We start from the raw sequence: 114,718 nt of genomic DNA, 5'->3' as shown, positions 1-114,718 counted from the left end.
TGTTAAAGGCCGGGCCTGATTACGGCATTGCAGCCGGACAGCGCCTCAAGCGCACGGATACGAAACTCAAGCAGCTTTCGTCTCGCTTTGCCAACAATCTGCGCGGCGCGATCCTCAAGGACAAGACCCGCGATTCCGGCTGCGGCCTGAAAGCGCTGCACACTGACCTGTTCCGGCAACTGCCTTTCTTTGACGGATGGCATCGCTATCTGCCTGCTTTGGCAATCCGCGAAGGTTTCGACGTCGTGCATGTCGATGTTGTCGACCGCGAACGCCGCCACGGCAAATCCAATTACGGCATTCTAGACCGTGGAGTGCGTGGCATTCTGGACCTTTATGGCGTCTGGTGGCTGCGGAAGCGCCGCAAGGTCGTTCCGCGTGTGAGAGAGATCACCCATGACTGATATTTTCAACAGCCTGTCACAGTGGCTGCACGAGGTTTTCGTGGCCCAGTGGGATGGCTGGATCGTGCTGGGCTTCGTCGCTCAGGCCTGTTTCACCATGCGCTTCGTTGTGCAGTGGTTGGCTTCCGAAAAGGCAAAACGCAGCGTCATGCCGGTTGCCTTCTGGTTCTTCTCACTCTTCGGTGGCACTTTGCTGCTGATCTATGCGATCCAGCGTAAAGACCCGGTCTTCATCGCTGGCCAAGGACTTGGCCTCATCGTCTATGTTCGCAATCTCTGGCTCATCGCCAATGAGAAGAAGCGGCTGACAGCCGGGGAGTAAACTCCCCGGTCGTTTCCAGAGCATTTCTGGACGCAAAACCGGTTTCCACTTTTGCTGGAAATGCTCTAGTGGATTGAATTTGACGTTTGATACCCGTCCGATATAAATCCCGTTTCAAACGTCAAATTCGAAAAATCCACTAGATTCATAAAGTTACTAGTGGTTTTTTTGATTCCGACATTTGCTCGGCGCTCATATCCGAGGGATGCAAATGTCGGAATCAGACCACCAGTCAGGCCCGAAGCGTCCGCCCAACCGAACGATAATCTAGCCCGGTGCCTGCAATATCTTCTGCCTTGTAGACATTGCGCAGATCAATCAGCACATTTCCGGCCATGACATTGGCCACTCGCTTAAGATCCAGCGCACGATAAGCGTTCCATTCGGTCAGCAGGGCAACGACGCCTGCGCCCTTCGCCGCTTCGTAAGCTGAATTGCACCAGACAACATCAGGAAGCACCGCCCTGGCAGCGTCCATGGCCTCAGGGTCATGCGCCTGAACCTTGATCCCGGCTTTCTGAATGGCCGCGATAATGTCGAGCGCAGGAGACTCGCGAATATCATCGGTGTTCGGCTTGAAGGCGACGCCCAGGACAGCAACCGTGTCTGCACCGTTTTCCTTGGCCGCAGTCACGATCCGTTCGGCCATCGACTGTTTGCGCGTCTCATTGACCGCAATGACCTGTTCGATCAGCGATTGCGGCGCATCATATTTCTTGCCCGTCGCAGCAAAGGCCCGCGTATCCTTCGGGAAGCACGATCCGCCGAAGCCCGGACCGGCATGCAGGAATTTCGAGCCGATGCGATTGTCCATACCGATGGCGCGCGCGACTTCCTGCACATTGCCGCCGGTCTTCTCACAAAGGTCCGCAACCTCGTTGATGAACGTCACCTTCATGGCCAGAAAAGCATTGGCCGCATATTTGATGATTTCCGCATTTTCCAGCGACGTGACGACCATCGGCGTTTCACGCAGGTAAAGCGGACGATAGAGGCGCTGCATCGCGGCCCTGCCGCGCTCGTCTTCCACCCCAACAACAACACGGTCGGGTCGCATGAAATCTTCTATTGCCGAGCCTTCCCGCAAGAATTCCGGATTGGACACCATCGAGAACGACACAGCCGGACTGGCAGCCTTGATACGGTCGCGTATGCGCGCATTGGTGCCAACCACGACCGTCGACTTGATGACGACCACGGCGCCCGGCTTCATGGCGGCGGCGATTTCATCCGCAGCTGCTTCGATATATTGCAGGTCCGCCTCGCCATCACCACGACGGGATGGCGTGCCAACAGCGATGAAGATGACGTCGGCATCGGCGATACTTGCCGGAAGATCGGTGCTGAACTCCAGCCGACCATCGCGAATATTGCGGGTCATCAACTCATCAAGCCCTGGCTCGAAGATGGTGACTTTCCCGGCCTTTAGCCGCTCGATGATCGACGGGTTTTTGTCGACGCAGGTAACGTGAAAACCAAATTCGGCAAAACACACACCTGAAACCAGACCCACATAGCCCGTTCCGATCATCGCCAGCTTCATATGTTCAGTCCTTCAGTTTGGCTTCGCGTGAGATTCCGGCCCCGGTTTGCCGGAAATGGCAGCGTTAGAGAACCGGAGCATCGTTCACTTAAAGTTACATGCAGACCGGAAACGTCAAACAACGCCATTTGCAGGCGGCTAGAACCGAAATATCGGTAGGCTCACAGCCATTTGTCGTAGTCGGATACCAGAAGATGCAGCGGCTTCTCGTTTTCATCGATATTCGAAAAACGGCCAATCGGCTCGCGGAAAATATTGTCGGTCAGGTCGTCGTTGACGGTCGAAACCTCGCCGATCAGCACATCGCCGCCTTCCCCCCAGAAAGCATGCCAATTGCCCGGCAGCAGCGTCACACTTTCGCCCGGCTGCAGCTTCAGATGAGCACCAGCCTTCTGCGTCACAAGGCGTCCGTCGGTGGCAACAGTCACGTCGGTTTGCTCATCCACACTGCCATCCGGCAGCGAGTTGAACAGTTCCAGCACCAGCGTGCCCCCACCACGATTGATGATGTCTTCGGCCTTCACCACATGCCGGTGCATCGGAGAAAGCTGGTTCTTGCGCGAGATCATGATCTTTTCGGCATAAAGCATGCCACCGCCGCGCTTGAGGTCTTCTGCGTTGCCGTTACGCGTGGTGAAGAGGAACAGGCCAAGATCGGCGAACTTGCCCTGCCCGTAGTCCGTAATATCCCAACCAAGGCGCGCATCGCGAATGGCATGCGCATCCGAAGAGGTCCGCGCCTTCAATTCCTCGGGCGACCAATATGCGAAAGGCGGCATGACATAGCCGAAAGAGCGGATGAAAGCGTCGCTTTCGCGGATGATTTCGTTGATTTCAGAACGTTTCATGGCCACCGAGCCTCCCATGGAATGAAACAGATTGGGATGTGGTTGACGTGGTAACTGGCTTTTAAACCAATTTGCAATCCCGGAAACGCTCCGAAGGCGGATGTAACACATATTTGCGACGATCTGATCACGCCGCAAAAGCGACATTTTGGCGTGTCGTCTTTACGCGAAAACCATGTCGCATCCCAATGCGCGTTTAGAATAGTTCAGTGATTGAATCGGGATAACGGAAGCTAGTTCACAGACCTCGGGAGATGTGAGCAAGCCATTGAGATAACGGGACAAGCCGTGCTTCCGGAAGACAAAGGGAACACCGGATCGAGCCATAGTCGCTGGGAGAACAGCAGAAGGCAGATCCAAGATGGAAAGCAAGGGTTCGAGGCTATGGACGTTCGCAACGAAATGCTGGGGCTGTTGACCGGGCGCGACCCCAATTTCAGCCTGGAGCAGAAATTCTACACCGATCCAGAATATCACAAGCTGGATCTGGAGAACATTTTCTACAAGGACTGGCTGTTTGTCGGCCATGATTGCGAGCTGCCGAAGACCGGTTCCTATATGACCGTGCAAATCGGCGCTTATCCTGTTGTCATCGTTCGCGATGCGCAGGGCGGCATTCGTGCTTTCCACAATTCCTGTCGCCATCGTGGCTCGCGCATTTGCGCGGCTGAAAAGGGAACCGCCGCAAAGCTCGTCTGCCCTTATCACCAGTGGACCTATGAACTGGACGGGCGTCTGCTTTTCGCGCGTCAGGTCGGCCCTGACTTCAAGCCTGCCGAATACGGCCTGAAGCCGGTTCATTGCGAAACCGTCGCCGGCTATATCTATGTCTGCGTCGCCGAGGAAGCGCCCGATTTCGGTGCATTCCGCAATCTGGTCGAGCCTTATCTCGCACCGCACAATATCAAGGATGCAAAGGTCGCCTTCGAAAGCTCGATCATCGAGAAGGGCAACTGGAAGCTCGTCTGGGAAAACAACCGCGAGTGCTATCACTGCGCCGCGAACCATCCAGAACTCTGCCGCACCTATCCGGAAGCTCCGTCGGCAACCGGCGTGCAGGGCGTGATGGAAGATCCGGAGATCAACCAGCTCTGGAAGAATTGCGCCAGCATCGGTCTGCCTGCAGAATTCAACATGTCCGAAGATGGGCGCTATCGCATCACCCGCATCCCACTTCTGCGCGACGCGGTGAGCTACACCATGTCTGGCAAGGCGGCTGTCAAGAAGCCTTTGAGCGATCAGGTAGCTGGTAACACGAATATCGGTGCAATGTTGATGTTCAACTATCCATCAACTTGGAACCACCTGATGGCAGATCATGCGATTTCCTTCCGCGTTCTGCCGATCAGCGCCGAGGAAACGCTTGTCACCACCAAATGGCTCGTCCACAAGGATGCCGTCGAAGGCGTGGACTATGATCTCGATGAACTGACCCATGTGTGGATCCAGACCAATGACCAGGACCGGCAGATCGTTGAAGAAAATGCGGTGGGCATTCGCTCGCCCGCTTATCAGCCGGGCCCTTACTCGGTTGAACATGAAGGCGGCGTGATGCAGTTCCTCGAATGGTACACCAACACCATTACGCCGCGCCTGCGTGGTGAAGCGGCAAAGCTCAGCCGCGTCGCCTGATTTTTGAAATGCAGTTGAAGAAGTGAGAAGGTCATGCAGCCTCTGAAATATCTGGACGAGATGCTGCCGTGGAACGACAGGTTGCAGATGCTGGAATGCATCTCGGCCATCGAAGAAGCGCCAGACGTCATGACCTTCTCCTTCAAGACCGCCGAGGACAACTGGTTCCGCTATACGCCGGGCCAGTTCGTTACTCTGGAACTGCCGATTGAACGGGCAGATGGCCTCGGCCCGGTGCTGCGGACCTATACGCTTTCCTCGACCCCTTCCCGCCCCTACCACGTCTCCGTCACCGTCAAGGCGCAGAAGGACAGCATCGGCACGCGCTGGATGCTCGACAATCTGCGTCCACCGATGAAGATAAAGGCTTACGGACCGAACGGCGATTTCTCACTCGCCAATCATCCGGGCGAAAAGTATCTTTTCGTCTCTGCCGGTTCCGGCATCACGCCGATGGTTTCCATGACGCGCTGGCTCTTCGACTGTGCCCCTGCGACCGACGTCGCGTTCATCAATTGCGCACGCACGCCGGACGACATCATTTTCCGCCGTGAACTGGAGCTGCTTGCCGGTCGCATGGAAGCAATGCATCTGGCCTTCATTGTCGAGCAATCATCGGCACGCCATGTCTGGCCGGGCTTGCACGGGCGAATAGACCGTGCCCGGCTTGAACTGCTGGCACCTGATTTCCTGCATCGCAAGGTTTTCTGCTGTGGACCGGAGCCGTTCATGAACGGTGTACGTGGCCTGCTGGAAGACGCCGGGTTCAACATGGCCAACTATCATCAGGAGAGCTTTAATCCGGCCAGCGAGATTTCGTCGGTTCCGGTGCCGTCCACGCTCTCCGAACCGGCGAGCACAGCGACAGCACCCATCGCCCCGGCCGTGGCAGCAGCCAGCGTCGTCTTCAGCCTTTCCGGCGTGGAAGTCGAATGTACGGAAAACGACACAATCCTGCTTGCCGCCCGTAGTGGCGGCCTCAAGATTCCGAGCGCCTGCGAGTTCGGAATCTGTGGCACCTGCAAGGTGAAGTGCCTCGGCGGAGAGACCGAGATGAACCACAATGGCGGCATTCGCGACGACGAAATTGCCGAGGGCTATATCCTCGCCTGCTGCAGCCGCCCACGCGGTCGCGTGGAGATCGATGCTTAGAGCGTATCCCGAAAAGTGCGAAGCGGTTTTTGGAATAAGATGCGCGCTCTGAAAATCAGGCTTTCTTCAGAAACTCGGTCCGCAGCACCAGTCCCTTGACCTGCTTGGTGCTGCAATCGACTTCGTCCGGGTTCCCGGTGAGGCGAATGCCCTTGACCAGTGTTCCCCGCTTCAATGTCGTGGAGGTTCCCTTGACCTTCAGGTCCTTGATCAAGGTAACGGAATCGCCGTCATTCAACTGAGTTCCATTGCTGTCGCGGACGATAACATCTGTCATGATGGTTTCCTGTCTGGTGTCTGATTTGAGCCGTCCGTAGCACTCTTGCCGATGTTATACCAGAACGCGGCTTATTGCTGGTCTCGTGAACCCTGTCTGGCTATAGTCGGTTACGGAATAAGCAAAGCGAGTATTCTATGATCGGTCATGCACTTGTGGTTGTCGACATCCAGAATGATTTCTGCCCCGGCGGTGCGCTAGCCGTCGATCGCGGTGACGAAATCATTCCCACCGTCAACCGGCTGATCGATGAAAGCGAACACGTGATCCTCACGCAGGACTGGCACCCGGCCAATCATTCAAGCTTCGCCTCGACTCATGCCCACGCCCAGCCTTTCGATACGATCGAGATGGCCTATGGCCTGCAGACGCTCTGGCCCGACCATTGCGTTCAGGGTCGTCATGGCGCAGATTTTCACGCCAACTTGCAGTGGACGCGGGCACAACTCGTCATTCGCAAAGGCTTTCGCATCGGCATAGACAGCTATTCTGCATTCTTCGAAAACGACCGCAGTACGCCGACCGGTCTTGGCGGGTATTTACGCGAACGTAACATTGGTTCGCTCACTCTGGCGGGACTGGCCACCGACTTCTGCGTCGCCTATTCGGCGCTCGACGCCATTGCAGAAGGCTTTCAGGTGCGCGTCCGTCTGGATGCGTGCCGCGGGATCAACCTTAATGGCTCAATGGACATCATGCTGCAGAAGATGAAACAGGCTGGTGTCGAGTTGATTGACGAGCCTGTTTCAGCATCACATTTACTCTAGTGGTCTGATTCCGACATTTGCGTCCCTCTGATACAGGCGCTGAGCAAATGTCGGAATCGCAAAGACCACTGGTAACTTCATGTATCTAGTGGATTTTTCGAATTTGGCGTTTGAAACAGCATCTCATGAAGTCGGGATTCAAACGTCAAATTCAATCCACCAGTTCGCCGTCCGGCAGCACGACGAAGATCAACACAGCGATGATGGTGATGAAGAACCGGAACGCGGATTCGATCCCGTTCCAGGTTTGCGACATCCACATGCCGAACCATTCGCCGCCAACCGACATGAAGCCGACCTGCCAGACCAGAAAACCGAGTGCAAGACCGGCAATGGCCCATTTCTTCGAACGGTTGAAGCTGACCGCCCGGTCAGTCAGACGACCGAGCATCGCAAACGCCCCGATCCAGCACAGGATCGCCGTCAGCGTCTCTGCCGCGATGATGAGAATATAGGCGGCATTGTGCAGCATCGGATTAGTGATGGCGCGATACTTGATCGTGGCATCGGGAAAGATGGTATCCATCATCAGGACGTGCTGCACGAAGCCGAAATTCGTGTCGTAATCGGTGATATTACCGAACGAAACCAGCGTTGCGAAAAAGGCTATAGCCGCCACAAAGGCGGTTTTGCTCAAACGTGTTACGATCATGGAAATCCCCTTCCCCGAATGAGCCGCAGCGCGCCGATCATGATCCCCTGAAAACGATCTGCAGCATGAAAGCGCGATGTCAGTCGCGTCCGGTGATGGTCCTCAACTCCGGCGATTCGGTCAAGGATCGGGTAGGAGGGCATTTTAGGCCCTCCTCCCACACCACCGTACGTACGGTTCCGTATACGGCGGTTCATGAAGCGTAGTATAGGCGTCGGTGTTCCTTCAGGAACGAGATCAGCCCGATTTTGGTGAAGTAGGCATTCGGTAGGGCTTCGTGCATGTGTGAGGTTCTGGCATTCCACCATGGTCCCCGGCCATTGCTGGCACTTATCCATGCACGCTCCTTCTTTATGCCTCGTTGCATCAGGTTTCTTGCGCGCGCGGCTGGTTTCGTCCATTGCCGCCACAGGGTAGCCCGCAGCTTGCGGTGAACCCATCCATCCATTTCCTCGAACGTCCCCTTCACGTCAGCCAGCTTAAAGTAAGCTGTCCAGCCGCGCAGGATCGGCGCTAGGTCCTTGATGGTGGCGTCAATGGCCCGGCCACGCCCAGCCCGGAACTGGGCTTTCAGTTTGCCACGAAGACGCTTCACACTTTGTACCGCCACCTTGAGGCGGGGCATACGGTGGAACGTCATCGTATAACCCAAAAAGACCCGGTTCCATGGATGGTCAACAGCACTTTTGGTGGCGTTGACCTTCAGCTTCAGTCTCCTTCCAAGGAAGGCGGTGAGCGAAGCCATCACCCGTTGACCGGCACGTATTGACCGCACATAGATATTACAGTCGTCGGCGTAGCGGCAGAAGCGATGTCCGCGCTGTTCCAGTTCCTTGTCCAGATCGTCGAGCAGGACGTTCGATAATAGCGGAGACAGGGGACCGCCCTGCGGCGTTCCCTCGCTTCGCATTGTCGTCATCCCGCCCATCATCAACCCGGCTTGCAGATAACGGCGGATCAACCGCAGCACCCGTTTGTCGTAGACCTTGCGTGCCACTCGTGCCATCAGCACATCGTGGTTTACCCGGTCGAAGAACTTCTCCAGATCAAGATCAACCACAACGCGGTAACCGTCGGCCACATAGGACCGTGCGGCAAGGATCGCATCATGGGCACTCCGCTCCGGCCTAAAGCCGAAAGAGGAATTGGAGAAGCCTGGGTCGAAGATCGGCATCAGCACCTGATGTATCGCCTGCTGGATGAGGCGGTCGAGAACCGTGGGAATGCCAAGAAGGCGTTTCCCGCCGCCGGGCTTGGGGATTTCCACCCCGCGCACCGGCGCTGGCTCATACCGACCCGCCAGCAGGTCTTCCCTGATGCGCGGCCAATGCGATACGAGATGCTGCTTCAGGTCGCCAACGCTCATCTTGTCGATGCCCGCCGCTCCCTTGTTCGACACCACGCGGTGTAAGGCCGCTATCATGTTATCGCGACTGACGATCATTTCCATCAGTTGCATCGCGTCCTTCGGTTGTGAGTTGGACGATCCTGCCGTGACGTTTGATGCGCCCAAGGCATCCTCTCGCAGCTTCCGGCCACTACCTTCCGCATGGGCATGGGGCGTTTCAGCTCCATTATCTGCATCTGCTGTCGTCATCGAAAGATCGTTCTCCATCCGACACTTCATGTTCAGCCCTTCGCCGTCCGGTACGGCTACTACGGCATCTGCTGACTTCTGCCGCCCTATTCCGTCGCTTCTCAGCGGCGGTAGCACACCGTTGCCGGTGGCGAGGCGACAGATCTCCCGAGGTAAGACGCGTGACCTTCATGCCATATACCTGTCGCATCTACAGCCGCATCATCCGGGTGATATCGGGCTTTGGGTAAATGGGCCCCCTTGCCCTGATGCGACTGCCTCTTATGCGCTTCCTGTTCGTCAGGCCGGCACTTTGCTTACAGCTTCCTTCAGACCCCGCCTTACGACAACGCCCTTGCTGTTCGGCTAACGGTTCCCATCACCAGGGCCCGTAGAGGACTTTCACCTCCAAGTCATCGAACGGATACCATCCCGGTCGAGCGATGCTTGCGCACCACGCGCCATGCTCGGCGCACCCAAAAAAAAGGGCAGCCGAAGCTGCCCTTCTAATCCAGGGATACAAGGCCAACTAGTGCCCTGTCACCTCTTCGGCTTCTTCCTGCCAGTTCGGATTGAGCCGGTTGTAGCGCAGCGAAGACATAAACGAGAGACCGATCAAAGCCGCGCCGATAAGGCCGGTAATGACTTCCGGAATATGTACCAGCGTCTGGACATACATGATGACCGCCAGAACCAGGATCGCATAGAAAGCACCATGTTCGAGGTAACGGTACTGACCCAGCGTCTTGCGCTCGACAAGCATGATAGTGAGCGAACGCACATAGAATGCACCAATACCGAGACCGATAGCGATGATGAACAGGTTCGTGGTCAGCGCGAACGCACCGATAACACCGTCGAACGAGAAGCTGGCATCCAGCACTTCAAGATAGATGAAGGCGCCGAGACCACCGCGATGGACCATATCCATCTGCTCCTGCGTCGCATCCAGAACCTCGCCCAGTCCTTCGACAGCGAGGAAGGTCAGGAGACCGAACAGGGCTGCGATCAGGAAGGTGTGCGAATGTTCGGCATCAAGCTGGTACGAGAAGAAGATGATCAGAGCGATTGCCACACCGATCTCGACCCCCTGCACCGAAGCAAACTTCGACATACGGCTTTCGATGGCCTTGATCCAGTGCACGTCCTTCTCGACATCAAAGAAGTACTTCATGCCGACCATGAGCAGGAATGTACCGCCAAAGGCAGCAATACCTGTATGGGATTCCGAGATCACGCGAGCATATTCATCCGGCTGCCAGATCGCGAGTTTCAATGCAGAGATCGGATCGGTCCACATGGCAACGGCGACAATGGCAAGCGGGAAGATGATGCGCATGCCGAAAACGGCAATGATAATGCCCCAAGTCAGGAAGCGATGTTGCCATTCCGGCGTCATGTCGCGCAGGATGCGCGCATTGACGATAGCGTTATCGAAAGAAAGCGATATTTCGAGAACGCTCAAAACTGCACAGATGATGAAGACGGAGACCATTCCCCCAAAAGTGCCGGTCATTTCGAAACCGAGCCAAACGGCACCAGCGAGACCCAGTACGGTAAAAACCATGGGCCAAATAAAGTAACGAAGAGTGGCCATTTCAAACCATTGAATTCTTATTGTTTATCAAACGGAAACAGACACTGGCCGCTACAGCACACTGCCGTGAAGCGAAATCCGCTTCCCGTCGCGCGCTCTACCTGACCACTGCTCTTCCCGCCAAGGCGTACTGGCTATGTAAGTAGCTTGCCAGATGCAAACAAGAGAAAGCGTGGCAATAATTTGGCCAATTTGCGGATTTGATGTGCTGAAATATTTCGTTACTATTCCGTGATACTAAAGTAGAACAGCCTCACAGCTCCACCTACTCGCCCTCATAGTAAAATCTGCCGGAACGTCAGATTTGTACGAATTGTCACGTGGCAAAAACTTCATCACAACATAGATTTATAATGTGGGCTGCACACCGCTGCCGGTTGCAGGCCTTTCAGGAATAAGGGAATTCAACAGATGATTGCTCCGGAAGAGCTACAGCGCCGAATAGAAAAAAGACTTGCCGAGAGCAGTTTTTCACAACCGGAACTTCTGATCCGGCGGGCGCATCGTTTGGCGCAGGAAGGCAAGAACGGATCAGCCTCGGTGGCCGACGCACTGCTGAAGGAAGCCGGTTCGCAAATAGGTCTGCAGGAGCTTTCCGAAATAATCGACCACAAGCCCTGGCTGCTCGAAACGATTATCAATGGCGCTGGGAAAAAGGTCGGCAACTCCGACCATCATTAGATGTGCGTTAGAAAAAACATTTAGAGCGCATTTCCAGTATTTTTCTTTCTATATATGACTGCAAGGGGAGACACAGATGATGATAACCGGACCTCAATGCCGTGCAGCCAGAGCGCTTGTGGAATTCTCACGCGACCGTCTGGCCCAACTGTCAGGGATCGACGCAGCGACCATCGAGCAGTTTGAGCGCAAGCTCGGTACGCCAACGGGCGAACAGATACAGGCATTGGCCAATGCGCTGGAAAAAGCCGGAGCGCAATTCATTCCCGAAAATGGTGGCGGTGTCGGGGTACGCCTGAAATTCAATCGCTCCGAGACCAAACGCATTGCCAATCTGGAGAACGAGGGCGGCCCGACTGCCTCCGACGAGGTGCCGTAGCAAGCGCAGGCTTTTCGATAGCGCGTCCTGAAAACGACCGCGTAAATAGTTGGAGCGCCGACCCGGTTCAATCAGATCGGCGCTCCAGACTCTCAATTCCTGAAAAGACTTACTTGTCAGTCAGGGCTGGCGGATCCAGACGCTCCTGCATCTTGATCGTCACCAGATCCTTGGCTTCAAGATCATAATCTTTGAAAGCAGCACCGCGAAGAACCTGATCGTCATAGGTCTTGACGTAGTAAGTCATGTTCTTCATGTCGGCGATGGTCGTCCACTGCGTGTATTCGAGCGGCGTTGCCGGGTCCACGATCCAGCCCTTGGGAATATCAAAATTGTTGGCGATATGCTCGGCCAGACGAACGCTTTGCGGCCCGCTCGGCACCTTTGCCGCCGACAGAACGAAAGCGGTTGCGCGCACAAACCTTGATGGAGGCGTCGTGTCTCCAGGCACGCCCAGCATACCCGATCCTTCACCCAATGGCGTGAAAGTAGCGCCATTGACCTTGAGCGGCTTGGTATTGTCCGGCGACAGGTGAACATAATTGCGCAGATTGGTCATGTGCCAGTCGAAGGACGGCGAATTCGTCATCACTCCGAGCGGATTGTCATAAACCTTCAGCTTGCCATCGATGGGTTCAATGACAATCGATGCACCCGTCGCATCGTGCAGTGTATAATGCACAGGTGGTGCGAAACCCATATTGGGTTGCTTGACATCAATGACGGCAATGCTGCCAAGAGCTGCCTTCACTTCCGCCACGGTGGAGAAATTGGTCAGGGCCCAGCTCAGAACATCCCAAGGAGCAAGGCTGTCTTCCGCCTTGGCCGTGGAAGGATCCTGGAACTTGGCGTAATCCGGGAAATAGAGGATGCCGCCCGCAAGTCCCTTCTCATTCATGCCATCCGTGAGAGCCGGAATGCCGAATGCATTCATGCCGATCACGGCATATTTGCTCTTCCATTGCTTGCCGGGTTTCGCATCGGCGGCGGTCGCCGTGAAAGCATAGTTTCGCGGAACGACGATCATATCAGACTTGAGTTCGAACCCGAATTCCATCGTGCGCGCATAGACCATACCACCGTCGCTCGTCGGGAGAACGAAGCTGGTGCAGGCGAAAGCTGCCTGAGGAACGACCAGAGCTGCAGCGATGAGAGCGGTTGCAGCGCCCCGCGCAAACATCCGGCGAGACGACTTCCAGATAGATTGTTTCGTTTTCATGATGACCTCGTTACTCCACGATTTGTCATATTAAGAATTGCCAAAATAACTTCCTCGCCTCACCTCAATGAGAAAAGAGGCGCCGCTCCCATTCCGAATAAATGGTTGCACCTGATGAAAGTCAACAGAACAAACCTTAATATAAGTATCAATTTTCAGTTTATTTCCCCGAATGATTAACATATATATGGAGAAAGATTTGAATCTGATGTATTATCGGAATTGCTAATACATAATCCAGGGGGTTTTTTCGGTGAAAGACGGAAGATCGCGTAACCAGAACGGGAATTTACTGTTAAAATTTTCCAGAAGTATTATATTAGCATCAACTGTTTTAATAGGTATGTCAGCGACATCGTTCGCGGCAGATGCCGTGACACCACAACCAGAAATTCAGGACCAGCAGCGCTGGCGCGTGATTTTCAGCCCATATGTCTGGGGCGCATCGTTGAACGGCACTGCAGGTCTGCTGGGCCGCAGCACGGATGTTAACGTCCCATTCCGCGAGATTTTCGATAATCTCGATATGACTTTCATGGGCAATGTCGATATCAGCAACGGCACGGTTGGTTTTTTCATCGACGGTCAGTACGTCAAGACCAGTCAGGATGAAAACCTCCGCGACAACGAACTCGCCCTCGATATCAAGACAACCACCTTGGCAGCTGGCGCTTATTATCGCGTATATGAACAGCAGCTCGAGGGAACGACGCTCTTCGGAAACCAGCGGATTTTCGCGATTGAACCAACCGTGGGTGTTCGCTGGACAAGACTGGAGGCCGGACTTGAAGTTGGCCCTTACAGCGGATCGCGCAAGGTAGAATGGACTGATCCTTTCGTAGGCGCGCGTGTCTTCTACGACATCAACGACCGGTGGAACATTTTTGCAGAAGCCGACATTGGTGGTTTCGGAGCTGGAACCAAACTCAGCGCCAATGGCCAAATCTATCTTGGATATCGAACAATGGTTTTCGATATTCCCACGACATTCCGTGTCGGCTACCGGGCGCTTTATCAGGACTACAAGGACAACGATACGGTTGAGAATTTCAAGTATGACGTGACCCAGCATGGGCCAGTCGTTGGTTTCTCCGTCTCGTTCTAGTTCACAAAAAATTAGTTTCTGTTGTTTGACCCGCCGGCAAAACCGGCGGGTTTTTTGCTATTCTCTCCCCTTGATCAGCTCTAAGTAAAATTCAACGACTTCCGGTAATAATAAGCGGGGAATAATGTGGGGGAATGAATGACCTATATCTTCGAGCTGCCGATCTATCTTTCTTTTACGGCCTTCGCCGTACTTGGAATTGTGTTCTATGCGGTTGGACGTTTCGCGCTCGACATGCTGTCCAAACATGCAGCCAGCGACGTTCTGTCCATTCCGATCGGTGCTTTCATCAGCACCATTGCGACGGCCTGGGCCTTGTCGCTCGGTTTTGTTGCCGCTGATATCTGGAGCGTCAATTCCCGGGCAGATCAGGCGATCAGTGAAGAACGCTCGGCCATTTCCCGTCTGATCGGAACGTCCAGGGCCGAGATATTGAATGCGCCTGAACTTACTGCCGCCCTCACCGGCTATCGCCTTGCCGTAATCGATGACGAATGGCGCGAAAAGATCAATGTCGAGCCAGCAGCTTCCGTTGAAACGGCGTTGCAGAGTATCCGGCGCGAGATCATCAATCTGGCACGCGCCGACGTGCCGTCACCCGTTATCTCCCAACTCATCAACGATTTCGATGAATTGCAGGACGCGCGCAATACCCGTCTGGCTGTCGGATCAACCTCAATCGACTATTACAAATGGTATCTCGTGCTTTCTCTTACATTCCTCACGGCGATAACCATTGCAGCGACCCATGCGGACCGTGTGCGAGCTGGTGTAAAGGCGCTCGTCATTTATTCGCTGACAGCCTCATTCTGCCTCTGGATTCTCGCAATCCACGCCAATCCCTATCAGGGGCTGGAACGCCTTGAACCGTCCCTGCTTTTCACCAGCCACAAGCACGGTTAAGATAGCTGAAGATTCGATTTATTTTATCCTGCTGAAATTGCAGGGAAATCTTCTCAATCGAACGCGGAGCAGCGATTTGATGAAACTGCTGGGCGCTGGCGCCCTCATAGGCTTGGCCTTCCCGGTCGGAATGGCTTCTGCACAAACCTTCAGCGTCTGCCACGGTTATGAATGCCATTACCGGACCAAAGTTACGCTGACCGCGAAGGACCAACAGCGTATCCGGAACCTTCTGCAAAATGGCAGTCGCAGCGCAGATGGCGAACGGAAAGCACTGCGAACGGCAGTTGCTATCTTCGAACAGCGCGGCACCGCAGCGATTGGCGTCCGGGACAAGCCGAGAATGCAATTCGGCAAGGCCCGCATCAAGGGCCAGATGGATTGCATCGATGAATCGACCAATACCGATAACTTCCTGCGCTACCTGCAATCACGCGGCTGGCTGAAGCACCACACTGTCGCGCGACGCACGTCCCGCGGCGCTTTCTTCGATGGACGATATCCGCACTGGACGGCAGTTGTCGAAGACAAGCAGGGCCAGAAATGGGCCGTCGATTCCTGGTATGAGGCAGGCGGCGGACCGCCAGACATCATGCCACTGCAGCAATGGAAGCAGCGCGGTTATATGGGCGAGCGTTAAAACCCGTCCGCCCGTCTTTCCACTTACAATCACTGCCTTATATCGCCCTGCGAAGGGCATTCACTCAATAGCGAACGGGCATCCTGCCCTAGAGATTACCGGGCATCACAGAGGGGACGATCCATGCCGATTTTGAAGCGGTCTTTTTCCAGCATCTGCACTACAGCGCTCGTTGCAGGCAGCATGCTTGCCGCACCGATTGCCGAAGCCTGCACACGTTTCGTGTATCACGGGGCCAACGATCAGGTGATGACCGCCCGATCCATGGATTGGAAAGTGGATGTTGCAACCAATCTCTGGGTCTTTCCACGCGGCATGAAACGTTCCGGCGAGGCCGGCAAGAACTCGCTTCAGTGGACATCCAAATATGGCAGTGTGATCGCCTCCGGTTACGACATTTCCACGACAGATGGACTGAACGAAGCAGGACTTTCCGTTGGCGCATTGTGGCTGGTTGAATCGGAATATCCGAAATATGACGGCACCACACCGGGCCTCAGCATCGCGGCTTGGGCGCAATATGTGCTTGATAACTTTGCCACAGTCGACGAGGCGGTCAAAACTCTGCGCGCAGAGCCTTTCACCATCGTGACGGACAAGGTCCCCGGTGAAGACAGACTGGCCACGTTGCATCTGGCCATATCCGATTCCAGCGGCGACAGCGCGGTCATCGAATATATCAACGGCAAGCAGGTGATCCATCACGGCAAGCAATATCAGGTGATGACCAATTCGCCGACATTCGACGAGCAGCTTGCGCTCAACTCCTATTGGACCCAGATCGGCGGCACTGTCATGCTGCCGGGCACCAATCGCGCCGCCGACCGTTTTGCGCGCGCATCGTTCTATGTAAACGCCGTCCCGAAAACCGACGACCCTGTTGAGTCGATTGCCAGTGTTTTCAGCGTCATCCGGAACACCTCGGTGCCTTTCGGCCTGACAACACCTGACCAGCCGAACATTTCCTCGACACGCTGGCGGACGGTGGCCGACCAGAAGCGCATGCTGTATTTCTTCGAATCGGCTTTGACACCCAATGTCTTCTGGGTTGATCTCAAGGAAATCGACTTTTCGCCAGAAACCGGCAAGGTCAAGAAACTCGACCTCGGCGTCAATCAGACCAACACGTTCAATGGCGTCGTCAACGACAGTTTCAAGGAAAGCGAGCCCTTCAAGTTCCTCGGTCTTTGAGCTGGTTCTACAGTTTTTTGCTGAACCAATCACGCTCCGTTGCGTTAGTTATCCATAACCAACCCAGAACGGAGGACCAACCAATGGACTGGAATCGCGTTGAAGGAAACTGGAAACAGGCCAAGGGCAAGATCAAGGAACAGTGGGGTAAACTCACCGATGACGATCTCGACCAGATCAATGGCCGGCGCGAGCAGTTGGAAGGCAAAATCCAGGAACGCTACGGCATAGAAAAAGACCGCGTGCGTTCTGAAATGGATGATTGGTACAATCGCCAGACCTGGCTTTCATAAAGCCGCATCCTTCAAGAGAAAGCCCTGCCCATTGGCAGGGCTTTTTCAATTATCACCGGCAGCCATCCACGCGCTGCAGAGAGGCGGAAAGCCCCATCAGGGAGAAGGTATAGCGGGTCTGCGTACCGCGTGCCGATGTTGCCTGCACATTGAGCGTTTTGCCCGCGCGCATTGCCCGCATCAGCTTCGCTTCATCGGCAACATTTTCCGCCCAGGCGCGATTGCCCTCGCTGAAGAACGGAAAGCGCGCGCCATCCACCATCACATTGACCGAACTGTTGGCTTTCAGCTGATATCCCATCACCAATTGAGGGCTATACTGGCCATCCGCCTTGGAAATAATCACGAAATTATCACCGTGCTGCACGCCGGTCGGCTGAAAATTGATCGGTACAGTCAAAGCATAGCATTTGTTACCCGCAAGCTCGGTGTTCTGGTAAACGCCCCAATCGCGGAATTCACCCAAATAACTCGTCTTCGCTGAAGCCGCGAGAGAGCTCGCCACCAACCCTGCCAATGCCAGCGCAACGGTGGTTGCATTTTTTCTCATCGCCCAAAACCTCCATTTTGTCGCCAGTTCACGTCACTTAAAAAATTGTTTCATTGCGTTACTATTTTCTTAACGAACTGCTAAAATTTGTTGAAAGTTTGCGATGGAAACCAAAAACACCGGTCTGTTGGAACAGACCGGATACCGCACAAGGTAACAGCTCCAATGGAAATATTGCGCATCGCGACAAAATTGATTGAAGGAGACATCGCAATCCCCAAGAAGTCGCCTTGGACCTCCCGAAATATTTGGTCTGGTACCACATTGCCGTTTTTACCTGCATTGCACAGGATAACGCGGCACCCGACAGTTGCGAATACAGTTAAGTTCAAAAAAGTCCATGAAGACATGCCGACCACGTATATATGTAGATCGGCATATCTCAATGTTACGCGTTGATTACAACTTTGGCAGCAAGACCTTATCAATTACATGAATAACGCCATTTGACTGCTTCACATCAGCAATGGTTACGTTCGCAACATTGCCATTCTCGTCGGTTAACGTAATCTTAGCGCCGCTTTCCTTTGCCTTGAGAATACAACCACCGACTGTCTTCACATCATGCGAGCCGTTGTCATCGGCAATCATCTTCTTGATGTTCTTTGACATCGCGTCCGCTGCAACGACGTGGCAAGTCAAAACCTTGGTTAGCTTTGCCTTGTTTTCAGGCTTAAGCAGATCATCAACAGTGCCTTTTGGAAGTGCGGCAAACGCTTCGTTTGTTGGTGCAAACACTGTAAATGGCCCCTTACCTTTCAGCGTTTCCACAAGGTCTGCGGCCTTTACTGCTGCAACCAATGTAGTGTGGTCTTTGGAGTTCATCGCATTTTCAACTATGTTTTTGTTCGCATACATTGGCGAGCCGCCGACATTGGGGTTTTCGGCATAAGCAGATGTGGCAGCAACCAGCATTACAGTTGCTGCTGAAAGTGCACGGAACGTAAAGGGGTTCATAGTCTGTCTCCTCCTAAAGCAAACAATTCTGGGAGATAACACCTGCCCAGAAGCTCCTGAAAAGGTAGCCAATGAGGAAGACGAGATTAGAAAGAGAAAAGTTTCAGGAGCCAAGCCAAACTTGCGGCACTTTACAATGGGCGCACAATACCACTAGCCACGATTGGGCCAGATGGTACCCCGGTTGGAGACCCGCCAAATGGTTCAAGACTGACGGCGAGTGTCGTACCCGCTGTAATATCGTCGCGTAGTTCAAGCGGAATGGTAAGTTCCCCTTGTTTGCCTGGCTTAAAGATACCCAGCGAAACGGGGTTGCCTTTTTGCAGTACCAACCAAAGTTCAAGCGATTTCTCGCCGGAGGCTCCAGCTGCAACAGGGATGACTTGAAGATATCCGCTGGCCGGATCATAGGAAGCGAGCAAATTCACACGTACGTCTGTTGCTGACAGTTCGGCAACCAGAGGACCGCTGTTCTTAGATGTTAGATTACCGCCGAAAGCGAAGATAATCGCTACACCGGCAGCGATTGTTGTTGCCAAAGAAACCCATCGCCAGAAGGTAACAGAACTCCATAACGACACAGTATGCCCTGCATCCTGTGTCGATCCAAACAATCGATTCTCTATCTCTCCGAATATATTTTCATTCACTGGCAATTCTTGATAGTCGTCATTGAAACGCGAGAAACTGATCTGCCATCGCTCAACTAGTAACGCGAATTCCTTGTCATGAAGCATCCTTTGCTCTACTTGGCGACGCTTCTCATTTGACAAAACGCCGAGCACGTATTCACCAGCCAGCACGTCATCCTGACCGCGTTTGCCATGATTTTGCTCGCTTGATGTCATCGCTGCATGCACTCTCTCAGTTTCAATAGACTGCGTCGCAACCAAGTGCGTACAGTATTCAAAGGCACTTGTAATTCCTGGGCGAGCTCAAGATAGCTGAGACCTTCCACATAAGCTTGCCGAACCGCTTTCGCATGAACTTGATCGAGCTCTCGCATGCAATCATCTATCCGGCGTCCTTCGTCTCTTGCCAACACCTCCTTCTCGGGGCTTGGATTGACGTCGTCAGCCAGATCATGAATTTCGTCAAGATCCTCCGTAACAGGTTTTCTTGCTCGAATGACGTCTATTGAATGATTGCGGGCGATGGTTGCCAACCAAGCTGAAGCCACGCTTTCACCAATCCCAAACGTACTCGAACGTTTCCAAATCTTGATATAGACGTCTTGAAGAGCTTCCTCTGCCTCCGATCTGTCTTTCAATATACGAAGGCAAATCGCGAATAGTTTCGGGCTAGTATCCTTATAAAGTGAGGCGAAAGCGTCTTTGTCACCCAAAGCCACTTTGCTAATCAGAACGGATGTTTCATCTGTCTGTTTCAACGAAATCAGTGCTTCTCATACGAATCTGCGGGATCAGCGAAAACGATTATTCGGCATCCGTATCAGTCCAGCATAATACTCTTTAAAGGAGCTTGAATATGCTCAATCATATGCAAACACTAATTGCTGTAAATATCAACTTGAATAGCCGCTTTACTTGTACCAACTGGACATGGTTCGGCTGAGCCTCGTTTAGCGTTGCAAACGAACGCACAGAACGGCGAACTCGCCAAAGATAAGCCAAATAAATTACTGAGGGAGAAAATGGTGGGCCCGGAGGGACTCGAACCCCCAACCAAGCGGTTATGAGCCGCCGGCTCTAACCAATTGAGCTACAGGCCCCACGCAACGTTGACCTACCCTAAAGAAAGCCGGGATACAAGCTGTCAAATGCATCAGTTGCCCTAATGCGCACATATTCAGTTGCGATGCATACAACCTAGAGCATTTCCTGCAAAAGTGCGAAGCGGTTTTGCCTAGGATAATGCGACGAAACAGATAGTTAGAGCGGTTCCAGCGACTCCGCTTTAACTGGAACCGCTCTAAAATCACGGTATTTCTGATTTGAACCAGCAGTTGTAATTGGCACGCAATTCGAATCTGATATCGTCGGCTTCATACATAAGAGGGAACTTAAGAAATAAGCGATTTCAAAGGCAAAGTGGCCAGCCGCTCCGGTGCAACCAGCTTTGCCAGAGCTGCCTCAACTTTCTCTACAGGAGATTTTATGAACAACCGCGCTACCACTCTTCTTGCAACCTCCTTTTCTGCAATCATGCTCGCAGGCGCGCTGACGCTGCCAGCTCTGGCACAGGAGAATCAGATGACGAAGCAGCCTGCGCGTATCGCCGTCACTGGCGAAGGCACCATGACCGCCTCGCCCGATATGGCCATCCTCAATCTCTCCGTATTGCGCGAGGCGAAGACCGCTCGCGAAGCTATGACCGCCAACAACGAAGCCATGGCGAAAGTACTCGAAGCCATGAAGAAAGCCGGTATCGAAGATCGCGATCTTCAGACCGGCGGCATCAACATCCAGCCACGCTACGTCTATCCGGACGACAAGAATGGTCTGAAAGAACCAAGCATTACCGGCTATACGGTTTCGAACAGCCTGACTGTACGCGTGCGCGATCTGGCCAAGGTCGGCAATGTGCTTGATGAATCCGTCACGCTCGGCGTCAATCAGGGTGGCGATCTGAGTTTCGTCAACGACAATCCGGCAGCCACGATCAATGAAGCGCGCAAGCGTGCCGTTGCCGACGCCATCGCCAAGGCAAAGACCCTTGCCGATGCTGCCGGTGTAGGCATTGGCCGCGTTGTCGAGATCAACGAGCAGAGCCGCCCACCCATGCCGATGCCAATCGCTCGTGCTCAGTATAAGACCATGGCCGCAGCAGCGCCGGAAGATGCCGTGCCCGTTGCAGCTGGCGAGAACAGCTATAACGTTTCGGTCAATGTCGTTTTCGAAATCAAGGAATAACGGCAATCCAATTGGCAATTGCGAAGGGGCGCTCCAGCGCCCCTTTTCTTTTACCCGCCACAAAGAAAAGCTCCGGCCTGATTTACTCAGGCCGGAGCTTTTGAAACTTAAGCCGTGCGCCTTAGCGAATGATCGGGCAACCACGAACATTTGCGAACACGACACCGGCGGGGCGACCATGACGGAAGCCACGAACCTGAACCGACTTGCCGCGATAGACGACACGCGCTTTGCGGATGCCCATGCGATTAGCCTTCATCTTGGCGCCTTCGATGGAGCAGGCACGACCACGATAAGCTGGACGGCTATGGTGGTAGCCTCGGTAATCGATATTCACGATGGCAGAGCTTGCCGACGTGCTGATGGCTGGAGCGACAACCGGCGAGGCAGCGCTGGCGGAAGCTGCCGTCGTGAAGATGGCGGCAACACCAAGAGCAGCGGTTACGACGAACGACTTGAGCGAAATAGCAGACATCTTTGAACCTCTTCGATTTGTTTTCAGGTCTTGCCTGAGGCACCCGAGAAGTAGCGCCCTATAGATGAACAGAATGAAAAACCAACGTTCATGTGCCGTTCAGCTTCATATGAAGTAGAAGGGATGCCTGCTCACTGATTTTATAAACTGAATAAATTCAATGTATTATAAGGAAACAAAATCCACACTGCGATATTTGAAGCATAGATTAAATTTACGCAATGTTTGAAAAACGCAAACGAGCCATCAGCGGTGGCTCGGCATCACCATATGATCGAGATAATCGTCGTCATCTTCCAGATCGTGATCGAAAGCCGTCACCTTGCCGCGAACGGAAATACCTGCCTCATGCACCGTGTCGGGTGAACCCGAAACCAGCGGATGCCACCAATAGAGATCCGAACCTTCTGCAACCAGACGGTAGGCGCACGTCACAGGCAGCCAGTCCACCTCGTCAACGATCTCCGGCGTCAGAAAAACGCAGTCCGGCACCGTCTTCTTGCGGTTCGGATAATCACGGCACTGGCAGCTGTCCGGGTTGAGCAGCGTGCAGGCAACGCTGGTCCAGTAAATCTCGTTTGTGTCGTCATCCTGCAATTTATGCAGGCAACATTGGCCGCAACCGTCACACAGGCTCTCCCACTCGCTGCGGGTGAGCTGGTTCAAGGTCTTGGTGCGCCAGAATGGTTTGTCGTTCATAATGCAGCGTATAATGGAATTATGTCGGGAATGGCGTGGACAAATCGCCGCCATTTCAGAACACTTGATATTCGATCCGGATCGGGCTATTAGACCCTCGTCATCATCATGACCGTAAGCGTCTTACGTTAGGCAACGCATCAATCTCGCCGGGAACGGCAATTCGCATTGATGTTTCGTTGCGCCTTCCCCGCAGAATATACAGGAATACACATGTCTCAGTTTGAATGCGCACGCCGCAGGAAGCTGCCTGCACGTTATGCATCTATTGTGATGCCGTTCATCCTATCGATCATGATGACATTCATCGTGTCGTTGATTGCAACCGCCAAGAGCCTTGGCATTGCCCATCCCAATCTCGCATCCAGCTGGATGTCGGCATGGGCCCTTTCGTGGGTGGTCGCCTTTCCAGTTCTCCTCGCCATTCTGCCCATCGTGCGCAGAATGGTCGCCATGGTGTGCGACCCGCATTAACAGTTAGAGCGCGTTTCGATTTGATAAGATCAGATCGGCACTCTAACGTCTTCTATTTCAAGCATAATCTTATCGATCCTCGTTTCACTCCGGTCGGATTATGCTCTAAAAAAGCAAAAGCCGCGCATCTTGATGCGCGGCTTTTTCAATTCTCTTGCAGGCGGCTCAGCGGAAAATAGCTTCGCCTTGTTCATCCACGATCTGCCGTCCCTTGTTCAGCGAAATGCTGGCGGCATCTTCGATGCCGGGGCAACGGTCGGCACGAACGAAGCGATATTCCTTCACTTCGCCATCGATCGTCTTGGAAATGACGCCGCAGACCTGATACTGCCCGCCCTCGCTATAGGGCGTGGCAATGATCAGAAAATCCTTGTGTTCAAGGCGACCCGCCTCTTTCGGCTCTGCCGGTGTCTCGGAGGCAGAGCCTCCACCGAAAAGACGCTTCAAAAAAGACATATCGCCTCCCCTTCCCGTATGTTTTTGTTCAGTTCAGCTATCCAGGCCCTAGCTATCGAGGAACGAACGCAGCTTGCGCGAACGGCTCGGATGCTTCAGCTTGCGCAGCGCCTTGGCTTCGATCTGACGGATACGTTCGCGGGTAACCGAGAACTGCTGGCCGACTTCTTCCAGCGTGTGGTCGGTGTTCATACCGATGCCGAAACGCATACGCAGAACACGTTCTTCACGCGGCGTCAGCGAAGCCAGAACACGGGTCGTCGTATCGCGCAGATTGGCCTGAATCGCTGCATCGATTGGCAGAAGCGCGTTCTTGTCCTCGATGAAATCGCCCAGATGTGAATCTTCCTCGTCGCCAACCGGCGTCTCGAGCGAGATCGGCTCCTTGGCGATCTTCAGCACCTTGCGCACTTTTTCGAGCGGCATGGCGAGCTTTTCAGCCAGTTCTTCCGGCGTCGGCTCACGACCGATTTCATGCAGCATCTGGCGCGACGTGCGGACGATCTTGTTGATCGTTTCGATCATGTGCACCGGAATACGGATGGTGCGCGCCTGATCGGCAATCGAACGGGTGATTGCCTGACGAATCCACCAAGTCGCATAGGTCGAGAACTTGTAACCACGACGATATTCGAACTTGTCGACCGCCTTCATCAGACCGATATTGCCTTCTTGAATGAGATCAAGGAACTGCAAGCCACGGTTCGTGTACTTCTTGGCAATCGAGATGACGAGACGAAGGTTGGCTTCCACCATTTCCTTCTTGGCGATAGTTGCTTCGCGTTCGCCCTTCTGCACCTGATTGACGATGCGGCGGAATTCACCGATGGAAATCGCGGTTTCGGTCGCCAGCATCTGGATTTCAGAACGCAGACGGTCGATGGCACGCTCTTCCTTGGCTGCAAATTCCTTCCAGCCACGGGCTGAAAGCGTGCTCACGCGCTCTACCCATTTCGGGTCCAGCTCGTGGCCCTGATACTCCTTCAGGAATTCCTCACGACGCACACCGAAGGATTCGGCCAGACGCAGCAGCTTACCTTCGTTCTGAACCAGACGCTTGTTGATGTCGTAAAGCTGTTCGACGAGCTGTTCGATACGGTTCTGGTTCAGCGACAGCGACTTCACTGCCTTGATGAGCTGATCCTTCAGTTCCTTGTAGCGACGTTCCTGGCTCGACGACAGTTCGCCCGTCGCGGCCAGACGGCCCTCGACCTGCTGATCCTGCAGCTTGCGCAGCTTCTTGTAGGTATCGGCGATGAGGTCGAGCGTTTCCATGACCTGCGGACGCAGTTCGGCTTCCATGGCCGCCAGCGACAGGTTGGCTTCGTCTTCGTCCTCTTCCTCTTCTTCCGTGGGCATGTCGCCGCCGACATTGGTAATGTCGTCGTCGTCACGGCGGCGCTGAGGCTTGTCGTCACGCGGCTTTTCCTCTTCCACGCGCTCGATCACCGGAGCCTGCTTGGCTTCCGGACCGGCATAGGTGGTTTCGAGGTCGATAATTTCGCGCAGCAGAATGTTGGAATCGTTCAGCTGGTCACGCCAGATGATGATCGCCTGGAAGGTCAGCGGGCTTTCGCAAAGCCCGGCGATCATGGTCTCGCGACCAGCCTCGATGCGCTTTGCAATCGCGATTTCGCCTTCGCGCGACAGAAGCTCGACGGACCCCATTTCGCGCAGATACATGCGCACCGGATCGTCGGTACGGTCGGTCGGCTCTTTCTTGGTCGTGGTGGTGGCAACAGCCGTACCGCCGGATTCGACCAGATCGCCGCCCTCTTCCGAGTCGTCGTCGTTGTTTTCTTCGCGGTCGTTGTCCTGCTCGTCATCTTCAACGACGTTGATGCCCATATCGGAAAGCATCGACATCGTGTCTTCGATCTGCTCGGATGTCACTTCCTCGGAAGGCAGCACGGCGTTCAGCTCGTCCATGGTGACGTAGCCGCGCTTCTTCGCGAGTTTGATCATCTTCTTGACAGCATCGTCAGAAAGGTCGAGAAGCGGACCGTCGGCAGCACCTTCGCGCTCGACTTCGGCTTCTTCGTTTTCCTTAACCTTCGTTGCCATATGTTCTTCTCCAGGCGACCCCGGTCGCTTCTAAGATATATAGAGTTCTCGGACAGTTTTGCGAGGTCGCAATCCGTCAGTTGATTCTGCGAGTAGCCGATTTCCTGTTAATGGCGGATTAACCTTGCCATCGGTATCGGGCTTCTTCATCTCCGATTTCTTGTGGGCAGATCAGGCGGTCAACCAGACAACGCCACTTTCCGGGCCACTTTTCCGGCCCAAATCCGGCTTGCTGCCTTGCAGCATCGGATATCACCGGTTTCTGTTCTTTTCCTTATTCGAACTGTCGTGATTCCGTCATTTACGCCACACGTCAAGAGCGACTCACATGATTCGGGCTTAAAAAGCGAATCATTTGTTGTCGCGACCTCTTCGTTGGCCAGATAGAGCACGTTTTCCGGATCGCAACCCCGCATTTCCGGCTGTTCTCGCAGAACTGATTCGGAAATCCGAATCAGAAACCGCCGGGTGGGCGCCCCGAAGACAGTCCAAAACCGTCGATCAGAGCTTCAGTCGCATCAGCTTTCAAAATCTGATTTTGTATATCTCTGAGACGTGCAAACAATTCGCCCGTCTCGTCTGTTTCAAGTGCGGCCTCAACGGCCCGCAGCTCCTTATGTAGTGTGCGCGCACGCTGATGCAAGTGAAGCGCCTGACGAAGGGCTTCGCGCGCGTCGTCTTCTGCGGCCAGAGCCGTCGCAGTCCAGAGTTTCGCACCCTTCACCACGAGTTCGAGCATTTCAATCTGCTCGCCATGACCGGCATTGACCAGTGCGTGCCGCATGGCGTGACCATCTTCCATATGGCCGGCAGCCAGCACATCCAGCATGGCCAGATGCAGCGACTTGAGTGCCTCATGTCCCAGATCGAGTGCCGCCAGCGTCTCGAAATCCTCTTCAATCAGCCGTGGGTGATTGAGAAGCGTCAGCACGATGGCAGTTTCGCGCAAGGGGGCATGTGATCCAGCGCCCGGCCTGCCGCCCTTTACCAGCGTGGAGCGCACCAGACTGTCGGAAATCGCAAGGCGGCCATTGCCGCCCGCCGGTCCGCCGCGTCCCCGTCCGCCATCATTCCTGCGGTTGAAAGACGAATTGCGCTGTCCGCCGACTTGATACCCCTGACGCCCCTGGCCAAAAAAGGCTTGTGCCCGGTCGCGCATATCCTGACTGTAGTGGCGCCGGATATCCTCATTCGCGATGCGGCTGGTAATTTCACGCAGCCGCGCCTCCAGTTCGGCGCGGCGTTCCGGCGTATCGAACACACCGCCCGTCGTTTCCCGCGTCCACACCATATCGACCAGCGGTCTGGCGTCACGCAGGACCACATGAAATGCGGCTGGGCCTTCCGCCTTGACCAGATCGTCCGGGTCCTGCCCTTCCGGCAATAGTGCAAAGCGCAGCGATTTGCCGGGCTGCAAGGCAGGCAATCCAAGATCGACGGCGCGATAGGCAGCGCGAAGCCCCGCACCATCGCCATCGAAGCACAGAACGGGTTCAGGGCTGATGCGCCAGAGAAGTTCGAGCTGTTCTTCCGTCAGCGCCGTACCGAGCGGAGCCACCACCTGATGGATACCCGCCTGCGCAAGCGCGATCACATCCATATAGCCTTCAACAGCGATGATGGATTTGGCCGGTTCTCCAGCTTGCGGCTGGCAGGCCTTGCGCGCCCGCAATCCGTTATAGAGAACCCGCCCCTTGTGAAAGAGTTCGGTTTCCGGCGAGTTCAGATATTTGGCCGGAGCGTCCGCAGAAAGCGCACGCCCGCCGAAAGCAATGATCCGCCCGCGCAAATCCTCGATCGGGAACATGACGCGATCGCGAAAACGGTCGTAGGAAACGGCAATCCCCTCGCCGTGCACAACAAGGCCGCACGCCTCGATCTGCTCGCGCGACACGCCTTTGCCAGCCAGAAACTCCTTCAAGGCATTGCGCGACTCTGGCGCATAGCCAATGCGGAACGACTGCTGCGTTGCGGTCGAAAGTCCGCGATCCCGCAGATAGGCGCGTGCCTTGGCTCCAACGGCGCTTTGCAGCTGGTTTTCGAAGAACTGCGCAGCCAGCTCCATGACATCATAAAGCGTCGCGCGCTGTGCCTCACGCTTTTCCATTTCCGGATCGCGCGCAGGCATCGGAACGCCTGCCATATCGGCCACACGCTCCACTGCTTCCGGGAAACTCAGGCCTTCAAGATCGGTTAGAAACTTGAAGTGATCACCGGTCACACCGCAACCGAAACAATGATAGCGACCCTTGCGATCTTCGCAGTGAAAGCTTGGTGTCTTCTCGCCATGAAACGGACAACAGGCCCAGAAATCACCCTTCGGAGGATTGCTCTTCTTGCGGTCGAACGAAGCGCGCGTTCCTATCAGCGTCGAGATCGGGACGCGGTCTCTGATCTCATCGAGAAAGGAGGGCGGAAAACGCATTACAGATTTCACTTTCAGTTCGTTCAGACAGCGGGAGTGTATTCCTTAGAGTATATAGGCGCGCCCGTTCTGACAGTCCATCGTGCAGGCATGTCCCTCCCCGCTAATCACATGTCGCTGCCAAACAAGCCCGCTGTCACAAAACTGTCATATATCCGTCATGACGCTGCGGGAATGGATTGCTTTTAATTGCGAACAAGCCCATATCTCTTGAAGAATTGATTAGCCGGAACATATTTTTTCTTCATTTGTTGCGTTAGCTCAATCACAGATGTCAACCTCCAACCCGAAGGGATTTTGCCGTGAATGGTTCTTTGGTCCTTTTGCATCTGGCCGGTGCAGTTGCGCTCCTGCTTTGGGCGACACGCATGGTCCGGACCGGGGTGGAGCGTGCCTATGGCGACCGGCTGCGCAGACGCTTGCGCAACCAGATGCAGAACCCGCTGCTTTCCGTCGCCTTCGGCCTTGCCCTTGCTGTCGCCCTGCAAAGCTCGACAGCGGTTACGCTTCTCGTCGGTTCATTTGTCGGTTCAGGTTTCGTAAGCGGCGTTGCAGGCCTCATGGCCGTGCGCGGCGGCGAGCTTGGCTCCGCCCTCGTCGTCAAGATCCTGAGCTACGACCTCACGCTTCTGGTACCGCTCTGCCTTGTCATCGGCACAGGCATCTTCATGACCACCGAGCGCCGCGACTGGCGGCAGATCGGACGCATTCTGGTCGGTATCGGCCTGCTCATCATGTCATTGGAAATGACCGGACAGGCCACCGAGCCGCTGCGGCAAAGCGAATTGCTGCCGGTGATCGTCGACTATCTGTCAGGCGACCCGATCACTGCCTATCTGCTCGCTGCCCTCATGACATGGCTGTTTCATTCCAGCGTTGCCGCCGTCATCCTGCTTACGACCTTTGCCTCGCGCGGGCTGATCCATCCAGAGCTCGCCGTGGTGATGGTTCTCGGCGTCAATCTGGGGTCTTCGATCATCGCCCCGATCCTGACCCGGCATGCGCCACCTGAAACCCGCGTCGTGCCACTCGGCAACCTTTTGATGCGCGGCGCCGGGTCACTCATCATGCTCGTGCTTTACCAGACCTTCAAACCGTCGGTTGCCTTCCTCGGCACTGATCCGGTTTCGCAGGTGGTCAATGCGCATATCCTGTTCAATGTCATCGTGATGATTGCCGGTATTCCGCTTTCTGGCCTCGTGCTGCGCGCAACAGAGGCTCTGGTCAATCTCAATGCAGACAAGGGCACCCCGGCTTCACAGCAACCCATCGAGATCGAGCAATATAGCGCGCTCGACACTGCCGTGCTCGACCGGCCCTCGCAGGCGCTTGCCAATGCAACCCGCGAAGTGGTCGGCGTCTGCGACACGATCGAAGTCATGCTGCGGCGGATCATCGAGCTTTATGAGAAGCCCGATCAGGTGCGGATCGATGAACTTGAAGCTCTCGATGACCGCGTGGACAAGCGCCATGCCGCCATCAAGCTCTATCTGACCAAGCTTGCAACCCATGAGCTGAGTGATTTCGAGTCGTTGCGCATGCAGGAATTGCTGGGCGCATGTGTGAAGCTTGAGCAGGTCGGCGACATCATCGTGCGCAACATGCTGGCGCATGTTCAAAAGAAGATGGACCACAAGCTGGAATTCACCGAAGAAGGCTGGAAGGAACTCAGCCATTTCCACGCCATGGTTCTGGCCAATGCGCACATGGCGTTCAATGTGATCGTCTCACGCGATGGCCGTACGGCCCGTCAGCTAGTGCAGGAAAAGGACCAGCTGCGTGAACTGGAAAAGCAGACCAGCATGCGCCATTTCAGCCGACTGCGCGAAGGTGCCACCCGCAGCATCGAGACCAGCAGCATCCATCTCGACACGATCCGCGACCTCAAGCAGATCAACTCGCTTCTCGCCTCAATGGCTTATCCGGTCCTTGAAGAACAGGGCCTCCTCAGCGATACGCGACTGAAAGCCGTCAAGCAGGGCTGAGTATAACGCCAAACAATAGAAAGCCCCCGCCAGAGCGGGGGCTGAAACAAAAGCGAAAGGCACTTATGCCTTTCGCTTTCACTGCAGAAGCGATTTCACGATGGCGCTGGCCTTGGTGAAATCCATCTTGCCTGCATAGCGCTCCTTCAGAACAGCCATGCACTTGCCCATGTCACGCAGGCCCTGGGCGCCGATCTCGGCAATCACATCGGCACAGGCCTGCTTGACCTCATCCTCGGTCATCTGCTGCGGCAGAAACTCGGAAATGATCGTGATTTCCTCGCGCTCGGCTTCAGCGAGCTCAAGACGGCTGCCTTCTTCATAGATGCGGGCGGATTCTTCGCGCTGCTTGACCATCTTGCCGAGAATACCCAGCAATTCTTCATCCCCGACCGGGTCCTTGCCAGCAGTACGGTTGGCGATATCTCGGTCCTTTACCGCAGCCAGGATCAAACGCAGCGTCGACATGCGACGCTTCTCCTGTGCTTTCAGCGCGGTCGTGAGGGCCTGGGAAATCTCCTGGCGAAGCATAACGTCTCTCCTGACGGTGTAAGTTCTTTGTTGTTCGTTTCCTGCATCTATACAACAAGCGAATAGAATCGCCGAGTTGTCCGAACCACCATCCCGAGAAATAATAATACGACGATTATCGTCATTATTTCAGGAAAGCATGGCCTCGGACGATTGACCCGGCGTCCAAGTTTCTCTATTGCTCAAGGCTTAGCAGGACATCGGCACGTGCTCGCGGCGGGAGGTTTAAAATCCCCGCTGCCTTTTGGCGCATATATGACCCTTGACGCTTCATCTTTCAAGCCACCCTTCCGGTGGCAGGTTGAAACACGAACGCGTGCCGGATAAAGCATGCCGCCCAAAAGTGGGAACCGGTTTTGGGACAACGGCATGCATGGAAACAAACAGTTAGAGCGTCGATTTGATTCCATCAGTTCGACGCTCTAGCTGGCAACGAAATAACAGCACACGCTGGCGCGCGGCTAACAATCAGGAGTGCAGACCATGACAGAAACCACATCGAAAACAGCACCCTGGACTGTTGAGAAGCGAACCGCCATCCTCGTACTTGCGGACGGAACCGTGATCGAAGGCAAAGGCCTCGGTGCAATCGGTGCGATTGAAGCCGAGGTCGTGTTCAACACGGCGCTGACCGGTTACGAAGAAATCCTGACCGACCCGTCTTATGCCGGTCAGATCGTAACCTTCACCTTCCCGCATATCGGCAATGTCGGCACCAATGCCGAAGACGTTGAAGACCTGACGCCGGCCAATCGCCACGGCGCAGTCGGCGCGATCTTCAAGGCTGACATCACGTCACCATCGAATTTCCGCGCAACGGAAGATCTGGATGCGTGGCTGAAGAACCGCGGCGTCATTGCACTGGCCGGTATCGATACACGCGCGTTGACCTCGCTCATCCGCGAGCGCGGCGCACAGAACGCAGTCATTGCTCATGATCCGAGCGGCAAGTTCGACCTCGAAGCACTCAAGGCACGCGCCGCCGCATGGAGCGGTCTTGAAAATCTCGATCTCGCCAAGGACGTCACGGTTGGCCAGAGCCTCACATGGAAAGAAACTCCATGGACGCTCGCAGACGGCTATGGCGAACAGGACACCCCGGAATATCACGTGGTGGCGCTCGACTTCGGCGTGAAACGTAACATTCTGCGCCTGCTCACCGGCCTCGGCGCAAAGGTCACCGTGCTGCCTGCAACGGCAACGGCTGAGGACGTTCTGGCCCACAACCCGGATGGCGTCTTCCTGTCCAACGGTCCTGGCGATCCGGCAGCGACCGGCGCATATGCCGTTCCAACCATCAAGAAGCTTGTCGAAACCGATCTTCCGGTCTTCGGCATCTGCCTCGGCCACCAGATGCTTGCGCTCGCACTTGGCGGACGCACCGAGAAAATGCATCAGGGCCATCACGGCGCCAACCATCCGGTGAAGGACTACACGACCGGCAAGGTCGAGATCGTATCGATGAACCACGGCTTCGCGGTCGATTCAGACTCGCTGCCGGAAAATGTCGAGGAAACACATGTGTCGCTCTTCGACGGCACCAATTGCGGCCTGCGCGTCGTCGGCAAGCCGGTATTCTCGGTGCAGCACCATCCGGAAGCATCGCCCGGCCCGCAGGATTCGCACTATCTGTTCCGCCGCTTCATCAACCTGATCCGCGAAAAGAAGGGCGAAACGCCGCTTCCGGAACGCGAACAGGCGGCTTAGAGCGCATCCCGAAAAGTGTGAAACGGTTTTCGGAAGAGATGCGCGTCAAAACAAACAGTTAGAGCGCCGATCTGATTCAATCAGATCGAAACGCGCTCTAAGCCATCCAAAAGAATTATCGAAGTAAAAGGCCGGAGTAAAAACTCCGGCCTTTTCATTTTCCGTATCGATCAAACCTCTGAGGGCTTGGCCAAGGGCGTTGGACGCACCCGCGCCACCACGATGACCAGTGCCAGAAAAACCAGTCCGGCTCCCACAGCATAGGGCATTCCAGCGAAGACGAACGGCGCATTCATGCCGGTGAACACGGCGAAAAGCTGCGTGAAGATGAGCGGGCCGATGATGGTCGTAATACTCGACACGCTTGTCAGTGCACCCTGCAATTCGCCTTGCGCGGAAGGCGGAACCTTGCCTGCCGCAATACTGCGCAGCGGCGGATCGGCCAGACCTTCCAGCGCCGTCAGGAAGATGACGGCATAAACCATCCAGCCTTCCCATGCGATGGCGTATCCAATCATGCCAAGACAGGAAAACAGCACGCCTGTGATCGCTGTGCGCCGCTCGCCAAGCACCGGCAAGACCCTTGGCAGAACCAGCGCCATCACGAACGCCGCGCCGATACCGAAAAGCCCCAGCGACAGACCTATCTGGGCTTCGCTCCAGTTATAGCGATAAGCACCGACGAAGGCCCAGACGGACGGATAGACGGCATGGGCCAGCCAGAACAGGAAGAAGACCAGCACCACCCAGCCGATGCCGGGATAGCTTCGCATCTGCTTGAGCGCGCCCAGCGGATTGGCGCGGGCGATCTGGAAGGTGCGCCGGTTTTCACGCGTCAACGTCTCCGGCAACAGGAAATAGGCGAGGATGAAGTTGATGAACGACAGGAACGCCGCTCCGTAGAACGGAACGCGCGGACCGAACTCCCCCAGCAAGCCGCCCAGCACCGGACCAAGCGCAAAGCCGACACCGAAAGCAATGCCGATCAGGCCGAAATTGCGCGCACGATTGCTGTCATCGCTGACATCGGCAATGTAGGCGGATGCCGTCGCGAAGCTTGCTCCGCTGATGCCTGCCAGCACACGACCGACAAACAGCATCCAATAGGTGGTTGCGAGCGCACAGATCAGATTGTCGAGTGCGAAGGTGAAAATCGAGGCGAGCAGCACCGGCCGGCGCCCGAAACGGTCGCTCAGATTGCCGATCATCGGCGCGAACAGGAACTGCATTCCGGCATAGACCAGCAAAAGCCAGCCACCATCGACGGCTGCAGTGCTGATATCCGCGCCGGTCAGCTCTTCGAGAAAAGTCGGCAGAACCGGCATGATGATCGCAATGCCGATAATGTCGAGGAACAGTGTCATAAAGACGAGTAACAAGCCCCGCCGTACAAACTGGGGATCATGCATGGGACACCTGAAATATGCTCCACGACTGAAAAGGTGGAACATTCATAAATTGTGTTGATTGGAGAACTCGCGCGCCATCGCCGCTCAAAATTGAGCGTCACGCTTGCAAATCGGAAAAAGGCCGCGCCGGTGCGAATGCATTTATCTGGAAAATTATTTCACGACAAGGCGAATATTGCAGGCTTTCGACAAAAAGAACGGGCGTTTTTCCTCCACAAAGAAAAAGGCGGTCGAAACCGCCTTTTTCTACAGTATCAGAACGACTTTAAACATCACCGCTGAATGTATCGCAGGATTCCAGCTTGCCGCTATCGAAGCCGCGCTGGAACCACTTGGCGCGCTGGGCGGATGTGCCATGATTGAAGCTTTCCGGAACAACATAACCCTGACTACGGCGCTGCAGCGTGTCATCACCGATCTGGTGTGCCGCATTCAGAGCTTCTTCAAGGTCGCCTGCTTCCAGAATACCCTTCTGCTCCGTGTAGTAACCCCATACACCGGCGAAGCAATCGGCCTGAAGCTCAACACGAACCGACATCTGGTTGGCCTGCGCTTCGCTCATCTGCTGACGCATCTGGTTGAACTTGGGCAGAATGCCAAGCAGGTTCTGGATATGGTGCCCGACCTCATGCGCAAGGACATAGGCCTGTGCGAAATCGCCGGAAGCGCCAAAACGGTTTGCCAGTTCCTTATAGAAACTCAGATCGATGTAGAGCTTGCGATCGCCGGGGCAATAAAACGGCCCGGACGCCGCGGAAGCAAAGCCGCAAGCCGAACGAACCTGTCCGGAAAAGAGCACCATGGTCGGCGGCGTGTAGGTCTGGCCGCGTGACTTGAAAATGCCGCTCCAGACGTCTTCCGTCTCGGCCAGCACGGTGCGGGCGAACTGCGTTGTCTCATCATTGGCAACCGCGCCCCCCTCGGCAGCGGTCCGTCCGGATTGACCGGCTTGCTGGGTTACGCTTGGCCCCATGCTGCCATCGCCGAACAGGATCGGCAGCGGATCGATACCAACCGCACGCAGCACGAAGAACATCACCACCAGAATGAGAATACCGGAAATGCCGCCACCGCGAACGATTCGAAAGCCGGGACCGCCAAGGCCCCCGCCGCGACCGAAGCCGCCACCTATGCCACCGCCCTGCGCCCCGCGCTGATCTTCCACATTGTCACTTTGCCTACGGCCTTGCCAGCGCATTGACCAACTCCCCTACACCGTGCCGCTCTCGACGAAGCAGCACCAACCTATACATGTAATTGTCGCATAAAGAGTTGGCACGGCAACATAAAAAGTAAATGGCAGTGTCAATCACAAACGAAGACTCTTTCGCAATAGTTTGGACAATAGAAATCCCCTCCTGCTTCGATAGACAAAACCTGTCAAAACAAGCATCAATGGAAGGGATCCTAGAAAAATTGACGGCTTCCTTCACAATGTCACAAACATGAAGGCGAAGCCTCCACAATCTATACGCTAGTAATTGCGGAAATGCGCGGCATTCGCTAAAGCATGCTCTGTCAATGGGGGCATAGACGATGCAGAATCGAAAACAGCTTTATTCGATCCAGATATTACGCGGTCTTGCGGCAACGGCCGTCCTGATCGCCCATACGATCGAACATCCGCGCGCAGAAACAAACAATGCCATCACGATGCTGGGTGTTTTCGGCGTTCAACTGTTCTTCGTCATCAGCGGTTTCATCATCGCCTATGTCAATGCCGACGGCCCGTTCAGGCCCGGTGACTTTCTGCTGCGCCGCGTTTTCCGCATCGTGCCGCTTTACTGGCTCTGCACGATCACGGTTTTCATCTGCGCTCTCTATCTGCCGTCACTGTTCAAGACGACGGTTCCGGATGTGGGCTATTTCATCAAATCGCTGTTCTTCATACCCGCCGCCACACCGGGTGACCCAAGCGATTGGCGCCCGATCTTCAAACTCGGCTGGTCGCTGAACTACGAATTGTTCTTCTATCTTGTGTTCGCTTTGTTCTGGTGGTGCAAGAATGCCTTGCAGCGCACGATCTTGCTGACCGGTATCTTCGGCGCATGTGTCATCGGAAGCTTCTTCGTCGAACCATCGGCGAGCATCGCGGCATTCTATCTTCACAAGAACCTGCTGACATTCATGTGCGGCATGTGGCTGGCCGAAGCGGAAAAGCATCGCCTGTGGGAAAAATTGTCCCCGGTCGCGCTGGCCGGAATTGGTGTCCTCGCCATAGCGGCGCTTTACGGCACCTTCTCCACCCCACTGGTCGCGTTCAACAACTTCTTCACTTATCTCATCATGTGCGGTGCGGCTGTTTTACTGGTTGCCGGTGCATTGGGCATCGAGCGCTGGCTCGGCGACCTGCGAGACAATTTCTTTGTCGATCTCGGGGCGACTTCCTATTCGCTCTACCTGACACATATGTTCGTGGTCGGTTTTGGCTGGGCGGTGATGCGGAAGCTGAACCTCGGCCCCACATTTGAGATCGCCGGCATGGCTGCCATCGTGATTGGTGCGATCATCGCAGCAAAGATTTCCTATCGCTTGATCGAACTACCGTCGAACAGGCTCGGCCATATGCTCACAAAGCGCAACAAACCATCGCTGAAGGTCGCTCAGGCAGAAGCCTGAACGGCCCGCGAGCACTGTGTTTCGGTCATAACATCGACAGAGAAAGTATGAGGCGGGCAAGAATTTTCGTGAATGCCCGCACTTTCTTTGAAATAAAACGATTTGTGGGGTTCCGCTTTCGGAATCGATTGCCTATAAGGCCCGCTTAGCCCACAGAATTCATACGCTGCCAACCCGCCGGAAAACCGTGCGGGCTTTTCTGGCAGGCTAAGCAGCATGTCTCTCGAAAGTGGGAAGCGGTTTCGAGACAAAGACATGCGTAAAACAAGAGCATGATCCCGAAAAATGGGAACCGGTTTTCGGACAAGATCATGCGCGCGAAGAAGATAGGACGAGCGCCCATGCCGAAACGTACAGATATCAAATCGATCCTGATTATCGGCGCGGGCCCCATTGTCATCGGCCAGGCTTGTGAATTCGACTATTCGGGCACCCAGGCCTGTAAGGCGTTGAAAGAGGAAGGCTACCGCATCATCCTCGTCAACTCCAATCCGGCCACGATCATGACCGATCCCGATCTGGCGGATGCAACCTATATCGAACCGATCACGCCGGAAGTGGTCGCCAAGATCATCGCCAAGGAACGCCCGGACGCGTTGCTGCCGACCATGGGCGGCCAGACCGCGCTGAACACCGCATTGTCGCTGCGCCGCATGGGCGTTCTTGAGCGCTACAATGTCGAGATGATCGGCGCCAATGCGGAAGCCATCGACAAGGCAGAAGATCGCGCGCTTTTCCGCGAAGCCATGGAAAAGATTGGCCTCGATACACCGGAATCCAGACTCGCCAACGCCACCGAAATCAAGGACGAAGACCGCAAGCGCCACGAAACCAAGCGCGCCGAAGTCAAGGCGCAGTTTTCGGGTGACGATCTCGACAAGGCGCTCGACAAGCTTGAAACCGAATGGCAGCTCGGCGAAGTCGAACGCAAGCAGCGTTACATGACGCACGCGCTTGCAAAGGCTGCGCAGGCGCTCGACGTTGTTGGCCTGCCTGCCATCATCCGCCCAAGCTTCACGCTCGGCGGCACTGGCGGCGGCATTGCCTATAACCGTCAGGAGTTCTTCGAAATCATCGAGCGCGGTCTGGATGCGTCGCCGACGACCGAAGTTCTGATCGAAGAGTCGGTTCTGGGCTGGAAAGAATATGAAATGGAAGTCGTCCGCGACAAGGCGGATAACTGCATCATCATCTGCTCGATCGAAAACCTCGATCCGATGGGCGTGCACACCGGCGACTCGATCACCGTTGCACCGGCGCTGACGCTGACCGACAAAGAATACCAGATCATGCGTAACGCCTCGATTGCGGTGCTGCGCGAGATCGGCGTTGAAACCGGCGGCTCCAACGTGCAGTTCGCGATCAACCCGGTCAATGGCCGCATGATCGTCATCGAAATGAACCCACGTGTGTCGCGTTCTTCGGCGCTTGCTTCCAAGGCGACCGGCTTCCCGATTGCCAAGGTCGCGGCCAAGCTTGCCGTCGGCTACACGCTCGACGAGTTGGATAACGACATTACCGGCGGTGCGACGCCTGCCTCGTTCGAACCGTCGATCGACTATGTCGTCACCAAAATCCCGCGTTTCGCCTTCGAGAAATTCCCCGGCTCCTCGCCGATCCTGACCACCGCCATGAAGTCGGTCGGTGAAGTCATGGCCATCGGACGCACCTTCCAGGAAAGCTTGCAGAAGGCGCTGCGCGGTCTTGAAACCGGCCTGACCGGCCTCGATGAAATTGCCATCCCGAATATCGAGGAAGGCGACGAGAAGAACGCCATCCGCGCTGCCATCGGCACGCCGACGCCGGATCGTCTGCGCATGGTCGCGCAGGCAATGCGTCTCGGCCTGACCACCGAGCAGGTGCACGACGCATCGAAGATCGATCCGTGGTTTCTCGAACAGATCGAAGCCATCGTAAAGACCGAAGAGCGCATCCGCGAACACGGCCTGCCGCAGGACGCTGAAAACCTGCGTATGCTGAAAGCCATGGGCTTCTCCGATGCGCGCCTTGCAAGCCTGACGGATCAGGACGCGGAAGACGTGGCCAAGCTGCGCGGCGAACTCGACGTGCATCCGGTCTACAAGCGCATCGACACCTGCGCTGCCGAATTCGCTTCGCCGACTGCCTACATGTACTCGACCTATGAAACGCCTTTCGTCGGCCAGCCGCGCTCGGAAGCCGAGGTGTCGGATCGCAAGAAGGTCGTCATTCTCGGCGGTGGTCCGAACCGCATCGGTCAGGGCATCGAGTTCGACTATTGCTGCTGCCATGCGGCTTTTGCGCTCAATGATGCCGATTACGAAGCCATCATGATCAACTGCAACCCGGAAACGGTTTCGACCGACTACGACACGTCGGATCGTCTCTATTTCGAACCGCTGACGGCGGAAGACGTGCTGGAAATCCTGCGCGTTGAGAGGCAAAAGGGCACACTTCACGGCGTTATCGTGCAGTTTGGCGGCCAGACCCCGCTCAAGCTCGCCAATGCGCTTGAAAAGGCCGGTATCCCGATCCTTGGCACGTCGCCTGACGCCATCGACCTTGCGGAAGATCGTGACCGTTTCCAGAAGCTGTTGATCAAGCTCGATCTCAACCAGCCGAAGAACGGCATTGCCTATTCGGTCGAGCAGGCACGCCTCGTCGCAGCCGACCTCGGCTTCCCGCTTGTCGTGCGCCCGTCTTATGTTCTCGGTGGCCGCGCCATGCAGATCATCCATGACGAGCGTTCATTGCAGAGCTATCTGCTCGACACCGTGCCGGAACTGGTGCCGGAAGACATCAAGGCCAAATATCCGAACGACAAGACCGGCCAGATCAACACGCTGCTCGGCAAGAACCCGCTTCTGTTCGATACCTATCTGACGGAAGCCATTGAAGTGGACGTCGACTGCCTGTGTGACGGCAAGGACAGCTTTGTCGCCGGTATCATGGAACATATCGAGGAAGCCGGTATCCATTCGGGCGACTCGGCCTGCTCGCTGCCGGTGCATACACTTTCGCCTGAAACCGTTGCTGAACTGGAACGCCAGACGGCAGCGCTTGCCAAGGCGCTTCATGTCGGCGGTCTTATGAATGTGCAGTTCGCCATCAAGGACGGCGAAATCTTCATTCTTGAAGTCAATCCGCGCGCATCACGTACGGTTCCGTTCGTCGCCAAGACGGTCGGCACCCCGATTGCGAAGGTCGCAGCCCGCGTCATGGCCGGTGAAAGCCTGGAAGCAGCACTCGGCGCCTATGGCGGCAAGCCGAAGACACCTTCCCGCCCGCATATCGCGGTCAAGGAAGCTGTGTTCCCGTTCGCCCGCTTCCCGGGCGTCGATACGCTGCTCGGACCGGAAATGCGCTCGACCGGCGAAGTAATGGGGCTCGACTACGACTATGCTCTGGCCTTCGCAAAGGCACAGCTTGGCGCAGGCGTTGAACTGCCGCGTGAAGGCACGGTCTTCGTATCTGTTCGCGACGAGGACAAGGAACGCGTGCTCGGTGCGGTCCGCAAGCTTGCAAGCATCGGCTTCAAGGTCATGGCAACCGGCGGAACGCAGAAGTTCCTCGAAGCCAACGGCGTCGAATCGACCAAGATCAACAAAGTCATCGAAGGCCGTCCGCATGTGGAAGACGCGATCCGCAATCGCCAGATTCATCTCGTCTTCAACACGACGGACAGCGCAAGTGCGGTTTCCGACTCCAAGTCGATCCGCCGCGCAACGCTGATGCAGAAGCTGCCTTACTACACGACCATGGCGGGAGCGGAAGCCGCTGCTGAGGCTATCGCTGCGCTCAAGGCCGGATCGCTGGAAGTGCGCCCGCTGCAGGACTACTTCCGCTGATAGCCTGAAGACATCCCGAAACAAAAAAGCCGCCGGTCATCCCGGCGGCTTTTTTCATGCTGTTTTCAAGGCTGGCAGCTCCAGAGGCTTTCCTGAAGGATCGTCTTCCAGATTGATCTGCTGTGTGAAAAGACCGTCATGCAAATGCGGCTTGCCGAATTGGATCACGGCTGCATCCTTCAATTCGGTGTTCAGCATGTCGCGAATCCTGTCATAGGCTTCAGCGTCGAGACCATCGAGCGCACCGTCAATCACGATCCACTGCGGTTTCTGCAATATGAGGCGGGCGAAGGCGATACATTGGCGCTCATCGTCCGTCAGCACGCGATCCCAGCGCGCAACACGATCCATGCTCGTGGAAAGCCGTTCAAGCCCGGCACGCCGCAGGACATTTTCCAGATCCTGTTCAGAAAATTTCTTGATATCAAGCGGATAGACGATCACGCCCTTGAGGTTGCCCGGCGGGAAATAAGGCGCGCGCGGCATGAAGGCGACACCATCGCCAACCGGCATGCCGATCCGCCCCTCGCCCCATGGCCAAAGCCCGCCCAATGCGCGGAACAGCAGCGTTCTTTGCGTTTCGGTCCCGCCCGTCACAAGCACCCGCTCGCCGGGTGTTACCGAAAAAGCCTTGCGGGAGAGCTTCAGGCACTGATCGGGGGCGGCGATGGAAACACCGTCCAGCGTCAGCCTGTCATCTTCGTTCGTCTCAAGATCGATCTGCCGGTCCAGATGACCAAGCTCGTCCATGCGCAGCACCGCCTGACGGAAACTCGCGACACGCAGCAGCGTCGCCCGCCAGTCCGCAATCGCCCCGAAATTGTCGACGAACCAGCGCAGCGCATTGTGCACCTGTGAGAATGCGCCGACGGCCATCATCAGCCCGCCGAATGTCAGACCACCGCCGAAATAGACCGGAGCCGCCACGAGGATCGGTGCCACAATTGTCAGCCAGCCGTAACCGGCCGTTACCCAGGTCAATCGCGTGGTCGCATAGACGATCTTGCGGATTGCGGCCAGAACCGCATCGATATCCAGATCGAGACGACGTCTCTCATCCCCTTCGCCGCGCGACAGGGTGATGGCATCCAGATGTTCGTTGACCCGCATCAGCGATGCGCGGAAATCCGCCTCGCGCGCATAGCGATTGGCGTTGATATTGACCAGACTGCGCCCGACGATCCATGTCAGCCATGAGGCAGAGGCCGCGTAGATAATGACAGCCCAGACCATGTAGCCGGGAATGGAGAAACTGTAGCCCGCGACATGAAACACAAAGCCACTTGAGAGCGACCACAGGACACCGACGAAGCTCACCAGAATGACGGTCGACTGGAGGAGGTTGATCCCAAGATCGCACGACATTTCTGCAAAGTGACGTGCATCCTCATGCAGGCGCTGATCGGGATTGATGCCGATCTCGCCGGCATTGGCGAGACGAAATGCCCGACCCGGCACCAGCCATTGCCCCACGAGATCGCGCGCCAGTCCTTCACGCATCTTGAGCTTGAACATCTGGTTGAGCCAGGTTTGCGAAACGTTGAGCACAAGCAGGCTGCCCGCAATCCCGAAGAAAACCATCAGCTGATGGAAGAAAGCCTGCAAATCCTTGCGCGCAAGCGCATCGTAGAAGGGTTCGTTCCAGCGATTGATAGCAACCTGTCCGATGGCGATCAGCACGATGAGAACGAAAATACCGGTCCCGAGCGCAATCAGCGTATTGCGCACCGGCGAGACCATAAAAGCTCCCACCATCATCGAGACTTGGGAGAAAAGATCGGTTCCGTCGCGTGACGGAGAACCACCAATCAGCTTGGCCGAACTCTTGCGCAGACGCTCCGAGACACTGCGCCTGGGCTTTTTGCGGCGGCGCTCTTTCTTGGGCGCACTCCGCTTCGTCTTGTCCTTGTCTGGTTCAGACGTCATGTCCTGCCTCGCTGCCCATCCGCCCGCTCAATTTTGCAGATATGTTTGCAACATGCTGAATATCTACGTCACGTGGAAGTCAAAGATAGGAGAGCACACGCTTTTCGCGCGCGCCAGCTGCGATGACCCACAACAATATGCGGGTTTTACCGCAAATCATTCGTTGCAATTATGGTCTGAACGCTAACCCTGCCGGAAAAGTCCATGACCGTTACAATCCAACCCATCGACAAAGTACTCATTTACGCGACATGGAACGACCGGCTTCTGGTTTTTGAAGAACCGGATTTTCCTGAAACGCCGCTTCAGGTGCCGGGCGGCACGGTCGATGCGGGAGAAGACATTCTCGCCGCCGCCTATCGCGAATTCGCCGAGGAAACCGGCCTCGTCTATGACGATGGCATGATCCATCTCGAAACCGTCGATTATGACTATCCCGAACAGGGGCAGACAGAGCCTCACCGCCGCCACTGCTTTCATCTGCGATTGAGAAACGCCGTACCCGAAACCTGGGATCACTATGAAATGTCGCCCTGCGACGGAAACGCCCCGATTCTGTTCCGGCTGTTCTGGCTCGACCGATTGAGCGCGCAAATCCGGCTCGGGCTCGGAATGGCAAAAAGCCTCAGTAAAATCAGTTTTTAGCTGACAATTTTAGCTGTCTTGTATTGGTCAAATTTGTCGCATATAGTTAGCGCATCGATTTTTCGGTCAAGTGACTTTGCGACCCGTGCGGCCCGCCGTGCTTCCTGACGATCTCCTGTCCATAAATTCGATTCACAGGGACGTGTGCGAAGCATACGGACTACTCTACTACTAATGTTACAAAGGAATTTCCCATGGCTACGGGAACAGTTAAGTGGTTCAACACGACCAAGGGCTTCGGCTTCATTCAGCCTGATCAGGGCGGCACGGACGTATTCGTCCACATTTCCGCCGTTCAGCGCGCTGGTCTGGCCACGCTCGATGAAGGTCAGAAGGTTTCGTACGAAATCGTACAGGACCGTCGTTCGGGCCGTTCGTCTGCCGACAACCTCGTCGCAGCATAAGTTTTGCCGTAAGGCAGAGAAAAGGCGGGTCCTCGGACCCGCCTTTTTTGTTTGTCCGCTTTTCTGCTCACACCCTTGCCAGCGCGCTCGCGCCCAGAATCAAGGCCGCAATCAGCGCAGCAATGGTGCGGACGTGATTCCATAGGGTCCAGTCGCGCACATAAGTAAGCCAGACATCGGCCGACGCGGCGGCACTGGCATCCATCGCCGCGAGCTGGTTGTTCAGCGGCACATTCAAAGCCATCGTGACGCCAATAGTGCCGACAAGATAGACGGCAGCGCCGCTCACCGCCCATTTCGACAAGCTTCCAAAGCCCATTAATCCCAGTACGATAATCACCAGACACAGCAATGCCGTGCCGAAAAAGGCGGCAAAGAACGTTCCGTTGATAACGGTGATATTGATCGACTGCATCGCCGTTATGCCCGCATTGGCCGGAATGCGTGCCAGCGCGGCCATCACGAAACTTGAGAACGCATAGAAGATGCCGCCTGTAATCGCGCTCCCCCATGCCGTCAGCAGAACAAGTAGTTGAGAACTCATCGTCATGATTGTCCCTCCCATATGCCTTCAATGGCAGCCTTGCGCGCAAAATCTGCAAACCGGCGCGGCTTGCGCCCGAGAGCTTCCTCCACACCATGTGCCACACTGGCATTGCGGCCATCGAAAAGCTCGACGAAAAGATAGCGCAAAAGCGTGATGACATCTTCCGGCAAGGCCTGCTCGCGCAGCGCCGCCTCATAATCGGCGTATGAGACCGAATTGAACGACAAGTCTTTGTCAGTCGCCCTGGCAATCTCGCTTACTGCATCGCTGAAGCTGAACAGTTCCGGGCCGGTGAGTTCATAGAGCTTGTTGCGATGTCCCGTTTCGGTGAGGGCAGCAACGGCGACATCGGCAATATCGTCAACATCGATGAAGGGTTCCTTCGTCGGCCCGACCGGCAGGGTCAGCGAGCCTGAAAGCAGCTCATCCCGCATGTAGTTTTCGCTGAAATTCTGCATGAACCAGCTGGCGCGCAACACGGTCCAGTCCAGCCCGGAATCCTGCAGAACCTTTTCCGCAATTTCCGCCTCCTCCTCACCTCGCCCGGACAGAAGCACGACATGCTTCACATCCGCCTTCTTTGCCGCCAAAAGAAATGCGCGAATGGCATCAACGGCACCCGGCAGGGCCAGATCCGGCTGGTATGACACATAGGCACTGTCGATGCCGTCAAGCGCGGCAGCCCAGGTGGATTGGTTGGCCCAGTCAAAGGGAACCTCGGTGCTCCGCGACACAGAACGCACGGACACCCCCTTCTCCCACAACCTCTCAGCGACACGCCTGCCGGTTTTGCCGTTGGCGCCAATCACCAGATAACGATCATTACGATGTGTATTCATCTTCCGTCTCCCAAAATATGAGCAACCCTCATATTTGCAATATGTGAGCAACTCTCATATTCTGTCAAGAGCGAAAAATGTGAGTCCGCCATGAAGCAGAATTCCGCCACGGAAACAGAATCAACCAGTGCACCGATCCTGCGCCGCACCCCCAGCCAGAGCCGGGCGCAGGAAAAGATTCGTCGCATTGCTGAATGCGCCACGGCGCTGATCGCCGCCAAAGGCAGCGACAGTCTCAAGATGAGTGAGATCGCCCAGCAGGCAAGCATCTCGATTGGCGCGCTCTATCAGTATTTTCCCGATAAAAGCGCCCTGATCCGCTACCTGTTTGAAAGCTGCAATGCCCAATCGCGCCAGTGCATCGAGGAAGGTCTTGCAGCGGCCCATTCTGCCGATGAGCTGATTGTCGCGTTCAATGCATTGATCGATGAATATCTGGCACTGATGCGTCAGGAACCGGCAATGTGCGACATCTGGTCGGCCACGCAGACCGACAAGTCCCTGTCAAAACTGGAAATTGCCGAAAGCAGGCAGAATGGTCAGTTGCTTGCTGATACGATCCGCCGGATTGCCCCCGGCAAGGTGTCCGCACAACTGGACGAGACTGCTTTCCTCCTGATGCATTTTGGCGAATCCACCATGCGCATCGCCGTCGACGTTTCGGAAGAGGAAAGCATGACGCTGATAGAGGCCTATAAAGTAATGGCCACGCGCAGCTTGCGAGACCTCCTGGCAGGATGACGCGCAATATCGCCCGGTCCGATCAGTTTCGTTGCGTTAATATGTCAGCATTGCTGATGGATCTGTTCGTTTCGGCAACACATTTTTGCGAAATCCAGCAATTGCCGATGAAATCACAATCCTTCTGTTGCGCTTCCTGCGCCGATGGGACATAGAAAATCCGCAAAACCGGACGCGCCCGGTGCCGGTTAACAGAGCCTGCCATCTATGGAGATCTATCATGGCATTTCTCGCCGACGCCCTTTCTCGTGTAAAGCCATCTGCGACCATCGCGGTCAGCCAGAAAGCACGTGAGCTGAAAGCCAAGGGCAAGGACGTGATTGGTCTCGGTGCGGGCGAGCCCGACTTCGACACGCCCACAAATATCAAGCAGGCTGCCATCGACGCGATCAATCGCGGTGAAACGAAGTACACGCCCGTTGCCGGTATTCCTGAACTGCGTCAGGCCATCGTTGCCAAGTTCAAGCGTGAAAACGGTCTCGACTACAAGCCGGAACAGGTCATCGTCGGCACTGGCGGCAAGCAGATTCTGTTCAACGCCTTTATGGCGACGCTGAACCCCGGCGATGAAGTCATCGTCCCTGCCCCTTACTGGGTCAGCTATCCTGAAATGGTAGCGATCAACGGCGGCAACCCGGTTTTCATCAACACGAAGATCGAAGACAATTTCAAGCTGACCGCCGCCGATCTGGAAAAGGCCATCACGCCCAAGACCAAGTGGCTGATCTTCAACTCGCCGTCGAACCCGACCGGCGCGGCTTACACGGAAGCGGAACTCAAGGCCCTGACCGACGTTCTGGTTCGTCACCCGCATGTCTGGATCCTGACCGACGACATGTATGAGCATCTGGTCTATGGAGACTTCGTCTTCACGACGCCTGCTCAGGTCGAGCCTTCGCTTTACGACCGCACGCTCACGATGAACGGCGTGTCGAAGGCCTACGCCATGACCGGCTGGCGTATCGGCTATGCGGCAGGACCACTGCAGCTCATCAAGGCCATGGATATGGTGCAGGGTCAGCAGACCTCGGGCGCCTGCTCCATCGCACAGTGGGCCGCAGTCGAAGCACTCAACGGCACCCAGGATTTCATTCCGGAAAACAAGAAAATCTTCCAGGCCCGTCGCGATCTGGTCGTGTCGATGCTCAATCAGGCCAAAGGCATCAAGTGCCCGACACCGGAAGGTGCGTTCTACGTCTATCCGTCCTGTGCTGACCTCATCGGCAAGAAGACGGAAGCTGGCAAGGTCATCGAAAGCGACGAAGACTTCGTCACCGAACTGCTGGAAGCAGAAGGCGTCGCCGTCGTTCACGGTTCGGCTTTCGGTCTTGGACCAAACTTCCGTATTTCCTATGCAACGTCGGACGCGCTTCTCGAAGAAGCCTGCACCCGCATCCAGCGCTTCTGCGCCAGCCTGCGCTAAACAAAACAAAATGGAATGACGAAGGGGCCGAAAGGCCCCTTTTTCGTTTCTGTATTTCTCACAAAAAGAGGCGGCTTGGCAAAAAGATCGGGTAGGAGGGCATTTTAGGCCCTCCTCCCACACCACCGTACGTACGGTTCCGTATACGGCGGTTCATGAAGCGTAGTATAGGCGTCGGTGTTCCTTCAGGAACGAGATCAGCCCGATTTTGGTGAAGTAGGCATTCGGTAGGGCTTCGTGCATGTGTGAGGTTCTGGCATTCCACCATGGTCCCCGGCCATTGCTGGCACTTATCCATGCACGCTCCTTCTTTATGCCTCGTTGCATCAGGTTTCTTGCGCGCGCGGCTGGTTTCGTCCATTGCCGCCACAGGGTAGCCCGCAGCTTGCGGTGAACCCATCCATCCATTTCCTCGAACGTCCCCTTCACGTCAGCCAGCTTAAAGTAAGCTGTCCAGCCGCGCAGGATCGGCGCTAGGTCCTTGATGGTGGCGTCAATGGCCCGGCCACGCCCAGCCCGGAACTGGGCTTTCAGTTTGCCACGAAGACGCTTCACACTTTGTACCGCCACCTTGAGGCGGGGCATACGGTGGAACGTCATCGTATAACCCAAAAAGACCCGGTTCCATGGATGGTCAACAGCACTTTTGGTGGCGTTGACCTTCAGCTTCAGTCTCCTTCCAAGGAAGGCGGTGAGCGAAGCCATCACCCGTTGACCGGCACGTATTGACCGCACATAGATATTACAGTCGTCGGCGTAGCGGCAGAAGCGATGTCCGCGCTGTTCCAGTTCCTTGTCCAGATCGTCGAGCAGGACGTTCGATAATAGCGGAGACAGGGGACCGCCCTGCGGCGTTCCCTCGCTTCGCATTGTCGTCATCCCGCCCATCATCAACCCGGCTTGCAGATAACGGCGGATCAACCGCAGCACCCGTTTGTCGTAGACCTTGCGTGCCACTCGTGCCATCAGCACATCGTGGTTTACCCGGTCGAAGAACTTCTCCAGATCAAGATCAACCACAACGCGGTAACCGTCGGCCACATAGGACCGTGCGGCAAGGATCGCATCATGGGCACTCCGCTCCGGCCTAAAGCCGAAAGAGGAATTGGAGAAGCCTGGGTCGAAGATCGGCATCAGCACCTGATGTATCGCCTGCTGGATGAGGCGGTCGAGAACCGTGGGAATGCCAAGAAGGCGTTTCCCGCCGCCGGGCTTGGGGATTTCCACCCCGCGCACCGGCGCTGGCTCATACCGACCCGCCAGCAGGTCTTCCCTGATGCGCGGCCAATGCGATACGAGATGCTGCTTCAGGTCGCCAACGCTCATCTTGTCGATGCCCGCCGCTCCCTTGTTCGACACCACGCGGTGTAAGGCCGCTATCATGTTATCGCGACTGACGATCATTTCCATCAGTTGCATCGCGTCCTTCGGTTGTGAGTTGGACGATCCTGCCGTGACGTTTGATGCGCCCAAGGCATCCTCTCGCAGCTTCCGGCCACTACCTTCCGCATGGGCATGGGGCGTTTCAGCTCCATTATCTGCATCTGCTGTCGTCATCGAAAGATCGTTCTCCATCCGACACTTCATGTTCAGCCCTTCGCCGTCCGGTACGGCTACTACGGCATCTGCTGACTTCTGCCGCCCTATTCCGTCGCTTCTCAGCGGCGGTAGCACACCGTTGCCGGTGGCGAGGCGACAGATCTCCCGAGGTAAGACGCGTGACCTTCATGCCATATACCTGTCGCATCTACAGCCGCATCATCCGGGTGATATCGGGCTTTGGGTAAATGGGCCCCCTTGCCCTGATGCGACTGCCTCTTATGCGCTTCCTGTTCGTCAGGCCGGCACTTTGCTTACAGCTTCCTTCAGACCCCGCCTTACGACAACGCCCTTGCTGTTCGGCTAACGGTTCCCATCACCAGGGCCCGTAGAGGACTTTCACCTCCAAGTCATCGAACGGATACCATCCCGGTCGAGCGATGCTTGCGCACCACGCGCCATGCTCGGCGCACCCAAAAAAAAAAAAAAAAAAGCCAGACAAATGTCTGGCTTTGAGTTTTGAAGGTGCCTTTGAGGCAAACCTCCAGAGGGGAACACTCAGCCTGCGCAAATGGGAGGAGGAAACGCAGCGCTGAGATGATCTTTATATGCCTGTTGCCCATTGTTTTTGCAATGCGACTTTAGCGCAATGCAGCTATGCATTTTACGCATGACTAGATTAAGCAAGAAACTTGTTTAAAAACAAAAGCTTACAGCAAATTGAATTACTTCGTAATATTATAATGTGCAAATTAGCCGCCTAAAGCATGAGCATCGACAAAACAACGATGCCTCCAAATTTGGCAAATCGCCCTTTCTGAGTCGCTCAAAGCAGATGTCATGCAACTGTCACGGCTATGCAGCGGGCCTGTCACACAACGCGCCTAAAAGCCCCGGCAAGACGCCGCGCATAACGCGCCTGGCGGATGTGCAGCGCGCGAAAAGTGCTGCGACAATAGACAGACCCGAGAAGGATCGTAGCCGTGCGGATCGTTCAGATTACAGATACCCACCTCAGCCCCATCAAGCCGCACTTCAATCGCAACTGGGAACCGCTCGTTGCCTGGATCGATCAGCAAAAGCCCGATCTCGTCATTCACACCGGTGACCTGACCGTCGATGGCGCAGACGTAGAGGCTGATCTTCTGTTCTGCCGCACCTGCCTGAACGAGCTTCCGGCGCGTGTTCTCAGTCTTCCGGGCAACCACGATATCGGCCATCTTCCCGAGAGCCACCAGCCGGTCAATCCGCAGCGCCTGATGCGCTGGCGTCGTCATATCGGTCCGGACCGCTGGGCGGAAAATTTCGGCAACTGGCGCATCATCGGCCTCAACAGTCTCGTCATCGGTTCCGGTGAAGCCGAAGAAGCAGAACAGTTCCAGTGGCTCGAAGACGAATTGAAGAACAGCGATGGCAAGCCCGTCGCCGTCTTCGCCCACAAGCCGCTCTTCGTGGACGATCCGGATGAAGGCGACAGCGGCTACTGGGGCATTCGCCCTGCCCCGCGCCAACGTCTTTATGATCTCTTCGCTCAGTATAATGTTCAGCTTCATGCCAGCGGCCACCTGCATCGTGCATGGTCGGGCGACGCCTTCGGCACGAATTATGTCTGGGCGCCTGCCGCAGCCTTCATCGTCGGGCCGATGGAACGCGATCTCCCCGGCGAACGTATCCTCGGAGCCGCCATTCACGATCTCGATGAAGTCGCCACAAGCAGCATCGTCCGCATCGATGAGCTGACGCCCTATGTCATCGATGACGTGGTGCATGAAGTCTATCCACACCACGCTGGCGACGGCGAGAAAGTCGTTGAGGAGGCAAGCCAGTGAGCACGCTCGTCCTTCGCGACATCGGCAAATCCTACGGAGGCAATCGCATTCTCGATGGCATTTCCATCGAAGCAGCAGAAGGCGAATTCATCGCCCTCGTCGGCCCGTCGGGCTGCGGAAAGAGCACCTTACTGCGCATTCTGGCCGGTCTCGACCATGCGGATGAAGGAAGCGTGGAGTTGGCAGGGCGTAACATAACTGGCGCCCACCCTGCCGACCGCAACATCGCCATGGTGTTCCAGTCCTACGCGCTCTACCCTCATCTGACGACAGCGCAGAACATCGCGGTGCCGCTTGCAATGCGTGATCTGACCGCTGTGGAACGCCTGCCAATGATCGGCGCTTTCATTCCCGGCCAGCGCAGGAAGCGCGCCGCCATCCAGAAGCAGGTCAGGGCAACCGCAACAAGCCTCAAGATCGACCATCTGCTCGACCGCAAGCCGGGCCAGATGTCCGGCGGCCAGCGCCAGCGCGTGGCCCTTGCCCGTGCGCTCGTCCGCCAGCCCGGTGCATTCCTGATGGATGAACCATTGTCGAACCTCGATGCCAATCTGCGTGTTCACACCCGTGCGGAAATCGTCGAATTGCATCGCCGCGCCGGTGTCCCGACTATCTATGTGACCCACGACCAGGCCGAAGCGCTCAGCATGGCCGACCGCGTTGCAGTGATGATGGGCGGAAAACTGCTGCAGATCGACACGCCAACCGCAATCTATAACGATCCGCGCCATATCGAGGTCGCACAGTTCATCGGCACGCCGCGCATCAATATTCTGGAAGCATTGGTCAGCGACAACGGCATGGTGCATTTTGCCGGTCGCCCCATCCTGCAGGACGTCGCCGCCCATTCCGGTACCAATATCCGCATCGGCATTCGTCCTGAGCATTTTCAGCTCAAGCCTCATGACAAGACAGGCATTGCGGGCACGGTATCGCGGATCGAATTTCTCGGCTCGGAAGTACTGGTCTATCTCAAGGCTCCCGGCGCCTCACAAGATTTCACTGTGAAGCTCACACCCGAACAAGCCCGTGACATTGTCGTCGGCCTGCCGGTGGGCCTGCATTTCGATGCCAGCCACGCCCACCTCTTCGGAGAAGATGGTTTGCGCCTGCGCCAGCCCGCCGGGAACATCGTCAAACCTGCATCGCCGGCAAAGGCTGCCGCTCATGTCTGATTTTACGCTATCCGGCCCTGCGGCCACCAGCGCGCGCACGGCGGCTGATGAAGCCCGCCGCCGCGAAGAACGGCTGGCCTGGAAACTGGCAGCTCCGGCCATCATTCTGACGGGGCTGCTGATCCTCCTGCCGACAGCCGCCGTCATTTTCTGGAGCCTGACCAATTTCGAGCTTGGCTATGACGGTTTCGAATTCATCGGACTGGAAAACTACGCCGAACTCTTCAGCGACCGGACGTTTCTGGTCTCGCTGAAGAACACCGCCATCTATACCGTGATCGTGGCACCAGCTTCCGTCTTTCTCGGCCTCGGCGTGGCCCTCCTCATCGAAGGCGAAGTTCGCGGCAAATCCTTCTTCCGCACCGTCTATTTTCTGCCGGTCGCATCGCTCCTCGTGGCGATGGCAACCGTCTGGCAATATCTGCTGCATCCGACACTCGGCCCCGTCAACGCCATGCTGGGCATGATCGGCATCGCCGGTCCAAACTGGCTAGGCTCCAGCGAGACGGTGCTGTTCAGCCTCGCATTGATCGGCATCTGGCAGAGCGTCGGCTTCAACATGGTGCTGTTTCTGGCCGGTCTCACGGCCATCCCGCGAGAACTCTATTCGGCCGCTGAAGTCGACGGCGTGAAAAACAGCTGGGAGCGCTTCCGGCTGGTCACATGGCCCCTGCTCGGCCCAACCACGCTATTCGTCACGACGATCAGCATCATCAATGCCGTAAAGGTGTTCGAGACGGTCAAGACGCTGACCGAAGGCGGCCCGAACAAGGCATCGGAAGTCCTGCTCTGGACCATCTATCAGGAAGGCTTCGTCTATCTGCGCGTTGGTTATGCCTCGGCAATGACGGTGATCTTTCTCGCGGTTCTGGTGATCCTGATGATGTTGCAGTTCCGCGTGCTGGACCGTCGCACCCATTACTGAGGAAACCCGGATGACATTGGCTCGTTCTTTCCGTCTTGGCATTCTTTCACTGGGTGCCCTGCTTTTTCTCGCGCCCTATATCTTCATGCTGTCGACGGCAGCAAAATCGCAGCAGGATATTTTCTCGTCCTCCCTGTCGCTGATCCCGCACAACTGGGCACTCCTGGATAATCTTGCCAAGGCATTCAGCCGTGTGCCGATGGGGCTTTTGCTGTTCAACGGCATAGTCGTCTGCGCGCTCATTCTGGTCATTCAGGTCGTGGTCGCCATTCCCTGCGCCTATGCCATGGCAAAGCTCAATTTCCGCGGCCAGCGTACTATGATGATGATGGTCATGCTCGGCCTGCTCGTGCCGATCCATGCCACCGCATTGCCCTTCTATGTCGGCTTCAATCAGCTCGGCGTGCTCAACAGCTATTTTGCTCTCAGTGCTCCGTTCTTCATCTCGGTCTTCGGCATATTCCTGTTTCTGCAGTTCTTCCGCGCCATGCCGGATGATCTCATCAGCGCCGCGCGTCTCGACGGCATGTCAGAGGCGGGCATCGTCATGCGGGTGATTGTACCCAATGCCTGGCCCGCCATCACCGCCTTCTCGATCTTCTCGGTGGTTGCGCACTGGAACGATCTGTTCTGGCCGCTGATCGTTATCAACGGCATGGAGCGCGCCACACCACCATTGGGCCTCCTCTATTTCCGCGCTGCGGAAGCAGGCGACGATTATGGGGCGTTGATGGCGGCAACCCTCATCATCACGCTGCCGCTGCTGCTTGCTTTTCTTGCCGCCCAACGCCGCTTCATCGAAGGCATCACCCTCACCGGCCTCAAGGGCTGAATTCTTCCCTCCCATCCTCCACAGGAGTTCAAACATGAAACGCTTTTCCAGTGCACTCGCCGCTCTGGCAATGGCAACAGGTCTCGGCTCGCCCGCCTTTGCCGAAACGACGCTGAATGTGCACTATCCGATGCCAGGCTTTTTCAAGGATGTCATGGCTGACATCTCTGGAAAGTTCATGGCAGAAAATCCGGACATCAAGATCAACTTCGTCAGCCCCTCGGCAACCTACGAAGAAGGCATCCAGACGATCATGCGTCAGGCCGGAACGTCGGAAATGCCGGATATCACCTTCACCGGGTTGAACCGCCTGCGCGTATTGGCCGAGCGCAATATCGGCGTCGACATGAAGCCGCTGGTCGAAAAAGAAACCGACATGGAAGCACAGGGCTTCACTGATCACCTGCTGAGCCTCGCCCGCGTTGGCGACCGTCAAGTTGGTCTTGCTTTCGCGACCTCCAACCCGATCATGTATTACAATGCTGATCTCCTGAAGGCTGCAGGCGGCAATCCCGACACGCCTCCAACCACCTGGGACGAAGTGATCGAGCTCGGCGGCAAGATCAAGGCGCTTGGCAACGGCAATGAAGGCATTGATTTCCGCTGGCAGGGTGACGACTGGATGTTCTCGGCGCTTCTGTTCGGCGCAGGCGGCACCATGCTGACCGAAGACGAGAAGAAGGTCGCCTTCGATGGACCGGAAGGGCTCGAAGCCTTCAAGCTGGTCGACCGCATGGTGAAGGAAGGCGGCATGCCGGTTCTGACCAAGGCAGCGGGTGAGCAGGCTTTCGCGGCTGGCAAAGTCGGCTTCTCGTTCCAGACGACTGGCGCGCTGCGCAACACGATCAAGAATGTCGGCGACAAGTTCGATCTGCGCACTGCCAAAATTCCTCTTATCAATGCTGAAAAGGGTCACCTGCCAACCGGTGGCAACGCAGTCGTCATCCTGACCGAAGATCAGGCCAAGCAGGATGCGGCATGGAAATTCGCCAAGTTCGCTGCCGGCCCTTACGGCGCTTCCGTCGTCGTTCCCGGCACCGGCTATGTGCCGAACAACGAACTGGCTGCAAAGTCCGACGAATATCTCGGCAAATTCTACGCGGAAAATCCGCTGTTCAAGGCCGGTCTCAGCCAGATGTCACTGATGATCCCGTGGTATGCCTTCCCGGGTTCGAACGGCGTGAAGGTGACACAAACCATCGTGGACAATCTTTCGCGCGTCGTCGAGCAATCCGCCACGCCGGAAGACGCCCTTGCCGATGCATCCAAGGAAGTGCAGCGCCTGCTGCCACGCAAATAACCAGCCATCGCCATAAGCAAAAAGGCCGCGCTGGCGATCAGCGCGGCCTTTTCTATGAACAGTAAGATACGATCAATAGGTCCAGTTGCGGGCCTTCGAGAACAGGAAGTCGCGGAAAGCGTGCAGTTTCGCGGAGTTCTTCAAGGCTTCCGGATAGCAGAAGAAAGTATCGAAGGACGGTATTTCTTCCAGTTCCGGCAGAAGTTGCACCAGACCGGATTCCTTGTCGGCCATATAATCGGGCAGAACGGCGATGCCGACGCCACGCTGCACAGCGCGACGGATCGACAGCAGATTGTTCACCTGCAACGCGGGAATGCGCGTACTGCCATCGGCACGTCCAGCAATCTCCAGCCAGTTCAGGCCTGTCAGATAGCTTGGCGCCGGTTCACCGAAAGTCACGACACGATGCTGATCAATCTCATCGATCGAATTCAACTTGCCATATTTCGAAACATAACCAGCCGACGCATAGACATGCATATGCACTGTGAACAGCCGGCGCTGGATCAGGTCTGGCTGCTGCGGCTGCCGCAACCGGATGGCACAATCCGCATGACGCATCGTCAGGTCCAGTTCCTCATTGTCGAGGATCAGCTGCAGCTGGATATCGGGATAAAGCTCGACGAATTCCTGAATCCGCTCGATCAGCCAGCCGGAGCCAAGACCAACAGTCGTCGTCACGCGAAGACGACCCGTCGGCTTTTCCTTGCTCTCGGCAAGCTTCGAGCGAACATTCTCAAGCTTCATCAGCACGTCATGTGCAGTGCGATAAAGCGTTTCGCCCTGCTCGGTCAGGATCAGACCGCGTGCATGACGATGAAACAGCGGGACGCCGACATCCTGCTCCAGCGCGCTCACCTGACGCGAGATAGCCGATTGCGACAGATGCAATGTCTGGGCTGCGTGGGTGAACGACCCAGCCTCAGCCGCAGCATGAAAAATGCGCAGTTTATCCCAGTCGAGCGGAGCGACCACGATTATCCCCTCTCATTGTTTTCACCGCATTCACCTTACGCAAAACCGCCTCACACTTCTGGCTTGGAAATGCTTTACTCCGCAGCTTCGTGCAGCGGTTCCTGTGCGGCAAGCCAGCGCTCAGCTTCCAGAGCAGCCATGCAACCCAAACCGGCGGCAGTCACAGCCTGCCGATAAATATCGTCCGTGACGTCGCCCGCAGCAAAAATGCCCGGAACGTCGGTGGCCGTCGAATCGGGTGCAGTCCACAGATAGCCGTTCGGCTTCTGCTTGAGCTTGCCCTCGAACAAAGAAACCGCAGGTGCGTGGCCGATAGCGACAAAAACACCGTGCGTGTCGAGTTCCTGCGTCTCGCCCGTCACCACGTTCTTGAGGCGTACGCCGGTCACAGTTGCGCCCATCGGCGGCTTTGCCTCGGTGCCAAGGATTTCGTCGATCACACTGTTCCAGACCACCGAGACGTTCTGGCGCGAAAGCAGGCGATCCTGCATGATCTTCTCTGCACGGAAGCCATCGCGGCGATGCACGACCGTCACGCTCTTGGCGATATGGGAAAGATAAAGCGCTTCCTCAACAGCGGTATTGCCACCGCCGACAACGACCACATCCTTGCCGCGATAGAAGAAACCGTCACAGGTCGCGCAAGCAGAAACGCCACCGCCCATGAAGGTCTGCTCGCTGTCGAGGCCAAGCCACTTGGCCTGCGCACCCGTCGCGATGATCAAAGCATCGCAGGTATAGATCGTGCCGGAATCACCCTTCAGGCGGAAAGGGCGCACCGCGGTTTCAACCTCGGTAATAATGTCATGGACGATTTCGGAGCCGACATTTTCCGCTTGCTTTGCCATCTGTTCCATCATCCATGGCCCCTGCACCGGATCGGCGTAGCCCGGATAATTTTCCACATCGGTGGTGATCATCAGCTGACCACCCTGCTGGAGACCGGCAATGATGAGTGGTTTCAGCATGGCGCGAGCAGCATAAATCGCAGCGGTATAACCAGCAGGACCTGAGCCGATGACTATGACTGGCGCGTGACGCTGTGACATGAAGTTCTCTCCGGTCCCGGAACGTTTTGATCTGATTGATCCAGATCAGCGCTCCACATGTTTGTTTTCACATGTACCTTGTCCAAAATGTTCCACACTTTGGGGGGTACTCTAAAATCGATTTAAAGCGACGGGTTCCGGCTCACCAGAATCGCTTTCGCGCCTGTTTGGCCAATGCCCCGACATTATGGCCAAGGTAGGTCTGCCCCTCAATGTTTGCAAGGTTCCACAGGGATTTGCTGTGCTTTAGCCACAGCTTGTGACCTTTAAGCAAAGCCTTTGACAGCCAGCGCATTGCGGGTGGATCGATCTCACGCTAAACAAGGGAAAATTTGCCTAACCTCGGAGCCGTCCGCCATTTATAAGACAGTCGCCAATATCTGTGCGCGTTTCGGCCTCCTCATGGCGGTAGCCATGCTTCTGCCTGCAGCAATCGACCTGCGCGACGGAAGTGACGACTGGCTGATCTTCGTGCGTTCAGCTGCGGCAACCGGCGCGCTCTCTGCCTTGATTCTGCTGGCCACCCAGAACCAGACGATGCGCTTCACCCCGCGCCTTGGCTTTCTGCTGACGGCGTGCCTCTGGCTGACAGCGAGTTTTCTGGGTTCGATACCGCTTTATTTCTCGCATTTGCCGATCAGCTATGCGACGGCCTTCTTCGAGGCCATGTCGGGCGTCACGTCAACCGGCGCGACCGCGCTGACCGGGCTCGACAACATGCAGCGTGGCATTCTCCTGTGGCGCTCGCTTCTCTGCTGGATCGGGGGTATCGGCTTTATCGGCTTGGCTCTGCTGATGCTGCCGTCCCTGCGGGCGGGCGGGTTGGCGCTCTTCCATATGGAGAATTCCGACAAGTCGGAAAAAATTCTCCCGCGCATGAACCAGATCGCGCTCGGCATCGTGCTGGCCTATCTCAGCCTGACCGCCGCCTGCATCATTGCTTATTTTGCCGTCGGCATGAGCATGTTCGACGCCATCAACCACGGCTTCACGACGATTGCGACAGCAGGCTTTTCCACTCACGACAGCTCCATCGGCTTCTATCAGGGAAACCGCCCGCTCCTGGTCGTGTCCACGATCTTCATGGCCCTCTCGGCCCTGCCCTTCGTGCTCTATATCAAGGCCTTCATGCCACGCCGCATGGAATCGCTTGTCGACCCGCAGGTGAAACTGTTCTTCACGATCGCAATCAGCTTCAGCTTTGCACTCGCGGTGGTTCTGCGACTTGGGTCCGATGTGCCTTTCGGCGACGCGCTGATCTCGGCCTCTTTTCATTTTGTCTCGGTCATGACGACAACAGGCTATGCCACGGAAGACTATTTCCTGTGGGGACCACCCGCGATTGGAATTTTCTTTCTCGCTTCATTTCTGGGTGGCTGCGCCGGTTCGACGTCGGGCGGCATCAAGATGAACCGCCTCATCATCCTTTGGAGCCTGACGCGCGCCAATCTTGCCCGGCTCATCATGCCGCATGCTGTCATCAAGATCCGCTACGGCAGCTCGGAAGTTTCCGGCGAAATCGCACAGAACGTGCTTCTCTACCTGTTCCTCTACTGCGCCTCGCTGATTATAGGCGCGGTGCTGCTTGCCTCACTGGGCCTCGACTTCGTGTCGGCCTTCACTGGCGCACTGACCGCGCTCTCCAATATCGGCCCCGGCTTTGGCGACACCATTGGCCCCGTCGGCAACTTTTCCACCATTCACGACCCGGCATTGTGGGTCCTTTCCTTCCTGATGCTGGCAGGGCGTCTGGAGCTCGTTACCGTGTATATCCTGTTCACTCGCACTTTTTGGGTGCGTTGACAGAACGTTAGGCAGTTTACATCCGCCCGTTTCATTTGATATGAGCAGGATTAGATTGCGCCACAATGGCGACGAATGTTCTATAATTACCCCGGAATGAAATTTCCTTGCGCGCGGAGTTACGCATGCCGATCAAGGCCGATCTGGATGAAATCGATTGGAAAATCCTTCGGGAGCTCCAGAATAACGGGCGCATCACCAATGTCGAGCTGGCCGAACGCGTCGGTATTTCGGCTCCGCCCTGCCTGCGCCGTGTGCGCAAGCTGGAAGAAAGCGGCGTTATCCGGGGCTATCGGGCCATTCTGAATGGCAATTCCCTTGGACAGGATTTGGTTGCTTTCTGTTCGGTTGGCCTCCATCGCCAGGCCGATGCCGACCTCAAGGCTTTTGCCGAGAAATCCAAGCAGTGGCCTCTGGTACGCCGCGCCTGGATGGTTTCGGGCGAGTCCGATTTCCTGCTCCATTGCGTCGCGCGCGATCTCAACACGTTCCAGACCTTCGTGATCGAGGAACTGACCGCCGCTCCCAATGTGGATTCCGTGCGCACCGCACTGACCATTCGTCCGGTCAAGGACGAACCGCTGATGATTCTCTGATATTTCGACGGTTTGCGCCGGGAATTATACCGGGTCTGGATGAGCTTGCCTTATCAAGACCTGGTTAAGCCCGTGCGGCAATTGAGCATTTTCAGGGCGTGATGCGTCAGCATCGCAGCGCCCTGTCATTACTTGTTACTTCCCGGCGAATACGCGCTCGTAGACAGCGCTGATGGCAGCTGCTTCCTTTTCGAGCGGGAAAGTCGCGCGAACATGCCTGAGAGCATTCTCGCCATCGCGTTCCGCCAGTGCCGGATCTGCCAGATAAGGTTCGATAGCCTTGCGCAGGGCATCTCCGTCACCGGCCGCAACCGATGTTCCGGTGCCTTCCACGATCATTTCCGCATAGGCACCCGCATCGCTGGCAACGACTGCCGTTTGCGACGCCATGGCTTCCAGCGGTGTCAGCCCAAAACCTTCATTGCGCGAAGGCGCAACATAAAGCGTCAGGCGGCGATACCAGACGCGGATATCCGGCACTTCCCCCAGAATGAGGATACGGTCCTGCAAACCGGCAGCGGCGATCTTCGCCTTCAGCGCATCCTCGAAAGACTGGTGTTCTGCAGTCGTGCGTCCGGTGATGATGGCCGTCCAGTCCGGATATTGCGGCAACAGCGCAATCATCGCATCGACGAAAAGGTCTGTTCCCTTGGAGGAACGCACGCGACCGAAACAACCGACCGCATATTTTCCGGGCAGGCCCGACGCCGCGAAACTGTCCTCATCGCCGACAGGAGGATGGAAACGCTCCAAGTCCACGCCATGCATGATGACCTGATGCGGGACTTCGAGAAAGCTTCCCGAGCGACCACTCGTTGCAATCACCGCATTCATGCGGCGGATGAGCCATTTGGTAAACGGCTTGTGGTCTCGCTGTGCAGCTGAGGTAAAGATCAGCCTCAGTTTCATGCGCAGCACATCGCGCATGAAAATACCGGCGAGCATTTCAATATTGCGCCGCGCATGCCAGATGCGGAACGGTTTCGTCGCTGGCTTTGACCAGAAGGACCAAAGAGCGCTCCGTCCCAGATGCGGAAGCGTATCCGGCAGGCCCGGCCCCATCGTCGCAATGTTCAGCCCCTTTGCGCGCTGCAAGGGGATCAGCTGAACGATTGTCGATGTGACACCGGAGAGGCGGCGCTTGAAATTCGGCGCCACTACCTCGACGTCCTGAACCCGAACCGGTCCGGAATCTGGCTTATGCACGGACACGGAAATCAGACGAACTTCAAACCGACGATTTCGTAGGAACGCGAACCGCCCGGTGCGTTGACTTCAATCGTATCGCCTTCGCCCTTGCCGATCAGCGCACGCGCAATCGGCGATGAAATGGAGATGCGGCCTTCCTTCACATCGGCTTCCTGATCGCCAACGATCTGGTAGACCTTCTCTTCATCCGTATCCTCGTCAATCATGGTGACGGTGGCACCGAACTTGATGCGGTCACCCGACAGCTTCGAGACATCGATAATCTCGGCGCGCGCGACCAGATCTTCCAGTTCGTTGATACGACCTTCATTCAGGCTCTGGGCTTCTTTCGCAGCATGATATTCGGCGTTTTCCGACAGATCGCCATGCGCACGTGCTTCGGCGATCGCCTCAATAATCCGAGGGCGCTCCGATTGCTGACGCCAGCGCAGCTCTTCCTTGAGCTTTTCGAAACCGCCAGGGGTCATAGGGAACTTTTCCATACCCAGTCCTTTCCTTCGTCCGGTACTCACCTCTCCCCGAGGTCCTGCACGCACCGGCATCTTGATTTGCCCGCCTCACCTCGCGCAATGCTTGGATAGTGCGAGGCGCTTTTCGAAGGCCAACCAGCCTCCGACACACAAAAAGAAAACGGTCACCGAAACATCCGCCTCGGAACCGTTCGAATAGCCGTTCACAGAACTATAGCATTTCCATCAACCATTTCACGCGGAAAAATATATCTCTGTCAACTGTGCCCTTAAGCGGCACCTATTGCGCGTTAACCGGCCAGCTCGCGGGCCACTTCTCCGGGCCTCCGGCATAATTGCCATCGCAATCGCCTTTTGAACGTTCCTGCACCAGAACGAAACGCACCCGGCCCTCGCCGCTGTCAGTAGCTTTCCAGACATCGTAAATGCCGCAATCTCCAAGCCCTCTCCCCTTGAAGAAGGCCGCCAGCGTCAAGGTTTTCTGGGTCCAGTCGATGTTCCATGCCGTGTCGGTCACAGTCGGGCCATCGTCGGAAATGGTCGGTAGCGAGATCGGCACAGTCTTGTTTTCGTAGCGGCTGTAGAAGGCATAAGGCTGATTGTAGGCGCCCGGCGATCCGCATGGCAGGCCGATAAGATCGAGGCCATCGGCAATCTTCGTCTCGAAACCGCCTGCATTGCGGAACGTGCCGGGGCTTGCCCCGCCACAGACCGCCGCCTCGTCGGAAAAATCCTTGCGGATGTCAGCCGGTATCTGCTCGACCGTTTCGATCAGCTTGAGCTGTGGCGGAACAGGCGCCGGTTTGCTGCCCTTGACCTGCAATGCCTCGACAGTTCCGTCGCGCGATTGCTGTTCGTCCACATAGATCAGCCCGCCGACAAGGCCCGAAAGCGAATAGGTCGAGGTCTTTCCGGCAAATTTCAGTTGCAGTTTCTGACCGTTCTTCATCCCGTCGAGCGCCTTGACCACATCGCCCGTATAATCCAGCTGATCGTCCTGCGCCTTCAAAGCCGAGACATCGACATCGAGCAGTGTTTGACCGTCGATGGAAATCTCCAACTTGCCAGTTTTCTGTGATGGATCGACATAGGAAAGCCGGAGTAGCGGCTTCGAGCCTGACTGGCTGCTGCGAAAGATGCCAAGCCCCGGCGCGCCATCGCTTGCGACCGGCGTAAGGGTCAAAGTGCAGTTTTGCGCGAAATCGCACAGAACCAGCGTGTCGCGAACCTTCTTGAAAGCAGCCTGCGATTCCCCACCCGCCAGAAACAGCATCGTTGTGGCAATCGATGCCACAACAGCGGATTGACGATTTAAAGAGAGCATAAAACACTCCGTCGGTAAGAAATCGCTCTAATTATAATCAGACTATGCATGAATGTCGCAGAATCGGAAGTTCCCTTGCCGCCTGCCCATAATATTGCCTATAGCATGACGACCGGGAAAGGCTGAAAAGCGTCCGGTTTCTCTTTCTGCAATGACATATCCCGAACCGAGGTAATGATGACGCGCGTACAGGCCAATATGCTGCTGCTTCTGGCAGGCGTCATCTGGGGCATGGGTTTCGTCGCCCAATCGACGGCAATGGCCAGTATCGGCCCGTTTCTGTTCATCGGTATCCGCTCGGCAATCGCCGCCCTTACTGTCCTGCCATGGGCCGTAGCCGAGGGCCGTCGGGCAAGGACCAGCCTGAGCCGCTCGAACTATCTCTTCTTCATGTTCATCGGACTGAGCCTGTTCACCGGGCTTGTTCTCCAGCAGATCGGGCTCATCACCACATCCGTCACCAATGCCGGTTTTCTGACCGGGCTCTATGTCGTCATGGTGCCAGTGCTTGGCGTCGTCCTGTTCCGCACTTGGCCGCATCCTGTCGTCTGGCCGAGTGCGGCGGCATGTCTGGCAGGCATATTCCTGCTTTCCGGCGGAACGTTGACTGCGCTCAAGCAAGGTGACTGGCTGGTCATTTGCGGCGCGGTCTTCTGGGCCTTGCAGGTGGTCCTGATCAGCAGGGCAAACCGTGCAGGACGGCCGATAACACTGAGCTGCATCCAGTTCGCAACCAGCGCCTTCGCAGGCCTTGCTATCGCCTCCATGATCGAAGACTTCAACTGGACGGCCATCGCACTCACCTGGAAGGAAATTCTTTTCACCGGCGTCTTCTCGTCCGGCATTGCCTTCACCTTGCAGGCCATAGGACAGCGCTATACGACTTCCGCACAGGCCGCGATCTTCCTGTCGTCGGAAGCGCTTTTTGCGGCCCTGTTCGGCGCGCTCTTCCTCGGCGAGCGGGTGACCTTCATAGGCTTTATCGGCTGCGGACTGATCTTCGCCGCCATGATGGCGGTGGAACTCATTCCCATGTTCTGGAAACGCAAGTCGGCTCTTGTTCCTGAACCTGCCGAGTAAAGTGCGTCAGAGCCTGAATCAAAATGGTGATTTTCGAGTACCGGAGCGTAGTGTACTTTTGAGCATGGTCCAGAAAAGTTGCAGACTTTTCGGATAAGACTATGCACCAGAGAAAGCTACATGAGCGTCGGCACGCAGATAATTGCCATTTGCAGCCACACAGGACGACTTTTGGAACAGCCTCTACCCCTTGAAAATAAGAGCTGCCCCACCCGCTATGAGCGCAAAGCCCAGCAGATGATGCCAGGTGAAGGCTTCCTTGAGATAGAACACCGAGAACAGGCTGAAGATCACCAGCGTGATGACTTCCTGAATGGTCTTCAGCTGCGCCGCTGAATAGACCTCGTGCCCGATGCGGTTGGCCGGAACCGCGAGGCAATATTCGATCAGAGCGATGCCCCAGCTGATGAAAATGACGGTAACGAGTGGCGTGCTGGTGAATTTCAGATGCCCGTACCAGGCGAATGTCATGAAAACGTTCGAGCCGATGAGAAGCAGGATCGGCAGGACGCTTGGCGAAATCAGTGCTGACATGGAAATGACTTCAGGGACCGGGAGGATGTTGTCGGCGGCATGGCCCGAAACCGCTGCATGGTGATAGAACAAAGGCGGCATTTTGCCAATCCTGCGCGCTGGAGCGCGTTTCACACCAGCCAAATTATGCTCTGGCCGCTGCCCTGATTACGCCACAGCACTTAACGCGAGCGCTGACTCTTCCTTTACGCTTCCAAGCTAATATTCGTGGAACGCCATCGGTCTGGTCTCCTGAAGAAAAGGTATGGACATGAGTTCTGCGTTGTCCGCCACCGCTCCAGTCAGCCGCCAGCGCTCCCGGTTGCGAGGTCTGGCCCCATCCTTGTCCCTCGCCTTGCTGGCTATCATCGCCGGTTGTTCCGGTGAAAGCGCCCCGCGCCCGCAGGCCAGTGTCGGCAATTCCGACGTGATGGTTCCCGATGCACCGATTGCAAATGCTGCCCCGGTTGTAGACGCACCCGTCATGCAGGAGCCACAGCAAGAACGCATCGTCGGGCTTGCCGAGGAGGAAGAGAACCACGTCACGCAATCCACGCAGCAGAGCCAGCCGCAATATTCCGGCGACTATGGCTTCTCAGCCCCGATTCAAAATCCGGTAACAGCTGCCGAAAACATCTATACGATGTCCAATGCGGAAACCGCCTGCCGCACGCGCCTGAAACGGCTCGGCGTCGTCTTCAAGGAAAAGCCGCCGATCTATCGCAGCAGTTCCTGCCAGATCGCAAATCCCATCGAGGTGTCCGGCTTCAACAGCGGCTCCATCGCGTTCAAACCGGCGGCAACACTGAACTGTCAGGTGACCGAGGCCTTTGCCCGCTGGATCAAGGGCGACCTGCAACCTGCCTCGCGGATGCGCTATCTGTCCGGCGTGAGCACGATCTATAATGCCGGGGGCTATTCCTGCCGCACCATGAACAGCCGTCGCGGCGCGAAAATGTCGGAACATTCACGCGGCAACGCCATCGATGTCACCAAGATCGTGCTGAACAACGGCAAGAACATCATGGTGCGCAAGCCGGGCTTCTTCGCCTTCCGCGAAAAGGGCCTGCTCAACAGCGTTCGCTCCGATGCATGCGGCTATTTCTCGACAGTTCTCGGCCCCGGCTATAACCCGGAACATGCCGATCACTTCCATTTCGACCTGATGCAGCGCCGCAGCGGCTATCGCGCCTGCAAATAGAGCATTTCCAGTAAAAGTGCGAAGCGGTTTTGCGTAGGATAATGCGTGAAAACAATTAGATAGAGCGGTTCCAACCACCGGTTTTAACCGGAACCGCTCTAAATAAGCCCGGCACAATGCCGGGCTTGACGATGCTTTATTCCTCCGGCGGCACCGGCGTCGGCTTGCCATTTTCATCCAGAGAAACCATGACGAATTCGCCATGGGTCACGAGATCCATCTGCTGGGTCAGGTAACGCTGTGCCCAGGCTTCCACCCGCAGCGTGATCGAGCTGCGCCCAACCCGCGTAATCTCGGTATAGACGCAGAGCGCGTCACCGATCTTCACCGGCTTGGCAAAGGACATTTCACGAACCGCTGCCGTCACCACGCGGCCCTTGGCGCGTTCTGCAGCACGAATGCCGGATGCGGAGTCCATCTGCGCCATCACCCAGCCGCCGAAAATATCGAACGCCGCATTCGCATCCTTGGGCATGGCCGGAACGCGCAATGTCAGCATGCCCTTCGGCGCATTATCAGTATTCATCGAAGTCGGTCCTTAAGTGCTTGAGAGAGTCGCCCTTTAATATGAGACAAGCCCGCCACGAAGAAAAGTACCGCATGAAGCGCTTAAACCGTTAGTGTGAAAGCCGATTTCAAGAGGTCGATATTCATTAATCATGAATTGAAATCGAAAAATCGTGATGCACGTAAATAATAATCTTCATGTTATAAGTAATTAAAGAAAGTATATTAGAGGAATGATATATGAAACTATCGGTTAAGTCCTCCATAGTTACATTAGCACTTCTTGTTTCAACGAATGCTTATGCATCATCGGCAATTGTAACATCGACGATTAATCTTCGCGTCGGCCCGGGCACCCAGTACGGAACCATCGGGGCGATCCCGAATGGCGTCGGTATTACGGTGGCTGGCTGCACCAGCGGCTATGGCTGGTGTCAGGTGACCTATGGCGGCATGACCGGCTGGGCTGCATCGAGCTACATCGCCATTCAGACAGGCAACGGCTACACGACGAACGACAATTTCGGATCGACCGCCGCAGCGGTTGGCATACCGCTCATCGCAGGCATCGCCATCGGTTCGGCACTGGCGGCCAACAGCGGCCCCTACTGGGGCCCCGACTGGGGTCCAGGTCCTTATCGCGGCTGGAACGGTGGCGGCAATGTCTATAATGGCTGCATCGGGCGTAATTGCCAGTCGAACAGGGGACCAGCACGCCCACACTGGACGGACCGTCCCGGCTGGAACGATCATCCGGGCTATCATCCCGGTTTTGGCCCCGGCTTCGGGCATGGTTTTGGCCCCGGCCCTCGCATGCGTCCCGGCGGCAGGCTGTAAAGCCGCCTCTGGAACCACACCTCCTGACAACCTTCTGTCAGGAGCATCGCCAGATAGAGTAAGGGTGCGGAGGATTTCGCCTCCGCACTCTTTTCATTTGGACGCTGAAAATCCATATTGAGGGCATGGCTTCCTCAAAAGACAAACACTCCCAGGATTCGCACGACAAGGCTGGCGGCTTCGGTGAAGCACCACAAGCCGAACTTTCCGGTGCGCCCCTTTCCGGCTCCATCGCCGGCCCCATTGCTGATTGGGCGAAGGAAATCGGCGACGAGGCTGCGAAACCACGCGCGAAAAACCCAAAACAACCCAAGAAAATTCCCGAGCGCAGCAAGGAAGCGTCGCGCAGCGGGCGCGGTACGTCCATGGGCGGAGCTGCATCCGCCAAGGAGCGGGCGGCGGCTGGCCTCAATCCGGTTGCCGGTCTCGACATCAGTCTGGAAGACGCTGCCGGACTGAACCCGTCCGGTGCAACCGCAACAGTTCAGGCCCTGTCGGACCTGATTGCCTCCGGCAATCCGCTGTTCAAGAACGGCGAACTCTGGACGCCTCACCGCCCGGCACGTCCGGATAAATCCGAAGGCGGCATCGCCATCGAGATGGAAACCAGTTTCGAACCGTCCGGTGACCAGCCGACGGCTATTCGCGATTTGCTGGAAGGGCTGGACAACGACGACCGCACGCAGGTCCTACTCGGTGTCACCGGTTCGGGCAAGACCTTCACCATGGCGCAGGTCATCCAGCGGACGCAACGCCCTGCCCTGATCCTGGCGCCGAACAAGACCTTGGCCGCACAGCTTTATGGCGAGTTCAAGAGCTTCTTTCCGAACAACGCCGTCGAATATTTCGTTTCCTACTACGATTATTACCAGCCGGAAGCCTATGTGCCGCGCTCGGACACTTATATCGAGAAGGAATCGTCCATCAACGAACAGATCGACCGGATGCGCCACTCGGCCACCCGCGCGCTGCTCGAACGCGACGATGTGATTATCGTCGCTTCCGTATCGTGCATCTACGGTATCGGATCGGTCGAAACCTATACGGCCATGACCTTCGAAATGAAGATCGGGGACCGGCTCGATCAGCGCCAGCTGCTCGCCGATCTCGTGGCCCAGCAATACAAGCGGCAAGACATCAATTTCGTGCGCGGCTCGTTCCGCGTGCGCGGCGACACGATCGAATTGTTCCCGGCTCACTTGGAAGATCGCGCCTGGCGCATTTCGCTTTTCGGCGATGAGATCGAGACCATCACCGAGTTCGACCCACTCACCGGCCAGAAGACCGGCGATCTGAAATCGGTCAAGATTTATGCGAATTCGCACTATGTGACACCACGCCCGACCCTCAATCAGGCGATCAAGTCGATCAAGGAAGAGCTGAAGCATCGCCTTGTCGAACTGAACAATGCCGGGCGTCTGCTGGAAGCCCAGCGCCTCGACCAGCGCACGACATTCGATCTCGAAATGCTGGAAGCAACCGGTTCCTGTGCGGGTATTGAAAACTATTCGCGCTATCTGACCGGCCGCAATCCCGGCGAGCCGCCGCCGACGCTGTTCGAATATATTCCGGACAATGCGCTGGTTTTCATCGACGAAAGCCACGTCACGGTTCCGCAGATCGGCGGCATGTATCGCGGCGACTTCCGCCGCAAGGCAACGCTTGCCGAATATGGTTTCCGTCTGCCATCCTGCATGGACAATCGCCCGCTCCGTTTCGAGGAATGGGACGCCATGCGCCCGCAGACCATTGCCGTTTCGGCAACGCCGGGCGGCTGGGAAATGGAAGAAGCTGGCGGCGTGTTCGCAGAACAGGTCATCCGCCCGACCGGGCTGATCGATCCGCCCGTCGAAATCCGCCCTGCCAAGTCACAGGTCGATGACGTACTCGGCGAAATTCGAGAAACGGCACAGAAGGGTTACCGTACATTGGTCACGGTGCTGACCAAGCGCATGGCCGAAGACCTGACGGAATATCTGCATGAACAGGGCGTGCGCGTTCGCTACATGCATTCCGATATCGACACGCTGGAGCGTATCGAAATCATTCGCGATCTGCGTCTCGGCGCCTTCGATGTGCTGGTTGGTATCAACCTCCTGCGCGAAGGTCTCGACATTCCGGAATGCGGCTTCGTCGCCATTCTCGATGCCGACAAGGAAGGCTTCCTGCGCTCGGAAACCTCACTGGTTCAGACCATTGGACGTGCAGCGCGTAACGTTGACGGCAAGGTCATTCTCTACGCCGACAATATTACCGGCTCGATGCAGCGCGCGATGGATGAAACCAGCCGCCGCCGTGAGAAGCAGGTTGCCTATAATGAAGAGCACGGCATCACGCCTGCCTCGGTGAAGAAGAATATCTCGGATATTCTTGGCTCGGTTTACGAGCGCGATCATGTCCGCGCGGATATTTCGGGCTTTGCGGAAGAAGGCGCGATGATGGGCAACAATCTTGCCGCCCATCTGGAGCATCTGGAAAAGCAGATGCGCGACGCCGCTGCCGATCTCGACTTCGAAAAGGCCGCGCGCCTGCGCGACGAAATCAAGCGGCTGCGTGAGACGGAACTGGCTATTGCCGACGACCCGCTGGCACGCGAGTTTGAGGCGGGCGATGCAGGCGCAGGCCGCAACAAGGGCAAACCCACCGGCAATTCCCGTTTCCGCAAACCGGCACTGGATGAAATGGGCGCCGATACGACGCGCCCGCTTGGTAAGCCGTCTTTGTTCCAGAAGCCGTCGCTTGACGATATGGGACCGGGCACCGACATGGCAAAACCGCTCTTCCGCAAGAACACACTCGATGAAATGACGGTCAAGCGGACCGAAGTGCCAAGTGGCGGCGACGATGCCGCAATCCGCCGTGAGCGCGCAGGCATCGGGTCTTACGAGGACCCTGCCGAAACAGCGCGCAAGAAACGCCGCCCCGGCAAGACAGGCCGACCGGGACGGTGACCGAGATCGTTGATTATGTGTTGGAATACTTACCGATCTTCCAACACATCACGAACGGCCATTCGATTTTCTATACTCAGCGGCACTGCCCGCCATTCATAATGCGATAGCCTGCACGGTCGGCTTCGCAACGGTTGGGGAAAGTGCGCCTGTCGTTACCGCGTCTTGCGCAAACAGGCATATATTCCCGCGTGCAAGCACCCGCGCCCGGCCTGCCCGGTCTGTTGCCCTGATGCGGCGGACGCATGCCGCCTTCGCCGCCCCATCCCGGACCCGGTCTTGATGAGCACTGGCCATTTGCGATGACGCGATAGCCCTCAGCTCTTGCCTGACAGGAATTGCCGAAGGTCTTGCGCGAAGAACCGCGCGTGGCGCAGACGGGAGCATAGATCATCGGGCACATCTGCGGCTGCGACGGTCCAGGGCGAATCGGCGGACCATAATCCGGGCCGCCTTCGGCAACACAACCGGCGAGAAGCAGAGCGCCCGCAAGCACAGCCAATTGTCTGAATCGATGAAACTGCATTTTCCTCTCCCTTGTCCGGATAAATCCGATCTGTCCCGGTCACTAAAATGGCGCAACCTACGATAAGAGCAAGTCTTTTCGTAAAAGTGCAAAACCTTGCAGATCATATCGACAACCCGCCCATATAGGTTACTTTGGCCGAAGTTGAGGGGCGGAACAGGCAGCATGAAACGTTATCGGCACGGCATAGCATTTATCCTGGCTTCGCAGCTTTTCAGCCTGCCTTCCGGCGTGGCTGCATCCTATGCAGCGAGCGAGCCAAACCCGCCAGTCTATGCGCCGCCTTTACCGCCGGAGAAGAAAGTCCCGACCGTTGGCCGCATCTGCCAGCTCATCGGTGCCAATGCCGACATCCACGGCATCCCGCGCGACTTCTTCGCCCGGCTCATCTGGAAAGAAAGCCGTTTCGATCACAACGCGGTCAGCCCTGTCGGCGCTGAAGGCATTGCGCAGTTCATGCCTTATACTGCTAAGGAGCGTGGGCTTGCCGACCCTTTCGACATAGAACAGGCCATTCCCGCATCGGCGAGTTTCCTGCGCGACCTTAAAGGCGCTTTCGGCAATTGGGGCCTTGCAGCCGCCGCCTATAATGCAGGGGCCGGGCGTGTTTCCAGCTGGATGCGGTCCGGCGGATTTCTGCCGCTCGAAACTGAAAATTACGTGCTGGACATTACCGGCGCACCTGCCGACGATTTCGCGGCAGGCAAGGAGGTCGTGAACCGCCCGCTCGATCCCAAGCTCGCCTTCGTCGATGCCTGCAAGCGCCTGCCGATCATCCGCAGCGCCACAATTCCGATGTCGCGCGTGAAACCTAAGCCATGGGGCATTCAGGTCGCTGGCAATTTCCGCCGCAGCGCCGCTGCCAATCAATGGGTGCGCCTGCGCAAGCAGTTCAGCGCCGTGCTGGCAGGCCACGACCCCGTTATCAGCCGGATACGGACGCCGATGGGACGCCGTGGCATCTATGCAGTACGCATCGGCGCCAACAGCCGCGGAGAAGCCGACAGCATTTGTGCGAAGCTGCGCGCCGCCGGTGGCGCATGCATAGTTTCGCGCAATCGATGAAAATACCAGGACATATCCGTTTAAATTCGCGATATATTAGGGTTAGCCTGTTCTATTTTGGGATTGAGTCGATGATTTTCTTGAAACAATCGTAAAAAATTCTGACGATACCGGTTCAAAGATAACCAATCATGTTCCCCCCAAAGAATTTGCTTGCCAAATACCGCTTCATAGATCAGTCTCCACCTGTTCGGGCATTTAGCGAACAAATGGAAGACTGGAAGAACGGCGCGCCGGGGCCGCTATAAGTTCCGGGTCGAAGGCTCCCCTTCGGCAATGATCGGTTCCTTCCCAATGTCGAGAACTGCCTGCATAACCCTCTGCCGGGTGTGTGGTGCGCTTGGCAGAATTTGTAATACCACTGTCTCCACAAGAGCGGTGGCGCCAAGGAAAAGGAACGGATCCCATGGCACAGACCGGACTGGTCAAATTCTTCAATACCGAAAAAGGTTTCGGTTTCATCAAGCCGGACGACGGTGGCGCTGACATCTTCGTACACATTTCTGCTGTACAGGCTTCTGGCCTCACTGGCCTCGCAGACAATCAGAAGGTTTCCTACGAGACGGAACCGGATCGTCGCGGCAAAGGCCCGAAGGCCGTGAACATCACCGTTACCGGCTGATCGTTCATAAAAGAACCTACCACTTGCCCCGGCTTTTGCCGGGGTTTTTTATTGCCAGTATGCAACCCTGAACGGATGATCATTCAGGCGCGAAATATTACAGATGCTGCATGTAATTGACCGGAAACTGACAGCTTTCCATCGCCCTTCACCATTGTTCAGCCTCCATTCATGTCGAAACAGTTAATTAGTTATTCATAAACGATACGTGTGTGCCCGTTCGGCGAGCGTATCGGAGAAATTACAGTCGAGCTTCTGAAGGAGCGAACAATGAACCGATTTGCGAAAACAGCCATTCTGGCAGCGGCATCCCTTGCGGCAGTTGCCGCACCGCTTGCAACAGCATCGGCAGATTCCTGGGGTCGCCATGGCTGGGATCGTGGCGGCTGGGATCGTCCCTACTACCGCGACCGGCATCGCAACCATGGCGACGCCGTTGCCGCAGGTGTGATCGGCCTTGCAGCAGGTGCCCTCATCGGCAGCGCGCTGAGCCAGCCACAACCGACCTATGTGCAGCCTGCCCCGGTCTATGCACCGCCTCCGCCGCCGCCAGCTTATTACCCGGCAGCCCCGGCTCGTCAGGCGACTTATTATCGCTCAAGCTATGAGCCATGGAGCCGTGGCTGGTACCAGTATTGCGCCGACCGTTACCGGTCATTCAATCCGAATACCGGCACCTATCGCGGTTATGACGGACGTGATCACTTCTGCTCCGCAAATTAAAGCACATCCCGAAAAGTGTGAAACGGTTTTCGGATAAGATGCGCGTCAAAACAAGTGATTAGAGCACCGATCTGCTTCAACCAGATCGGTGCTCCAAAGCAAACCATCCCGAGGAAAAGCCGCCTTTAAAGGCGGCTTTTTTTATGCATATCCGATGTCGTTCAAAAATGGATTGGAGCGCCGTTCATCACCGAACCGACCACCGGGACCATGCCCGCAAATGAAACCTATATCGTCCCCGAGCGGCAGCAGCTTTTCCTTGATGGAGCGAATCAGCGCCGCGTGATCACCGGCTGGCAGATCAGTGCGCCCGACCGAGCCGTTGAAAAGCACATCACCGACTATCGCAAACCGCGCTTCGGGGTTGAAGAACACGACGTGCCCCGGCGCATGGCCCGGCGTGTGGAAGACGTCGAATTCGTGCCCGGCGACGGAAACCTTGTCACCTTCATCCAGCCAGCGGTCCGGCGTAACATTGCGCACGCCTTCAGTGATGCCATACTTTAGGCCGGTCGCTTCCAGATTATCGAGCAGGAACTTATCATCCCTGTGCGGGCCGATAATGTCCACATTCAGGGCTTCCTTGAGATCAAGGGCTGCCGCAGCATGATCGATATGGCCATGCGTGATCCAGATGGCCTCGACATCGATCCCTTGGGAATCAATCGCCTCGCGGATGCGATCCAGGTCACCGCCCGGATCGATCACAACACCCTTCTTGGTCTCGCCATCGAACAGAATGGTGCAATTCTGCTGGAAAGGCGTGACGGGAACGATGATGGCCTGCAATTGCCCCATAGTCTTACTCCACTTGAATAAATAGCGGTCCGGAAGGTGCTTTCTGACACAGAGATAGTGTCCTGTGCCCGCCAGGTGAAGCTTTAAATAGATACGGGCGGCTGATAGCCGCCCGTTTTCCCTCTCCAGGATTGTTCGAGGTGCCTACTCCGAAAACCGTTTCACGGTTTCCGGGATAGGCCCCGACAGTTCGTCTTACCGGTTGTCCCCACAACCATGCAGTCTCCAGAGCGCATTTCGATCTGATTGAATCAGACCGGCGCTCCAACTGTTTGCTTTCACGCACATGTTACCCGATCGAAGCGGGATCAGAAATCAGTCCAGTGGACTGATTTCTCTGCGTAGGCGCTTCACACTTTTCGGGATGTCTTAGTGCGTCAGGCCTTGGCAGCCATCGCGTTCTTGATCAGGCCGACAACGGCCGTGAGCACGATACCGCCAATGCCGCCGCCTGCCAGCTGGCCGACAACACCGTTGAGAACGGAATCGAGGCCACCGCCAGACAACATCGGAAGCAGCTGCCCGAGGATGACACCACCGATGCCGCCTGCCACCGTGTTACCCGTGGTGCCCAGACTGATATTCTTCACTGCTCCGGCGATGTTGCCACCAACCGCGCCAGCCACAAGCTGGAGAATGATAGGTAGTAGAGATTCCATAATCGTCACCCCATCTGAGTTTTAAACCGGAATAGCGCGACTCCGGTAAAAAAATCTTGTGCCGAAACTTTCCAATGTCAAACAATAAGCGACGGAATAACAAAAAAGCGGCCCTAAGACCGCTCTTTTTCTGTTTAAAACTTGGTTCGGCACCTACTATTCGGCTGCCGCCCGCTTTGGCTGAACTTCCGCAGAATAGTCATTCATTAGAACATTTGTAATTTCGGAAGGTTTGAAACGGTATTGACCGATCTCGGATACCGGCGTCACTTCCGCTGCTGTTCCGCACAGGAAGCATTCGGAGAAACCGGCAAGTTCTTCCGGCATGATTGCCCGCTCGATGACTTCAATGCCGCGACGCTTGGCAAGATCAATGACCGTGCGACGCGTGATACCGTCAAGGAAGCAGTCAGGCTTCGGCGTATGCAGTGCGCCGTCCTTCACGAAGAAGACGTTTGCACCGGTTGCTTCCGCAACCTGTCCGCGCCAGTCGAGCATCAATGCATCGGCATAGCCCTTGGCTTCGGCGGCGTGCTTGGAGATCGTGCAGATCATATAGAGACCGGCAGCCTTCGAGCGCGACGGCGCAGTGCGCGGGTCCGGGCGGCAATATTCAGCGATATCGAGCCGGATGCCCTTCATCTTTTCTTCGGGCGAGAAATAGCTCGGCCATTGCCAGATGGCGATGGCAAGATGAATGCGGTTGTTCTGCGCCGAGACCCCCAGTGACTCCGAACCGCGCCAGGCAATCGGGCGAACATAGGCGTCTTCAAAACCCTGCTTCTTCAGAAGCTCGCGGCAGGCATCGTTGATTTCTGCAACGCTGAAAGGAATCTCGAAACCGAGAATGCGTGCAGATTCATGCAGGCGTTCGGTATGCTCATTGAGCTTGAAGATCTCGCCGCCATAGGCGCGTTCACCTTCAAACACCGCGCTCGCATAATGCAGACCATGGGTCAGCACGTGGATTTTTGCATCTTTCCAGTCGACGAATTCTCCGTCCAGCCAGATAAATCCGTCCCGTTGATCGAATGGAATCGCAGCCATTTTCTTGCTCCTAAATATTTCATCGAGCATTTCTTTTTTCAGGATGAAACCTTGGAAATGCCCTGTCTATGCATTTTGACGCGCATCCCGAAAATCGCCTCATACTTTTCGGGATGCGCCTCAGCAGCGCTGTCTCGATCTGGTTTCAGGTCGACTTCAGACCAGATAAACTTCTCCGCATCCCGTCTTCCCCAGCTAAATCGATATAACTGGTGAGACGGCCACCTTTTCCTGCGTAATTGCTGGCCTTTTTGTTCAAAATGCTTTGAGGTCACGCAAACATATTGCGCGAATCCCAGGCGGAGCATGCATGGAAAGAAAATAAATCCTCCACAGGGTTCGAATATTGCGGCAACCATCCCATCACCAACCCATTGAGACGGTGGCGGGAAGCCCGTTAGCGCAATTATTCCTCCTTCTTGCACGCATCAGCGCAAACATTATTCCAAAAAAGCCAGCTCACACTTATCGAAAATTATCTGGGCGATTGAATTATGTCAATAATGCTGACATATTTAACGCAGCAGAACGGAGCACCGATGTGAATTCGACGAACGATATGAATTATATAAGCAATCCGTTGACGGCTGAGGAGGCGGCCGACCTCAACGTGATCGAACTACTGTTTTTTTCCTATCGCGACTTTACCGCCGACCCTGATCTTATTCTGGAAAAGATCGGATTCGGGCGGGCGCATCACCGTGTTCTCTACTTCATCAACCGAAAGCCCGGTATGACGGTTGCCGAGCTGCTGGAGGTCCTGCGGATCACCAAGCAGAGCCTGTCGCGCGTGCTTAAACAGTTGATCGATACGGGGCATGTGGTTCAGGCCACCGGCCTTCACGACCGCCGCCACCGCAAGCTTTATCCGACCAAGAGCGGCCGCCAGCTCACGCTTGCCCTCGCCCTTCCACAGTCACGACGCATCGCACGTGCACTGGAGGACTGTGCGCCGCAGGACCGGGAAGTCATCGAGCGCTTCCTCTATAATATGGTCAACCCCGAGCGGCGCGCCCAGATCGACGAGTTTTCTGCCGAAGATAGTTCAACCAGACACCTTTGAACCGAGCGACACTGGGTTTGAGTGTTACGTCTAGTTGCACAAAGTGTCTGAATAAAAACGTCTGGCCGTGGCGAAAATGGTGGGTTTCGAGAACCAGAGCGCAGTGTACTGCTAAGCATAATCCCGAAAAGTTGTAGACTTTTCGGATAAGATTATGCGTCTGAGCAAGTACATGAGCACCGGAAGCGCAGAAAAACGCTGTTTGCGAGCCAAGGCATGGCGACTTTTGGATCAGACAATAAGTGCTTGTATAAAAACAGGTCCACGCAGGCAGTGAATGGACGTGCCGCATTCCAGTCGATAATATGTGCACCAAAGCATCGGGCATAAGCTGGAATGCTGAAGTAAAATTATCGGAATGGGATCGAAAGACGCCATGGCTGTAGAAGAAGAAAAGACGCTCTCGGACGACGCGCCACATCTCCTCGTCGTTGACGACGATACGCGTATCCGCAGCCTTCTCTCACAATATCTGACCAATAGCGGATTCCGTGTCACCATGGCTGGAAGCGCTGCCGAAGCGCGCCGCAAACTGGAAGGCATCGATTTCGATCTGCTGATCCTCGACGTCATGATGCCGGGAGAAACCGGCGTTTCGCTGACGCGATCGCTGCGCGAGCAGAAGAACGTCCCCATCCTGATGCTGACGGCATTGTCGGAAACCGACAGCCGCATCGACGGTCTGGCTGCCGGAGCGGACGATTATCTGCCCAAGCCGTTCGATCCCCGCGAGCTGACGCTTCGCATCAACAATATCCTGCGCCGCGGCGCGCCACCCGCACAGCCGAAAATCGAGCAGATCGTGTTCGGCCCCTATACTTTCTTCATCCCGCGCCGCGAGCTGAAAAAGGGTACGGAAACAATCAAGCTGACGGATCGTGAGCAGGATATCATGGCGATTTTCGCCGAGCGTGCCGGCGAGACGATCCCCCGCCATGAGCTGACCGGTCAGGATGGCGATGTCGGTGAACGCACGATCGACGTCCAGATCAATCGCCTTCGCCGCAAGATCGAGCAGGACCCGGCCAATCCGGTCTGGCTCCAGACCGTGCGCGGTATCGGCTACAAGCTCAGCATCGAATAGCAACCATCGGCAATCAGGAATATCGCGATCAGAAAATGGTGTTTTCTCAAAACGCAGAGCGGCATGTACCAAAGGTGCAGCCGCAATGTTGTTCATGGAAAACGCCATTTGCAGACAGCAATATTTCCGGAAGCGTTTTTCGAGCCAAAAAGTGTGAAGCGGCTTTGCGACAAAATAAGTCTTTTGAGCGCAACCACAGGGTACTGAGGGACGTTTTAACACGATGAAATCGCCCTTGAGAAAATTCTCCCGCTGGTTGGCGCGCATCATGCCGAAGGGGCTTTATGCGCGTTCGCTCATCATCATCATTGCCCCGATGGTTCTGCTCCAGTCCGTGATCGCCTATGTGTTCATGGAGCGTCACTGGCAGATGGTGACCGAACGACTGTCGACCGCCGTTGTGCGCGATATTGCAGGCATCATCGACATTCTCGAAACCTATCCGCAGGAACCGGGCTACGACAATCTCATCCGCATCGCGCAGCAGCGGCTGGCGCTGAACATTTCGATCCTGCCGCCCGATCCGCTACCACCTCCCGGACCAAAGCCCTTTTTCGCCATTCTCGATTACTTCCTGAGTGAAGAGATCACCCGCCAGATCAATCGGCCCTTCTGGGTCGATACGGTGGGCGATTCCGATCTCATCGAGATCAGGATCAAGCTTGAGGACAAGGTGTTGCGCGTCTTTGCGCGGCGCAGTCAGGCCTATGCATCCAATACAGGCATCTTCCTGACGTGGATGGTGGGCACCGCGCTCGTTCTGCTGATCATCGCCATCGCATTCCTGCGCAACCAGATCAAGCCGATCCAGCAGCTTGCCGAGGCCGCAGAGAGTTTCGGCAAGGGGCGTCCCATGCCGGAGGGGTTCCATCCGCGCGGAGCCGAGGAAGTGCGCCGTGCAGGCATCGCCTTCATTCAGATGCGCTCGCGCATCGAACGCCAGATCGAGCAGCGCACTGCCATGCTTTCCGGCGTCAGCCACGATCTGCGCACCATTCTGACCCGCTTCAAGCTGCAGCTTGCGCTGGCTGGCCACTCGATCGACACCGAGCCGCTCAATCAGGATATTGCCGACATGCAGACGATGCTCGAAGGCTATCTCGCCTTTGCGCGCGGCGAAGGTTCGGAGGAAACCGCGAGCTACGACGTCACGAGGCTTTGCGAAAAACTGGAGCATGAAGCACGCCTGCGCGAGCGCGGCTTCAAGTATCATATTGAAGGCGACAGCGAGATCCATGTGCGTCCGAACGCCTTCTCGCGGCTGGTCAGCAATCTCGTATCAAACGCCTTCCGCCATGCGCAGAATGTCCAGCTGTCGATTTCGCATGTTGAAGGCTGGCTGAAAGTCGTTGTGGACGATGACGGGCCGGGCATTCCGGAAGACCGCCGCGAAGACGTCTTCAAGCCTTTCGTCCGGCTGGATGAAGCGCGAACGCAGGATTCCGGCGGCACGGGCGGGCTGGGGCTTGCCATCGCACGCGATATTGCACGCAGCCACGGTGGCGACATTACGCTGGAAGACGCTCCGACCGGCGGCCTGCGCGCGACCATCCATATTCCGGCTTAGCACTACAGTTGCATTCTTCGTGATGCCGGGCTGCAAAGAGCGTTTTGTCTGCGTTCCGGTGCTCACGTACCTTCAAGTACGCTCCGCTCCGGTACTCGAAAATCACTCTTTTCGCCACGGCCTGACGAATTTGCAACTGTAGTGTTAGAGCATGTCTCCAGAAAATGAGAACCGGTTGCGGGATAAAGACATGCGTGGAAACAAATAGTTAGAGCAAGCCCCGCACGTGGAGCAAGGTAACGCCTCCCCCCTCATCCTGAGGAGGTTCCTGAGCTTGCGAAGGAACCGTCTCGAAGGACGAGGGGGAGCCTCTTTAATTTTCCCTCGTCCTTCGAGACGCCGTTTTCAACGGCTCCTCAGGATGAGGGAGAAACGCGCTTGCTTAACGCGAAATCATCCGCTCTCAATAAAGCTTGCCACCATTCGGCACGGGTTTGTCGATTGCAGCGAGAACCACTTCGCCATCTTCATCCGGCATGCCGAGTGTCAAGACTTCCGACATGAACGGGCCGATCTGTCGTGGCGGGAAATTCACCACGGCCATGATCTGTTTGCCGATGAGTTGCTCCGGCGTGTAGTGCCGGGTGATCTGGGCTGACGACTTCTTGATGCCGATCTTTTCGCCGAAATCGATCTTCAGCTTGAAGGCGGGCTTGCGCGCTTCGGGAAATGGCACAGCTTCCACAATGGTTCCGCTGCGGATATCGACCTTCTCGAAATCTGCCCAGGTGATGGTGGTTGCTTCGCTCATTTTTTCACTCCCCGGCCCGCGCTCCCGGCCTCGCAGAAAACCCGGCGCGAGCGCCGGGCCAAAATTCAACTGATTTGTAGTCAGGCGCGACCGACGGTCTCAAAGACGACGCATTCAAGCGCTTCACGCGCCGTAACGCCCGACCAGACCACAAACTGGAAGGCCTGGAAATAGGCTTCGCAAGCTTCCAGCGCCGCCGAAAGCAGCACTTCCACCTGACGGCTCGTCGGTTCCGCACCACCTGCCAGCAGCAGCGACTGGCGATACATGATCGCGCCTTCCTGCTGCCAGAGATCGAAATGGCCCATCAGAAGCTTTTCATTGATGAGCGACAGCAGGCGCATCACTTCGTTCACACGTGGCTCGGCCACCTTGATGTCGAATGCGCAGGCCAGATGCAGTGCCTCGAAATCCTCCATCCAGGAAAACGAGATGTGATAGTCAGTCCAGTTGCCCGCAACCGAAATTGCGATTTCGTCGTCGCCAGTCCGCTCGAACGTCCAGTCGTTTGAATGCGCGACCTGTTCGATCACATCCACCGGATGTGCCTCACGTGCGAATTCAAGCTCAAGAAGGCTCATGTCCGTTTCCTGTTCTGGGAACCATCTGCCCCCAGATGCTTCCTAATTCCCGGCGCGCAAGTCATTGCTCGCCCGTGCCGGCCACCGCGCAAGAACAAGCGCAGGAAAACAGGCACGAATTGATCGGTTGAGGAACCGGCATGCACAACGGCATGCAAGCGCCTCAATGGCACACGCACATACGCAACTGATACTGGAAAGCAGCCTGAAAGACGCGAAACCTGACACTCAGCCCCTCGCCGCCGCCTACATGACCGCGTTACGAATCATGTAGTGTTTTCAGTCTATTGATGCTGAATCTGAACGCCAGCCCCTTTTGAACAAAGAGCCGTGAAAGCATGTGGAAATATACGAGGGACCGACCGCGACCCTTGCCTTAACCGACTCTAAGACAAGGGTTTTTGCCACTTGCGGCCTGTTAATAAATATTCAGGGATTATTTTTGGATTTTGCCGAAGATGAAGCCGATTTTGCCGGTTTGGCATCAGAATCAACTTCGAATTTCGCAAGACGTGCTTCGAGAGCTTCGATTCTTGCCAGCAACGCGCTGTTTTCCGCACGCGCCTTGATTGCCATTTCGCGAACGGCTTCGAAGTCTTCGCGCTGTACGACATCGAGCGTGTTGAGCACACGCTCGCTCTGGGAACGCAACGCCGTTTCCACTTCACGGCGCACGCCCTGCGCAGCGCCTGCCGCATCCGTCACAAGCTTGGCGAGTTCATCGAGAACCCGGTTCTGTCCGCTGGTCATGGCAATCATTCCTTATTTCCAGGTGAGACCTGTTGAAAACATAAATTTGAAATAGGGCCGTCTCAGTTCCGATGCAAGCGCAGCTATAGAAAGTGATCAGGTTCGGCGCACTTGAATCAAAACCACGGGCCACGCGAAAATGACGGCGACCGGGAACCGGAAGCGCCACTAGCGAATGTACTTAAGGCTACCTTAAGGGTAGATCAGCACCGGAAGCCCGGAAAACGCTATTTGCAAACGCTATTTGCAAACGCGATTTGCAGCCGACGGGAACAGCTTGACCACAACGGGTCGGTCCAGCATGTTCCGTCACAAAACGGAGTGATTTCATGATTGAGACGTTGCTGCCCGCATCGGCGCTCGCCTTCCCAAATATCGATCCGGTGATCTTCCGGGTCGGACCGCTGGCAGTGCACTGGTACGGCCTCGGCTATGTCGTCGGCATCATGTTCGCCTGGTGGTACGGCAAGAAGCTCCTACGGAGCCACCGCCTGTGGGCCAACAACCAGCCGCCCATGGCGCCGGAAGCCCTCGATGATTTCGTCATCTGGGCAGCGCTTGGCGTCGTGCTCGGCGGTCGTATCGGCTACGTGCTCTTCTATAATTTCTCCTATTATATCTCCAACCCGCTTGCCATTCCGGCGGTATGGGATGGCGGCATGTCGTTTCACGGCGGCATTCTGGGCACAACACTCGCCATGATCCTGTTTGCCCGCTCGCGTGGCATCAAGGTCTGGAGCATGTTCGACACGATTGCCGCCGGTGTTCCTGTCGGGCTTGGCGTGGTGCGCGTCGCCAATTTCATCAATTCGGAACTTTGGGGTCGTGTCAGTGATGTGCCATGGGCAGTCTACTTCCCCAATGGAGGCCCGCTGCCGCGTCATCCAAGCCAGCTTTACGAAGCTTTCCTTGAAGGTGTGGTCCTCTTCTTCGTACTGTTCCTCCTCGTCTGGGTCGGACGCAAACTGAAGAAGCCCGGCTTCATTGCTGGCGCTTTCGTCACAGGGTACGGCCTCAGCCGTATCGTGGTCGAATTCTTCCGCGAGCCGGATGCGCAGCTCGGCTATCTGTTTGGCGGCTGGCTTACCATGGGCATGGTCCTCTCGGTGCCGATGGTACTGATCGGGCTTTGGGCCATGTGGCGCGCAAACCGGACTGCAGCCAAGGATGCCTGATCTTTCGCTGAAAGACCGGCTGAAACGCCTGATCGCCACTTCCGGGCCGATCAGCGTCGCCGATTACATGGCAGCCTGCCTCGGCGACCGCGAGTCAGGCTATTATACGACACGCGAACCTTTCGGACGTGACGGCGACTTCATCACTGCGCCGGAAGTAAGCCAGATGTTCGGTGAACTGATCGGCATCTGGTGCGTCAGCGAATGGGATGCGCTGGGACGACCGGACAATATCGTGCTTTGTGAAATCGGCCCCGGTCGCGGCACGCTGATGAGCGATATGCTGCGCACCATTGGCAGGCTCGCCCCGCAAATGCTGGGCCATGTGCGTGTCGCCATGGTCGAAACGAGCCCGCGCCTTGCCGAAAAGCAAAAGGAAAAACTGTCCGACGCAGGCGCGAAGATCGACTGGTTCGAGCGCTTTTCCAACATAGCTGACGGGCCGCTGATCCTCGTGACCAATGAGCTGTTCGATGCGATCCCGTTTCGGCAGTTCGTCAAGGTCGATGGCCGCTTTGTCGAACGGATGATCGCGCTCGACGAAAAGGGCGAATTCCATTTCGTCAGCGGTCTGGGCGGCATAGATCCGGCACTGTTACCTGCAGGCCATGCGGAAGCACCCGAAGGTGCAATCTTTGAAGCGGCCCCGGCGCGCACCGCCTTGATGCAGGAAATCGCCAGCCGTATCGCGACCACACGCGGCGCAGCGCTCAACATCGACTATGGCCATCTGAAAGCCGGTTTCGGCGATACGCTGCAAGCCATGTTGAAACACGGGTTTGACGATGTATTTGCCAATCCGGGCATTGCGGACCTCACCAGCCACGTCGATTTCGACATTCTGGACAAGACCGCGCGGGCCAGCGGCTGCAAGACCGGAATGACGACGCAAGGTGAATTTCTGCTCGCAATGGGCCTGCTTGATCGCGCCGGACGGCTCGGTACGGGCAAGGACGCAGCGTTTCAGGAAAAAATCCGGCAGGACGTCGAAAGACTGGCCGCACCCGATCAAATGGGAACCTTGTTCAAGGTGCTGGCCATCAGCGATTCCGACACAAAACTCATTCCGTTTGCAGTTCCATGACGGCGAAAGCTTCGATTGACAAGCAGACTCTCCTCCCCCACCATCCCGCCGTTTAGTGTCTGGATCAAAAAGCGTCAGGCCGTAGCGAAAATGGTGGTTTTCGAGAACCGGAGCGCAGTGTACTTAAAGGTACATGAGCACCGGAAGCGGAGAAAAACGCCATTTGCAGCAAGGCATGGCGACTTTTGGACCAGACACTTTGGAAAGTGAAGCAAGATGACCGATATGCCGCAACCACTCCGCTCGCCTCTCCTTGAAAAGCCCGTCGGACAGAACGGGAAGCGGATCGCGCATGGCTTTTTCACCCGCAAGGGCGGTGTTTCCGATGGCATCTATACGGGCCTGAACGTTGGAAGCGGGTCAAACGATGTGCCGGAAAAAGTTGCCGAGAATCGCCGCCGCGTCGCCGAGAACCTTGGCGTTGCACCCGATCATCTCATGACCGTGCATCAGGTTCATTCGCCCGATGTCCTCCACGTCACCGAGCCGTTCGGCGCTCCACGCCCGAAGGCCGACGCAATGGTCACAAATGTGCCGGGCATCGCCATTGGTGCTTTGTCCGCCGATTGCGGGCCTGTGCTTTTTGCAGATCACGAAGCGGGAATCATCGGCTCCGCCCATGCCGGATGGCGTGGCGCTTTCGGCGGTGTCCTTGAAAACACGATTGAAGCCATGATCGGCCTCGGTGCGAAACGCGAGAACATCGTTGCTGTTCTCGGGCCGACCATCGGGCCGGAAAATTACGAAGTCGGGCCGGAATTCTATGCAGAATTCATCGGCAGAGATGCTGCCTACACCACCTATTTCCGGCCTTCCGACAAGCCGGAACACAAGCTGTTCGATCTGTGGACATTCATCACCGACCGGCTGACGAGGGCTGGTGTGCGGGCAGAATCCCTTCGCCAGTGCACCTATGCCGATGAGGAACAATTCTATTCCTACCGGCGCACCACCCATCGCAATGAACCCGACTACGGGCGTCAGATTGCAGCGATCGCCATCATAGAAGATTAGGAGAACCGCATGGCCCTTCACTTCGAGCCGGAAGAATTCGCAGCACGTCGCGACCGTCTGATCTTGAAGATGGAGGAGGAAAAGCTGGATGCGCTTCTGCTGTTCGCGCAGGAGAGCATGTACTGGCTGACCGGCTATGACACGTTCGGCTTCTGCTTCTTCCAATGCCTCGTCGTGAAGGCCGACGGGTCGATGGTGCTGATGACACGCTCCGCCGATTTGCGGCAGGCGCGTCATACGTCGAACATCGAGAACGTCGTCGTCTGGACCGATCGCGACAATGCCAATCCGGCTTCCGACCTTCGCAATATTCTGACCGAACTCGACCTTCTCGGCACCCGGATCGGGATCGAGTACCAGACACATGGCCTTACCGGCGCCAATGCGCGCAAGCTGGACGAACAGCTGCAGAGCTTTGCCAAGCTTTACGATGCTTCCGGCATGGTGGATCGCCTGCGGCTGCTCAAAAGCCCTGCGGAAATTGCCTATGCGAAACGCGCCGCCGAACTCAGTGACGACATACTCGACGCTGCGATAAAGCTCACCAAAGGCGGGGCGAGCGAAGCCGATATTCTGGCTGCGATGATGAGCACCAATTTTGCCGGCGACGGCGATTTTCCCGCCAACGAATATATCATCGGCTCCGGCGACGATGCCCTGCTCTGCCGCTACAAATCCGGTCGGCGCAAGCTGAACAAGAACGATCAGCTCACGCTCGAATGGTCGGGCGTCTTCCGGCATTACCACGCGCCGATGATGCGCACGATCGTCGTCGGCAAGCCGACCACACATCATCAAGAGCTCTATGCGGCTGCACGCGAGGCGCTGGAGGCCGTGGAAGCAGCCATGACGCCCGCCTCGACATTCGGCGACGTCTTTGACGCCCATGCGCGGACCATGGAGGCACACGGCCTTACCCGCCATCGCCTCAATACTTGTGGCTATTCGGTGGGAGCACGTTTCACGCCATCATGGATGGACCCGCAGATATTCTATGCCGGAAACCCGGAAAGCATCCAGCCGGACATGACGCTTTTCGCACATATGATCATCATGGATTCCGACACCCAAACCGCCATGACGCTGGGGCAGACATATCTCACAACAAATGGCGCAGCTCAGCCATTATCCCGCCATTCTCTTGATATGATTGTAAAATGAGGCGCAATCGGCGATAAAACTGCCACAAGCGCAACCCGGAAACTGCAAAGCGGCTTTCGGGCAAGATGCACGTCGATAAAATCGATAGATTATTTTGAACTGAAAATGCCCGACCGCAGAGAACCTGCGCCTTCAGGAGCATGAAGCCGAACATGAACAAGGCACGTCTTTCAACGATGTTGTTGCTGGCCGGAGTGCTTACAAGCGTCCTGGCCGCCTGCAACAGCACTGAGTCCGCTCTGAACGTACAGGGTAGCAATCAAAATTCCGGGCAAAATTCCGGGCAAACTACTACGCCAGCCGCGACACCGGGCACCCCGGCGACGGGCACCGCTCCCGTGCAGCCCACGGGAACAACTCCGGCCACGACCGGCACAGCACCTGCGACGACCACGCCAGTGGCACCGCAGCGCAGTGCAGCGCTCAAGCCGGGCAAGTTGCATATCGCCCCGATTGTCGGCGCACCGGTCAATGTGGTGACGCCGCTGACCCATCGCATGAATGACGATGCCAAGACGAAGGGCATTGAGCTTGCAGGCAATAATGATCCAAGTGCTGCCTATGTGATGAAAGGATACTTCTCCGTTCTTTCGGAAGATAATCAGACCACCGTGCTTTACGTCTGGGATGTTCTGGATGCTTCCGGCAACCGCCTTCACCGGATACAGGGGCAGGAGAAAGTTCAGGGGGCTGCCGCAGACTCATGGAGTGTCGTTCCGGCTTCCGCAATGCAGACAATCGCCGACCGCACCATGCAGGAATATTCGACCTGGCTTGCGGCAAATCGCGCATAGAAACTTGCTTTGGCAGCAAAAGACTGAAATCTTTTGCTGAATCTGTTTTGCCTACTGTGGGAAAGCCGGAAAACCGGGCTTTTTACAGCAATTGTGTTCCCGAGGGCCTTGCAATGGCGATGACTCTTTGCAATAGGCCCCACATCCGAAAGAAAACCTTTCTAGCTGCAGTACTTGGCCGGTCAGACCGTACGCAGCTTTAAAGTTTTTAAGAGATTAAGTCCGTTCCGGCGGACTGTTGCGACAGAACCAAACTGCAAACCGCGACCGCATCGGCGTCAGAGGCAAAAGAATGAAACTTTTCGCAGGCAACTCCAACCGGGTTCTTGCCGAATCCGTTGCTCAGTATCTCAACATTCCACTCGGTAAGGCCAGCGTCCGTCGCTTCGCCGATCAGGAAATCTTCGTAGAGATTCAGGAAAACGTGCGCGGCGAAGACGTATTCGTACTGCAATCGACTTCCTACCCGGCAAACGATCACCTGATGGAACTGCTCATCATGATCGACGCCTTCCGCCGCTCGTCGGCACGTCGCATCACCGCCGTCCTGCCCTATTTCGGCTATGCCCGTCAGGACCGCAAGCCCGGCCCGCGTACGCCGATCTCTGCCAAGCTGGTCGCCAATCTCATCACCGAAGCCGGTGCGAACCGCGTCCTGACGCTTGACCTTCATGCCGGCCAGATTCAGGGTTTCTTCGATATCCCGACCGACAATCTCTATGCCGTTCCGGTCATCGCGCGCGATGTGAAGGCCAATTACGCGACCGGCAACTGCATGGTCGTTTCGCCTGACGTTGGCGGCGTGGTTCGCGCCCGTTCGCTCGCAAAGCGCATCGATGCGCAGCTCGCCATCGTCGACAAGCGTCGCGAACGTCCAGGTGAATCGGAAGTCATGAACGTCATCGGTGAAGTGGCTGGCAAAGATTGTCTGCTGTTCGACGATATCGTTGATTCCGGCGGCACGCTCTGCAACGCAGCCGAGGCCCTGCTGGCCAAGGGCGCGAACAGCGTCACCGCTTACATCACGCATGGTGTTCTGTCCGGCGGCGCCGTTGCCCGTATCGCCTCGTCCAAGCTGAAGGAACTGGTCATCACCGATTCCATCCAGCCGACCACCGCCATCAATGATGCGCCAAATATCCGCGTCCTCTCGATCTCGGACCTGATTGGCGAAGCCATCGCCCGCACGGCAGCGGAAGAGTCCGTTTCGAGCCTGTTCGACTAAAACACCAGCCGGATTACAATTCCGAGACATGCCGCCAGCAACAGCACGAGCGGCATGTTGAGCCTCAGAACAACAAGCAAGAATGCCGCCGCGCCTGCAATCAGGACGGCGGCATTGTCTATTGTGCCCCAGACCGGCAGCGGCAATGTGAAGGGGCCGACAGCCTTCTCGACAATCTGCGAAAACAGGACATGCAGCGAGAACCACAGCGCCAGATTGGCAATCACGCCGACGACCGCAGCCGTAATCCCGCCCAGCATGGCCGACAGCCAGCGCACCTGACGCAGCCGCTCCACGAATGGCGCGCCCGCCAATATCCATAGAAAACAGGGCACGAAGGTAAACCAGAGCGCGATCAGTCCGCCGAAAAAGCCGCCCAGAAGCGGCGGCAGGCCCGACAGGTTCGCAGCCCCCACAAAGCCGACAAAGACCAGCACCAGGATCAGCGGTCCCGGCGTGGTTTCCGCCAGACCGAGCCCGGTCAGCATTTCCCCCGGCTTCATCCAGCCGAAATGCTCGACCGCCTGCTGCGCCGTATAGGACAGCGCGGCATAGGCGCCACCGAAAGTCACCGCCGCCAGTTTTGAGAAGAATGCCGCCTCCTGCACAAAAACATGCGCGCCACCAAAAGCGAAGAAAAGCCCGAGCAAAGGTAAAAGCCACAGCCCGCCCCAGATGAGCGTTTGCTGCGTGAATTCGCGCAAGGCGCCAGGCGTCGCCTCTCCCAGAATTGTGGCAGCACCATTTCCCTGCACGATATGCCGCAGGCCACCTGCAAGAGCCGCCAGCAGAACGACGAGCGGAAACGGCAGTTTCAGGAAGGCTATCGCAACGAATGCCGCAATCGCCACCGCATAGGAAAACCCCGAGGCCAGTGTCCGTTTGGCCATGCGATAAAGCGCTTCAAAAACCACGGCGAGAACCGCAGCCTTGAGGCCGAACAACAGCCCGGCCACGATGTCGACATGCCCGAAGGAGATATACAGCGCCGACAATGCAAGCATGACGACAGCGCCGGGCAGCACGAACAGAAGCCCGGCCAGAAGGCCGCCGCGCCAGCCCTTAACCGCCCAACCGGAATAGGTCGCAAGCTGCATGGCTTCCGGGCCCGGCAGCAACATGCAGAAATTGAGCGCATGGATCAGCCGTTCCTGATCCATCCATTTCTTTTCATCCACGAGAATGCGCTGCAGCATGGCGATCTGCGCGGCCGGCCCGCCGAACGACAGAAGCCCGATCTTGCCGAATGTCGCGAAGAGTTCTTTGTAGCCCGGTTGCTGAATTGGCTGTGTCACGCTGTCATCCTGAATGATCCCTGGCACTACAGTTGCAAATTCGTCAGGCCGTGGCGAAAAGAGTGATTTTCGAGTACCGGAGCAGAGCGTACTTAAAGGTACGTGAGCACCGGAACGCAGGCAAATTGCTCTTTGCAGCCCGGCATCACGAAGAATGCAACAGTAGTGCAGCTGTCGGCGAGGATCATTACAGGTTCATGACAGTTTTCACAGCTTACTCAGCCGCAGCGCCTTCTTCCGCCAGCTCATCCGGCGCATTCGGGTCGCCCGGTGCCGTTTCGCAGGCGAGATCGGGGAAATTGACGATACGCATTCCCTTGAAATCATTGCGCACAACCAGAAGTCCGCGTTCTTCAAAATAGGTCAGCAGACGCCGGGCACGACTGAACGAGTGCGTGCCATAGGCGCGCGCCAGCGCTGCGTCGGACGGGCAAGGCGCGCCGGTGACAGCCGCCTGCGCAACGATCAGGAACACGCCCTGCACATCGTCGGTGAGGCTTTCCGACAGGGACAGCGCCTGCTGCCATGTTTCGCCACTGGCCACATCGCTTTCAATGCTGGCCTGCGCCACCGCCAGCCTGCGGCGGAAGGCAGGGAGAGCCAGCGGTTCGCCCGGAACGCGGTGAATGCGACAGCGCACCAGAAAGTCCTGATAAAGCACGGCCACGGACCGGAACGACGCTTCCGGATCGTCCACGATCTCGCGCATGACCTTTTCGAGGAGCTCATCCCGTTCGGCTTCCACCATGCCGGGGAACAAAGGTTCCTGTGCCGGTTCGGCTTCGGGCTTCGGCTTTGCTACCTGCGCCAGAATCTCCGCCGTCGATGGCGGCGGTGGAGGCGGCGGCGCTCTGCGCACGGCAGCACGGATTTCCTGCGGCGCAGGCGTGAAGATGAGGTCGAGCGCATCTTCCGGCGCATCAGGAAGTGGCATCAGTTTCGGCGATGAAGACCGCGCCGATGTCTCCACCTTGCCGATCTTGATCGGCAATGGACGACGCGACAATGCGGGGCCAAGCGCCACGAAATGTCCGCGCTGCAGATCGCGGAACATTTCCGCCTGCTTGCGCTCCATGCCCAGAAGATCAGCGGCGCGCGCCATGTCGATATCGAGAAATGTACGCCCCATGAGGAAGTTCGAAGCTTCAGCTGCAACGTTCTTGGCAAGCTTCGCCAGTCGCTGCGTAGCGATAACCCCCGCAAGGCCGCGCTTTCGTCCGCGACACATGAGATTGGTCATCGCGCCGAGCGAAAGCTTGCGCGCTTCATCCGACACTTCACCGGCGGCGGCAGGCGCAAAAAGCTGCGCCTCATCCACAACCACGAGCATCGGATACCAATAGTCGCGCTCGGCATCGAACAAACCGCCAAGAAAAGCCGCAGCGGAGCGCATCTGCTGCTCGACGTCCAGCCCTTCCAGATTGAGCACCACCGAAACACGGTGCTGGCGGATACGTCCGGCAATGCGGGTCAGTTCGGCTTCGGTGCGGGCGGCATCAACGACGACATGGCCATAAAGATCGGCCAGCGTGACGAAATCGCCTTCCGGATCGACGATACACTGCTGCACCCATTGCGCGCTCTGTTCCAGAAGGCGGCGCAAAAGATGCGATTTGCCGGAGCCGGAATTGCCCTGCACGAGCAGACGCGTGGCGAGAAGCTCCTCAAGATCAAGCATGGCCTGCTTGCCACCGCCAAGCGCCGCTGCCGAGGCAGAACCGCTTCCAGCAACTGCACCCATGTCGATACCGACCTGCATCTCGCCTCCTTGTTTCAACATAGCAGGAACAAACGACTCGCACGGCCAAGCCTGCGGTCGATCAGGCATTCGCTTAACACTTTTGCGGTCGTCATCGCCACCCGTTAAGACAGATGCCCACAGATGCCGGGCGGTAGATTTCAACCTGAAGTTTTGATAGCTATCCAAACAGGGGGCAAAAGCAGCAAGCGTCCAGCCAGCGGGCGCGTCGGGGAGGATGAGCCGCTCCGACCTAGGCATAGGCTTTGCCCTCTATTCGGAGGTGGACTCTATGTGGTTAATACCCATTAGATTCACGCTTAGAATAAAGAAAACCCGCACCAGCTGGCAAGCCACAGTGCGGGTACATTTCTTTAGCTAAGAACACGGTAGCTGGAGTTCGCGCTTCAGCTACCGATCCGAATATAGGCCATCGAGATCGTTTTTTCAACTATGGCCCGTTGCCCTCCCGTGTAAGGCAAATCCAAAAAACTTGCGCCGCCGCACGCTATGGTCTATAGCCAGCGCCATCCGCGTAGACACCCTTGGAGGCAACGCGGAATGGAGCGGTCCGGTCTTTCACCTTGTGACAGACAATACGGGCTGTTTCATGTCGTTTGTTGAAGCATGATCCCGAAAAGTGGAAACCGGTTTTCGGACAAGATCATGCGCAGACTATACAGCGAGCGACACTCCAGTAACATCGAAAGGAAATGCCATGAGCGAGACTTACGTGCTCAAGGCCGATCTGCGTACCCGGGTTGGTAAGGGGTCCTCCCGCGAACTGCGTCGCAACGGCCAGATTCCTGCAGTCATCTATGGCGACAAGCAGGAACCCCTCGCAATCGCCGTCTCCTACAAGGAGATCTTCTACAAGATTCATGGCGGTGGCTTTAAGACCACTGTTGCCACGATCGAAGTAGACGGCAAGAAGATTCAGGTCCTCCCGAAGGACTACCAGCTGGATCCGGTCCGTGACTTCCCGCAGCATGTCGACTTCCTGCGCGTTTCCGCGAAGTCGGTCGTCCACGTGAATGTTCCTGTTCACTTCAAGAACGAAGAAGCAGCTCCGGGCATCAAGCGCGGCGGCGTTCTCAACATCGTTCGTCACGACGTTGAACTGATCGTTCCGGCCAATGCAATTCCGGAAGCACTCGAGTTCGACCTGACCGGCCTCGAAATCGGCGACTCCGTCCACATTTCGGCGATCAAGCTGCCGAAGGGCGTGACCGCTGCCATCCAGGATCGCGACTTCACCATCGCCACGATTGCTGCTCCTGCCGGCCTGAAGTCGGAAGAAGCTGCTTCGGAAGGCGCTGCAGAAGAAGAAGCCAAGGACGGCGAATAATCGCTTTCCGCACAGGAGCGCTAACGCGCTTCTTATCCGAAAACCGGTTCCCACTTTTCGGGAAGCGCTACAGAAGGGGCTCTGAACCATGCTGCTCATTGCAGGTCTTGGCAATCCGGGCCCCAAATATGCGCATAACCGGCACAATATCGGTTTCATGGCGGCGGATGAAATATTCCGCCGCCATCGCTTTTCCAACTGGCAGAAGAAGTTTCAGGCCGAGATTGCCGACGGTGTGATCGACGGCGAAAAAGTGCTGCTGGTCAAGCCGCAGACTTTTATGAACCTTTCGGGTCAGTCCATCGGCGAAGCCATGCGCTTCTACAAGCTGACACCTGCCGATCTTGTCGTGATTTATGACGAACTCGACCTCATTCCCGGCAAGCTGCGCATCAAGACCGGCGGCGGCTCCGGCGGCCATAACGGCATCAAATCCATCGACGCGCATATGCAGGCCTTCCCCGGCGGCCAGAATTATCGCCGCATGCGGCTTGGCATCGGCCATCCGGGTGCGAAGGAACTCGTGCATAACTATGTCCTCGGCGATTTCGCCAAGGCCGACAATGAATGGCTGGATACGCTCCTGGGCGCTATTGCCGACAATGTGGGCCTGCTTGCCGCCAAGGGCGAAGACAACAGCTTCATGAACCGCATTGCGCTCGCCATGGGCGACGGCAATCAACGGCCCAGCGGTTTCAAGGCCGATCCCGCACAACTGGAAAAGGCGCCACCAAAGGCGCAGAGCCATATTCGCCAGGCGCGGCAGAACCAGAAGAAGCCGAATATTCCTGCCAGCGGCCCGATGGCTGAAATGCTGAAAAAGCTGCTTGGCAAAAAGGACTAAAGCATTTCCAGCAAAAGTGCGAAGCGGTTTTGCATGGGAGAATGCGTAAAAGTAAGCCGTTCCCAAGGGCGCGACGCCTCCGCCTCTTGACGCTTCACGGTCCGATGACGCATAGCCACAACAATAGAATTCTAGTCTGATAGGTACGATCATGGGTTTCAAATGCGGCATCGTCGGTCTGCCAAATGTTGGCAAGTCGACGCTTTTCAACGCGCTGACCAAAACGGCCGCCGCACAGGCCGCAAACTATCCGTTCTGCACCATTGAGCCGAACACGGGCGAAGTGGCGGTTCCCGATCCGCGCCAGAACGATATCGCCCGGATTGCCGGTTCGAAGGAAATCATCCCGACCCGCATCAACTTCGTTGATATTGCCGGCCTCGTGCGCGGCGCATCGAAGGGTGAAGGTCTCGGCAACCAGTTCCTCGCCAATATCCGCGAAGTGGATGCCATCGTGCATGTGCTGCGTTGCTTCGAGGATGACGATATCACCCATGTCGAAGGTCGTATCGATCCGGTATCGGACGCCCAGACGGTTGAGACGGAGTTGATGCTGTCGGACCTCGAAAGCATCGAGCGCCGCATCGTGCAGATCCGCAAGCGCGCTACCGGCAAGGACAAGGAAGCCCTCACCATTCTGCCGGTGATGGAAGCAGCACTCGAACTGCTTCAGAACGGCCAGCCGGTCCGCCTGATGCTGAAGGATATTGCCGCAGAAGACCTGCTGACGCTGAAGGGCCTGAACCTTCTCACCTCCAAGCCGGTTCTTTATGTCTGCAACGTCGCTGAAGGCGATGCGGCCAAGGGCAACGAGTATAGCGCTGCCGTCGACAAGATGGCCGAGGAACAGGGTGCCCAGACGGTCATCATTTCGGCTGCAATCGAAGCGGAAGTTGCGCAGCTTCCCGATGAGGAAGCCAAGGAATATCTGGAAAGCATGGACCTTGAGGAACCGGGCCTCGACCGCCTGATCCGCGCCGGTTACAAGCTTCTCGACCTCATCACCTATTTCACCGCAGGACCGAAGGAAACCCGCGCCTGGACAATCCGGCGCGGCACCAAGGCTCCCGGTGCTGCCGGTGTCATTCATACCGATTTCGAGCGCGGCTTCATCCGCGCCCAGACCATCGCCTATGAAGACTACGTCAAATACAATGGCGAAGTCGGAGCGAAGGAAGCCGGCAAGGCAAGGGACGAAGGCAAGGAATACATCGTCCATGACGGCGATGTGATGCTGTTCCGCTTCAATACCTGATACGTTCAGGCCGCCGAAAACCGGCGGCCTTTTCTTTATGCCTACTCGGAGGAGATCGAGGGTGAGCAAGCCTCTGCCTAAATATGCTTATGAGGATATGGAGCCGGGAATGACCCTTCCCTTCGGTCCTCGTACGATCAACAAGCAAGAAATCATCGAGTTTGCCAGCGAGTTCGATCCGCAGCCGTTCCATCTTGATGAGGAAGCAGGCAAGGCGAGCGTGCTCGGCGGGCTGGCGGCATCGGGATGGCAGACCACCTCCCTCATCATGCGCATGGTCTGTGATGCCTATCTTACAAACTCAACGTCACAGGGCGGTCCCGGCGTCGAATTCACGCGTTGGAAACGCCCCGTGCTTGCGGGCGATACGCTGAATGGTGTGACGACCATCAAGGACAAGCGCATTTCCAAATCGCGCCCGGCCATCGGGTTGGTGACGTTCCACCATGAACTGTTCAATCAGCGTGGTGAGAGCGTGTGCGAAATGCAGCATCCATGCATGATGCTGCGCCGCGATCACGATGCGACGGCAGGAGGGGCGTCATGAGTTTCCTGGAAGAAAATCTCGGGCAGAACCTCGCCATCGGCAGCTATACGTTTACTGCCGAGGAAATCATCGATTTCGCCAGGAAATATGATCCGCAGCCGTTCCATCTGGACAGCGAAGCGGCAAAGAAGAGTGTCTTCGGCGGACTTTGCGCTTCCGGCTGGCACACCACTGCAGTGTTCATGAAGCTCAATGTCGCTTCCATCGTCAAGGCAACGAAGGAAGCTCTGAAACGCGGCGAGACGCCGCCGACATTCGGCCCCTCACCCGGCTTTGAAAACTTGAAATGGTCGAAGCCCGTCTATGCCGGAGATACGATCACCTACAAGCGCCTGGTCCACGCCATAAGGCCGCTCGCCTCCCGCCCCGGCTGGTCGATGCTGACTATGACGACGAGCGCCCATAACCAGAATGGCGAAGAGGTGCTGTCCTTCGACAATGCGGCGATGGTGAAACTGCCGCCCAAGGCTGATGCCTGAAATAACAAAGCCCGGAGCAATGTCCGGGCTTTTTCGTATTCTCAGTCGCCTTCAAAGGCCACGAGCGTGCGGACCGGCACGCCAAGAGCTTCCAGCTTCTTGCGTCCGCCGAGATCCGGCAGGTCGATGATGAAGCAGGCTGCGACGATCTCTGCGCCCATCTGAAGCAGAAGCTTCGCTGCCGCTTCCGCCGTTCCGCCCGTGGCGATCAGATCGTCCACCAGAATGATCCGTTCGCCCTTCTCAATCGCGTCGCGATGCATCTCCATTTCATCGATGCCATATTCAAGGCTGTAGGCAATGCGCACTGTATCGCGCGGCAGCTTGCCCTTCTTGCGGATCGGTACGAAACCAGCCGAAAGCTGATGCGCGATTGCGCCGCCGAGAATAAAGCCACGTGCTTCGATGCCCGCTACCTTGTCGACCTTGTTGCCTGCATAGGGATAGACCAGCTCATCGACGGAACGACGGAATGCCTGCGCATCGCCCATAAGCGTCGTCACGTCACGGAATTGGACGCCCGGCTTGGGATAGTCCGGAATGGTGCGGATCGCATCCTTCAAGCTGGCTTTAAATCCGGATTCCATTTTCCATCCTTTCAGGCGGCCTGCGGGCCGGTCAAGTTAATCAAGGCAAAGTTGGGACCAAGGACCTTTACACCCTCAAACGGGCAAATTGCAAAAGAAACCGCCCATTTCTGCCAAGAACATTGCGGCGACGCACGGTCATTTTCATGGTCTAATTGTGGCAAGGCTGATCTTCCAGTTCCAGCACAAAAAAAATGGGCGCCCACTGCGCCCATCTTTTAATTCAGGTTGATCTATTGTCAGTGTTTAACATCCGACCAGATCGAACGCTTGGCGACATAAACCAGACCGGCAAAAAGGATCAGGAATATGATGACCCGGAAACCGGTCCGCTTGCGATCTTCCAGATGCGGCTCTGCAGCCCACATCAGGAATGCCGAAACGTCGCGTGCATACTGATCCACCGTTTGCGGCGAACCATCGTCATAGGTGACTTGGTCGTCGCTCAGCGGCTTTGCCATGGCCAGCGATTTGCCGGCGATGAAGTATGGGTTGAAATGCGTCCCTTCCGGAATATGCATCCCCGCTGGTGGCTGTTCATCATAGCCGGTCAGCAGTGAATGGATGTAGTCCGGACCTGCTTCGGCATATTGCGTGAATATGTCGAAGATGAAGGTCGGGAAGCCGCGTTCAACACCACGAGCCTTCGCGATCAGCGAGAAGTCCGGAGGAGCTGCCCCGTTGTTCGCGGCCGCAGCTGCGTTCGCGTTCGGAAATGGCGCCGGGAAGTGATCAGTCGGGATCGCCTTGCGGGTGAACATTTCGCCATCCGCATTCGGCCCGTCCTGCACTTCATATTCAGCGGCAAATGCCTTGACCTGCTCCGGTGAGTAGCCGAGACCTTCCAGCGTGCGGAACGCCACCAGATTCATCGAATGACAGGCCGAACAAACTTCCTTGTAGACCTTCAGGCCACGCTGAAGCTGTCCCTTGTCATAGGTTCCGAACGGACCGGCAAAGCTCCACTTTTCCTGCTTGGGATGGTGGATCGGGAAATGTTCCGGCTCCGCGGCATTGCCGCCTTCCTCAGCCGAGGCACCACCCAGGGCGATACCAAGCGCGACCAGCGGAGCAATACCGAAGGCAGCGAAATTCTTGAGGATGTTTTTCATTGTTACGTCCTTCATCTCTCTCGCTGGTTCAGCCCCGAGTTTCAACAGGGATTTCCACGGGGGTAACCCCGGCCTTGCCGCTCTTCTCCAGAACCGCCTCGGTGATCGAGTTCGGCAAACGCTTCGGCGTTTCGATCAGGCCGATGACCGGCATGATGATGATGAAGAAAGCAAAGTAGTAGAGCGTACCGAGCTGCGCCATGAAGACGTAGGAACCTTCCGCAGGACGCGAACCCAGCCAGCCGAGGAAGATGGCGTTGATCACGAACAGCCAGAAGAACAGCTTGAACCACGGACGATAGACAGCCGAACGAACCTTCGACGTATCGAGCCACGGCACGACGAAGAGGATTGCGATCGAACCGAACATGGTCAGAACGCCGCCGAGCTTCGAGTCGATCGGGCCGATGTTGAAGGTGATGGCGCGCAGCATCGCGTAGAACGGCAGGAAGTACCATTCCGGAACGATGTGAGCAGGTGTCTTCAGAGAATCGGCCGGGATATAGTTATCCGGATGACCGAGGAAGTTCGGCATGTAGAAGACGAAGTAGGCAAAGAACACGAAGAAGACGAGCGCGCCGAAAGCGTCCTTGATGGTCGCATAAGGCGTGAACGGCAGCGTGTCGGTCTTGGACTTGACTTCAATGCCGGTCGGATTGGTCTGACCCGTCACATGCAGCGCCCAGACGTGCAGGATGACGACACCGGCAATCATGAACGGCAGCAGATAGTGCAGCGAGAAAAAGCGGTTGAGCGTTGGATTGTCGACCGCAAAGCCGCCCAGCAGAAGCTGCTGGATCGGTTCGCCGATGATCGGAAAAGCCGTGAAGAAGCCGGTGATAACCGTCGCACCCCAGAAGGACATCTGGCCCCATGGCAGCACGTAGCCCATGAAGGCGGTAGCCATCATGAGAAGGAAGATCACCACGCCCAGAATCCACAGAAGCTCGCGCGGCGCCTTGTAGGAACCGTAATAGAGACCGCGAGCGATATGGAGATAGACGGCAATGAAGAAGAAGGATGCACCGTTGGAGTGCATGTAGCGCAGCAGCCAACCGGAGTTGACGTCACGCATGATCTTCTCGACGGAATTGAACGCAATGCCCGTATCGGCAGCATAATGCATGGCCAGCACAACGCCGGTCAGGATCTGCGAAATGAGCATGAAGCTCAAAATGCCACCAAAAGTGTACATGTAGTTCAGGTTACGCGGCGTCGGATAGGCCACGAAGGAATCATAGACGAGACGTGGCAAGGGAAGCCGTTCGTCCACCCATTTTTCGATGCCGGTCTTCGGCGTGTATGTGGAGTGTCCACCACTCATGTCTTCTCTCCCCAAGACCTGTTAGCCGATCCTGATGACCGTATCGGAAGCGAACGCATATTGCGGAATGTGCATGTTCTCCGGAGCCGGACCACTGCGGATACGTCCGGCAGTGTCATAGGTCGAGCCATGGCATGGGCAGAACCAGCCACCGAAAGAACCGGATTCACCGAGCGGCACGCAACCCAGATGGGTACACACGCCGATCATCACCAGCCAGTTTTCCTTGCCCTCGCCTGCCGAGCGGGCGACATCGGTCGCCTGCGCATCCGCTGCGAGGTTGGCGTTGCGTGCGTTCTGATCCTTGAGATCACCAAGAGCGGTTGTCTTGGCATCCTCGATTTCCTTGGCGGAGCGGTTACGAATGAAAACCGGCTTACCACGCCATTTGACAGTTAGTGATGCTCCTTCCGTCAGGGACGAAACATCAACCTCGATGGACGCAGCCGCGAGTGTCGAAGCGTCCGGACGCATCTGGTCGATAAACGGCCAGGCCAGTCCGCCAACTCCGACGACACCGGCCATTCCCGTCGCAATATACAAAAAATCACGCCGTGTCGGCTCAGCCGTGTCGTGTGCGCTCACGTGCCAATTCCTTTTCAACCTGCATGTTCAATTGAACTCTCCCCTCGTCCTCTTTTGCACTTGCGCAAAAGTAGTCCTGCAAGTGCTCACAGGACGAAATTCCCTCCATTTCACTATCCGGTTTATGCGCGTAAAAATCGCTTGTCCAGACACCAACCCCTTATGACGGCACGATGTCGCAGGCGGATTTGCTTGCTCAATTCAGGGAATGCACAGCAAAGCGATAACGCATTACAGACAGTGGAAAGCTTTCAGCTTTCTCCGTTCCTCCCTATGAAACCGCCCGACTGGCGGGCCCAAAGTCCCGCATAGATGCCACCGCAGGCGATAAGTTCGTCATGCGTTCCCTCCTCCACGATGCGGCCTTGATCCATCACAACGAGACGATCGAGCGCTGCGATGGTGGAAAGGCGGTGAGCAATCGCAATTACCGTCTTGCCATCCATAAGACGTTTCAAATTCTCCTGAATCGAAGCTTCGACCTCCGAATCGAGTGCGGAAGTCGCCTCATCGAGGATGAGGATTGGTGCGTCCTTCAAAATAGCGCGAGCGATAGCAATGCGCTGGCGCTGCCCGCCGGAAAGCTTGACGCCGCGCTCGCCCACAAAGGCATCGAACGACCGCCGCCCCTGGAAATCCTCCAGACTGGCAATGAACCCATCGGCTTCGGCCTGACGTGCTGCCTGCAGCAGTTCATCGTCGGTCGCATCGTCGCGCGCCAGCATGATGTTGTCGCGCAGCGACCTGTGCAGCAATGCAGTTTCCTGACTGACGACCGCGACCGCCCGACGCAGCGAGGTTTGGGTGACGTCGCGAATGTCCTGCCCGTCCACGAGGATCGCGCCTTTCTCGACATCGTAGAGGCGCAGGATGAGATTTACGAGGGTAGACTTGCCCGCCCCGGAATGCCCGACGAGACCGACGCGTTCACCACCGCGCACAGTGAGGTTGATATTGTCGAGAACGCCCGCCGCCTTGCCGTAGTGGAACGTGACGTCCTGAACATCGATACGCGCCTTTGTCACCTGCAAGGGTTTGGCACCGGGCCTATCCTCAAGACCAAGCGGAGCAGAAACCAGCCGCATGGAATTCTCGATCAGTCCGAGCTGGCGCAGCATGCCATTGAGCTGCATCATGAGACGGCCAAGGAGCATATTGAGGCGCAGCACGAGGCCAAGTGTGAACGACACCTGCCCGACCGTGATGGCATTGCGCGTCCACAAATCGATGGCAATCGCCGCAACCGTCACGATCATCAGGCCGGAAAGTGCGGTGAGCGAAACACGAACGCCGGTGAGTGAACGCATGAACGGAAGAATTGCGCCGAGATACCGCTCGAAACCGTCACGCAGATAGCGCTCATCGTCATCGGCGGTATTGAGCTTGATCGTCTGAATATTGGAATAGCTGTCGACAATACGCCCGTTGATCATCGATCCCGCCTCGGCAGAAGCCTCGGCGTGCTTGCGGATGCGTGGCAGATAGCGCCAGGCGATGAAGCCGAAGGCAATGATCCAAAGGACTACCGCCACTGCCAGCCGCCAGTCGAGCCGACCGACCAGAAACAGCGTGGTGATGCTGTAGATCGCCATGAACCAGACGACCTGAATGAGACTTTCAATGAGATCGCCTGCCGCCTGCCCCGCCTGCCAGACCTTGGTGGCAATGCGCCCGGCAAAATCATTCTGGAAGAAGGCATAGGACTGGCGGAGAACATAGGAGTTCGCCTGCCAGCGGATCATATTGTAGAAACCCGGCGACAAGGTCTGGTCTTCCAGCAGCGTGTTGATCGCCGTCACGACGAGGCGGATTACAAGGACGGTTATGCCCATGAACAGAAGCTCTGGCCCTGCCGCCTGCAAAAGCGCCGACCAGCTTCGTTCGACGCCACCCTTCCCCGCCTGATCGAGAATATCGACCAGCCTGCCTGTGAAATAGAACAGGCCCGCCTCGACCAGCGGCAGCAATCCGCCAACCGCAAGCGAAACGGCGAGCGGCCATTTCGCTTGCCTCGCATAATGCCACAGAAAGCCGAGCGTCGTTGAAGGCGGTCTCAGCCGGTCCGGTTCACGAAAGGGATCGACCCAACGTTCGAACAGGCTGTAAACCGCTTTCATCAATGGCTTCTGTCCTTATTGTGCCAGCGCATCCTCGGGATTTTCATCGAAGCCGAGGAAACCGCCGGACTGGCGGGCCCATAGACTTGCATAAATGCCGCCGAGCGCCACAAGTTCCTCATGCGTGCCATCTTCGACGATGCGCCCCTTGTCCATCACCACCAGACGATCAAGTGCCGCAATGGTGGAAAGGCGGTGCGCGATGGCAATCACGGTCTTGCCTTCCATCAAGGTGTTGAGACTATCCTGAATGGCTGCTTCGACTTCCGAATCGAGCGCCGAGGTCGCCTCGTCCAGAATGAGGATCGGCGCATCCTTCAGCATCACACGCGCAATGGCGATGCGCTGGCGCTGTCCGCCGGAAAGCTTGACACCGCGTTCACCAACATGCGCATCCAGCCCCTGCCGTCCCTTCGGATCGGTCAGCAGCGGAATGAACTGGTCGGCCTGCGCCAGACGAATGGCCTGCTGGAGCATTTCTTCGGTGGCATCCGGCCGCCCATACATGATGTTCTCACGAACCGAACGATGCAGAAGCGAGGTATCCTGCGTCACCATGCCGATATTGGCGCGAAGCGAATCCTGCGTGACTTTGGAAATGTCCTGCCCGTCGATCAGAATGCGGCCCTTCTCCAGATCGTAGAAGCGCAACAGCAGATTGACCAGCGTGGACTTGCCAGCACCGGACCGCCCAACCAGGCCCACTTTCTGGCCCGGCTGGATCGTGAGCGTGAGATTTTCGATAACCCCTTTGCCCTTGCCGTAATGGAAGCCGATCTTGTCGAAGTCGAGTTCGCCTCTGGTCACCTGCAATGCCGGTGCATTGGGGACGTCCACGACCTCATGCGAACGCGCAATCGTCGTGATCCCGTCTTCAACCGTGCCGATGTTTTCGAACAAGGCCGACATTTCCCACATGATCCACTGCGACATGCCGTTGAGGCGCAAAACCAGACCGATGCCCACAGCAACGGCGCCGACGGAAATCGCTTCATTCATCCAGAGCTGGATGCCGATTGCACCCACCGCAAACAGCAGAATGCAGTTCGCCATATAGAGCGTGAAATGAAACAACGTGATGAGTCGCATCTGCCGATGCACGGTACCGAGGAAGCCATCGAGGCTTTCCTTCACATATGATTCTTCCCGGCTTGAATGCGAGAAAAGCTTCACGGTTGCGATATTGGTGTAGCTGTCAACGATACGTCCCGTCATCGATGAACGCGCATCGGCCTGCTGTTCCGAAATCACGCGCAGACGCGGGATGAAAACACGCAGCAATATGATGTAGACGACGAGCCAGACGGCAAACGGGATCATCAGGACAAGGTCCGCAGACGCTGCAATGAACAGCGTGCCCGCGAAATAGACGATCACATAGTTGAGCACGTCCAGAAGCTTCATCACCGTTTCACGAACGGCGAGCGCAGTCTGCATCAGCTTGGTTGAAATGCGCCCGGCAAACTCATCCTGAAAGAAAGCCATCGACTGGCGGATCAGGTAACGGTGCATCAGCCAGCGCACGCGCATCGGATAATTGCCGAGCAATGTCTGGTGGATAAGCAGCGAATGGATCAATACTACGCCCGGAAGGACGACCAGAACAACACCAGCAATCAGCGCAAGCCGCCAGCCTTCATTGCTCAGAAATGTCTCGCGCGACTGATGTGACAGCCAGTCGACAATATTGCCCATGAAGGCAAAGAGCGACACTTCGATCACGGCGATGAGCGTGGTGAAGATCGCCATGCCGATGATCCACGGCCAGGCGCCGCGGGTATAATAAAGGCAAAAGGCTACCAGTCCGCGCGGGGGCTCGCGCGGCGGTTCTTCGGGATAAGCTTCGAGTCGTTTTTCAAACCATCTGAACATGGTGCACCTTTTAGGTGGTCCCGGAAGAATTGCCAAGACGGAAGAGGAACAAAACGGGAATATTTCTACAGATGTTTTCTGTAGAAATCACGACACCGGAGCTGTTGATGTTCCGGCTGTTGCCGCCTTCGGTGCTTGCGGCAATCTGTATTTCGCGTTACCCGCATCATATGGAACTGCGCGTCGCACTTTACCAGCCCGACATTCCCGGCAACACGGGAACCATCCTGCGTATGGCCGCTTGCCTCGGCTTCGCGGTCGACTTGATCGAACCTGCCGGGTTCGACATTTCCGACCGGTCCCTGAAGCGCGCCGGCATGGACTATCTGGAACAGGCAACCCTCACTCGCCATGCGGACTGGCACCACTTCGAAGACTGGCGCCTGCAGGCCAAGCGCCGGATCGTGTTGCTGTCTACCAAGGCAGCGATCCCCTATACGGATTATCGGTTTCAGGAAAATGACATTCTGCTCTTCGGGCGTGAGTCGTCGGGCGTTCCCGACAATGTCCACAATTCCGCCGATGCACGGCTTCTGATCCCGATGATGCCCGGCGCGAGATCGCTAAATCTTGCGGTTTCGGTTGCGATGACGGCAGGCGAAGCTCTGCGCCAGCGGAGGGACAAGGTCGATTCCCTCCGACAGGAATGACAACGCCAGAATTGCGCTTCGCGAAAGGACCGGCTTCGCAAAGCACCCCCGCCCCATCCGGTCTGAAAGGCTCGCTTCGTCCATGAACCTGTCTGTTCGTACACTCACTCTTGCTGCTTCCGCCGCTTCACTGCTGGCAAGTGCTCCGGCTTTCGCCAAGGAGGCTTCGCCCATCGCGCCAAAGGTGATGGTCATCACCATGTTCGGCGAAGAAGCCAAGCCATGGCTTGAAGGCGAAAAATTCACGCAGAAGATCAAGCTGCCCGGCCTGAGCCCCGAATATCCAGAGATCGACTGCACCGCCGAAGGCCTCTGCCACATGACAACGGCGATGGGCTTCGCCAATGCCGCAAGCGCGACGGCGGCTATGGCGCTGAGCGACAAGCTCGACCTCTCGCATACCTATTTTCTGATCGCTGGCATTGCCGGTGTCGACCCGAAGCACGGCACACTCGGATCGGCGCATTGGGCAAAATATTCCGTCGATGCCAATCTGAACCACCGCATCGACATTCGGGAAGCACCGGAAGGCTGGCCAACGGACTTTTTCGGCCTCGGGGCTGCAAAGCCCGGCGAAAAGCCGAAATGGGCTGCGGGCACTGAAGTCTTCGAACTGAACGGCAAGCTGGCCGATTACGCACTGGCAACAACCAAGGGCATCGAACTTCTCGATAGCGACGCAGCGAAGGAATACCGCAAGCACTACACGCAGGAAGCGGCGACTGGCGCACCAAAGGTCACAATCTGCGATACGGCTTCGGGCGATACCTACTGGCACGGCGCGAAGCTCGGCGAAGCCATGACCGAATGGTCGAAGCTTCTGACCGACGGCAAGGCCGACTACTGCACCTCACAGATGGAAGACAATGCCACACTGACCTCGCTGAAACGGGCTGCCGACGCTGGCAAGCTCGATTTCAACCGCATCGCATTGCTGCGCACCGCGTCGAACTTCGACCGTCAGGGCAAGGACCAGACGGCTGCTGAATCGCTTGCCGCAAATTCCGGCGGCTTCCCGCTCGCCACGACCAACGCCTATCGCGTCGGGAAGGCCTATGCCGACAGCATCATCCAGAACTGGAAAGCGTGGGAAAAAGCACCGCAGACTGCAGGGAAATAAAACTCCAATCATTGAGCTGGCAGTTTTTTGAATAAAAATTGCCAGCTCAAACAAGCGGTTGATTCAAAGTATTATAAAAATTACTCCATCTCAAATTACACTCTAATTGATATGGGACTAAATAATGAAGAAACTTATATTCTTTGTTTTTTTATATTCTTTGAACTGCAGCAATGCCATTTCGGCAGATATTTCAAATAAAAAAACAACAGATATAAATTATACATTTTCTGGCGGCATAGGATACTCCTGGATCAAGGCCGACGAAATAGTATATGACCAAGACAACAGAATAAGTCATCTTATCTGGAAGTCTCAGATGCCAGTTTTAAGCGGCAAGATAACAGCAGACATTGGTTCTGACCCTTACATTTTCAGGAAACTTGAAGGTCGGTCTGACTGGGAGCGGAAATTTACACGATTATGACTGGCTTTCCGACGCGAGTGGTTTCAGCGGATACGACTTTAACAACTGGACAGATCACTCTCAAAGCGAAACCGATTTGGACCGTTACATCAATTTTGACGTCGCCCTGGGGCATAACTTCGTTATCAACCCGCAGAATACATTGAATATTCATGGCGGATTTAAATATACGAATGTGAAATGGACGGCCTCGGGCGGTGATTACGTCTACAGTTCAAAAGGTTTTCGTGACACCACAAGCACACTCCCCGATGGAAAGGTAATAAGTTACGAGCAGCGCTTGCCTGCACTCTTCATTGGCTCCGAATGGACCACCAATGTGGATCGATGGTCGTTCAGTGCCCTTGGACGTGCTGGCCTCACTGTTTCCGGCAAAGATCTCGACGATCACTGGCTACGCGATCTGCATTTCATTGACACATTTAACAGAGCGCCATTCTTTGAACTTCAAGCCAACGCTTCCTATTCGTTTAACGAACAAACAAGCCTTTACGTCACTGCCGGGTTTGAAAAGCACATGAAAATGAGAGGCGACACCCAAATTTTCGATCACGCCGACAGCACGATGAGCTTCGCGTCAGATGGCGCTGGCGCTTCGCTTCAGGCAGCAACTGTATCAGCTGGCCTGAAAGTAAAATTCTAGAACTTCGTTTAGATCGTCTCGAACAGGCTCACGTTGAAACCCAACTTTCAACGTGAGACAAAACGGGTTACGATATAACAACCCAAAATTGAAAGCACCCCGGACTTCTGCCGCGGGGCGTTTTTACAATGTCCTAATTCGAATCTCGATTCATTGAATTAAGCCGCTAGGCTGAACCAGTTCGCTAATCCGCAGTCGCCAGCCGGCGCATGGTGAACTCGATCACGTCGTCCGGGCGCTCGCACCAGCTCTCGATTTCCGTCCAGTAGGCCGCTTTCGGGAATGTCTCGAACCATTCACGCGCTTTTTCACGTGCCGCCAGCCTCGGCAGGGTGAATGTCTCGCGAACGAAACCGTCGCGCGGCATCCGGCTTTGCTTCAGGCCTTTCTGGGCGCGACTCTTCTGCAGCTGCTTGCGCAAGCCTTCGAGCGGTGGACGGGGCGGTGCTGCTGTCATGCTATGCCCTCCCGGCAAAACCGGAAATGAATGACTTCCAAACCCTAGGTAGAGAAAGATAGGGGAGCGGGTCTATAAAGACGAGTCTTTTCTTGGGGAGAGGGTCTATACTACCCTGTGATCGCGCGCTTCGTGCTTTGCGCCTGCAGCGGACTTTGATAAGCCAAGAAATAATAGTTCATCCATTTACCCTTGGCTGCCTGATACCGCCGAGCGATCCGGCAAACCGCGCCGGAAGGAAACAGACAATGCAACGCGACGAAATTCCAGCAATCATCCCCACAGACATCGAAGAGAAGAAACAGGCGGCACAGCGCTGGTTCGAGGAACTGCGCGACCGTATCTGTGCAAGCTACGAACAACTTGAAGATGAATTGCAGGGCCCACTTTCGGATCGCGAACCCGGACGCTTCGTCCGCACGCCCTGGCAGAAGGACGAAGGCCGTGGCGGCGGTGGCGTCATGTCGATCATGCATGGCCGTGTCTTCGAAAAGGTCGGGGTGCATGTCTCGACGGTCTATGGCGAGTTCTCGCCGGAATTCCGCAAGCAGATTCCCGGAGCAGAGGAAGACCCGCGTTATTGGGCGAGCGGCATTTCGCTCATCGCCCATCCGCAAAACCCGAATGTGCCTGCCGTCCACATGAACACGCGCATGGTCGTGACCACGCGCCAGTGGTTCGGCGGCGGTGCCGACCTGACGCCGGTTCTGGACAACCGCCGCACGCAGGACGATCCCGATACACTCGCCTTCCACAAGGCTTTCCGTTTCATCTGCGAGAAGCACAAGGACATCGTCGACTATCAGCGCGTGAAGGACTGGTGCGACGAGTATTTCTTCCTGCCGCACCGCAATGAAGCGCGCGGCACCGGCGGCATCTTCTATGATTGGCTGCATTCGCCGGACGAAAAAGGCGGTTGGGATGCGGATTTTGCCTATACGCGCGACGTGGGACGCGGTTTCTCGGTCGTCTATCCGCATCTCGTGCGCCAGAACTTCAACAAGGACTGGACCGACGCGGATCGCAACGAACAGCTCATCCGTCGTGGCCGCTATGTCGAGTTCAACCTGCTTTACGATCGCGGCACGATCTTCGGCCTCAAGACCGGTGGCAATGTGAATTCCATCCTGTCTTCCATGCCGCCCGTGGTGAAGTGGCCTTAACAGTACTGAATGAAAAGGGCCGGTTTCCCGGCCCTTTTTTATATATTGAATGCGGCATGATAGGCGACATCGCCCTGTGGCATATCGGCCCCGAAGGCCAGACACTGGAAATATTCCGCGGGCACACCCGGCAGTTTCAGCCGCGCATCGGCCTTGAAGCCGAAACGACCATAATAGCCGGGATCACCCAGAAGAACGCAGCCTTTAGCTCCAGCCGCACGCAATTGCGCAAGGCCCTCACGGATCAGCTTGCCGCCGATCCCCTCGCCTTGCCGGTCTGGACGGACCGAAACAGGGCCAAGCCCGTACCAGCCCTTGTCCTCGCCACCGATCAGGACGGGCGAGAATGCGACATGACCCAGAATTTCGCCCTTATCTTCGGCAACCAGCGACAGAGTGAGCGCCTTTGTAGCGCGAAGCGCATCAACGATCTCTCCTTCCTTCTGGTTGCTATAAGCCACGGTGCGGAATGCCTCATCCGTGAGGTGACGGATTTCGGCGGCGTCTTCAGACGTTTCCTTGCGAATATGCATGACGCTCTCCTTCACCGGTTATTGAGCTGAGCGCGAACATTTTCGCGCCCTTTGAACGAGATGCGATAAGGACTGCCCATTCGGGATTCGATCAGCCGCTTACGGCGCAATTGCTGGAAAACTGCCATCGTGCAATCGGAAAGCAGATAGCCTTCACGGGTAAAGCATTCGATTTCGCAGATATGTCCGTCTTCGCGCTGATGGCGGATGTAGCCGCCCTGCGCCAGCACGTGCAAGACGCGCTGTTCCATGCGTGAGATATTCATTGTTGTTCTTGCCTGGATGGAAACCATGACAAGCACCAGCTCTCGCGGATGGTGAACCATCCACGGCCAATGCCGTTTCCGCTCCTGAACACTGCCGGTCAGACGCTCTCAGCGCCTGCCATCTTGCAGCTTGTTCGGAACGATCAAAGGCTTCCTACAATCTCCGGCATCAACAATTCCTCGTTATGGTATTCCCGGCAAAATCCAAAATGGCAGTGCGGCAGGGAACACATAAAAACAGGAGGGCGATAAGCCCTCCTGCACATTTATAAGCGCTGAGCGCCGCTGTCAAACCGTTCAGTTTTTCGGCTGGTTGCGCAGCTTTTCGGCTTCCGCATAAAACTTCTTTTCCCACTCATTGTGGTTATCGAGCCCCTCCTTGATGAACGGCGTGAAGATCGCAAGGTTCATCAGGCACCAGTTGACAAGTCGAGCCGGGAACTTGAGCGGCTTCACAAAGTCGACGAAAAGGACCACGCGCGTCTTGTCGGTATGGTTCCACGCCTCATGCTCATAGGCATCGTCGAAAATTAGCACCTTGCCTTCCTGCCAATGACAGACCTGATTGTCCACGCGGATGGCAAGCTGGTCATTCGGTTCCGGCACGATGAGACCAAGATGCAGGCGCAGCACGCCATTATAAGGTCCGCGATGCGGCGGCAGATGCTTGCCCGGTTCGAAGATGGAGAACATTGCCGTCGTCAGGCCGGGAATCTTGTTCACGATACGCCAGGTTTCCGGGCAGGCCTTGATGTTCTGTTCCGACTTCACGCCGAAACCGAGCAGAAAGAACGTCTTCCAGCGATTATCGGTCGAGATCGTTTTCACATCGGTCGAAATATCCTGAAAGGAAGGCAGCTCACTCTGACGCAGCAGAACCGTATCCAGCTCCTTGCGGATGGCAGGCCATTCCTTCTCGATCTCGGCGGACCAGGGGAAAGTCGCATTGTCGTAGACGGGCGGATTGCCGAGCTTGGCATATTTCAGATTGAGACCTTCGGCCCAGGATACGATCCCCATGAAAAAGCGGGTGATCGGGCTTGGCCGGTCCATGGCGGCGATGCCTTCGGTGCCAAACTTCTGCTTCGGATCGGTCGCTGCTTTGTCTTGTATCGATGTATCGGGGTTGGACATCTCATATTCTTTCAAAACGCGCGCTGAAAAGTTTTCTTTGCCAGTATTGGGCCTGTTTTGGGTATGTTTCGCCCCAAAACCGGTTCCCACTTTTGGGAAACATGCTCCAGCTATAAAGCGATGAAACTACGGCTGAAATTTGCAAGCAAGCCATTAGCTATTCATTTTCAGGGCATTTCCAACAAAAGTGAGACACGGTTTTGTGTTCGGAAATGCCTGAGAAAAAACGGTTAGAGCGAAACCGCTCTAACCGCGATCAAGTTTGTCCAGAAGCGTGGCACGGTCAAGACTAAAACCGGAGTCAATCCAGAAAGTTTCGAGAGACCGCAATGTTTCTCCAAGACCGGGGCCTTTTTCAATGCCCAAAGCCAGAAGATCACTGCCCGTGACGGGGAAAACAGGGGCATCATAATGTTCGGCGGCATCGAGAAGACGCGCGAAACCACCGGCGCGGATCATCGCATCGTCGCTGCCCGCGGCATCGGCTCGCGCCGCCGCATAGGCCAGACGAATGCGGTCAAGCACAGCCTGCTTGCTGCCGCGATAGATGGTCTTCTTCAAAGCTTGCTCGGAAAGCTCCGGCTTGACCGTATCGGCCCGTGCCCAGGCTTCAAGCCGCGCCCTTTCCGCATTGGACATTTTCAGCCGCTTGCCCATCTCCTCCATCCGCACGCTGTCGGGCGGAATAATGCTTTCAAGCCGCAGCAGCGGATCAGGCTGCCAGCCAAGATCGGCCTCGGTCCGCACCAGCCCATGAATGGCGTCGATACCCCATTTCTCGCTTTCAGGCAGAATGAGATTCAAGACACCGGCCTGTCGCATCCACAAAAGCGCGCGCGACGGATCGGGAGCGGACAGGAGTTTCTTCAGTTCCGACCAGACCCGTTCGGCGGAAAGCTGGGTGAGGCCATCCTTCAGTCGTGCGCTGGCGCGCAAGCCCTCAGCCTCGGGCCGTCCCGAACCATACCAGGCGAAGAAGCGGAAAAAGCGCAGGATGCGCAGGTAATCCTCTCGAATGCGCTGTTCCGCATCGCCGATGAAGCGCAGCGTCCGGCTCTCAATATCGCCAAGCCCGCCCACATCATCGATCACGCCGCCATCAGCCGTCACATAAAGTGCATTGATGGTGAAGTCGCGCCGTTCCGCATCGGCTTTCCAGTCGGTGCCGAAGGCGACCTTGGCATGGCGGCCATTGGTTTCAATATCCTGCCGCAGCGTCGTGACCTCGAACGGATGGCCCTGCACGACAACAGTGATCGTGCCATGCTCGATACCGGTCGGCACCGGCTTGAAACCGGCTTCATTTGCCAGCCTCACCGTATCCTGCGGCAAATGCGTCGTTGCCAGATCGACATCGCTGACCTTGGTGCCAAGCAGCGTGTTGCGCACTGCGCCACCCACGACACGCGCCTCGCCGCCATCGCGGTTCAGCGCCTTGAACAGGGCTTGCAACGGCTTTGCTTTCAGCCAGTCCGCCTTGCCGGAAATATTCATACTCTCGCTCAAACGTAGAGCCTTTCATAAAGTCCGCGAATGATACCGGCGGTTGCCCCCCAGATGAATCGCTCGTGATAAGGCATGGCGTAATAAAAGCGTTCCTTGCCGTTGAATACCCGGCTTTCACGCCGATGGTTCTCCGGGTTCATCAGGAAGGAAAGCGGCACCTCGAAAATATCGGCGACCTCGTCCGGGTTGGGATGCACGTCGAACGGCGTTTTCACCACCGCCAGAATGGGCGTGATCGAAAATCCGCTACCGGTGAGATAACGCGGCAGATTGCCAATGATCTCGGCACGATCCGCCGCAAGCCCGATTTCCTCATTCGCCTCGCGCAGTGCAGCCCGTTCCGCCGTGCCATCCTCCGGGTCGATTGCACCACCCGGAAAGGCGATCTGGCCGGAATGCTTGCGCAGTGTATCGGTGCGCTGTGTCAGAAGAAGTGTTGCCTCCGACCCGCGATCCACCACCGGCACAAGAACGGCGGCGTCGCGCATCTTAGCCATCGTCATTAATTGTGTAATATCGGGATTAAGCGAATGATCGCCAATCAGATCATCCTGGCTGGGGCGCCACTGCCGAACCCGCTCGGCAAAATCACCGGCTGAAAAGGCTGGGAATTCACTCATTGCAGTGCAGCCTCCAGTGCATCGGACACCATGATCGGAAAGACCACGCCGCCAGAGCGAACCGCAAATGTCGGCACGCCGTCGACTTCGATTTCTTCGCCCAGCGCCACCAGATCATACATCACAGCACGCGCAATCAGCGCCTCCAGCCGTCCACGAACCAGCACATAGGGCTTCAAGCCACCGCTTGTCCGCTCTATCACGAAGCGCAGGGGATGCTGCGCGTCGGCGGTCACGACGTCACCCACATTGGTACGGAATGTCAGTGCCTGCGTCTCGCCTACGCCAGACACTTCCATCTCGACGGCAACAAAATGCGCATCCTCGACGCGGATGCCGACTTTTTCCACCGGCGTTACAAGATAGGTCTGGCCGTCATCATCCTTGCGCAGAACGGTCGAAAACAGTCGCACAAGCTGTTTGCGCCCAATCGGCGTACCCATATAGAACCAGGTGCCATCCGCCTTGATTTCCATATCGAGATCGCCGCAAAAGTCCGGGTTCCAGCGCTCAACAGGCGGGATTCCGCGCTCTTTCGTCGCCGGACCACTTTGCGCATCCGCATGGGCGCGCGCAATCAGGGCTTCCAGTCCGCCAGTTCCTTCCGCGGTGCGCATCGAACTTTGCGGCGCGTCTTTGCCTTCAGGGGTGCTTTTTATCATCCGACTCGGTTATTCCTGCTCGAATGTGTTTAATATGCTCGAAGTCATGAAATAGTCACCGTTTCGCGGCTTGTCAGCACTATATGCGATTTATAAGGCACTTCCGCCAGAGCGGTCATATTGCGAGGTCCACATGAGCGTTATCGTTACGCCTGAAACCGCCAATCCCGAACAGATCGTCGCGGAGGCCGAACGGGCGCTCGCGGACATCGCACGCATCAAGGAAAGCGTCGGGACTGTGATCTTCGGTCAGGAAAACGTGATCGAGCGCACGCTCGTCGCCGTTCTGGCTGGCGGGCACGCCTTGCTGGTCGGCGTACCGGGTCTCGCCAAGACCAAGCTGGTCGAAACGCTGGGCACCGTGCTCGGCCTCTCCGGCCAGCGCATCCAGTTCACGCCCGACCTGATGCCATCCGACATCATCGGTTCGGAAGTCATGGAACAAGATGCCGACGGGCGCCGCTCCTTCCGCTATCTCAAGGGCCCGATCTTCGCGCAGCTCCTGATGGCTGACGAAATCAACCGTGCTTCGCCGCGCACGCAGTCTGCGCTTTTGCAGGCCATGCAGGAATATCATGTCACGGTCGCGGGCCAGCGCTACGACTTGCCCGCACCGTTTCATGTGCTTGCGACACAGAACCCGCTGGAACAGGAAGGCACCTATCCGCTGCCGGAAGCCCAGCTCGACCGCTTCCTGATGCAGATCGACATTCTCTATCCGGAACTGGATGCGGAACGCCGCATTCTTCTGGAAACAACCGGCGTTTCCGAGGCCAAGGCCTATGAGATCATCAACGCCGAACGGCTGATCGAAATGCAGACTTTGGTGCGACGCATGCCGGTGTCGGAAAGCGTTGTGGAAGCAATCCTCAAGCTGGTGCGCTCCGCCCGTCCCGATGCCGATAACGACCACGCGAAGAAACATATTGCCTGGGGTCCCGGCCCACGTGCCAGCCAGGCGTTGATGCTCTGCGCACGCGCTCGCGCACTCTATGAAGGTCGCCTCGCCCCATCCGTAGACGACGTGAAAGCGCTGGCCGAGCCAGTCCTTCAGCACCGCATGGCGCTCAACTTTGCGGCGCGCGCCGACGGCATGCATATTCGTGACGTCATCGCAAATCTGGTAAAGGCTGCCGTCTGATGGTCATTGGCGCAGAAGTTTCCACCGCAGATCGCAAGGAGACACTTGCTCGCGCCCGTGCGCGGGCAGCGGCTATCCCCGATCTGCTGGTTGAAGCTCAGCGCGTGGTCAACACCGTCATGAATGGCTGGCACGGACGGCGCAAACGCGGTCCCGGCGAAAATTTCTGGCAGTTCCGCCCCTATGTGGACGGCGAATCCCTTGCCCGTATCGACTGGCGGCGTTCCGCGCGCGACGATCATACCTATGTCCGCGACCGCGAATGGGAATCCGCCCATACGGTCTGGCTCTGGTGCGATTTCTCGCCCTCAATGCTCTATCGCTCGCAGCTCGCGCCTGTTTCCAAGGAAGCGCGTTCGCTCGTGCTGACGCTCGCTCTTGCCGAACTTTTATCGCGCTCGGGCGAACGCATTGCCTTTCCGGCGCTGATCCAGCCTTTTTCTGCCCGCAACGGCGCTGAACGTCTGGCGGCAGCGCTGATGCACGAAGCGCCGGTTGCAGCACTGCCCGACATCACCCAGATCCGCCGCTTTTCGGAAGTCGTCCTCGTATCGGATTTCCTGCATCCGTTTGATGAACTGACCGATCTTCTCGACCGTCTGGCACAACGCGGTGTCCGCGCGCATCTGGTGGAAGTTGCCGATCCTGCCGAAGAAACATTTCCCTATTCGGGCCGCACCGAGTTCCGCGATCCGGAAACCGGCGCCACGCTCGTTGCCGGTCGGGCTGAAACCTATGCGGACGACTATCGCCGCCTCTACACTGCGCGCCGTGAAACCCTGTCGGATTTCTGCAAGCGGCTCGGCTGGAGCTATACGGTTCACCGGACAGACAGGCCGACGGCGGAAGCACTGGCACGGCTTCACGATGCCCTGAGCGCAACAGGGAGCAGCGCAACGGGGGCCAGCGCCAAGGGAAGCAGCACATGAATTTTCTGCCGCTCGCCTTCGGTTCGCCGCTCATTCTCGCCGGGCTGATCGCCCTGCCGGTCATCTGGTGGCTTTTGCGCATGACGCCGCCGCGTCCGCAGGAAGAAACCTTTCCGCCGCTTCGCATTCTGGCGCAGGTTTTCAAGCGCGAGGAAGTGCCATCGAAGAGTCCATGGTGGATGACGCTGCTGCGGCTGCTGATTGCCGCGCTCGTCATTCTCGCACTCGCCTCGCCGGTCTGGAATCCGCGTCCGGTCGCGCTGTCCGGCAATGAGCCGCTTGCCATCGTCATCGACAATGGCTGGGCTTCCGCCGAGGACTGGCAACAGCGGGTCAATGCCGCCGAAAAACTCATCTCCGACGCAGAGGGCAGCGATGCTCCGATCTACATCGTGGGTTCGGCGGAACCGGCCAATGCCGAAATCGGCCCGTATGACGGCAAGAGTGCTGCTGAGCGCCTTCAGGCACTGGAGCCGCGCCCGATCCCAGTTGACCGCAAGTCGGCAATGGAACGACTGGCTTCCACCTTGCCCGCGGATACAAAGGTCCGCCTCGCCTTCATGAGCGACGGGCTGGCATCGCCAGGTGATGCGGAAACCTTCGCAGAGCTGGACAAGTCGAGGCATCTCGCCTCCGTTCTCTGGTATGGCGCGAGCCTCAGCCGCACTTTGGCGCTGACCGGCATAGACAACAAGGCTGACGGTCTGGAAGCCGTCGCCATCCGCCCGGAAGGCGTGTCGGCTCCGCGCACGCTCACTGCCGCTGCCTATGACGACAAGGGACGCCGCATCGCCGAAGCGCCGCTTTCCTTCGCGCTTGGAAGCGCGGAAGGCACGGCACGGTTCAACCTTCCGGTGGAGCTTCGCAATGATTTTCGCCTGATCCGTGTCGATGGTATCGAACAGGCAGGCGCAACACGGCTGATCGATGCAGGATCGGAACGGCGCACCGTCGGCCTTATCGCCAGCGGTGACGGCGATCTGGCGCAGCCCCTTCTCTCGCCGCTGCATTATATTTCCCGTGCGCTGTCGCCCTATGTCAATCTGATCGAACCGCGCTCCGCCGATCTTCTGCAATCCGTGCCGGAAGTGCTGGATGCAAAGCCGTCGATCCTCATCATGGCCGATATCGGCACGTTGCCGCAGCCTGTCACCGAACAGCTTTCCAAATGGATTGAGGACGGCGGCACGCTGGTGCGGTTCGCAGGCCCGCGCCTTGCCGGTGCCAGCGACAATGATCCGCTTCTGCCGGTGAAATTGCGCAAGGGCGAGCGCGCCTTGGGCGGCACGCTGTCCTGGTCCGAACCGCAGAAGCTCCGCATTTTTCCTGACAAGGGGCCTTTTGCCGGTCTGGCCGTCCCCGATGATGTGACCGTCACCCGGCAGGTTCTTGCCGAGCCGTCGTTCGATCTCAACGACAAGGCTTACGCCGTTCTTCAGGACGGAACGCCGCTTGTGACCGGCGAACAGCGCGGACGCGGCAATATCGTGTTGTTCCACATCTCTCCCGATGCCAGCTGGTCAAGCCTGCCCATTTCGGGTTCCTTCGTGGAAATGCTGCGCCGCATCGTGTCGCTGTCACAGAGAACCGGCGCGCAGGAAAATCAGGTTTCGGTCTCTCTGCCGCCCTACCAGCTGCTTTCGGCTTCCGGCGCGCTGACCCCACCGACATCCGAGGCCAAGCCACTGATCATCGAAAAGAACAAGCAGGCCAGCGTCAGCATCAACACGCCGCCCGGCGTTTATGGCAATGAGGACGGCTTGAAAGCGCTCAACATCTTCGAAGGTGCGAACATCAAGC

General features: G+C 56.6%; 110 protein-coding genes and 1 tRNA gene (2 of these 111 running past the window's edge). 57 read left to right on the top strand and 54 right to left on the bottom strand.

The annotated features are described in order from the left end of the window. Both OANT_RS08920 and OANT_RS08915 read left to right on the top strand, forming a co-directional pair. Positions 1-404, top strand: partial view of a glycosyltransferase family 2 protein gene (locus tag OANT_RS08920; RefSeq protein ID WP_010659700.1) — the 3' portion only. Its footprint begins 328 nt before the window's first position; only the last 404 of its 732 coding nucleotides appear in the window; the start codon falls outside the window, past its left edge; the stop codon is at positions 402-404. After that, on the top strand, positions 397-726 hold the full coding sequence (locus OANT_RS08915; protein ID WP_012091725.1) for a lipid-A-disaccharide synthase N-terminal domain-containing protein: 330 nt from the start codon (positions 397-399) through the stop codon (positions 724-726). The genes OANT_RS08920 and OANT_RS08915 overlap by 8 nt, the downstream gene beginning before the upstream one ends. 232 nt (positions 727-958) lie before the next feature. Here the strand turns inward: OANT_RS08915 and OANT_RS08910 are convergent, their stop codons facing one another. Then, on the bottom strand, positions 959-2,269 hold the full coding sequence (locus OANT_RS08910) for a UDP-glucose dehydrogenase family protein (protein WP_012091724.1): 1,311 nt from the start codon (positions 2,267-2,269) through the stop codon (positions 959-961). 161 nt (positions 2,270-2,430) lie between these two features. Beyond that, the gene (locus OANT_RS08905; RefSeq protein WP_012091723.1) at positions 2,431-3,117 is read right to left on the bottom strand and encodes a D-lyxose/D-mannose family sugar isomerase; all 687 of its coding nucleotides are present in this window, start codon (positions 3,115-3,117) and stop codon (positions 2,431-2,433) included. A gap of 384 nt (positions 3,118-3,501) precedes the next feature. Between OANT_RS08905 and OANT_RS08900 the strand changes: the two genes are divergently transcribed. Next, positions 3,502-4,749, top strand: coding sequence for an aromatic ring-hydroxylating oxygenase subunit alpha (locus OANT_RS08900; protein ID WP_012091722.1), 1,248 nt, complete (start codon positions 3,502-3,504; stop codon positions 4,747-4,749). Between the two features lie 33 nt (positions 4,750-4,782). Continuing rightward, complete coding sequence (locus tag OANT_RS08895) at positions 4,783-5,901, top strand: FAD-binding oxidoreductase (RefSeq protein WP_012091721.1); 1,119 nt, start codon at positions 4,783-4,785, stop codon at positions 5,899-5,901. 55 nt (positions 5,902-5,956) lie between these two features. Here OANT_RS08895 and OANT_RS08890 read toward each other — a convergent pair whose 3' ends face one another. Next, on the bottom strand, positions 5,957-6,178 hold the full coding sequence (locus OANT_RS08890; RefSeq protein WP_010659694.1) for an alkylphosphonate utilization protein: 222 nt from the start codon (positions 6,176-6,178) through the stop codon (positions 5,957-5,959). 137 nt (positions 6,179-6,315) lie between these two features. Here OANT_RS08890 and pncA point away from each other — a divergent pair, with 137 nt between their 5' ends. Next, positions 6,316-6,945: a bifunctional nicotinamidase/pyrazinamidase gene (pncA, locus tag OANT_RS08885; protein ID WP_012091720.1), complete on the top strand. Its 630-nt coding sequence runs from the start codon at positions 6,316-6,318 to the stop codon at positions 6,943-6,945. A 151-nt stretch (positions 6,946-7,096) separates the two neighbouring features. Here the strand turns inward: pncA and OANT_RS08880 are convergent, their stop codons facing one another. The 3 genes from OANT_RS08880 to OANT_RS08870 form a co-directional block, all read right to left on the bottom strand. Continuing rightward, the gene (locus OANT_RS08880) at positions 7,097-7,597 is read right to left on the bottom strand and encodes a DUF2165 family protein (RefSeq protein WP_010659692.1); all 501 of its coding nucleotides are present in this window, start codon (positions 7,595-7,597) and stop codon (positions 7,097-7,099) included. A gap of 193 nt (positions 7,598-7,790) precedes the next feature. Further along, positions 7,791-9,194 (bottom strand): group II intron reverse transcriptase/maturase, encoded by a 1,404-nt coding sequence (ltrA, locus tag OANT_RS08875; RefSeq protein WP_011982869.1) that lies wholly within the window; start codon positions 9,192-9,194, stop codon positions 7,791-7,793. 508 nt (positions 9,195-9,702) lie between these two features. Further along, complete coding sequence (locus tag OANT_RS08870) at positions 9,703-10,770, bottom strand: DUF475 domain-containing protein (RefSeq protein WP_012091719.1); 1,068 nt, start codon at positions 10,768-10,770, stop codon at positions 9,703-9,705. A gap of 411 nt (positions 10,771-11,181) precedes the next feature. Here OANT_RS08870 and OANT_RS08865 point away from each other — a divergent pair, with 411 nt between their 5' ends. Together OANT_RS08865 and OANT_RS08860 are read left to right on the top strand one after the other, a co-directional pair. Further along, positions 11,182-11,451: a hypothetical protein gene (locus tag OANT_RS08865; protein WP_010659690.1), complete on the top strand. Its 270-nt coding sequence runs from the start codon at positions 11,182-11,184 to the stop codon at positions 11,449-11,451. 76 nt (positions 11,452-11,527) lie between these two features. Continuing rightward, complete coding sequence (locus OANT_RS08860; RefSeq protein WP_012091718.1) at positions 11,528-11,830, top strand: helix-turn-helix domain-containing protein; 303 nt, start codon at positions 11,528-11,530, stop codon at positions 11,828-11,830. Positions 11,831-11,939: 109 nt separating this feature from the next. Here the strand turns inward: OANT_RS08860 and OANT_RS08855 are convergent, their stop codons facing one another. Then, positions 11,940-13,049 carry a linear amide C-N hydrolase gene (locus OANT_RS08855; RefSeq protein WP_012091717.1) on the bottom strand — a complete coding sequence of 370 codons (1,110 nt, stop codon included), beginning with the start codon at positions 13,047-13,049 and terminating at the stop codon, positions 11,940-11,942. A 343-nt stretch (positions 13,050-13,392) separates the two neighbouring features. Between OANT_RS08855 and OANT_RS08850 the strand changes: the two genes are divergently transcribed. From OANT_RS08850 to OANT_RS08830, 5 genes are all read left to right on the top strand, one after another. Then, the gene (locus OANT_RS08850) at positions 13,393-14,154 is read left to right on the top strand and encodes a hypothetical protein (RefSeq protein ID WP_151662855.1); all 762 of its coding nucleotides are present in this window, start codon (positions 13,393-13,395) and stop codon (positions 14,152-14,154) included. Positions 14,155-14,292: 138 nt separating this feature from the next. Then, positions 14,293-15,057 (top strand): bestrophin-like domain, encoded by a 765-nt coding sequence (locus tag OANT_RS08845; protein WP_012091715.1) that lies wholly within the window; start codon positions 14,293-14,295, stop codon positions 15,055-15,057. 79 nt (positions 15,058-15,136) lie between these two features. Next, on the top strand, positions 15,137-15,697 hold the full coding sequence (locus tag OANT_RS08840; RefSeq protein ID WP_010659685.1) for a hypothetical protein: 561 nt from the start codon (positions 15,137-15,139) through the stop codon (positions 15,695-15,697). 123 nt (positions 15,698-15,820) lie between these two features. After that, the gene (locus OANT_RS08835; protein ID WP_010659684.1) at positions 15,821-16,888 is read left to right on the top strand and encodes a linear amide C-N hydrolase; all 1,068 of its coding nucleotides are present in this window, start codon (positions 15,821-15,823) and stop codon (positions 16,886-16,888) included. Between the two features lie 83 nt (positions 16,889-16,971). Further along, positions 16,972-17,181, top strand: a complete 210-nt coding sequence (locus OANT_RS08830; RefSeq protein ID WP_012091714.1) for a CsbD family protein — start codon at positions 16,972-16,974, stop codon at positions 17,179-17,181. A 52-nt stretch (positions 17,182-17,233) separates the two neighbouring features. Here the strand turns inward: OANT_RS08830 and OANT_RS08825 are convergent, their stop codons facing one another. The 5 genes from OANT_RS08825 to OANT_RS08805 form a co-directional block, all read right to left on the bottom strand. Beyond that, on the bottom strand, positions 17,234-17,731 hold the full coding sequence (locus OANT_RS08825; RefSeq protein WP_012091713.1) for an invasion associated locus B family protein: 498 nt from the start codon (positions 17,729-17,731) through the stop codon (positions 17,234-17,236). Positions 17,732-18,130: 399 nt separating this feature from the next. Beyond that, entirely contained in the window at positions 18,131-18,688 is a 558-nt protein-coding gene (locus OANT_RS08820) for a fasciclin domain-containing protein (protein WP_012091712.1), read from the bottom strand. A gap of 131 nt (positions 18,689-18,819) precedes the next feature. Next, entirely contained in the window at positions 18,820-19,536 is a 717-nt protein-coding gene (locus OANT_RS08815) for an anti-sigma factor (protein ID WP_012091711.1), read from the bottom strand. After that, entirely contained in the window at positions 19,533-20,078 is a 546-nt protein-coding gene (locus tag OANT_RS08810) for a sigma-70 family RNA polymerase sigma factor (RefSeq protein ID WP_012091710.1), read from the bottom strand. The genes OANT_RS08815 and OANT_RS08810 overlap by 4 nt, the downstream gene beginning before the upstream one ends. A 265-nt stretch (positions 20,079-20,343) precedes the next feature. Continuing rightward, positions 20,344-20,420, bottom strand: a tRNA-Ile gene (locus OANT_RS08805). A 385-nt stretch (positions 20,421-20,805) separates the two neighbouring features. Between OANT_RS08805 and OANT_RS08800 the strand changes: the two genes are divergently transcribed. Next, a complete protein-coding gene (locus OANT_RS08800) occupies positions 20,806-21,561 on the top strand; it encodes an SIMPL domain-containing protein (protein WP_010659679.1) in 756 nt (251 codons plus the stop codon). A 121-nt stretch (positions 21,562-21,682) separates the two neighbouring features. Here OANT_RS08800 and OANT_RS08795 read toward each other — a convergent pair whose 3' ends face one another. Beyond that, positions 21,683-22,036: a hypothetical protein gene (locus tag OANT_RS08795; RefSeq protein WP_012091709.1), complete on the bottom strand. Its 354-nt coding sequence runs from the start codon at positions 22,034-22,036 to the stop codon at positions 21,683-21,685. A 246-nt stretch (positions 22,037-22,282) separates the two neighbouring features. After that, the gene (locus tag OANT_RS08790) at positions 22,283-22,735 is read right to left on the bottom strand and encodes a YcgN family cysteine cluster protein (RefSeq protein WP_040129171.1); all 453 of its coding nucleotides are present in this window, start codon (positions 22,733-22,735) and stop codon (positions 22,283-22,285) included. 213 nt (positions 22,736-22,948) lie between these two features. On the opposite strand from OANT_RS08790, the gene OANT_RS08785 reads away from it, so the two are divergent. Beyond that, positions 22,949-23,209 (top strand): DUF2798 domain-containing protein, encoded by a 261-nt coding sequence (locus tag OANT_RS08785; RefSeq protein ID WP_040129169.1) that lies wholly within the window; start codon positions 22,949-22,951, stop codon positions 23,207-23,209. Positions 23,210-23,374: 165 nt separating this feature from the next. On the opposite strand, the gene OANT_RS08780 is transcribed toward OANT_RS08785, so the two are convergent. From OANT_RS08780 to dnaG, 3 genes are all read right to left on the bottom strand, one after another. Then, positions 23,375-23,665 carry an HlyU family transcriptional regulator gene (locus OANT_RS08780; RefSeq protein WP_010659675.1) on the bottom strand — a complete coding sequence of 97 codons (291 nt, stop codon included), beginning with the start codon at positions 23,663-23,665 and terminating at the stop codon, positions 23,375-23,377. Between the two features lie 48 nt (positions 23,666-23,713). Further along, positions 23,714-25,729 (bottom strand): RNA polymerase sigma factor RpoD, encoded by a 2,016-nt coding sequence (gene rpoD, locus OANT_RS08775; RefSeq protein ID WP_012091706.1) that lies wholly within the window; start codon positions 25,727-25,729, stop codon positions 23,714-23,716. A 454-nt stretch (positions 25,730-26,183) separates the two neighbouring features. Then, positions 26,184-28,154, bottom strand: a complete 1,971-nt coding sequence (gene dnaG / locus OANT_RS08770) for a DNA primase (protein WP_012091704.1) — start codon at positions 28,152-28,154, stop codon at positions 26,184-26,186. A 302-nt stretch (positions 28,155-28,456) separates the two neighbouring features. Between dnaG and OANT_RS08765 the strand changes: the two genes are divergently transcribed. Then, positions 28,457-30,139, top strand: a complete 1,683-nt coding sequence (locus tag OANT_RS08765) for a Na/Pi cotransporter family protein (RefSeq protein ID WP_012091703.1) — start codon at positions 28,457-28,459, stop codon at positions 30,137-30,139. 78 nt (positions 30,140-30,217) lie between these two features. On the opposite strand, the gene OANT_RS08760 is transcribed toward OANT_RS08765, so the two are convergent. After that, positions 30,218-30,670 (bottom strand): GatB/YqeY domain-containing protein, encoded by a 453-nt coding sequence (locus tag OANT_RS08760; protein WP_012091702.1) that lies wholly within the window; start codon positions 30,668-30,670, stop codon positions 30,218-30,220. Between the two features lie 483 nt (positions 30,671-31,153). Between OANT_RS08760 and carA the strand changes: the two genes are divergently transcribed. Next, positions 31,154-32,377 (top strand): glutamine-hydrolyzing carbamoyl-phosphate synthase small subunit, encoded by a 1,224-nt coding sequence (carA, locus tag OANT_RS08755; protein ID WP_012091701.1) that lies wholly within the window; start codon positions 31,154-31,156, stop codon positions 32,375-32,377. Positions 32,378-32,547: 170 nt separating this feature from the next. Here carA and OANT_RS08750 read toward each other — a convergent pair whose 3' ends face one another. Further along, positions 32,548-33,786 (bottom strand): TCR/Tet family MFS transporter, encoded by a 1,239-nt coding sequence (locus tag OANT_RS08750; protein ID WP_012091700.1) that lies wholly within the window; start codon positions 33,784-33,786, stop codon positions 32,548-32,550. Positions 33,787-34,051: 265 nt separating this feature from the next. Then, a complete protein-coding gene (ypfJ, locus tag OANT_RS08745) occupies positions 34,052-34,984 on the bottom strand; it encodes a KPN_02809 family neutral zinc metallopeptidase (RefSeq protein WP_010659667.1) in 933 nt (310 codons plus the stop codon). Between the two features lie 338 nt (positions 34,985-35,322). Between ypfJ and OANT_RS08740 the strand changes: the two genes are divergently transcribed. Both OANT_RS08740 and carB read left to right on the top strand, forming a co-directional pair. Beyond that, positions 35,323-36,405, top strand: a complete 1,083-nt coding sequence (locus tag OANT_RS08740) for an acyltransferase family protein (protein ID WP_012091699.1) — start codon at positions 35,323-35,325, stop codon at positions 36,403-36,405. A gap of 341 nt (positions 36,406-36,746) precedes the next feature. After that, complete coding sequence (carB, locus tag OANT_RS08735) at positions 36,747-40,232, top strand: carbamoyl-phosphate synthase large subunit (protein WP_012091698.1); 3,486 nt, start codon at positions 36,747-36,749, stop codon at positions 40,230-40,232. 54 nt (positions 40,233-40,286) lie between these two features. On the opposite strand, the gene OANT_RS08730 is transcribed toward carB, so the two are convergent. Then, on the bottom strand, positions 40,287-42,158 hold the full coding sequence (locus OANT_RS08730) for an ABC transporter ATP-binding protein/permease (protein WP_012091697.1): 1,872 nt from the start codon (positions 42,156-42,158) through the stop codon (positions 40,287-40,289). A 204-nt stretch (positions 42,159-42,362) separates the two neighbouring features. Here OANT_RS08730 and OANT_RS08725 point away from each other — a divergent pair, with 204 nt between their 5' ends. Continuing rightward, positions 42,363-42,803, top strand: coding sequence for an NUDIX hydrolase (locus OANT_RS08725; RefSeq protein WP_012091696.1), 441 nt, complete (start codon positions 42,363-42,365; stop codon positions 42,801-42,803). A 194-nt stretch (positions 42,804-42,997) separates the two neighbouring features. Beyond that, entirely contained in the window at positions 42,998-43,207 is a 210-nt protein-coding gene (locus OANT_RS08720) for a cold-shock protein (protein WP_006471898.1), read from the top strand. A gap of 67 nt (positions 43,208-43,274) precedes the next feature. Here the strand turns inward: OANT_RS08720 and OANT_RS08715 are convergent, their stop codons facing one another. Both OANT_RS08715 and OANT_RS08710 read right to left on the bottom strand, forming a co-directional pair. Then, entirely contained in the window at positions 43,275-43,757 is a 483-nt protein-coding gene (locus tag OANT_RS08715; RefSeq protein ID WP_012091695.1) for an anthrone oxygenase family protein, read from the bottom strand. Then, positions 43,754-44,593, bottom strand: a complete 840-nt coding sequence (locus tag OANT_RS08710; RefSeq protein ID WP_012091694.1) for an NAD(P)H-binding protein — start codon at positions 44,591-44,593, stop codon at positions 43,754-43,756. The genes OANT_RS08715 and OANT_RS08710 overlap by 4 nt, the downstream gene beginning before the upstream one ends. 90 nt (positions 44,594-44,683) lie before the next feature. On the opposite strand from OANT_RS08710, the gene OANT_RS08705 reads away from it, so the two are divergent. Together OANT_RS08705 and OANT_RS08700 are read left to right on the top strand one after the other, a co-directional pair. Further along, positions 44,684-45,334: a TetR/AcrR family transcriptional regulator gene (locus OANT_RS08705; protein ID WP_012091693.1), complete on the top strand. Its 651-nt coding sequence runs from the start codon at positions 44,684-44,686 to the stop codon at positions 45,332-45,334. Between the two features lie 220 nt (positions 45,335-45,554). After that, positions 45,555-46,757, top strand: coding sequence for a pyridoxal phosphate-dependent aminotransferase (locus OANT_RS08700; protein WP_010659659.1), 1,203 nt, complete (start codon positions 45,555-45,557; stop codon positions 46,755-46,757). 153 nt (positions 46,758-46,910) lie between these two features. Here OANT_RS08700 and ltrA (OANT_RS08695) read toward each other — a convergent pair whose 3' ends face one another. Continuing rightward, positions 46,911-48,314 carry a group II intron reverse transcriptase/maturase gene (gene ltrA / locus OANT_RS08695; RefSeq protein WP_011982869.1) on the bottom strand — a complete coding sequence of 468 codons (1,404 nt, stop codon included), beginning with the start codon at positions 48,312-48,314 and terminating at the stop codon, positions 46,911-46,913. A gap of 965 nt (positions 48,315-49,279) precedes the next feature. Between ltrA (OANT_RS08695) and OANT_RS08690 the strand changes: the two genes are divergently transcribed. From OANT_RS08690 to OANT_RS08670, 5 genes are read left to right on the top strand one after another with little or no spacing between them, the layout of a single operon-like run. Continuing rightward, the gene (locus tag OANT_RS08690) at positions 49,280-50,125 is read left to right on the top strand and encodes a metallophosphoesterase family protein (RefSeq protein WP_012091692.1); all 846 of its coding nucleotides are present in this window, start codon (positions 49,280-49,282) and stop codon (positions 50,123-50,125) included. Continuing rightward, entirely contained in the window at positions 50,122-51,300 is a 1,179-nt protein-coding gene (locus tag OANT_RS08685; RefSeq protein ID WP_012091691.1) for an ABC transporter ATP-binding protein, read from the top strand. Before OANT_RS08690 ends, OANT_RS08685 begins: the two co-directional genes overlap by 4 nt. Continuing rightward, positions 51,293-52,225: a carbohydrate ABC transporter permease gene (locus tag OANT_RS08680; RefSeq protein ID WP_012091690.1), complete on the top strand. Its 933-nt coding sequence runs from the start codon at positions 51,293-51,295 to the stop codon at positions 52,223-52,225. The genes OANT_RS08685 and OANT_RS08680 overlap by 8 nt, the downstream gene beginning before the upstream one ends. Before the next feature lie 10 nt (positions 52,226-52,235). Then, positions 52,236-53,057 carry a carbohydrate ABC transporter permease gene (locus OANT_RS08675; RefSeq protein WP_012091689.1) on the top strand — a complete coding sequence of 274 codons (822 nt, stop codon included), beginning with the start codon at positions 52,236-52,238 and terminating at the stop codon, positions 53,055-53,057. Between the two features lie 34 nt (positions 53,058-53,091). Continuing rightward, entirely contained in the window at positions 53,092-54,357 is a 1,266-nt protein-coding gene (locus OANT_RS08670) for an ABC transporter substrate-binding protein (protein WP_012091688.1), read from the top strand. 72 nt (positions 54,358-54,429) lie between these two features. Here the strand turns inward: OANT_RS08670 and OANT_RS08665 are convergent, their stop codons facing one another. Beyond that, the gene (locus OANT_RS08665; RefSeq protein WP_010659652.1) at positions 54,430-55,335 is read right to left on the bottom strand and encodes a LysR family transcriptional regulator; all 906 of its coding nucleotides are present in this window, start codon (positions 55,333-55,335) and stop codon (positions 54,430-54,432) included. Between the two features lie 74 nt (positions 55,336-55,409). Next, positions 55,410-56,384 carry a thioredoxin-disulfide reductase gene (trxB, locus tag OANT_RS08660; protein ID WP_012091687.1) on the bottom strand — a complete coding sequence of 325 codons (975 nt, stop codon included), beginning with the start codon at positions 56,382-56,384 and terminating at the stop codon, positions 55,410-55,412. A gap of 402 nt (positions 56,385-56,786) precedes the next feature. Between trxB and OANT_RS08655 the strand changes: the two genes are divergently transcribed. Together OANT_RS08655 and OANT_RS08650 are read left to right on the top strand one after the other, a co-directional pair. Next, complete coding sequence (locus OANT_RS08655) at positions 56,787-58,187, top strand: TrkH family potassium uptake protein (protein WP_029376059.1); 1,401 nt, start codon at positions 56,787-56,789, stop codon at positions 58,185-58,187. 125 nt (positions 58,188-58,312) lie between these two features. Further along, entirely contained in the window at positions 58,313-58,783 is a 471-nt protein-coding gene (locus tag OANT_RS08650) for an Lrp/AsnC family transcriptional regulator (protein ID WP_010659649.1), read from the top strand. A 135-nt stretch (positions 58,784-58,918) separates the two neighbouring features. Here the strand turns inward: OANT_RS08650 and OANT_RS08645 are convergent, their stop codons facing one another. From OANT_RS08645 to OANT_RS08635, 3 genes are all read right to left on the bottom strand, one after another. Further along, positions 58,919-59,989: a glycosyltransferase family 4 protein gene (locus OANT_RS08645; protein WP_040130094.1), complete on the bottom strand. Its 1,071-nt coding sequence runs from the start codon at positions 59,987-59,989 to the stop codon at positions 58,919-58,921. Between the two features lie 11 nt (positions 59,990-60,000). After that, positions 60,001-60,474 (bottom strand): transcription elongation factor GreA, encoded by a 474-nt coding sequence (greA, locus tag OANT_RS08640; protein ID WP_012091684.1) that lies wholly within the window; start codon positions 60,472-60,474, stop codon positions 60,001-60,003. Positions 60,475-60,742: 268 nt separating this feature from the next. Next, entirely contained in the window at positions 60,743-61,786 is a 1,044-nt protein-coding gene (locus OANT_RS08635; protein WP_012091683.1) for a DUF1176 domain-containing protein, read from the bottom strand. 177 nt (positions 61,787-61,963) lie between these two features. Between OANT_RS08635 and OANT_RS08630 the strand changes: the two genes are divergently transcribed. Further along, the gene (locus OANT_RS08630; protein WP_012091682.1) at positions 61,964-62,866 is read left to right on the top strand and encodes a DMT family transporter; all 903 of its coding nucleotides are present in this window, start codon (positions 61,964-61,966) and stop codon (positions 62,864-62,866) included. A 183-nt stretch (positions 62,867-63,049) separates the two neighbouring features. On the opposite strand, the gene OANT_RS08625 is transcribed toward OANT_RS08630, so the two are convergent. Then, positions 63,050-63,400, bottom strand: a complete 351-nt coding sequence (locus OANT_RS08625; protein WP_040130092.1) for a DMT family protein — start codon at positions 63,398-63,400, stop codon at positions 63,050-63,052. 250 nt (positions 63,401-63,650) lie between these two features. On the opposite strand from OANT_RS08625, the gene OANT_RS08620 reads away from it, so the two are divergent. Beyond that, positions 63,651-64,580, top strand: coding sequence for an extensin-like domain-containing protein (locus OANT_RS08620; RefSeq protein ID WP_012091680.1), 930 nt, complete (start codon positions 63,651-63,653; stop codon positions 64,578-64,580). Positions 64,581-64,716: 136 nt separating this feature from the next. Here OANT_RS08620 and OANT_RS08615 read toward each other — a convergent pair whose 3' ends face one another. Next, on the bottom strand, positions 64,717-65,106 hold the full coding sequence (locus tag OANT_RS08615) for an acyl-CoA thioesterase (protein WP_010659642.1): 390 nt from the start codon (positions 65,104-65,106) through the stop codon (positions 64,717-64,719). Between the two features lie 221 nt (positions 65,107-65,327). On the opposite strand from OANT_RS08615, the gene OANT_RS08610 reads away from it, so the two are divergent. Both OANT_RS08610 and uvrB read left to right on the top strand, forming a co-directional pair. Beyond that, positions 65,328-65,924, top strand: coding sequence for an SH3 domain-containing protein (locus tag OANT_RS08610; protein ID WP_012091679.1), 597 nt, complete (start codon positions 65,328-65,330; stop codon positions 65,922-65,924). Positions 65,925-66,049: 125 nt separating this feature from the next. After that, positions 66,050-68,875: an excinuclease ABC subunit UvrB gene (uvrB, locus tag OANT_RS08605; protein ID WP_012091678.1), complete on the top strand. Its 2,826-nt coding sequence runs from the start codon at positions 66,050-66,052 to the stop codon at positions 68,873-68,875. A gap of 76 nt (positions 68,876-68,951) precedes the next feature. On the opposite strand, the gene OANT_RS08600 is transcribed toward uvrB, so the two are convergent. Further along, entirely contained in the window at positions 68,952-69,401 is a 450-nt protein-coding gene (locus tag OANT_RS08600; protein ID WP_012091677.1) for a Kazal-type serine protease inhibitor family protein, read from the bottom strand. Positions 69,402-69,566: 165 nt separating this feature from the next. Here OANT_RS08600 and OANT_RS08595 point away from each other — a divergent pair, with 165 nt between their 5' ends. The 3 genes from OANT_RS08595 to OANT_RS08585 all read left to right on the top strand — a co-directional run bounded on the left by OANT_RS08595 (position 69,567) and on the right by OANT_RS08585 (position 71,811). Next, positions 69,567-70,466, top strand: coding sequence for an SPOR domain-containing protein (locus tag OANT_RS08595; protein WP_012091676.1), 900 nt, complete (start codon positions 69,567-69,569; stop codon positions 70,464-70,466). 406 nt (positions 70,467-70,872) lie between these two features. Continuing rightward, complete coding sequence (locus OANT_RS08590; protein ID WP_010659637.1) at positions 70,873-71,088, top strand: cold-shock protein; 216 nt, start codon at positions 70,873-70,875, stop codon at positions 71,086-71,088. A 270-nt stretch (positions 71,089-71,358) separates the two neighbouring features. Next, positions 71,359-71,811, top strand: a complete 453-nt coding sequence (locus OANT_RS08585) for a BA14K family protein (RefSeq protein WP_010659636.1) — start codon at positions 71,359-71,361, stop codon at positions 71,809-71,811. A 141-nt stretch (positions 71,812-71,952) separates the two neighbouring features. On the opposite strand, the gene OANT_RS08580 is transcribed toward OANT_RS08585, so the two are convergent. The 4 genes from OANT_RS08580 to OANT_RS26715 form a co-directional block, all read right to left on the bottom strand. Beyond that, positions 71,953-72,609, bottom strand: a complete 657-nt coding sequence (locus OANT_RS08580) for an MBL fold metallo-hydrolase (RefSeq protein WP_012091675.1) — start codon at positions 72,607-72,609, stop codon at positions 71,953-71,955. Positions 72,610-72,986: 377 nt separating this feature from the next. Continuing rightward, on the bottom strand, positions 72,987-73,268 hold the full coding sequence (locus OANT_RS08575; protein WP_010659634.1) for a hypothetical protein: 282 nt from the start codon (positions 73,266-73,268) through the stop codon (positions 72,987-72,989). A 156-nt stretch (positions 73,269-73,424) separates the two neighbouring features. Continuing rightward, entirely contained in the window at positions 73,425-74,315 is an 891-nt protein-coding gene (locus OANT_RS08570; protein WP_010659633.1) for a branched-chain amino acid aminotransferase, read from the bottom strand. Positions 74,316-74,353: 38 nt separating this feature from the next. Continuing rightward, positions 74,354-74,674 (bottom strand): hypothetical protein, encoded by a 321-nt coding sequence (locus tag OANT_RS26715; RefSeq protein WP_158304324.1) that lies wholly within the window; start codon positions 74,672-74,674, stop codon positions 74,354-74,356. A 182-nt stretch (positions 74,675-74,856) separates the two neighbouring features. Here OANT_RS26715 and OANT_RS08560 point away from each other — a divergent pair, with 182 nt between their 5' ends. From OANT_RS08560 to OANT_RS08550, 3 genes are all read left to right on the top strand, one after another. Next, complete coding sequence (locus tag OANT_RS08560) at positions 74,857-75,378, top strand: MarR family winged helix-turn-helix transcriptional regulator (protein ID WP_010659631.1); 522 nt, start codon at positions 74,857-74,859, stop codon at positions 75,376-75,378. Positions 75,379-75,754: 376 nt separating this feature from the next. Then, positions 75,755-76,462 carry a response regulator gene (locus OANT_RS08555; RefSeq protein ID WP_012091674.1) on the top strand — a complete coding sequence of 236 codons (708 nt, stop codon included), beginning with the start codon at positions 75,755-75,757 and terminating at the stop codon, positions 76,460-76,462. Between the two features lie 223 nt (positions 76,463-76,685). Next, the gene (locus OANT_RS08550; protein ID WP_012091673.1) at positions 76,686-78,029 is read left to right on the top strand and encodes an ATP-binding protein; all 1,344 of its coding nucleotides are present in this window, start codon (positions 76,686-76,688) and stop codon (positions 78,027-78,029) included. Between the two features lie 403 nt (positions 78,030-78,432). Here the strand turns inward: OANT_RS08550 and OANT_RS08545 are convergent, their stop codons facing one another. The 3 genes from OANT_RS08545 to OANT_RS08535 form a co-directional block, all read right to left on the bottom strand. Beyond that, positions 78,433-78,780, bottom strand: coding sequence for a tRNA-binding protein (locus OANT_RS08545; RefSeq protein WP_012091672.1), 348 nt, complete (start codon positions 78,778-78,780; stop codon positions 78,433-78,435). A gap of 80 nt (positions 78,781-78,860) precedes the next feature. Further along, positions 78,861-79,361 carry a type III secretion system chaperone family protein gene (locus OANT_RS08540; RefSeq protein WP_010659627.1) on the bottom strand — a complete coding sequence of 167 codons (501 nt, stop codon included), beginning with the start codon at positions 79,359-79,361 and terminating at the stop codon, positions 78,861-78,863. Positions 79,362-79,790: 429 nt separating this feature from the next. After that, positions 79,791-80,111: an accessory factor UbiK family protein gene (locus tag OANT_RS08535; RefSeq protein ID WP_012091671.1), complete on the bottom strand. Its 321-nt coding sequence runs from the start codon at positions 80,109-80,111 to the stop codon at positions 79,791-79,793. 329 nt (positions 80,112-80,440) lie between these two features. On the opposite strand from OANT_RS08535, the gene lgt reads away from it, so the two are divergent. From lgt to OANT_RS08505, 6 genes are all read left to right on the top strand, one after another. Beyond that, positions 80,441-81,286: a prolipoprotein diacylglyceryl transferase gene (gene lgt / locus OANT_RS08530; RefSeq protein ID WP_012091670.1), complete on the top strand. Its 846-nt coding sequence runs from the start codon at positions 80,441-80,443 to the stop codon at positions 81,284-81,286. After that, positions 81,279-82,370: a class I SAM-dependent methyltransferase gene (locus OANT_RS08525; protein ID WP_012091669.1), complete on the top strand. Its 1,092-nt coding sequence runs from the start codon at positions 81,279-81,281 to the stop codon at positions 82,368-82,370. The genes lgt and OANT_RS08525 overlap by 8 nt, the downstream gene beginning before the upstream one ends. Positions 82,371-82,586: 216 nt before the next feature. Next, positions 82,587-83,384: a peptidoglycan editing factor PgeF gene (gene pgeF, locus OANT_RS08520; RefSeq protein ID WP_012091668.1), complete on the top strand. Its 798-nt coding sequence runs from the start codon at positions 82,587-82,589 to the stop codon at positions 83,382-83,384. 9 nt (positions 83,385-83,393) lie between these two features. Next, positions 83,394-84,545: a M24 family metallopeptidase gene (locus tag OANT_RS08515; protein ID WP_010659622.1), complete on the top strand. Its 1,152-nt coding sequence runs from the start codon at positions 83,394-83,396 to the stop codon at positions 84,543-84,545. Positions 84,546-84,685: 140 nt separating this feature from the next. Beyond that, complete coding sequence (locus OANT_RS08510) at positions 84,686-85,339, top strand: hypothetical protein (protein WP_012091667.1); 654 nt, start codon at positions 84,686-84,688, stop codon at positions 85,337-85,339. A gap of 292 nt (positions 85,340-85,631) precedes the next feature. Further along, positions 85,632-86,564, top strand: coding sequence for a ribose-phosphate pyrophosphokinase (locus OANT_RS08505; protein WP_012091666.1), 933 nt, complete (start codon positions 85,632-85,634; stop codon positions 86,562-86,564). On the opposite strand, the gene chrA is transcribed toward OANT_RS08505, so the two are convergent. Together chrA and OANT_RS08495 are read right to left on the bottom strand one after the other, a co-directional pair. Further along, positions 86,561-87,859 (bottom strand): chromate efflux transporter, encoded by a 1,299-nt coding sequence (chrA, locus tag OANT_RS08500; RefSeq protein ID WP_012091665.1) that lies wholly within the window; start codon positions 87,857-87,859, stop codon positions 86,561-86,563. The two genes, OANT_RS08505 and chrA, sit on opposite strands and share 4 nt — an antisense overlap. 214 nt (positions 87,860-88,073) lie before the next feature. Continuing rightward, a complete protein-coding gene (locus tag OANT_RS08495) occupies positions 88,074-89,618 on the bottom strand; it encodes an ATP-binding protein (protein ID WP_012091664.1) in 1,545 nt (514 codons plus the stop codon). A 697-nt stretch (positions 89,619-90,315) separates the two neighbouring features. Between OANT_RS08495 and OANT_RS08490 the strand changes: the two genes are divergently transcribed. The 5 genes from OANT_RS08490 to OANT_RS08470 all read left to right on the top strand — a co-directional run bounded on the left by OANT_RS08490 (position 90,316) and on the right by OANT_RS08470 (position 94,070). After that, a complete protein-coding gene (locus OANT_RS08490; RefSeq protein WP_010659617.1) occupies positions 90,316-90,945 on the top strand; it encodes a 50S ribosomal protein L25/general stress protein Ctc in 630 nt (209 codons plus the stop codon). 88 nt (positions 90,946-91,033) lie between these two features. Next, complete coding sequence (gene pth, locus OANT_RS08485) at positions 91,034-91,789, top strand: aminoacyl-tRNA hydrolase (RefSeq protein ID WP_010659616.1); 756 nt, start codon at positions 91,034-91,036, stop codon at positions 91,787-91,789. A gap of 151 nt (positions 91,790-91,940) precedes the next feature. Beyond that, positions 91,941-93,044 carry a redox-regulated ATPase YchF gene (gene ychF / locus OANT_RS08480; RefSeq protein WP_010659615.1) on the top strand — a complete coding sequence of 368 codons (1,104 nt, stop codon included), beginning with the start codon at positions 91,941-91,943 and terminating at the stop codon, positions 93,042-93,044. Positions 93,045-93,105: 61 nt separating this feature from the next. Then, positions 93,106-93,591 carry a MaoC family dehydratase gene (locus OANT_RS08475; RefSeq protein WP_012091663.1) on the top strand — a complete coding sequence of 162 codons (486 nt, stop codon included), beginning with the start codon at positions 93,106-93,108 and terminating at the stop codon, positions 93,589-93,591. Then, positions 93,588-94,070, top strand: a complete 483-nt coding sequence (locus OANT_RS08470) for a MaoC family dehydratase (protein ID WP_012091662.1) — start codon at positions 93,588-93,590, stop codon at positions 94,068-94,070. The genes OANT_RS08475 and OANT_RS08470 overlap by 4 nt, the downstream gene beginning before the upstream one ends. 41 nt (positions 94,071-94,111) lie before the next feature. Here OANT_RS08470 and OANT_RS08465 read toward each other — a convergent pair whose 3' ends face one another. The 6 genes from OANT_RS08465 to OANT_RS08440 form a co-directional block, all read right to left on the bottom strand. Further along, the gene (locus OANT_RS08465; protein ID WP_010659612.1) at positions 94,112-94,657 is read right to left on the bottom strand and encodes an adenine phosphoribosyltransferase; all 546 of its coding nucleotides are present in this window, start codon (positions 94,655-94,657) and stop codon (positions 94,112-94,114) included. 239 nt (positions 94,658-94,896) lie between these two features. Then, positions 94,897-95,769 carry a cytochrome c1 gene (locus OANT_RS08460; protein WP_012091661.1) on the bottom strand — a complete coding sequence of 291 codons (873 nt, stop codon included), beginning with the start codon at positions 95,767-95,769 and terminating at the stop codon, positions 94,897-94,899. A gap of 28 nt (positions 95,770-95,797) precedes the next feature. Continuing rightward, positions 95,798-97,093 carry a cytochrome b gene (locus OANT_RS08455; RefSeq protein WP_010659610.1) on the bottom strand — a complete coding sequence of 432 codons (1,296 nt, stop codon included), beginning with the start codon at positions 97,091-97,093 and terminating at the stop codon, positions 95,798-95,800. A 21-nt stretch (positions 97,094-97,114) separates the two neighbouring features. Beyond that, entirely contained in the window at positions 97,115-97,678 is a 564-nt protein-coding gene (gene petA, locus OANT_RS08450) for a ubiquinol-cytochrome c reductase iron-sulfur subunit (protein WP_010659609.1), read from the bottom strand. A 251-nt stretch (positions 97,679-97,929) separates the two neighbouring features. Beyond that, positions 97,930-99,795, bottom strand: a complete 1,866-nt coding sequence (locus OANT_RS08445) for an ABC transporter ATP-binding protein (RefSeq protein WP_012091660.1) — start codon at positions 99,793-99,795, stop codon at positions 97,930-97,932. A 15-nt stretch (positions 99,796-99,810) separates the two neighbouring features. After that, positions 99,811-101,667: an ABC transporter ATP-binding protein gene (locus OANT_RS08440; RefSeq protein ID WP_012091659.1), complete on the bottom strand. Its 1,857-nt coding sequence runs from the start codon at positions 101,665-101,667 to the stop codon at positions 99,811-99,813. A 170-nt stretch (positions 101,668-101,837) separates the two neighbouring features. Here OANT_RS08440 and OANT_RS08435 point away from each other — a divergent pair, with 170 nt between their 5' ends. From OANT_RS08435 to OANT_RS08425, 3 genes are all read left to right on the top strand, one after another. Beyond that, complete coding sequence (locus OANT_RS08435) at positions 101,838-102,317, top strand: tRNA (cytidine(34)-2'-O)-methyltransferase (protein ID WP_010659606.1); 480 nt, start codon at positions 101,838-101,840, stop codon at positions 102,315-102,317. An 82-nt stretch (positions 102,318-102,399) separates the two neighbouring features. Then, positions 102,400-103,437 carry a purine-nucleoside phosphorylase gene (locus tag OANT_RS08430; RefSeq protein WP_012091657.1) on the top strand — a complete coding sequence of 346 codons (1,038 nt, stop codon included), beginning with the start codon at positions 102,400-102,402 and terminating at the stop codon, positions 103,435-103,437. A 353-nt stretch (positions 103,438-103,790) separates the two neighbouring features. Next, on the top strand, positions 103,791-104,507 hold the full coding sequence (locus OANT_RS08425; RefSeq protein WP_012091656.1) for an omptin family outer membrane protease: 717 nt from the start codon (positions 103,791-103,793) through the stop codon (positions 104,505-104,507). A 184-nt stretch (positions 104,508-104,691) separates the two neighbouring features. Here the strand turns inward: OANT_RS08425 and OANT_RS08420 are convergent, their stop codons facing one another. Beyond that, positions 104,692-104,964, bottom strand: coding sequence for a hypothetical protein (locus tag OANT_RS08420; protein WP_010659602.1), 273 nt, complete (start codon positions 104,962-104,964; stop codon positions 104,692-104,694). A 248-nt stretch (positions 104,965-105,212) separates the two neighbouring features. Here OANT_RS08420 and hemF point away from each other — a divergent pair, with 248 nt between their 5' ends. Beyond that, the gene (gene hemF / locus OANT_RS08415) at positions 105,213-106,127 is read left to right on the top strand and encodes an oxygen-dependent coproporphyrinogen oxidase (RefSeq protein ID WP_012091655.1); all 915 of its coding nucleotides are present in this window, start codon (positions 105,213-105,215) and stop codon (positions 106,125-106,127) included. Between the two features lie 38 nt (positions 106,128-106,165). On the opposite strand, the gene OANT_RS08410 is transcribed toward hemF, so the two are convergent. The 6 genes from OANT_RS08410 to OANT_RS08385 form a co-directional block, all read right to left on the bottom strand. Further along, positions 106,166-106,660, bottom strand: a complete 495-nt coding sequence (locus tag OANT_RS08410) for a GNAT family N-acetyltransferase (RefSeq protein WP_012091654.1) — start codon at positions 106,658-106,660, stop codon at positions 106,166-106,168. 11 nt (positions 106,661-106,671) lie between these two features. Next, entirely contained in the window at positions 106,672-106,926 is a 255-nt protein-coding gene (locus tag OANT_RS08405; RefSeq protein WP_040130087.1) for a YjhX family toxin, read from the bottom strand. A gap of 297 nt (positions 106,927-107,223) precedes the next feature. Further along, complete coding sequence (olsC, locus tag OANT_RS08400; RefSeq protein ID WP_010659598.1) at positions 107,224-108,060, bottom strand: ornithine lipid ester-linked acyl 2-hydroxylase OlsC; 837 nt, start codon at positions 108,058-108,060, stop codon at positions 107,224-107,226. A 246-nt stretch (positions 108,061-108,306) separates the two neighbouring features. Next, positions 108,307-109,566, bottom strand: coding sequence for a CCA tRNA nucleotidyltransferase (locus tag OANT_RS08395; RefSeq protein ID WP_040129154.1), 1,260 nt, complete (start codon positions 109,564-109,566; stop codon positions 108,307-108,309). After that, positions 109,563-110,186, bottom strand: coding sequence for a CoA pyrophosphatase (locus tag OANT_RS08390; protein WP_012091651.1), 624 nt, complete (start codon positions 110,184-110,186; stop codon positions 109,563-109,565). The genes OANT_RS08395 and OANT_RS08390 overlap by 4 nt, the downstream gene beginning before the upstream one ends. Further along, the gene (locus OANT_RS08385; RefSeq protein ID WP_012091650.1) at positions 110,183-110,848 is read right to left on the bottom strand and encodes a DUF1285 domain-containing protein; all 666 of its coding nucleotides are present in this window, start codon (positions 110,846-110,848) and stop codon (positions 110,183-110,185) included. Before OANT_RS08385 ends, OANT_RS08390 begins: the two co-directional genes overlap by 4 nt. A gap of 133 nt (positions 110,849-110,981) precedes the next feature. Here OANT_RS08385 and OANT_RS08380 point away from each other — a divergent pair, with 133 nt between their 5' ends. The 3 genes in view from OANT_RS08380 to OANT_RS08370 are tightly spaced (each overlapping or abutting the next) and all read left to right on the top strand, a layout consistent with a single transcriptional unit that may run on beyond the window. Next, positions 110,982-111,989: an AAA family ATPase gene (locus OANT_RS08380; RefSeq protein WP_010659594.1), complete on the top strand. Its 1,008-nt coding sequence runs from the start codon at positions 110,982-110,984 to the stop codon at positions 111,987-111,989. Beyond that, positions 111,989-112,918: a DUF58 domain-containing protein gene (locus OANT_RS08375; protein WP_012091649.1), complete on the top strand. Its 930-nt coding sequence runs from the start codon at positions 111,989-111,991 to the stop codon at positions 112,916-112,918. Before OANT_RS08380 ends, OANT_RS08375 begins: the two co-directional genes overlap by 1 nt. After that, positions 112,915-114,718, top strand: partial view of a DUF4159 domain-containing protein gene (locus OANT_RS08370; protein ID WP_012091648.1) — the 5' portion only. It continues 1,070 nt past the right edge of the window; the window shows 1,804 of its 2,874 coding nt (coding positions 1-1,804); it begins with the start codon at positions 112,915-112,917; its stop codon lies off the right edge, out of view. The genes OANT_RS08375 and OANT_RS08370 overlap by 4 nt, the downstream gene beginning before the upstream one ends.

This window comes from Brucella anthropi ATCC 49188, assembly GCF_000017405.1.
In the GTDB taxonomy this organism is placed as follows: Bacteria; Pseudomonadota; Alphaproteobacteria; order Rhizobiales; family Rhizobiaceae; genus Brucella; species Brucella anthropi.
Note: the sequence above shows the minus strand (reverse complement) of the source record. Positions and strands in the feature narration are given on the sequence as shown.

Bases quoted from the DNA above. Each gene is read 5' to 3' on its own strand.
- OANT_RS08510 (WP_012091667.1), top strand. From the start codon at position 84,686: ATGAAGCCGAACATGAACAAGGCACGTCTTTCAACGATGTTGTTGCTG.
- OANT_RS08715 (WP_012091695.1), bottom strand. From the start codon at position 43,757: ATGACGATGAGTTCTCAACTACTTGTTCTGCTGACGGCATGGGGGAGC.
- OANT_RS08790 (WP_040129171.1), bottom strand. From the start codon at position 22,735: ATGAACGACAAACCATTCTGGCGCACCAAGACCTTGAACCAGCTCACC.
- OANT_RS08850 (WP_151662855.1), top strand. From the start codon at position 13,393: ATGTCAGCGACATCGTTCGCGGCAGATGCCGTGACACCACAACCAGAA.
- OANT_RS08750 (WP_012091700.1), bottom strand. From the start codon at position 33,786: ATGCATGATCCCCAGTTTGTACGGCGGGGCTTGTTACTCGTCTTTATG.
- OANT_RS08460 (WP_012091661.1), bottom strand. From the start codon at position 95,769: ATGAAAAACATCCTCAAGAATTTCGCTGCCTTCGGTATTGCTCCGCTG.
- OANT_RS08880 (WP_010659692.1), bottom strand. From the start codon at position 7,597: ATGATCGTAACACGTTTGAGCAAAACCGCCTTTGTGGCGGCTATAGCC.
- OANT_RS08410 (WP_012091654.1), bottom strand. From the start codon at position 106,660: ATGCATATTCGCAAGGAAACGTCTGAAGACGCCGCCGAAATCCGTCAC.
- OANT_RS08865 (WP_010659690.1), top strand. From the start codon at position 11,182: ATGATTGCTCCGGAAGAGCTACAGCGCCGAATAGAAAAAAGACTTGCC.
- ltrA (WP_011982869.1), bottom strand. From the start codon at position 48,314: ATGACGACAGCAGATGCAGATAATGGAGCTGAAACGCCCCATGCCCAT.
- rpoD (WP_012091706.1), bottom strand. From the start codon at position 25,729: ATGGCAACGAAGGTTAAGGAAAACGAAGAAGCCGAAGTCGAGCGCGAA.
- OANT_RS08600 (WP_012091677.1), bottom strand. From the start codon at position 69,401: ATGCAGTTTCATCGATTCAGACAATTGGCTGTGCTTGCGGGCGCTCTG.
- OANT_RS08825 (WP_012091713.1), bottom strand. From the start codon at position 17,731: ATGAGAAAAAATGCAACCACCGTTGCGCTGGCATTGGCAGGGTTGGTG.
- OANT_RS08680 (WP_012091690.1), top strand. From the start codon at position 51,293: ATGTCTGATTTTACGCTATCCGGCCCTGCGGCCACCAGCGCGCGCACG.
- OANT_RS08590 (WP_010659637.1), top strand. From the start codon at position 70,873: ATGGCACAGACCGGACTGGTCAAATTCTTCAATACCGAAAAAGGTTTC.
- OANT_RS08840 (WP_010659685.1), top strand. From the start codon at position 15,137: ATGAAACTGCTGGGCGCTGGCGCCCTCATAGGCTTGGCCTTCCCGGTC.
- OANT_RS08710 (WP_012091694.1), bottom strand. From the start codon at position 44,593: ATGAATACACATCGTAATGATCGTTATCTGGTGATTGGCGCCAACGGC.
- OANT_RS08905 (WP_012091723.1), bottom strand. From the start codon at position 3,117: ATGAAACGTTCTGAAATCAACGAAATCATCCGCGAAAGCGACGCTTTC.
- lgt (WP_012091670.1), top strand. From the start codon at position 80,441: ATGATTGAGACGTTGCTGCCCGCATCGGCGCTCGCCTTCCCAAATATC.
- OANT_RS08545 (WP_012091672.1), bottom strand. From the start codon at position 78,780: ATGAGCGAAGCAACCACCATCACCTGGGCAGATTTCGAGAAGGTCGAT.
- OANT_RS08540 (WP_010659627.1), bottom strand. From the start codon at position 79,361: ATGAGCCTTCTTGAGCTTGAATTCGCACGTGAGGCACATCCGGTGGAT.
- OANT_RS08830 (WP_012091714.1), top strand. From the start codon at position 16,972: ATGGACTGGAATCGCGTTGAAGGAAACTGGAAACAGGCCAAGGGCAAG.
- OANT_RS08900 (WP_012091722.1), top strand. From the start codon at position 3,502: ATGGACGTTCGCAACGAAATGCTGGGGCTGTTGACCGGGCGCGACCCC.
- OANT_RS08855 (WP_012091717.1), bottom strand. From the start codon at position 13,049: ATGAAAACGAAACAATCTATCTGGAAGTCGTCTCGCCGGATGTTTGCG.
- OANT_RS08465 (WP_010659612.1), bottom strand. From the start codon at position 94,657: ATGGAATCCGGATTTAAAGCCAGCTTGAAGGATGCGATCCGCACCATT.
- OANT_RS08550 (WP_012091673.1), top strand. From the start codon at position 76,686: ATGAAATCGCCCTTGAGAAAATTCTCCCGCTGGTTGGCGCGCATCATG.
- OANT_RS08625 (WP_040130092.1), bottom strand. From the start codon at position 63,400: ATGTCAGCACTGATTTCGCCAAGCGTCCTGCCGATCCTGCTTCTCATC.
- OANT_RS08455 (WP_010659610.1), bottom strand. From the start codon at position 97,093: ATGAGTGGTGGACACTCCACATACACGCCGAAGACCGGCATCGAAAAA.
- OANT_RS08895 (WP_012091721.1), top strand. From the start codon at position 4,783: ATGCAGCCTCTGAAATATCTGGACGAGATGCTGCCGTGGAACGACAGG.
- pgeF (WP_012091668.1), top strand. From the start codon at position 82,587: ATGACCGATATGCCGCAACCACTCCGCTCGCCTCTCCTTGAAAAGCCC.
- OANT_RS08730 (WP_012091697.1), bottom strand. From the start codon at position 42,158: ATGACGTCTGAACCAGACAAGGACAAGACGAAGCGGAGTGCGCCCAAG.
- OANT_RS08635 (WP_012091683.1), bottom strand. From the start codon at position 61,786: ATGCTCTCTTTAAATCGTCAATCCGCTGTTGTGGCATCGATTGCCACA.
- OANT_RS08700 (WP_010659659.1), top strand. From the start codon at position 45,555: ATGGCATTTCTCGCCGACGCCCTTTCTCGTGTAAAGCCATCTGCGACC.
- trxB (WP_012091687.1), bottom strand. From the start codon at position 56,384: ATGTCACAGCGTCACGCGCCAGTCATAGTCATCGGCTCAGGTCCTGCT.
- olsC (WP_010659598.1), bottom strand. From the start codon at position 108,060: ATGTCCAACCCCGATACATCGATACAAGACAAAGCAGCGACCGATCCG.
- OANT_RS08820 (WP_012091712.1), bottom strand. From the start codon at position 18,688: ATGAACCCCTTTACGTTCCGTGCACTTTCAGCAGCAACTGTAATGCTG.
- dnaG (WP_012091704.1), bottom strand. From the start codon at position 28,154: ATGCGTTTTCCGCCCTCCTTTCTCGATGAGATCAGAGACCGCGTCCCG.
- carB (WP_012091698.1), top strand. From the start codon at position 36,747: ATGCCGAAACGTACAGATATCAAATCGATCCTGATTATCGGCGCGGGC.
- OANT_RS08620 (WP_012091680.1), top strand. From the start codon at position 63,651: ATGAGTTCTGCGTTGTCCGCCACCGCTCCAGTCAGCCGCCAGCGCTCC.
- OANT_RS08780 (WP_010659675.1), bottom strand. From the start codon at position 23,665: ATGTCTTTTTTGAAGCGTCTTTTCGGTGGAGGCTCTGCCTCCGAGACA.
- OANT_RS08490 (WP_010659617.1), top strand. From the start codon at position 90,316: ATGAGCGAGACTTACGTGCTCAAGGCCGATCTGCGTACCCGGGTTGGT.
- pth (WP_010659616.1), top strand. From the start codon at position 91,034: ATGCTGCTCATTGCAGGTCTTGGCAATCCGGGCCCCAAATATGCGCAT.
- carA (WP_012091701.1), top strand. From the start codon at position 31,154: ATGACAGAAACCACATCGAAAACAGCACCCTGGACTGTTGAGAAGCGA.
- OANT_RS08845 (WP_012091715.1), top strand. From the start codon at position 14,293: ATGACCTATATCTTCGAGCTGCCGATCTATCTTTCTTTTACGGCCTTC.
- OANT_RS08405 (WP_040130087.1), bottom strand. From the start codon at position 106,926: ATGAATATCTCACGCATGGAACAGCGCGTCTTGCACGTGCTGGCGCAG.
- OANT_RS08870 (WP_012091719.1), bottom strand. From the start codon at position 10,770: ATGGCCACTCTTCGTTACTTTATTTGGCCCATGGTTTTTACCGTACTG.
- OANT_RS08470 (WP_012091662.1), top strand. From the start codon at position 93,588: ATGAGTTTCCTGGAAGAAAATCTCGGGCAGAACCTCGCCATCGGCAGC.
- OANT_RS08760 (WP_012091702.1), bottom strand. From the start codon at position 30,670: ATGCTTCGCCAGGAGATTTCCCAGGCCCTCACGACCGCGCTGAAAGCA.
- OANT_RS08515 (WP_010659622.1), top strand. From the start codon at position 83,394: ATGGCCCTTCACTTCGAGCCGGAAGAATTCGCAGCACGTCGCGACCGT.
- OANT_RS08420 (WP_010659602.1), bottom strand. From the start codon at position 104,964: ATGACAGCAGCACCGCCCCGTCCACCGCTCGAAGGCTTGCGCAAGCAG.
- OANT_RS08440 (WP_012091659.1), bottom strand. From the start codon at position 101,667: ATGTTCAGATGGTTTGAAAAACGACTCGAAGCTTATCCCGAAGAACCG.
- OANT_RS08630 (WP_012091682.1), top strand. From the start codon at position 61,964: ATGACGCGCGTACAGGCCAATATGCTGCTGCTTCTGGCAGGCGTCATC.
- OANT_RS08505 (WP_012091666.1), top strand. From the start codon at position 85,632: ATGAAACTTTTCGCAGGCAACTCCAACCGGGTTCTTGCCGAATCCGTT.
- OANT_RS08815 (WP_012091711.1), bottom strand. From the start codon at position 19,536: ATGACATCAAGCGAGCAAAATCATGGCAAACGCGGTCAGGATGACGTG.
- ltrA (WP_011982869.1), bottom strand. From the start codon at position 9,194: ATGACGACAGCAGATGCAGATAATGGAGCTGAAACGCCCCATGCCCAT.
- OANT_RS26715 (WP_158304324.1), bottom strand. From the start codon at position 74,674: ATGGTTGCCGCAATATTCGAACCCTGTGGAGGATTTATTTTCTTTCCA.
- OANT_RS08835 (WP_010659684.1), top strand. From the start codon at position 15,821: ATGCCGATTTTGAAGCGGTCTTTTTCCAGCATCTGCACTACAGCGCTC.
- OANT_RS08580 (WP_012091675.1), bottom strand. From the start codon at position 72,609: ATGGGGCAATTGCAGGCCATCATCGTTCCCGTCACGCCTTTCCAGCAG.
- OANT_RS08785 (WP_040129169.1), top strand. From the start codon at position 22,949: ATGTCTCAGTTTGAATGCGCACGCCGCAGGAAGCTGCCTGCACGTTAT.
- OANT_RS08595 (WP_012091676.1), top strand. From the start codon at position 69,567: ATGAAACGTTATCGGCACGGCATAGCATTTATCCTGGCTTCGCAGCTT.
- OANT_RS08705 (WP_012091693.1), top strand. From the start codon at position 44,684: ATGAAGCAGAATTCCGCCACGGAAACAGAATCAACCAGTGCACCGATC.
- ychF (WP_010659615.1), top strand. From the start codon at position 91,941: ATGGGTTTCAAATGCGGCATCGTCGGTCTGCCAAATGTTGGCAAGTCG.
- OANT_RS08655 (WP_029376059.1), top strand. From the start codon at position 56,787: ATGGCGGTAGCCATGCTTCTGCCTGCAGCAATCGACCTGCGCGACGGA.
- uvrB (WP_012091678.1), top strand. From the start codon at position 66,050: ATGGCTTCCTCAAAAGACAAACACTCCCAGGATTCGCACGACAAGGCT.
- OANT_RS08570 (WP_010659633.1), bottom strand. From the start codon at position 74,315: ATGGCTGCGATTCCATTCGATCAACGGGACGGATTTATCTGGCTGGAC.
- OANT_RS08435 (WP_010659606.1), top strand. From the start codon at position 101,838: ATGGAACTGCGCGTCGCACTTTACCAGCCCGACATTCCCGGCAACACG.
- OANT_RS08575 (WP_010659634.1), bottom strand. From the start codon at position 73,268: ATGGAATCTCTACTACCTATCATTCTCCAGCTTGTGGCTGGCGCGGTT.
- OANT_RS08385 (WP_012091650.1), bottom strand. From the start codon at position 110,848: ATGATAAAAAGCACCCCTGAAGGCAAAGACGCGCCGCAAAGTTCGATG.
- OANT_RS08445 (WP_012091660.1), bottom strand. From the start codon at position 99,795: ATGAAAGCGGTTTACAGCCTGTTCGAACGTTGGGTCGATCCCTTTCGT.
- OANT_RS08430 (WP_012091657.1), top strand. From the start codon at position 102,400: ATGAACCTGTCTGTTCGTACACTCACTCTTGCTGCTTCCGCCGCTTCA.
- OANT_RS08495 (WP_012091664.1), bottom strand. From the start codon at position 89,618: ATGCAGGTCGGTATCGACATGGGTGCAGTTGCTGGAAGCGGTTCTGCC.
- OANT_RS08910 (WP_012091724.1), bottom strand. From the start codon at position 2,269: ATGAAGCTGGCGATGATCGGAACGGGCTATGTGGGTCTGGTTTCAGGT.
- ypfJ (WP_010659667.1), bottom strand. From the start codon at position 34,984: ATGCGCTGGCAAGGCCGTAGGCAAAGTGACAATGTGGAAGATCAGCGC.
- OANT_RS08555 (WP_012091674.1), top strand. From the start codon at position 75,755: ATGGCTGTAGAAGAAGAAAAGACGCTCTCGGACGACGCGCCACATCTC.
- OANT_RS08525 (WP_012091669.1), top strand. From the start codon at position 81,279: ATGCCTGATCTTTCGCTGAAAGACCGGCTGAAACGCCTGATCGCCACT.
- OANT_RS08795 (WP_012091709.1), bottom strand. From the start codon at position 22,036: ATGTCTGCTATTTCGCTCAAGTCGTTCGTCGTAACCGCTGCTCTTGGT.
- OANT_RS08915 (WP_012091725.1), top strand. From the start codon at position 397: ATGACTGATATTTTCAACAGCCTGTCACAGTGGCTGCACGAGGTTTTC.
- OANT_RS08610 (WP_012091679.1), top strand. From the start codon at position 65,328: ATGAAACTATCGGTTAAGTCCTCCATAGTTACATTAGCACTTCTTGTT.
- OANT_RS08650 (WP_010659649.1), top strand. From the start codon at position 58,313: ATGCCGATCAAGGCCGATCTGGATGAAATCGATTGGAAAATCCTTCGG.
- OANT_RS08375 (WP_012091649.1), top strand. From the start codon at position 111,989: ATGGTCATTGGCGCAGAAGTTTCCACCGCAGATCGCAAGGAGACACTT.
- OANT_RS08860 (WP_012091718.1), top strand. From the start codon at position 11,528: ATGATGATAACCGGACCTCAATGCCGTGCAGCCAGAGCGCTTGTGGAA.
- OANT_RS08535 (WP_012091671.1), bottom strand. From the start codon at position 80,111: ATGACCAGCGGACAGAACCGGGTTCTCGATGAACTCGCCAAGCTTGTG.
- OANT_RS08675 (WP_012091689.1), top strand. From the start codon at position 52,236: ATGACATTGGCTCGTTCTTTCCGTCTTGGCATTCTTTCACTGGGTGCC.
- OANT_RS08800 (WP_010659679.1), top strand. From the start codon at position 20,806: ATGAACAACCGCGCTACCACTCTTCTTGCAACCTCCTTTTCTGCAATC.
- OANT_RS08890 (WP_010659694.1), bottom strand. From the start codon at position 6,178: ATGACAGATGTTATCGTCCGCGACAGCAATGGAACTCAGTTGAATGAC.
- OANT_RS08585 (WP_010659636.1), top strand. From the start codon at position 71,359: ATGAACCGATTTGCGAAAACAGCCATTCTGGCAGCGGCATCCCTTGCG.
- hemF (WP_012091655.1), top strand. From the start codon at position 105,213: ATGCAACGCGACGAAATTCCAGCAATCATCCCCACAGACATCGAAGAG.
- greA (WP_012091684.1), bottom strand. From the start codon at position 60,474: ATGGAAAAGTTCCCTATGACCCCTGGCGGTTTCGAAAAGCTCAAGGAA.
- OANT_RS08725 (WP_012091696.1), top strand. From the start codon at position 42,363: ATGACCGTTACAATCCAACCCATCGACAAAGTACTCATTTACGCGACA.
- OANT_RS08740 (WP_012091699.1), top strand. From the start codon at position 35,323: ATGCAGAATCGAAAACAGCTTTATTCGATCCAGATATTACGCGGTCTT.
- OANT_RS08615 (WP_010659642.1), bottom strand. From the start codon at position 65,106: ATGAATACTGATAATGCGCCGAAGGGCATGCTGACATTGCGCGTTCCG.
- OANT_RS08720 (WP_006471898.1), top strand. From the start codon at position 42,998: ATGGCTACGGGAACAGTTAAGTGGTTCAACACGACCAAGGGCTTCGGC.
- OANT_RS08390 (WP_012091651.1), bottom strand. From the start codon at position 110,186: ATGAGTGAATTCCCAGCCTTTTCAGCCGGTGATTTTGCCGAGCGGGTT.
- OANT_RS08380 (WP_010659594.1), top strand. From the start codon at position 110,982: ATGAGCGTTATCGTTACGCCTGAAACCGCCAATCCCGAACAGATCGTC.
- OANT_RS08670 (WP_012091688.1), top strand. From the start codon at position 53,092: ATGAAACGCTTTTCCAGTGCACTCGCCGCTCTGGCAATGGCAACAGGT.
- pncA (WP_012091720.1), top strand. From the start codon at position 6,316: ATGATCGGTCATGCACTTGTGGTTGTCGACATCCAGAATGATTTCTGC.